General features: G+C 64.9%; 95 protein-coding genes, 1 tRNA gene and 3 pseudogenes (1 of these 99 running past the window's edge). 47 read left to right on the forward strand and 52 right to left on the reverse strand.

The features are described from left to right. Positions 1-428, reverse strand: the 5' portion of a protein-coding gene (locus tag JQ572_RS07365; RefSeq protein ID WP_211382272.1) for a Crp/Fnr family transcriptional regulator. Its footprint begins 283 nt before the window's first position; 428 of the gene's 711 nt are visible here — the first part of the coding sequence; it begins with the start codon at positions 426-428; the stop codon falls past the left edge of the window. Positions 429-556: 128 nt separating this feature from the next. Here JQ572_RS07365 and JQ572_RS07370 point away from each other — a divergent pair, with 128 nt between their 5' ends. After that, entirely contained in the window at positions 557-1,768 is a 1,212-nt protein-coding gene (locus JQ572_RS07370) for an NnrS family protein (protein WP_211382273.1), read from the forward strand. 2 nt (positions 1,769-1,770) lie between these two features. Here JQ572_RS07370 and JQ572_RS07375 read toward each other — a convergent pair whose 3' ends face one another. Further along, the gene (locus JQ572_RS07375) at positions 1,771-2,808 is read right to left on the reverse strand and encodes an AraC family transcriptional regulator (RefSeq protein ID WP_211382274.1); all 1,038 of its coding nucleotides are present in this window, start codon (positions 2,806-2,808) and stop codon (positions 1,771-1,773) included. Positions 2,809-3,013: 205 nt separating this feature from the next. On the opposite strand from JQ572_RS07375, the gene JQ572_RS07380 reads away from it, so the two are divergent. Together JQ572_RS07380 and JQ572_RS07385 are read left to right on the forward strand one after the other, a co-directional pair. Next, positions 3,014-3,634 (forward strand): response regulator transcription factor, encoded by a 621-nt coding sequence (locus JQ572_RS07380; RefSeq protein WP_211382275.1) that lies wholly within the window; start codon positions 3,014-3,016, stop codon positions 3,632-3,634. A gap of 171 nt (positions 3,635-3,805) precedes the next feature. After that, positions 3,806-5,485: a mucoidy inhibitor MuiA family protein gene (locus tag JQ572_RS07385; protein ID WP_211382276.1), complete on the forward strand. Its 1,680-nt coding sequence runs from the start codon at positions 3,806-3,808 to the stop codon at positions 5,483-5,485. 57 nt (positions 5,486-5,542) lie between these two features. Here JQ572_RS07385 and JQ572_RS07390 read toward each other — a convergent pair whose 3' ends face one another. The 7 genes and pseudogenes from JQ572_RS07390 to JQ572_RS07420 all read right to left on the reverse strand — a co-directional run bounded on the left by JQ572_RS07390 (position 5,543) and on the right by JQ572_RS07420 (position 13,035). Continuing rightward, the gene (locus JQ572_RS07390) at positions 5,543-6,898 is read right to left on the reverse strand and encodes an esterase-like activity of phytase family protein (protein ID WP_211382277.1); all 1,356 of its coding nucleotides are present in this window, start codon (positions 6,896-6,898) and stop codon (positions 5,543-5,545) included. A gap of 109 nt (positions 6,899-7,007) precedes the next feature. Further along, positions 7,008-7,979: an MBL fold metallo-hydrolase gene (locus JQ572_RS07395; RefSeq protein WP_211382278.1), complete on the reverse strand. Its 972-nt coding sequence runs from the start codon at positions 7,977-7,979 to the stop codon at positions 7,008-7,010. Between the two features lie 127 nt (positions 7,980-8,106). Next, positions 8,107-8,226 (reverse strand): annotated as a pseudogene (locus tag JQ572_RS07400) (carbohydrate ABC transporter permease); the annotation flags it as partial. A gap of 350 nt (positions 8,227-8,576) precedes the next feature. After that, positions 8,577-9,419 carry a carbohydrate ABC transporter permease gene (locus tag JQ572_RS07405; RefSeq protein WP_306235220.1) on the reverse strand — a complete coding sequence of 281 codons (843 nt, stop codon included), beginning with the start codon at positions 9,417-9,419 and terminating at the stop codon, positions 8,577-8,579. A gap of 49 nt (positions 9,420-9,468) precedes the next feature. Further along, positions 9,469-10,425, reverse strand: a complete 957-nt coding sequence (locus tag JQ572_RS07410; RefSeq protein ID WP_211382280.1) for a carbohydrate ABC transporter permease — start codon at positions 10,423-10,425, stop codon at positions 9,469-9,471. Positions 10,426-10,560: 135 nt separating this feature from the next. Continuing rightward, positions 10,561-11,904 carry an ABC transporter substrate-binding protein gene (locus JQ572_RS07415; protein WP_211382281.1) on the reverse strand — a complete coding sequence of 448 codons (1,344 nt, stop codon included), beginning with the start codon at positions 11,902-11,904 and terminating at the stop codon, positions 10,561-10,563. Between the two features lie 87 nt (positions 11,905-11,991). After that, on the reverse strand, positions 11,992-13,035 hold the full coding sequence (locus tag JQ572_RS07420) for a C-terminal binding protein (protein WP_211382282.1): 1,044 nt from the start codon (positions 13,033-13,035) through the stop codon (positions 11,992-11,994). Between the two features lie 251 nt (positions 13,036-13,286). Between JQ572_RS07420 and JQ572_RS07425 the strand changes: the two genes are divergently transcribed. Continuing rightward, positions 13,287-14,972, forward strand: a complete 1,686-nt coding sequence (locus JQ572_RS07425) for a methyl-accepting chemotaxis protein (protein WP_211382283.1) — start codon at positions 13,287-13,289, stop codon at positions 14,970-14,972. A gap of 133 nt (positions 14,973-15,105) precedes the next feature. Here the strand turns inward: JQ572_RS07425 and JQ572_RS07430 are convergent, their stop codons facing one another. Together JQ572_RS07430 and JQ572_RS07435 are read right to left on the reverse strand one after the other, a co-directional pair. Further along, positions 15,106-16,083 (reverse strand): Bug family tripartite tricarboxylate transporter substrate binding protein, encoded by a 978-nt coding sequence (locus JQ572_RS07430; RefSeq protein WP_211382284.1) that lies wholly within the window; start codon positions 16,081-16,083, stop codon positions 15,106-15,108. A 163-nt stretch (positions 16,084-16,246) separates the two neighbouring features. Continuing rightward, positions 16,247-17,182 (reverse strand): DMT family transporter, encoded by a 936-nt coding sequence (locus JQ572_RS07435; RefSeq protein ID WP_211382285.1) that lies wholly within the window; start codon positions 17,180-17,182, stop codon positions 16,247-16,249. Positions 17,183-17,287: 105 nt separating this feature from the next. Between JQ572_RS07435 and JQ572_RS07440 the strand changes: the two genes are divergently transcribed. Both JQ572_RS07440 and JQ572_RS07445 read left to right on the forward strand, forming a co-directional pair. Next, positions 17,288-17,677 (forward strand): DUF1330 domain-containing protein, encoded by a 390-nt coding sequence (locus tag JQ572_RS07440; RefSeq protein WP_211382286.1) that lies wholly within the window; start codon positions 17,288-17,290, stop codon positions 17,675-17,677. Positions 17,678-17,901: 224 nt separating this feature from the next. Next, entirely contained in the window at positions 17,902-21,093 is a 3,192-nt protein-coding gene (locus JQ572_RS07445) for an adenylate/guanylate cyclase domain-containing protein (protein WP_211382287.1), read from the forward strand. A gap of 3 nt (positions 21,094-21,096) precedes the next feature. Here the strand turns inward: JQ572_RS07445 and JQ572_RS07450 are convergent, their stop codons facing one another. From JQ572_RS07450 to mgtA, 4 genes are all read right to left on the reverse strand, one after another. After that, positions 21,097-21,771, reverse strand: coding sequence for a class I SAM-dependent methyltransferase (locus JQ572_RS07450; protein WP_211382288.1), 675 nt, complete (start codon positions 21,769-21,771; stop codon positions 21,097-21,099). Between the two features lie 8 nt (positions 21,772-21,779). Next, a complete protein-coding gene (locus JQ572_RS07455; protein WP_211382289.1) occupies positions 21,780-22,307 on the reverse strand; it encodes a hypothetical protein in 528 nt (175 codons plus the stop codon). 265 nt (positions 22,308-22,572) lie between these two features. After that, positions 22,573-23,505 carry a DMT family transporter gene (locus JQ572_RS07460; RefSeq protein WP_211382290.1) on the reverse strand — a complete coding sequence of 311 codons (933 nt, stop codon included), beginning with the start codon at positions 23,503-23,505 and terminating at the stop codon, positions 22,573-22,575. A gap of 163 nt (positions 23,506-23,668) precedes the next feature. Next, positions 23,669-26,185, reverse strand: coding sequence for a magnesium-translocating P-type ATPase (gene mgtA / locus JQ572_RS07465; RefSeq protein ID WP_211382291.1), 2,517 nt, complete (start codon positions 26,183-26,185; stop codon positions 23,669-23,671). A 201-nt stretch (positions 26,186-26,386) separates the two neighbouring features. Between mgtA and JQ572_RS07470 the strand changes: the two genes are divergently transcribed. From JQ572_RS07470 to JQ572_RS07490, 5 genes are all read left to right on the forward strand, one after another. Further along, positions 26,387-27,655 (forward strand): efflux RND transporter periplasmic adaptor subunit, encoded by a 1,269-nt coding sequence (locus tag JQ572_RS07470; RefSeq protein WP_211382292.1) that lies wholly within the window; start codon positions 26,387-26,389, stop codon positions 27,653-27,655. Next, complete coding sequence (locus tag JQ572_RS07475) at positions 27,652-28,878, forward strand: ABC transporter permease (protein ID WP_211382293.1); 1,227 nt, start codon at positions 27,652-27,654, stop codon at positions 28,876-28,878. The genes JQ572_RS07470 and JQ572_RS07475 overlap by 4 nt, the downstream gene beginning before the upstream one ends. After that, the gene (locus JQ572_RS07480; protein WP_211382294.1) at positions 28,871-29,554 is read left to right on the forward strand and encodes an ABC transporter ATP-binding protein; all 684 of its coding nucleotides are present in this window, start codon (positions 28,871-28,873) and stop codon (positions 29,552-29,554) included. The genes JQ572_RS07475 and JQ572_RS07480 overlap by 8 nt, the downstream gene beginning before the upstream one ends. Before the next feature lie 198 nt (positions 29,555-29,752). Further along, entirely contained in the window at positions 29,753-31,045 is a 1,293-nt protein-coding gene (locus JQ572_RS07485) for an adenylosuccinate synthase (protein WP_211382295.1), read from the forward strand. A gap of 36 nt (positions 31,046-31,081) precedes the next feature. After that, the gene (locus JQ572_RS07490) at positions 31,082-32,698 is read left to right on the forward strand and encodes a hypothetical protein (RefSeq protein WP_211382296.1); all 1,617 of its coding nucleotides are present in this window, start codon (positions 31,082-31,084) and stop codon (positions 32,696-32,698) included. 74 nt (positions 32,699-32,772) lie between these two features. Here the strand turns inward: JQ572_RS07490 and JQ572_RS07495 are convergent, their stop codons facing one another. From JQ572_RS07495 to JQ572_RS07505, 3 genes are all read right to left on the reverse strand, one after another. Beyond that, positions 32,773-33,048: a hypothetical protein gene (locus JQ572_RS07495; protein ID WP_211382297.1), complete on the reverse strand. Its 276-nt coding sequence runs from the start codon at positions 33,046-33,048 to the stop codon at positions 32,773-32,775. 261 nt (positions 33,049-33,309) lie between these two features. Beyond that, positions 33,310-33,540, reverse strand: coding sequence for a hypothetical protein (locus JQ572_RS07500; protein WP_211382298.1), 231 nt, complete (start codon positions 33,538-33,540; stop codon positions 33,310-33,312). Positions 33,541-33,577: 37 nt separating this feature from the next. Continuing rightward, positions 33,578-33,820, reverse strand: a complete 243-nt coding sequence (locus tag JQ572_RS07505; RefSeq protein ID WP_211382299.1) for a hypothetical protein — start codon at positions 33,818-33,820, stop codon at positions 33,578-33,580. Positions 33,821-33,966: 146 nt separating this feature from the next. Here JQ572_RS07505 and JQ572_RS07510 point away from each other — a divergent pair, with 146 nt between their 5' ends. Next, entirely contained in the window at positions 33,967-34,392 is a 426-nt protein-coding gene (locus JQ572_RS07510; RefSeq protein ID WP_211382300.1) for a DUF5413 family protein, read from the forward strand. A 60-nt stretch (positions 34,393-34,452) separates the two neighbouring features. Next, positions 34,453-34,995 carry a DUF4112 domain-containing protein gene (locus JQ572_RS07515; protein WP_211382301.1) on the forward strand — a complete coding sequence of 181 codons (543 nt, stop codon included), beginning with the start codon at positions 34,453-34,455 and terminating at the stop codon, positions 34,993-34,995. A gap of 94 nt (positions 34,996-35,089) precedes the next feature. Here the strand turns inward: JQ572_RS07515 and JQ572_RS07520 are convergent, their stop codons facing one another. The 4 genes from JQ572_RS07520 to msrA form a co-directional block, all read right to left on the reverse strand. Beyond that, positions 35,090-35,380, reverse strand: coding sequence for a hypothetical protein (locus tag JQ572_RS07520; protein ID WP_211382302.1), 291 nt, complete (start codon positions 35,378-35,380; stop codon positions 35,090-35,092). A gap of 214 nt (positions 35,381-35,594) precedes the next feature. After that, positions 35,595-35,759 (reverse strand): DUF3309 family protein, encoded by a 165-nt coding sequence (locus tag JQ572_RS07525; RefSeq protein WP_211382303.1) that lies wholly within the window; start codon positions 35,757-35,759, stop codon positions 35,595-35,597. A 108-nt stretch (positions 35,760-35,867) separates the two neighbouring features. Continuing rightward, positions 35,868-36,287 carry a peptide-methionine (R)-S-oxide reductase MsrB gene (msrB, locus tag JQ572_RS07530; RefSeq protein ID WP_211382304.1) on the reverse strand — a complete coding sequence of 140 codons (420 nt, stop codon included), beginning with the start codon at positions 36,285-36,287 and terminating at the stop codon, positions 35,868-35,870. A gap of 58 nt (positions 36,288-36,345) precedes the next feature. Continuing rightward, entirely contained in the window at positions 36,346-37,056 is a 711-nt protein-coding gene (gene msrA, locus JQ572_RS07535; RefSeq protein WP_211382305.1) for a peptide-methionine (S)-S-oxide reductase MsrA, read from the reverse strand. 246 nt (positions 37,057-37,302) lie between these two features. Between msrA and JQ572_RS07540 the strand changes: the two genes are divergently transcribed. Then, positions 37,303-39,000 carry a caspase family protein gene (locus tag JQ572_RS07540; protein ID WP_211382306.1) on the forward strand — a complete coding sequence of 566 codons (1,698 nt, stop codon included), beginning with the start codon at positions 37,303-37,305 and terminating at the stop codon, positions 38,998-39,000. A gap of 87 nt (positions 39,001-39,087) precedes the next feature. Here JQ572_RS07540 and JQ572_RS07545 read toward each other — a convergent pair whose 3' ends face one another. The 6 genes from JQ572_RS07545 to napE form a co-directional block, all read right to left on the reverse strand. Then, complete coding sequence (locus JQ572_RS07545; protein ID WP_211382307.1) at positions 39,088-40,203, reverse strand: ATP-dependent DNA helicase; 1,116 nt, start codon at positions 40,201-40,203, stop codon at positions 39,088-39,090. Between the two features lie 267 nt (positions 40,204-40,470). Continuing rightward, positions 40,471-41,112, reverse strand: coding sequence for a NapC/NirT family cytochrome c (locus tag JQ572_RS07550; protein ID WP_211382308.1), 642 nt, complete (start codon positions 41,110-41,112; stop codon positions 40,471-40,473). Next, the gene (locus JQ572_RS07555; RefSeq protein ID WP_211382309.1) at positions 41,109-41,579 is read right to left on the reverse strand and encodes a nitrate reductase cytochrome c-type subunit; all 471 of its coding nucleotides are present in this window, start codon (positions 41,577-41,579) and stop codon (positions 41,109-41,111) included. The genes JQ572_RS07550 and JQ572_RS07555 overlap by 4 nt, the downstream gene beginning before the upstream one ends. After that, complete coding sequence (gene napA / locus JQ572_RS07560; RefSeq protein ID WP_211382310.1) at positions 41,576-44,089, reverse strand: nitrate reductase catalytic subunit NapA; 2,514 nt, start codon at positions 44,087-44,089, stop codon at positions 41,576-41,578. Before napA ends, JQ572_RS07555 begins: the two co-directional genes overlap by 4 nt. Before the next feature lie 16 nt (positions 44,090-44,105). Continuing rightward, complete coding sequence (locus JQ572_RS07565; protein WP_211382311.1) at positions 44,106-44,420, reverse strand: chaperone NapD; 315 nt, start codon at positions 44,418-44,420, stop codon at positions 44,106-44,108. A 27-nt stretch (positions 44,421-44,447) separates the two neighbouring features. Next, positions 44,448-44,633: a periplasmic nitrate reductase, NapE protein gene (gene napE / locus JQ572_RS07570; protein WP_038932394.1), complete on the reverse strand. Its 186-nt coding sequence runs from the start codon at positions 44,631-44,633 to the stop codon at positions 44,448-44,450. A 280-nt stretch (positions 44,634-44,913) separates the two neighbouring features. On the opposite strand from napE, the gene JQ572_RS07575 reads away from it, so the two are divergent. The 3 genes from JQ572_RS07575 (at position 44,914) to JQ572_RS07585 (ending at position 47,391) form a co-directional block, all read left to right on the forward strand. Next, positions 44,914-46,119: an LLM class flavin-dependent oxidoreductase gene (locus JQ572_RS07575; protein WP_211382312.1), complete on the forward strand. Its 1,206-nt coding sequence runs from the start codon at positions 44,914-44,916 to the stop codon at positions 46,117-46,119. A gap of 13 nt (positions 46,120-46,132) precedes the next feature. After that, positions 46,133-46,492 carry a DUF2200 domain-containing protein gene (locus tag JQ572_RS07580; protein ID WP_211382313.1) on the forward strand — a complete coding sequence of 120 codons (360 nt, stop codon included), beginning with the start codon at positions 46,133-46,135 and terminating at the stop codon, positions 46,490-46,492. A gap of 116 nt (positions 46,493-46,608) precedes the next feature. Then, the gene (locus tag JQ572_RS07585) at positions 46,609-47,391 is read left to right on the forward strand and encodes a helix-turn-helix domain-containing protein (RefSeq protein ID WP_211382314.1); all 783 of its coding nucleotides are present in this window, start codon (positions 46,609-46,611) and stop codon (positions 47,389-47,391) included. Positions 47,392-47,618: 227 nt separating this feature from the next. Here the strand turns inward: JQ572_RS07585 and JQ572_RS07590 are convergent, their stop codons facing one another. Beyond that, complete coding sequence (locus JQ572_RS07590) at positions 47,619-48,272, reverse strand: hypothetical protein (RefSeq protein WP_211382315.1); 654 nt, start codon at positions 48,270-48,272, stop codon at positions 47,619-47,621. A gap of 84 nt (positions 48,273-48,356) precedes the next feature. Next, a complete protein-coding gene (locus JQ572_RS07595; RefSeq protein WP_211382316.1) occupies positions 48,357-48,953 on the reverse strand; it encodes a Crp/Fnr family transcriptional regulator in 597 nt (198 codons plus the stop codon). A gap of 281 nt (positions 48,954-49,234) precedes the next feature. Here JQ572_RS07595 and JQ572_RS07600 point away from each other — a divergent pair, with 281 nt between their 5' ends. The 4 genes and pseudogenes from JQ572_RS07600 to JQ572_RS07610 all read left to right on the forward strand — a co-directional run bounded on the left by JQ572_RS07600 (position 49,235) and on the right by JQ572_RS07610 (position 51,551). Further along, the gene (locus tag JQ572_RS07600) at positions 49,235-50,401 is read left to right on the forward strand and encodes a cytochrome P450 (RefSeq protein WP_211382317.1); all 1,167 of its coding nucleotides are present in this window, start codon (positions 49,235-49,237) and stop codon (positions 50,399-50,401) included. Between the two features lie 164 nt (positions 50,402-50,565). After that, positions 50,566-50,694, forward strand: a pseudogene (locus JQ572_RS35010) (ABC transporter ATP-binding protein); the annotation flags it as partial. 31 nt (positions 50,695-50,725) lie between these two features. Further along, a complete protein-coding gene (locus JQ572_RS07605; RefSeq protein WP_211382318.1) occupies positions 50,726-51,310 on the forward strand; it encodes a flavin reductase family protein in 585 nt (194 codons plus the stop codon). Between the two features lie 85 nt (positions 51,311-51,395). Beyond that, positions 51,396-51,551, forward strand: a complete 156-nt coding sequence (locus JQ572_RS07610; protein ID WP_211382319.1) for a hypothetical protein — start codon at positions 51,396-51,398, stop codon at positions 51,549-51,551. 104 nt (positions 51,552-51,655) lie between these two features. On the opposite strand, the gene JQ572_RS07615 is transcribed toward JQ572_RS07610, so the two are convergent. Then, the gene (locus JQ572_RS07615) at positions 51,656-52,804 is read right to left on the reverse strand and encodes a M20 family metallopeptidase (protein ID WP_211382320.1); all 1,149 of its coding nucleotides are present in this window, start codon (positions 52,802-52,804) and stop codon (positions 51,656-51,658) included. 595 nt (positions 52,805-53,399) lie between these two features. Here JQ572_RS07615 and JQ572_RS07620 point away from each other — a divergent pair. Then, positions 53,400-53,732, forward strand: a complete 333-nt coding sequence (locus JQ572_RS07620; protein WP_211382321.1) for a GYD domain-containing protein — start codon at positions 53,400-53,402, stop codon at positions 53,730-53,732. Positions 53,733-53,826: 94 nt separating this feature from the next. On the opposite strand, the gene flbD is transcribed toward JQ572_RS07620, so the two are convergent. The 8 genes from flbD to JQ572_RS07660 all read right to left on the reverse strand — a co-directional run bounded on the left by flbD (position 53,827) and on the right by JQ572_RS07660 (position 62,200). Beyond that, positions 53,827-55,212, reverse strand: a complete 1,386-nt coding sequence (gene flbD, locus JQ572_RS07625; RefSeq protein WP_211382322.1) for a sigma-54-dependent transcriptional regulator FlbD — start codon at positions 55,210-55,212, stop codon at positions 53,827-53,829. A 54-nt stretch (positions 55,213-55,266) separates the two neighbouring features. After that, entirely contained in the window at positions 55,267-55,617 is a 351-nt protein-coding gene (gene fliN, locus JQ572_RS07630; protein WP_211382323.1) for a flagellar motor switch protein FliN, read from the reverse strand. A 3-nt stretch (positions 55,618-55,620) separates the two neighbouring features. Further along, positions 55,621-56,244 (reverse strand): FliH/SctL family protein, encoded by a 624-nt coding sequence (locus tag JQ572_RS07635; RefSeq protein WP_211382324.1) that lies wholly within the window; start codon positions 56,242-56,244, stop codon positions 55,621-55,623. Next, complete coding sequence (gene fliG / locus JQ572_RS07640; RefSeq protein WP_211382325.1) at positions 56,244-57,341, reverse strand: flagellar motor switch protein FliG; 1,098 nt, start codon at positions 57,339-57,341, stop codon at positions 56,244-56,246. The genes JQ572_RS07635 and fliG overlap by 1 nt, the downstream gene beginning before the upstream one ends. Before the next feature lie 18 nt (positions 57,342-57,359). Beyond that, entirely contained in the window at positions 57,360-58,970 is a 1,611-nt protein-coding gene (gene fliF, locus JQ572_RS07645) for a flagellar basal-body MS-ring/collar protein FliF (RefSeq protein WP_211382326.1), read from the reverse strand. 182 nt (positions 58,971-59,152) lie between these two features. Then, positions 59,153-59,428, reverse strand: coding sequence for a CtrA inhibitor SciP (gene sciP, locus JQ572_RS07650; protein ID WP_002714638.1), 276 nt, complete (start codon positions 59,426-59,428; stop codon positions 59,153-59,155). A 410-nt stretch (positions 59,429-59,838) separates the two neighbouring features. After that, entirely contained in the window at positions 59,839-60,549 is a 711-nt protein-coding gene (locus JQ572_RS07655) for a flagellar hook assembly protein FlgD (protein ID WP_211382327.1), read from the reverse strand. Positions 60,550-60,562: 13 nt separating this feature from the next. Further along, entirely contained in the window at positions 60,563-62,200 is a 1,638-nt protein-coding gene (locus JQ572_RS07660) for a flagellar hook-length control protein FliK (protein ID WP_211382328.1), read from the reverse strand. A gap of 344 nt (positions 62,201-62,544) precedes the next feature. Between JQ572_RS07660 and mnmA the strand changes: the two genes are divergently transcribed. The 6 genes and pseudogenes from mnmA to JQ572_RS07690 all read left to right on the forward strand — a co-directional run. Continuing rightward, entirely contained in the window at positions 62,545-63,726 is a 1,182-nt protein-coding gene (mnmA, locus tag JQ572_RS07665; protein ID WP_211382329.1) for a tRNA 2-thiouridine(34) synthase MnmA, read from the forward strand. Between the two features lie 239 nt (positions 63,727-63,965). Further along, positions 63,966-64,604 (forward strand): class I SAM-dependent methyltransferase, encoded by a 639-nt coding sequence (locus JQ572_RS07670; protein ID WP_211382330.1) that lies wholly within the window; start codon positions 63,966-63,968, stop codon positions 64,602-64,604. Between the two features lie 271 nt (positions 64,605-64,875). Next, the gene (locus JQ572_RS07675) at positions 64,876-65,235 is read left to right on the forward strand and encodes a hypothetical protein (RefSeq protein ID WP_211382331.1); all 360 of its coding nucleotides are present in this window, start codon (positions 64,876-64,878) and stop codon (positions 65,233-65,235) included. 267 nt (positions 65,236-65,502) lie between these two features. Continuing rightward, positions 65,503-65,579: transfer RNA gene (locus JQ572_RS07680), tRNA-Met, on the forward strand. Positions 65,580-66,820: 1,241 nt separating this feature from the next. After that, a complete protein-coding gene (locus JQ572_RS07685; RefSeq protein ID WP_211382332.1) occupies positions 66,821-67,027 on the forward strand; it encodes a hypothetical protein in 207 nt (68 codons plus the stop codon). Between the two features lie 188 nt (positions 67,028-67,215). After that, positions 67,216-67,332 (forward strand): annotated as a pseudogene (locus JQ572_RS07690) (aldehyde dehydrogenase family protein); the annotation flags it as partial. 4 nt (positions 67,333-67,336) lie between these two features. On the opposite strand, the gene JQ572_RS07695 reads toward JQ572_RS07690, so the two are convergent. The 5 genes from JQ572_RS07695 to JQ572_RS07715 form a co-directional block, all read right to left on the reverse strand. Then, the gene (locus JQ572_RS07695; protein WP_211382333.1) at positions 67,337-68,302 is read right to left on the reverse strand and encodes an ABC transporter ATP-binding protein; all 966 of its coding nucleotides are present in this window, start codon (positions 68,300-68,302) and stop codon (positions 67,337-67,339) included. Continuing rightward, complete coding sequence (locus JQ572_RS07700; protein ID WP_211382334.1) at positions 68,299-69,273, reverse strand: ABC transporter ATP-binding protein; 975 nt, start codon at positions 69,271-69,273, stop codon at positions 68,299-68,301. The genes JQ572_RS07695 and JQ572_RS07700 overlap by 4 nt, the downstream gene beginning before the upstream one ends. A 3-nt stretch (positions 69,274-69,276) precedes the next feature. Then, positions 69,277-70,137: an ABC transporter permease gene (locus tag JQ572_RS07705; RefSeq protein ID WP_211382335.1), complete on the reverse strand. Its 861-nt coding sequence runs from the start codon at positions 70,135-70,137 to the stop codon at positions 69,277-69,279. Next, entirely contained in the window at positions 70,134-71,078 is a 945-nt protein-coding gene (locus tag JQ572_RS07710; RefSeq protein ID WP_211382336.1) for an ABC transporter permease, read from the reverse strand. The genes JQ572_RS07705 and JQ572_RS07710 overlap by 4 nt, the downstream gene beginning before the upstream one ends. 78 nt (positions 71,079-71,156) lie before the next feature. Beyond that, positions 71,157-72,698 carry an ABC transporter substrate-binding protein gene (locus tag JQ572_RS07715; protein ID WP_211382337.1) on the reverse strand — a complete coding sequence of 514 codons (1,542 nt, stop codon included), beginning with the start codon at positions 72,696-72,698 and terminating at the stop codon, positions 71,157-71,159. Positions 72,699-72,941: 243 nt separating this feature from the next. Here JQ572_RS07715 and JQ572_RS07720 point away from each other — a divergent pair, with 243 nt between their 5' ends. Next, positions 72,942-73,898, forward strand: coding sequence for a MurR/RpiR family transcriptional regulator (locus JQ572_RS07720; RefSeq protein ID WP_211382338.1), 957 nt, complete (start codon positions 72,942-72,944; stop codon positions 73,896-73,898). 103 nt (positions 73,899-74,001) lie between these two features. Here the strand turns inward: JQ572_RS07720 and JQ572_RS07725 are convergent, their stop codons facing one another. Next, a complete protein-coding gene (locus tag JQ572_RS07725; protein ID WP_211382339.1) occupies positions 74,002-74,733 on the reverse strand; it encodes a DUF3750 domain-containing protein in 732 nt (243 codons plus the stop codon). Positions 74,734-74,855: 122 nt separating this feature from the next. Between JQ572_RS07725 and JQ572_RS07730 the strand changes: the two genes are divergently transcribed. The 5 genes from JQ572_RS07730 (at position 74,856) to JQ572_RS07750 (ending at position 79,486) form a co-directional block, all read left to right on the forward strand. After that, positions 74,856-75,116, forward strand: coding sequence for a hypothetical protein (locus JQ572_RS07730; protein WP_211382340.1), 261 nt, complete (start codon positions 74,856-74,858; stop codon positions 75,114-75,116). 342 nt (positions 75,117-75,458) lie between these two features. After that, complete coding sequence (locus JQ572_RS07735; RefSeq protein ID WP_211382435.1) at positions 75,459-78,587, forward strand: DEAD/DEAH box helicase; 3,129 nt, start codon at positions 75,459-75,461, stop codon at positions 78,585-78,587. 93 nt (positions 78,588-78,680) lie between these two features. Next, complete coding sequence (locus JQ572_RS07740) at positions 78,681-78,875, forward strand: hypothetical protein (RefSeq protein WP_211382341.1); 195 nt, start codon at positions 78,681-78,683, stop codon at positions 78,873-78,875. A 41-nt stretch (positions 78,876-78,916) separates the two neighbouring features. After that, a complete protein-coding gene (locus JQ572_RS07745; RefSeq protein WP_211382442.1) occupies positions 78,917-79,183 on the forward strand; it encodes a hypothetical protein in 267 nt (88 codons plus the stop codon). Positions 79,184-79,300: 117 nt separating this feature from the next. After that, positions 79,301-79,486, forward strand: a complete 186-nt coding sequence (locus JQ572_RS07750; protein ID WP_211382342.1) for a hypothetical protein — start codon at positions 79,301-79,303, stop codon at positions 79,484-79,486. Positions 79,487-79,984: 498 nt separating this feature from the next. Here JQ572_RS07750 and JQ572_RS07755 read toward each other — a convergent pair whose 3' ends face one another. After that, positions 79,985-81,772, reverse strand: a complete 1,788-nt coding sequence (locus JQ572_RS07755) for a peptide ABC transporter substrate-binding protein (RefSeq protein WP_211382343.1) — start codon at positions 81,770-81,772, stop codon at positions 79,985-79,987. A gap of 517 nt (positions 81,773-82,289) precedes the next feature. Next, a complete protein-coding gene (locus JQ572_RS07760) occupies positions 82,290-82,868 on the reverse strand; it encodes a TetR family transcriptional regulator (RefSeq protein WP_211382344.1) in 579 nt (192 codons plus the stop codon). A gap of 145 nt (positions 82,869-83,013) precedes the next feature. On the opposite strand from JQ572_RS07760, the gene JQ572_RS07765 reads away from it, so the two are divergent. Further along, entirely contained in the window at positions 83,014-84,459 is a 1,446-nt protein-coding gene (locus tag JQ572_RS07765; RefSeq protein ID WP_211382345.1) for an MATE family efflux transporter, read from the forward strand. 6 nt (positions 84,460-84,465) lie between these two features. Here JQ572_RS07765 and JQ572_RS07770 read toward each other — a convergent pair whose 3' ends face one another. After that, on the reverse strand, positions 84,466-84,852 hold the full coding sequence (locus JQ572_RS07770; RefSeq protein ID WP_211382346.1) for a hypothetical protein: 387 nt from the start codon (positions 84,850-84,852) through the stop codon (positions 84,466-84,468). Between JQ572_RS07770 and JQ572_RS07775 the strand changes: the two genes are divergently transcribed. The 11 genes from JQ572_RS07775 (at position 84,851) to JQ572_RS07825 (ending at position 96,529) form a co-directional block, all read left to right on the forward strand. After that, entirely contained in the window at positions 84,851-85,039 is a 189-nt protein-coding gene (locus tag JQ572_RS07775) for a hypothetical protein (protein WP_211382347.1), read from the forward strand. The two genes, JQ572_RS07770 and JQ572_RS07775, sit on opposite strands and share 2 nt — an antisense overlap. A gap of 65 nt (positions 85,040-85,104) precedes the next feature. Further along, positions 85,105-85,899, forward strand: a complete 795-nt coding sequence (locus JQ572_RS07780) for a MetQ/NlpA family ABC transporter substrate-binding protein (protein ID WP_211382348.1) — start codon at positions 85,105-85,107, stop codon at positions 85,897-85,899. Positions 85,900-86,025: 126 nt separating this feature from the next. Then, complete coding sequence (locus JQ572_RS07785) at positions 86,026-87,060, forward strand: putative FMN-dependent luciferase-like monooxygenase (protein WP_211382349.1); 1,035 nt, start codon at positions 86,026-86,028, stop codon at positions 87,058-87,060. 37 nt (positions 87,061-87,097) lie between these two features. Beyond that, positions 87,098-87,697: a CMD domain protein gene (locus JQ572_RS07790; protein WP_211382436.1), complete on the forward strand. Its 600-nt coding sequence runs from the start codon at positions 87,098-87,100 to the stop codon at positions 87,695-87,697. Between the two features lie 14 nt (positions 87,698-87,711). Beyond that, positions 87,712-88,296: an alkylhydroperoxidase domain protein gene (locus tag JQ572_RS07795; RefSeq protein ID WP_211382350.1), complete on the forward strand. Its 585-nt coding sequence runs from the start codon at positions 87,712-87,714 to the stop codon at positions 88,294-88,296. Positions 88,297-88,357: 61 nt separating this feature from the next. Then, positions 88,358-89,515 (forward strand): ABC transporter substrate-binding protein, encoded by a 1,158-nt coding sequence (locus JQ572_RS07800; protein ID WP_211382351.1) that lies wholly within the window; start codon positions 88,358-88,360, stop codon positions 89,513-89,515. Between the two features lie 56 nt (positions 89,516-89,571). Continuing rightward, positions 89,572-91,395 (forward strand): ABC transporter permease, encoded by a 1,824-nt coding sequence (locus JQ572_RS07805; protein ID WP_211382352.1) that lies wholly within the window; start codon positions 89,572-89,574, stop codon positions 91,393-91,395. Then, positions 91,395-92,243: an ABC transporter ATP-binding protein gene (locus tag JQ572_RS07810; protein WP_211382353.1), complete on the forward strand. Its 849-nt coding sequence runs from the start codon at positions 91,395-91,397 to the stop codon at positions 92,241-92,243. Before JQ572_RS07805 ends, JQ572_RS07810 begins: the two co-directional genes overlap by 1 nt. Then, positions 92,240-92,980 carry an ABC transporter ATP-binding protein gene (locus JQ572_RS07815; RefSeq protein WP_211382354.1) on the forward strand — a complete coding sequence of 247 codons (741 nt, stop codon included), beginning with the start codon at positions 92,240-92,242 and terminating at the stop codon, positions 92,978-92,980. Before JQ572_RS07810 ends, JQ572_RS07815 begins: the two co-directional genes overlap by 4 nt. Positions 92,981-93,156: 176 nt before the next feature. Next, on the forward strand, positions 93,157-94,236 hold the full coding sequence (locus tag JQ572_RS07820) for a HoxN/HupN/NixA family nickel/cobalt transporter (protein WP_211382355.1): 1,080 nt from the start codon (positions 93,157-93,159) through the stop codon (positions 94,234-94,236). Then, positions 94,217-96,529, forward strand: coding sequence for a TonB-dependent receptor (locus JQ572_RS07825; RefSeq protein WP_211382356.1), 2,313 nt, complete (start codon positions 94,217-94,219; stop codon positions 96,527-96,529). Before JQ572_RS07820 ends, JQ572_RS07825 begins: the two co-directional genes overlap by 20 nt. A gap of 5 nt (positions 96,530-96,534) precedes the next feature. Here JQ572_RS07825 and JQ572_RS07830 read toward each other — a convergent pair whose 3' ends face one another. The 4 genes from JQ572_RS07830 to JQ572_RS07845 form a co-directional block, all read right to left on the reverse strand. After that, positions 96,535-98,046 carry an ATP-binding protein gene (locus tag JQ572_RS07830; RefSeq protein ID WP_211382357.1) on the reverse strand — a complete coding sequence of 504 codons (1,512 nt, stop codon included), beginning with the start codon at positions 98,044-98,046 and terminating at the stop codon, positions 96,535-96,537. Positions 98,047-98,222: 176 nt separating this feature from the next. Continuing rightward, positions 98,223-99,287, reverse strand: coding sequence for a ketopantoate reductase family protein (locus tag JQ572_RS07835; protein WP_211382358.1), 1,065 nt, complete (start codon positions 99,285-99,287; stop codon positions 98,223-98,225). 1,173 nt (positions 99,288-100,460) lie between these two features. Further along, complete coding sequence (locus JQ572_RS07840) at positions 100,461-102,494, reverse strand: TonB-dependent siderophore receptor (protein ID WP_349643085.1); 2,034 nt, start codon at positions 102,492-102,494, stop codon at positions 100,461-100,463. Positions 102,495-103,098: 604 nt separating this feature from the next. Further along, on the reverse strand, positions 103,099-103,467 hold the full coding sequence (locus JQ572_RS07845) for a hypothetical protein (RefSeq protein ID WP_249128837.1): 369 nt from the start codon (positions 103,465-103,467) through the stop codon (positions 103,099-103,101). Between the two features lie 297 nt (positions 103,468-103,764). Here JQ572_RS07845 and JQ572_RS07850 point away from each other — a divergent pair. Next, on the forward strand, positions 103,765-104,499 hold a 735-nt coding region (locus JQ572_RS07850; RefSeq protein ID WP_283814058.1), incomplete at its 3' end, for a POTRA domain-containing protein.

The raw sequence follows: 104,499 nt of genomic DNA on the forward strand, positions 1-104,499 counted from the left end.
AGGATTCGGGTGTGGCTCTCCTGGAGCCGCACGCCGACGGTCTGAAGCGTGTTGGCGGCGAGCGAGGGAAACCGCTCGACCAACCGCGGCCAGGCGGAAGTCGGCCAGATCAGCACCACGCTGTCGTCGACCGCGATCGCAGTGGCCGGATAGCGCGAAGCTCCGATCGCCATCGCGAGACCGAACGTTTCGCCCGGCGCAACATAGCGGACCACGATCTGCTCGCCGGTCGGCGTGGTCTTGGCCGCGCGGACATGGCCGTGCAGCAGCAGGAAGAAGGATTGCGCGTCCGCGCCCTGCTCGAAAACGGCGCTGTTCCTGGAATAGCGCGCCGAGCGGGCCTCGCGCAGGATCTCCTCGAGGTCCTCCGGCTTGACGCCCCCGAACAGCGGCAAATGCGCAACCAGCGATGCGTCGACCTTGGCCATTCTGCCTCCTTGGCACTCGGGAGTGTGATGGCACCTGCAATCGCCTGGCAGTTTGCGATAGCGCAAAACGGGCCGGGCGGGCGGCAGTATTTTTCCAGGCAACGATCCGAATTCACAGGAGTAGTCCCATGGCTGGCGCCCGATCCCGCACCTTCGAGGGCTGGCCGCTGTTTGCGAACAGCTTTCGGCCCTTTTTCCTGCTCGGCACGATCCAGGCCGGGCTGTCGATCCTGGTCTGGCTGCCGATGTTCTATGGCGAACTGTCGGTGACATCCGCCTTCGCGCCGCGCGACTGGCATGTCCACGAGATGCTCTACGGTTTCCTGCCGGCGGTGATCACCGGGTTTCTGTTCACGGCGATCCCGAACTGGACCGGGCGGCTGCCGATCCAGGGTACCTCGCTGGGCGCGTTGCTGGTGGTCTGGCTCGCCGGCCGCGCTGCGGTGACCTTGTCCGCCGATGTCGGCTGGGCGTTTGCGCTTGTCGTCGATGCCGCCTTCCTGACGCTGGTTGTCGCGGCCGCAACGCGCGAGATCGTCGCCGGCGGCAACTGGCGCAATTTGCCCGTGGTGGTGCTGGTGCTCGTGCTGCTGACCGGAAATGTCGCCTTTCATCTCGAAGCCCACTTCGAGGGCGCCGCCGATGTCAGCATCCGCGTCGGCATCGGCGTGGTCGTGCTGCTGATCTCGCTGATCGGCGGCCGCATCATCCCGAGCTTCACCCGCAACTGGCTGGTCAAGTTCAATCCCGGCCGCCTGCCGGTGCCGTTCGGACGTTTTGACGGCGCAGTGATCGGGTGCAGCGCGCTCGCGCTCATCGCATGGATCGTGGCGCCGCTGAATGCCGTCACCGGTATCGTGATGGCGTTCGTCGGTGTGTTGCATCTGGTGCGGCTTGCGCGCTGGGCTGGCGACCGCACCACCCGCGAGCGGCTGCTCCTGATCCTGCATGTCGGCTATGTCTTCGTGCCGATCGGTTTCCTGCTGCACGCCTCGGCTGCCTTCGGCGCGTTGCCGCCGAGCGCGGGGATTCATGCCTGGATGGCGGGCGCGGCTGGGACCATGACGCTCGCGGTGATGACGCGCGCGAGCCTCGGCCATACCGGGCAGGCGCTGACGGCATCACCGGCGACCCAGGGCATCTACCTTGCGATTATTGTGGCGGCGCTGGCGCGTGTCGCTGCGGTGGTGTTGCCGGCGCACAGCGATGCGCTGCTGCACATTGCCGCCTGCGGCTGGATCGTCGCGTTCCTCGGCTTTGCCATCGCGTTCGGCCCGCTGCTCGCCGGCAGTCGCCGGCGCGCGCTCGCGGTCATCGGCGTGCCCGCTCCGGCACGCTGATCCTAAGCCGCGCTCGCCGAGGGCACCTTGTCCGGCTTCGGCAGCGGCCGCACGCCACGCCGCCATTCGGTGATGGTGCAGCCGAAATGGCCGCGAAACCAGCGGGCCATCGCGCTCTGTGCGGAGAAGCCAAGCTGTCCGGCGACATCCGCCAGCGGCCGGTCGGGGTCTTCGATCAGCTGGATCACCAGATCGGCTCGCTGCGCGTCGAGGATCGCGGAGAAACTGGTGCCGGCTTCGGCAAGGTGTCGGTGGATGGTGCGGCGGGTGCAGGCGAGGTGCTCGGCAACACGTTCGACTGTGCAGTCACCGCTCGCGAGCAGGATGCGCACGACCTCGTCGACCTTCTCCTCCCAGCTTGCCGGCCGGGTTTCGATCGCCTCGATGCGCTTGCGCAGATAGCTCGCGATCAGCGGATGCGCGCTCGGGATCCGGCGCTCCATGTCGTGTGCCGACAGCAGGATCGAATCGTCCTCCGCGTTGAAGATCACACGGCAGCCGTAGAACTCGCGGTAGCGCTTGCGGTCGTGCGGCGGGGGATAATGCAGATGCACTTCCTGAGGCCGCCAATCGCTGCCGAACAGCGACTGGATGATGCGGTGGACGCTGCCGAGCGCCATGTCGATCGACTGGCGTGGTGCGGTCGGCTGCCGGCCGCGCAGATGCAGCGTGACGGTCACAGTCTGCTTGTCCCTGATGACGTCGAGCTTCATGCCCTCGTGATGGACATGGATGAAGCGCGAGAACGCCTCGATGGCTTCGCCGACGGTCGCCTGTTCGCGCACGATCAAACCGACCGCGCCGAAATTGGTCAGTCCGCCGCGCTCGGCAAGCCGCAAGCCGAAATCTTCGGCCCCGGACGCCTCTGCCGACAATTCAAGCAGGCGTCGGAGACCTGTGACAGCGATAGGCGTATCGGGCTTGTCGAGGCAGGCCAGCGGCAGCCTGACCTTGCGCATCATCTGCTTCGGGTCGAGTCCGACCGACCGGGCGACCTCCGGGTAATAGCTCAAACCTGCGCTGCGAATGAGGTCGGCCATGCGAACCCTTCCGGTCAGCCATTCCCGCAGATGTCCCGAAATGTAAAGTTTCTGTCCCGATCCGTCAAATCCGGGAACAGGGCGGAACATACATATCGGAAACCGAAGCACTGGCGGGAATGCCCGTGCTCACGACGGCACGAAAGGGCGATGGGGCCCGCGGCCGTCTCGGGCCATTTGACCAACACATTATTGGATCGGGATTATGCCGGGGAACATGGTTTCCAAGGGTGAGGTATTCGTCATCGACACCGACGCCGCCTCCCGCGAACAACTTTCAAACGCGCTCCAACAGAGCGCCTATGACGTGATCTGCTTTGCCGACGGTGCGTCTCTGCTCTCGGAAGCCAAGGCGCGGATGCCGGCCTGCGTTCTCCTGGAACTGCCGCCCGATCGCTCCGGCCTCGACGTGCTCAAGCGCCTGCGCGAGGAAAACTGCATGGCGCCGGTGCTGGTGACGTCGGCGAACGGCAGCATCGCCATGGCGGTCGACGCCATCAAGCGCGGCGCGGCCGACTTCATCGAGAAGCCGTTCCGCACCCATGACATCGTCGGCCGGATCGACGCCGCCATCGACGAGTTCGCGCAGCCCGGCTCGAACCGGCAGCGCTGGCTGCCCGGCTGCGAGCCCCTGACCTCGCGTGAAGGCGACGTGCTCGAACATCTCGCGGCCGGCCTGACCAACAAGGAGATCGCCCGGCGCATGCATCTCAGCACACGGACGGTCGAGGGCTACCGCGCCGGCATCCTGAAGAAGGCCGGCGCCAGGAACGTAACCGATCTGCTCCGCCGCATCTTCGGCCAGGGTTCGCCCACACAGGCCTGAAGGGTTGGCCGCGGAACGACGATGCGTTCCGGGGCCATGGTGCCGCCGCAGCGGCGCCCCACGGAAACCCCAATCGAACCAGTTCCTTCCCTGCCGCGTCTCACCACGATGGCGAGGCATCTTTTCGCGCGTCCGGCTGGCGGCGCAGCGATACCGGCAGGGAGGAATTTCATGCGCACCATCGCGAAATATCTGGCGACGACGAGCCTGGTCCTGGTGACCAATGCGGTCGCGTTGCCGTCATGGGCCGCCGATGTGGACGCCACATCGGCCATCGACACCGTCACCGTCTATCCCGACGGCGCCACCGTCACCCGCATCATCGCGCTGGACCTAGCCTCCGGCGACTCAACGCTGGTCGCCAAGGATTTTCCGCTCTCGCTCGATCCGTCCTCCCTTCGTGTCGAGGGCGAGGCGGGCGCCAAGCTGACCATCGGAACGATCGATGCGCGGCCGCCCCGTGCCGCGCCGCCGGTCAACCTCTCCGAACTCGACAAACGCATCGAAACGCTCAAGGACGAGCGCGCCGATTTGCAGGGAGCAATCGATGCGGCGGTCGCGCGGCGCAAATTCGCCCAGCGCTTTGCCGAAGTGTCCCCTGTCGGCCTCGGCGAGAAAGGCGAGGCCCGTCCGATCACCGAATGGCGGGCGGCGTTCGGCGCAGTCGGTGAGGAGATCGCGACCGCCGACACTGCGATCCGTGACGCCACGCGAAAGCAGCGCGAGATCGATCGCCAGATCGCGCAGTTGGACGCCGAGCGCTCCGCCAAGCCGCCAAGCAAGCTCGAGGTGCGGATCGACGTCGCCTCGGCAGCAGCGACCAAGGCAACGCTGCGGGTAACCTACGCGGTGCGCAATGCCCGCTGGATGCCGCTCTACGACGCCCGGCTCGACACCGGCGCCAAGGACCGCAAGCCGCAGCTCGAGCTGGTTCGGCGCGCCGAGGTGACGCAGTCGACCGGCGAGGACTGGTCGAACGTCACGCTCGGCGTTTCCACGGTCCGCATCGGCCGCGGCGGCAGCGCGCCGGAGCTGAACTCGCTGGTTGCGCAGTATCCGCAGGTGCCGAAGCCGCGGGCGCTGGGGTCGGTCTCTGATACCGCAATGCCTGCGGCGGCGCCAATGCTGCAGCGAAAGGTGGAATCTTTCGCGGCCAAGGCGGCCGACGATATCCGCGAGCGCGCCGACGAGCAGCAGGCGGTTGCCGAGATCGGCGGCTTCCAGGCGACATTCAAAGTTCCCGGACGTGTCAGCCTCGGCGCCGCCGAGGGCGCCAAGAGCCTGCGCATCGCTTCGATGAACGTGCCGGCCGATCTCATGGTGCGTGCGGCACCGGTGATGGACCCCACCGCCTTCCTCGAAGCCAGCTTCAAGCAGACCGACGACACGACGCTATTGCCGGGCAAGGTTGCAATCTATCGCGACGGAATCTTCGTCGGCCGCGGCAAGCTCTCGGCCTCGGCCAAGGACGACATCGTGCGGCTCGGCTTCGGCGCCGACGACAAGGTCAAGATCGAGCGCGCGGTGCTCAAGCGCAACGAAGGTTCGGCCGGCCTCCTGGTCACGACCTCGAAGACCGACGAGCGTTCGTTCAAGACGACTATCCGCAACGGTCACGACTTCCCGATCAAGGTCGCAATCGAGGATCAGTTGCCGGTGAGCGAGAACGAGGACATCGTCGTCGAGATGCTGCCCGCGACCACGCCGCCGACCACGAGCAACATCCGCGACCGGCGCGGCGTGCTGGAATGGTCGTTCGACGCCAAGCCCGGCGAGGCCCGCGACATCAATTTCGCCTGGCGCATCCGCTGGCCGAAGGACAAGAGCATGGTGATCGTGCCGGCGGGTTAATGACGGCACGCCCACCTCCCCCCGCAAGGACGGGGAGAGGTGGGCGATAGCAATCGATTACTTCGCCTTCAGGAAGTCCGCGACTTCGAGCAGCATGAACTCGTTGTCGTCGGCCTTGTTGGGATCGCGGCTGGACGAGAACGGCAGATTGTTGTCGTTGCCGACGATGATATGGGTCTCGTCGACGCGATCGACGTTCTCGATGGTGAAGAACGGGAAGGTGTAGACGCCGTCGTTGAGGGCTTTGCGCGCCTTCTTGTCGGGGTCCTGGATCTTGATCAGGTCGATATAGCCGACCTTGCGCACGGGTTTGCCGACATTGGCGTCCGAGAGCTCGATCTTGTAGACGCGCTTGAACTTGGCGACGTCGGGGAAGCAGTTCTCGCCGCGGGTGCCTTGCGGGCAGGCCTTGTCGGCCGTGCCTTCGCCATTGTCGCGCTCGATGACGAGGCCTGAGGCCTGATCGATCATGTTGAAGTCGCCGATGGCATTGCCGTTCTGCTCGAACACGTACTGCCAGTAGCGGCCGGTGAATTTTTCGGAGGCGACGTCGAATTCGAGGATGCGGGAGGCTTCCTTGCCGTCGACCTTTTCCCAGTCCTTCTTGTCGGCGTCCCACAGCGGGCCTTCGAGCAGGCCGTAGAGGAACTTGCCGTCCTTGTACGAGGCAAAGCCCTCATAGCCCTTGGAGCGTCGGAGGTTGACGTTGGTGTAGGTCGCGCCCGGTGCGCCGGGCGTTGCCACCGCCCAGTTGTCGGGTGAGCGCACCGGCTTGCCGTCGGCCACGGTCTCGAACAGCCCGAGGATCTTGCCGGTCTTGTCGGCCTTCAGGATGTAGGGGCCGAACTCGTCGCCGATCCAGAAGGTGTCGCCGATGATCTGGAAACCTTCGGTGTCGAAGTCCGAGCCGGTGAGGTAGCGCGTCTGCGTGTCCTCGTGCACGATGCGGAACGGCACGCGTCTGTCGGGATCGTGCAGGAACACGGTTTCCAGTCGCTCGATCTTGTCGCTCGCCCAATCCATCTTGTAGCGGTTGAGGTACAGCATCGAATCCGGCGAGTTGGCGCGCGCGCCCATGCCGTTGTCCGTGATCACCCAGAAGCTGCCGTCGGGCATATGCTTGATGCCGGAATGGCCCTGGAGCGGCTGGCCCTTGAACGGCAGCGACACGCCGGTCGGACGCTCCGCGGACTTGCCCATCACCGTGCCGAGCGCATCGACGCGCTTGCCGGTGGTGTATTTGGCGGAGGTCTTGAGATCGGCGGGGGCGTCGGCCGGCGCCTCGAGGAACGTGGCGGCCAGCATCACCACGTGGCCGGCGAGCTTGGCGGGAAATTCGCCTTCGCTCTGCGCGAGCGCGGCGCTCGCGGTGAGAATGATCGTTGCGACGGTGCCAAGAAAAGTCGCGCGCATGAGCGTCTCCTGTTATCGGAGGCCGTCTTATGCGGACCGCACATTGCAGTTTTGTGATGCCGGGCGAAACGCCGCAGGGTTATGCTATTCCTTTACCGCGCGCTGCGCCTCACGCGGTCTCGTAGACCAGTCTGGTGAAGAAGCCGGGGTCGATCAGAAATTGTCCCCACCTCGCGTCGAACGCTTCTGTCGGCTTGGCGGCGACCGTCTCGTCGCGTGTCCTTCCCTGCTTCTTGAGATTGCCGACATTGTCCCTGATAGCGGCCAGCATGTCGCGGAATTCCTGCAGCTCGGCCTTGTTGCTTACGGGCTTGCCGTGACCGGTAATGATGATGGTGTCGTTGTTGGCGGCCGCCAGATTGGCGTCGCAGGCCGCGATCATGCCGCCGATGCTGCCGCCAGTCGAATGGTCGATGAATGGGTAGATGCTGTTCCAGTAGGTGTCACCGGCGTGAAGAATGTTCGCCTCGGCAAATACGACTGAGATGTCGCCATCGGTATGAGCCGGACCGTTATATTTCAGCGCGATGGATGCGCCGTTGATCTTGAGATGATGCTCCTTGGCGAAGACCTCCGTCGGGACTGCCTTCGTCGCGAGAGGCAGGAAATTGTAATCCCAGTCTTCGACCCGCTGAATGCTGGAGAGATGCTTGCGGGTATTTTCGTGCGCAATGATCTTCGCGCCCGCGGCGCTCAGCCATTCATTGCCGTCGGCGTGGTCGAAATGCCAGTGCGTGTTGATGAGATGCGCGATCGGCTCGTTGCCAAGCTCGGCTAGTGCCTTGCTGAGCTGCGGGCGCGAGACGCCGATGCCACCGTCGACCAGAAGCTTGCCGTCAGGTCCCGTGAGCACGGCGATGTTGCCGCCGGATCCTTCGAGCACGCTGATGTTGTTGCGCAGCTTGTAAGTTTTGATCGGTGACGTCGCCGCGCTGTCCTTGATCAGGCTGACGAGGCCGCGGGCCTCGGCGTAGGCCTGTCGGGGGCTGAGCCATCCGCCTGTGGCGGCGAACGCAGCGGCGCCGACGCAACAGAAGCAAAATCCGCGTCGCGACATTGAATGGAGATTTGGCGATCCCATGCGAATCTCGCTTTCCGGGGCGAGTCTCGATGGCACCACGGTCGCCCTGCCGATGGTGCGGCAAAATGCGACCAAGGCGGACAGCAGTCTATCAGGATTGCACGATCAGTTTCCGTGCGGTGGCCCGCTACTCCTTCACAGCGCCGGTCAGCGACGACACGTCGTAGTCCACGAGCCGCGACTGGAAGATCGCAACCGGCAGCGAGCCGAGCAGCGATCCTGCCATCAGCGCACCCCATTGATAGACGGGCGCAGTGCCCGGGGCCTCGCATCACCTGTCGAGCGTTATCCGCCGTAACACGGCTTGCCGGCCATCTGCATTGCGCGGCTGCACCGAGGCAGCTTTTTGGTCTGTGGTTGCTTGCTATTCTGTTTGGTTGCGCTTGAGCTGCCAGTCTGGGCCTGCACGCTGGATGTGGCAGGGATGACGAACAGAAGTCGCAACGACAATCAAGGCCAATGTCTTCATGTCAAATGCTCCAGAAAACAATATGCAACGGCCTGGAGCTTATGCATGAGGCAGGCGCGTGTAAGGACGGCGCGAATCGCGCCAGACGTGTTTCGGGCGGTGCCGTTGAACGCGTTCCCGGAGCTTGGCTACTCCTTCACCGCGCCAGTCAGCGAGGACACGTAGTAATCCACGAACAGCGAATAGAAGATCGCAACGGGCAGCGAGCCGAGCAGCGAGCCCGCCATCAGCGCACCCCATTGGTAGACGTCGCCGGTGACGAGCTCGGTCAGGATCGCGACCGGCACGGTCTTGTTGGCGCCGCTCTGGATGAAGGCGAGCGCGTAGATGAACTCGTTCCAGGACAGCGTGAAGGAGAAGATGCCGGCCGAGATCAGCCCGGGCACCGCGAGCGGCAGCGTGATCCGGCGCAGGATCTGGAGCCTTGTGGCGCCGTCGACCAGCGCGCATTCCTCGAGCTCGTAGGGAATCGACTTGAAATAGCCGATCAGCAGCCAGGTGCAGAACGGCACCAGGAAGGTCGGATAGACCAGGATCAGCGCCATCGGTGAGTCGAACAGGCCGAACTGCACCACGACGGTCGCGAGCGGGATGAACAGGATCGACGGCGGCACGAGATAGGCAAGGTAAATGCCGAGGCCGACATAGGGGCTGCCGCGGAAGCGCAGGCGCTCGATCGCATAGGCGGCCAGCGTGCTCGCGATCAGCGACAGCGTGGTCGAGCCGACCGCGACCAGCATCGTCGTCCACAGCCAGCGCGGATAGGCGGTGTCGAACAAAAGGTGCTTGATGTGCGCCAGCGTCGGCGAGGTGATCCAGAACGGATTGTGCTCCTTGTAGTTCATCAGCTCCGCGTTCGGCTTGAACGACGTGATCGCCATCCAGTAGAACGGAAACAAGAGGATCAGCACGAAGCAGCCGAGCGGCAGGTAGATCATCATCAGCCGCCGCAGCCCGGAATCCCAGGCCATGGTGTCCGGCGCCGCCTTGGCGTCGGCGACGGACGGTTGGGCGACGGTATCAGTCATTGCTCTCTCCCTGCTGCCATTTGCGGCGCGCCAGGCCGAAATAGGAGAACAGCGTCGCGAACACCAGGAACGGGATCATCGACACGGCGATGGCGGCACCTTCGCCGAGCTCGCCGCCGGCAATGCCGCGCTGGAAGGCCAGCGTGGCGAGCAGATGGGTCGAGTTGCCGGGGCCGCCGCGGGTGATGGCGTAGACCAGCTGGAAATCGGTGAACGTGAAGATGATCGAGAAAGTCATGACGATCGCGAGGATCGGCATCATCATCGGGAAGGTGATGTAGCGGAAGCGCTGCCAGGCGCTGGCGCCGTCGAGCATCGCCGCCTCGTAGAGCGAGGGCGAGATGGTCTGCAGGCCCGCCAGCAGCGAGATTGCGACGAAGGGAATGCCGCGCCAGATATTGGCGGCGATCAGCGAGAAGCGCGCCGGCCAGGGCGAGCCGAGGAAGTCGATATTGGTGCTGCGCACATGCAGCACGTCGACCAGCAGGTAGGAGATGATCGAGAACTGGGGATCGTAGATCCACCAGAACGCCAGCGCCGACAGCACCGTCGGCACGATCCAGGGTAGCAGGATGATCGCGCGCAGCAGGCTCTTGAACGGAAAATGGTTGTTGAGCAGCAGCGCCAGCCAGAAGCCGAGCGCGAACTTCCCGAAGGTCGCGATTCCCGTGTAGACCACGCTGTAGAACACTGCGTTCCACCACAGGGAATCGGTGAGCAGGTACTGGAAGTTCTCGAAGCCGACGAAATCGCCCTTTCGTCCGATCGTGGTGTCGGTGAAGGCAAGCCAGATGCCGAGGCCGAGCGGATACGTCAGGAACACCGCGAGCAGCCCGATCGCGGGCGCGAGACACATCACGACCAGGAACGGCTTGTAGTCGAACAGGCGGACCAGCCAGGACGGCTGCCGGTGTGCCAGGGCGAGAGGGGGAAGTGTGGTCACGGACATCGGTTTTTATTGTCCTGTCTGCGAAAGTCACCACGCCGTCATTACGAGCGAAGCGAAGCAATCCAGTCTGTCTCCGCAGTTGCAGTCTGGATTGCTTCGTCGCTTCGCTCCTCGCAATGACGGCCGTTGCTTCGGTTACTTCTGCCGCCGGAAGTACCGTTTGCTGCGCTGCTCGGCTTCCGCTGCCGCGGCTTCCGGCGTCGCAGCGCCGGTCGCGACGGACGCGAACATCTGAATCAGCACGTAGTCGGCGCTGACGGCGCCGGTCGCCGTCGATATCGGTCCCGCGTAACCGTCATAGTATGTGCTCTTCATTGTGTCCTTGAACAGCGCCACCTTGGGATCCTGCGACCACACGGCGGCCTCGGCATAGGCGGCCAGCGGCTGCGACCAGTAGCCGGAATTGGCATTGAGCCACGGCTCGTACTGGTCCTTTTCCAGCATGTATTGCAGGAAGGCCTTGGCGGCATTGGGGTACTTGCTGTGCTTGAACACCATGGCGTTCAGCGTCAGGCCCGCCATCGGCGAGACCTTGGCCACGCCCTTCGGCAGCAGTTGATGCTCGCTGTCCTCGGCAATCGCCTTGGTCGCCGGATCGTTCTTCAGCGAGAAGTACAGCGAGACGCCGTTGGCGGTCAGCGCGATCTCCTGCGCGGCATAGGCGCGGTTGTTGCTGACGTCGTTCCACGACGTCGTACCCGCGATGAAGGTCGGGTAGAGCTGCTTGACCCAGTTCAGCGCCGCAATCGTCTCCTTGCTGTTGATGACGACGTCGCCCGCTTCGTTGAGCAAGGCGCCGTTGTGCGACCACAGCGCCCAGCTCGCGAAGCCGTTGCCGTCGCCCTTGGCGTTGCCGAGCGCGAAGCCCGCCGGTTTGCCGGCCTTCTGGAGCTTCTGGCACAGGTCGAGGATGCCGGCATGGTCTTCCGGCACCTTGTCGAAGCCGACCGATTTCAAAATCGACTTGCGGTAGATCAGGGGGCCTGCGGTGGCGCCGAACGGCAGTCCGATCCAGGCGTCGCTCTTGTTCTTCTTCCCGTAGCGCTGCGCCAGGGGCAGCCAGCCGCCGTAACGCTTCCCGACATAGTCGGCCACGTCGGTCAGTTCGATCAGCTTGTCGATATAGATGTGCGGCGCATCGGAGAAGCCGATGATGATGTCGGGGCCGGCGCCGGAATTGGCGGTCACCGCGGTCTGCTGGTTGATGTCTTCCCAGCCGACGAAGTCGACCTTGACCTCGACGCCGGTTTCCTTGGTGAACTTGGCCGCATTGGCGCGGAACACGTCCTCGTCGGCCTGGACGAAGCGTACCGGCCGCAGCATGCTCAAGGTTGCGCCCTGTTCGATCGGCAGTTTCGGCGCGGGGACGTCCGCGGCCTTGATCGCGGATTGGGCGTTCGCCGGAGCACCGGTTGCCGCGATGGCCGCAGCGGACAGGCCCAGCGCCAAGGCATCACGACGTGTGATGTCGTTCCTCATCAGATCCTCCCTGTTATGTCTCCCTTCCCGGCGTTGATCGCCGGTGAAGGGCCTTGATGGTCCTCGACGCTCTTTGCGCCGGCCGCCTTAGCTGTTCGGCCCGCGGTCCATGCTGACGGGTTGCCAGCGGCGGAGCGCGGTGTCTTGCAGCACCGACGGATTGACGCAGCTTACCGGCCACATGCCCTGAAGCACCAGTGACAATTCGTAGCCCACCCGGCGCTTGCGCGCCTCGTCAAACCGTGCCGAGGCTGAGGCGACATGGGCGGTCAGGGTCACGTTCTCCATGCTGAGGAGGGGGTTGTTGTGCGAGGGCGGTTCCTTCTCCAGCACATCGAGGGCGGCATGGGCGATCCAGCCCTCCTGCAGCGCTTTGATCAGGCTTTCCTCGTCCACCGTGGCGCCGCGGCCGGTGTTGACGAAGACCGAGCCCTTCTTCATCTGCCGGAAATGCTTCTCGGTCAGCATGTGATGCACCTCGGGCCGGGCTGGGGCGTGCATCGACACGAAGTCGGATTGCGACAGCACCTCGTTCAGCGTCGCCGGGATGACGCCGTGGTCGTACATCAGCGTTTCCTGGATGAAGGGATCGTAGGCCATCATGCGCAGGCCGAACGGAGCGGCGCGCTTCGCGACTGCACGCGCGACGCGTCCGAACGAGATGAAGCCCAGCGTCTGACCCATCAGCCGCGGGACCTTCAGGAGCGCCGGCCGTCCCTCGGCCCAGCGGCCGCTGCGCACCATCTTGTCCTGCTCGACCAGGCGGCGGAATCCAGCGAGCAGCAGCATCATGGCATGGTCGGCGACCTCCTCGATGAAGGTGTCGGGGATGTTGGTGACGGGAATGCCGCGGGCGGTGGCCGCCTTCACGTCGACGCTGTCGACGCCGACCGAGCCGAGCGTGATCACCTTGCAGCCCTCCAGCGCGTCGATGATGGTCTTGGTGATCGGGATGCCCTTGGCGTAGATCGCGTCAGCATTCTTCGCGGCGGCGATGAATTCGGCCTCGTTGGCGGGCGCCTCGACGATCTCGGCATCGATCGGATCGAGCGCCTCGCGCTCGTAGGAATAGTCGCTGCCGGCGACCGTGAAACTCGCGCCCTTCGGCGTCACCACCCTGTATTTCGGCATGTCCTGCTCCCGATCCGGTTTCTTGTTGTGACCCGCGTTCGCACGGGCCTTTGCGTCTTTTACGCGAAATCGATGCCATTGCGTACAATTCCCGGTTGTCCGAACGAGGATAAATTTCCCGTTGTCCTTGCGTTTTCCGGGCTTCTACGGAGGTACGTAAGTAACTTGCTAAGGCCTCTCGCACTAAAAGTTGATTCGATTTCTACCGATCTGGTCGCGTGCCCCATCCCATTATTTGCCGGAGCTATCCCGTGAAATTGAGCAATCTGAAGATCGCCCCCAAGCTCGGCATTCTGGTCGGCGTCACCTTGTTCGGTCTCTGCATTTCCGGGGTCCTCGCCGGATACCTGATGAAGCAGGAGATGGTGAACGCGCGTATCGATCAAGCCAAGGCGATCGTGGAGATGGGACGGAACTACGCCGCCGCCCTCAGGAAGCGGGTCGACGCCGGCGAACTGACGAAGGATGCGGCCTTGGCCGAACTTCGCCGTTACGGCAACGCGATGACCTACGACAACGGCTCGGGCTATCTGTTCGGCACGTCCTATGACGGCATTACCCAGCTCGCGCCCGATCCGAAGCAGATCGGCACCAACCGCATGGATGTCGTGACCAATGGTCGAAAGCTGTCGACCGAACTGATGGACGGCGTCAAGGCCAATGGTTCGATCCTGCTGTATTATGAATATGTGAAGCCCGGTCAGGAGAAGCCGATTCGCAAGCTCGGCTACGCGGTCGCAGTCCCCGGCTTCGACATGTATCTCGGCACCGGCGCCTATCTCGACGACATCGACGCCAAGATGGGCCCGGTGTTCTGGATGCTCGGCCTCGCCTTGCTCGGTATCGTCATCGTCGCCGGAAGTGTTGCCTGGCTGATCGGCCGCAGCATCAGCCGTCCGCTGGTGCTGCTCGGTGCCCGCATGAAGGATCTCGCCGACGGCAAGCTCGAAGGCGACATCCCCGGTGTCGGCCGTGGCGACGAGGTCGGCGCGATGGCTTCGACCGTCCAGATCTTCAAGGACAACGCGGTCCGTATCCGCGAAATCGAGAAGACCGAGGCCGATGCCAAGGAGCGTGCCGCGGCGGAACGTCGCAGTGCCATGGAAGGTATCGCCAGCGACTTCGAACGCAGCGTCAACGGCATCGTCCGCTCGGTCTCCTCGGCCGCGGCTGGCATGCAGAGCACGGCGCAGTCGATGACCGCGACCGCGAGCGACGCCTCGTCGCGCGCCGCCACCGTCGGTGCCGCCTCGCAGAAGGCCTCCGGCAATGTCGGCACGGTTGCCGCCGCCGCCGAAGAGCTGTCGAGCTCGGTTGCGGAAATCTCCCGCCAGGTCACGCGCTCGACCGAAGTGGCGAGCCGCGCGGTCAACGATGCCGAGCGCACCAACGCCACGGTGCAGGAACTCTCCACCGGCGCCGAGAAGATCGGCGAGGTGGTCAAGCTGATCCATTCGATCGCGGCGCAGACCAATCTGCTCGCGCTCAACGCCACCATCGAGGCGGCGCGTGCCGGCGAATCCGGCCGCGGCTTCGCCGTCGTCGCCTCCGAGGTCAAGGCGCTCGCCAACCAGACCGCGAAGGCGACCGAGGAAATCTCCGCTCAGGTTGCGGCAATGCAGACTTCGACCAGCGATGCCGTCGCGGCCATTGCCGGCATCACCCAGACCATCGCCGAGATGAGCGAGATCACCGCCGGCATTTCCTCGTCCATCGAGCAGCAGGGCGAGGCAACCCGCGAGATCGCCCGCAACATCCAGTCGGTCGCGGCGGGATCGAACGAGATCAACGCCAATATCGGCAGCGTCACCTCGGCCGCGGAAGCGACCGGCACGGCGGCCACCGACGTGCTCACCAACGCCCGCGAGCTGGACAGCCAGTCCGGCGCGCTGCGCAGCGCCGTCGACGGCTTCCTCGCCAAGGTGCGCGCGGCTTAAATCTCGCGATGAATTCGCAGGGTGGGCAAAGGCGCGCAAGCGCCGTGCCCACCTTTTCTTTTCGGTTCGTTGAAATGTCGGTGGGCACGCTTCGCTTTGCCCATCCTGCGGCGCCGCGGCGCGCATCAGCCCATTACTGCTTCTCGATCCCCGCATCCCGGATCAGCTTTTCCCACAGCACGAGCTGCTCGTTCACGAAGGTGCCGAGCTGCTCCGGCGTGCCCGAAAACGCGTCCATGCCGAGTGTGGCGAGCTGGGCCTTGATCTCCGGCTTCTCGACGATCTTCCGGATCTCGGCGTTGAGCCGCGTCACGATCTCCCTGGGCATGCCGGCCGGGCCGAAATAGCCCTGCCACGACGAGATGTCGAAGTTCGGCACGCCGGCCTCCTGCATCGAGGGCAGGTTCGGCACAAGCGGCGAGCGGTCCTTGGTGGTGACGGCGAGCGCGCGCAGCGCGTTGCCGTTGACATGCGGCAGGCCGGTCAGGATGTCCACGAACATCATCGAGACGCGGCCGCCCATGACGTCGTTGAGCGCCGGCGGCGAGCTCTTGTAGGGTACGTGCAACAGGTCGAGCCCGGCATTGTGCGCAAAGGTCGCGCCCGACACGATCGCCGACGAGGAGCCCGAGGCGTAGCTCAGCTTGCCCGGATTGGCCTTGCCATAGGCGACGAGCTCGCCGACGGTCTTCGCCGGCAACTCGGGGTGAATCACCAGCATGAACGGCAAATCGCCGGTGCGCGCGATCGGGGTGAAATCCTTGACGGGGTCGTAAGTGAGGCTCTTGAGCAGATAGGGATTGGCCGAGTGCGTGGTGTTGGTGGTCACCAGCAGCGTGTAGCCGTCGGGCGCGGCGCGCGCGACATAGGTCGCGGCGATCATGCCGTTGGCGCCCGCCTTGTTCTCGATCACGATGCCGACCCCGAGCGCCTGCGACAGATGCTGCGAGATCAGCCGCGTCGTGGTGTCGGTGCCGCTGCCGGCCGCGAACGGCAGCACCAGCGTGATGTTGCGGCTCGGCCAGTTGTCGGCTTGCGCGCCGGTTGCGGCGGCGAGACACAGCGCGGCCGCGCCGGCGTTGCGCAGGGCTCGGATCAGTGATGACAGCATGTCTGGACGTTCCCTCTTTTTGGTTGGCGGGGAACCTAGCCAATCCACATCAAAACCGGAAGACGCGATTGACCTGCTCTCGTGCCTTGGACGCGGCGCAGCGCTTCTTCAGCGGTGCGCTGCGCCCGGGACACGAGACTTGTTGTGCGTCCGCGGCGTGGAATTACTTCACCGCGGAGCCCTGGCGCGAGGCGATCACGACGCCGGCGAGGACCAGCGCGTAGCCGATCAGGTGGAACGGCTGGAGCTTTTCGCCGAGCAGCAGGATCGCCATCGCCGAGCCGAACACCGGCACCAGATGGAAGAACGGCGCGGCGCGGTTAGGCCCGATCAGCGCCACGCCGCGATTGAAGAAGAGGTAGGCGAGCGTCGAAGGGAAGATCAGGATGTAGCCGAGCGTCGCCAGCGTCACCGCGTCGAATTGCATGACGCGGCCGCTCCAGGTCTCCCAGATCGCCGTGGGCAGCAGCATGAACGCGCCACAGCAGGTGGTGAAGGAGAGGAAGGAAAGCTGATGGACCTTCGGCCGGCGCGGGATGAAGGCGGAGTAGAGCCCGAACGCCACCAGCGAGGACGCGAACATGAGGTCGCCCCGGTTGAAGCTGATGCTCGCGAGCGCCGCGAAATCGCCGTGCAGGATGATGACGAGCACGCCGAGAAGCGAGATCGCGATGCCGGCAAGCTGCGCGCCCGTCAACCGGACGCCGAACAGCACCAGCGACCACAGCGCCACGAACAGCGGTCCGGCCGACTGGATCAGCAGCGCGTTCAACGCCTCCGTGTATTGCAGCGCCCAGTACGAGATCGCGTTGTTGAACGCGAAGCCGACCAGCGACAGGAACAGCATCAGCGGCAGGCTCTTGCGCAGGTGAGGCCAGTCGCGCTTCAGATGCGGCCAGGAGAACGGCAGCAGGATCAGGAACACGCCGAACCAGCGGATCGTGGTCACCGTCAGCGGCGGGACATGCGCGCCGACATGGCGCGCGAGCACGATGTTGCCGGCCCAGAACAGCGAGCTCAGGCTGAGCAGCAGGTAAGGCTGGTTGTTGAGCCAACTGGCCGGATTCGAGGGCGGTGGCGCGGGCGAGGCAATCGTCATTGGCGTCGGATGCAACCTTGCGCCGGATTCCCGTCGTGACACAAGTCACGGCGCCGCAATGCTACAATGCGTGCATGATCTGAGGAGGCGTCTTTGGCGGTCAATATGTTGAACATCGCGGGCCTGCAAGGGCTCGACCAGCGTGCGCCGGTGGTGATGCTGAACCTGATGCGCTTCCACGAACGCTCGCGCGACGGCGACGGTTCGGGCTGGGAGGCTTATCTTCGCTACAGCGCGATCACCGTGCCCATGATCAAGGCACGTGGCGGCACGCTGCTCTGGACCGGAGACGCCAAGACGGTGGCACTCGGTCCGCAGGATGGCAACGATTGGGATTTCGTCGCGCTGGTCTCCTACCCGTCGGTCGCGGCCTTCCTCGACATGATGACGTCGGAGGCCTACGAGCGTGACGCCGATCCGCACCGCGTCAACGGCTGCGCCGAGCATGTGATCGTTGCGACGGAGCAAGCCTATAGTAAATTCAGCGCCGGCTGATCCTGCCGGGCTCGCGGACCATGCGTGCGTGTTTTATCTATAGTATGCAACCCTTGGACGCGACTTCGGCGCAGTTGCGCGCCAAATGTGAACTATTCGGTTGCCTGGGGGTGCCAAAGATGGTGCCTTTAGCCGGTGAGCGCGCATGACGGGCATTGCAGGCCCAGCGTGACGCGTTGCGGTGCTGCTTCCTCCTGGTCGATTATTGCTTCGTTGGGGATCAGATGCTCTGTGAGCGTTGTGGCGGTGACAATCCGGCGACCAATCGCTTCTGTCACGGCTGCGGTTCGGCTCTGCCGATGGCCTGCTCCGCCTGCAATCATCTCAGCCCGCCCGGCTCGGGTTTTTGCGGGGCCTGCGGCGCGGCCCTGAATGCCGCGAGCAGGCCAATTCCGGCAGTGGCGGGGCATTCCACCAGGCCGATTCGGGGCGAGCTGAAGCAGGTGACGGTGCTGTTCGCCGATCTCGTCAGCTCGACCGAGATCGTTGCCGGCCTAACCGCCGAAGATGCCATGCAGCGTCTCAAGCCCGCGCTCGATTCCATGTGCGATGGCGTGGAGCGGTTCGAAGGCACAGTGGTGCGAACTCTCGGCGATGGCATCCTCGCCTTCTTCGGCGCACCGCGCGCGCAGGAGGGCCACGCCCTGCTGGCGTGCGAGGCGGCGCTGGCGATCCGCGACGCGTTTCGTGCGCGCGATGATGCCATGTCGGTACGCATCGGGCTGCATTCCGGCGAGATCGTCGCGGATGCTCCGATCGTCGACACGGTCACCGAGCACGGCGCTTACGGGCTCACCATTCATCTCGCAAGCCGCCTGCCGGCCAAGGCGGAACCGGGTGAGATTTGCCTGACCGACGAGACTTACCGCCTGGTGCGCTCGTTCTGCGATGTCGGGCCGCTCGGCCGTCATCGCCTGCGCGGTGTGCCAGAGCCGATCGAACTGTATCTTCTCAAGAACCTCAAGCCGGCGGTCGCCAGCCAGCAATTCCGCGGCGTCGCCCTGGCGACGTTCCGCGGGCGCGAGCGTGAGATGGCTCTGCTGCAGCGGACCCTGGCGGCGGTGGAGACCGGCAGCTCGCGCGTCACCGGCATCGTCGGCCCGCCCGGGACCGGCAAGAGCCGGCTGTGCTACGAGTTCGCTGAATGGTGCCGCGCGCGTCACATTCCGGTGTTCGAGGCCCGGGCGCAGCCCTATGGCACGGCAACGCCGCTGCAGCCGGTGCTGGAGTTCTTGCGTTCGACCTATTTCAACGTCTCGCCGGACGACGAGCCCGATCTGGCGGTGAAGCAGATCGCCACGCGCCTCGCCGAGCTCGGCTCGACCTTCGAGGCGGACCTCTGGCTGGTCTGCGATTTCCTCGGCATCAGGCACGGCCAGGGCCCACCCTCCTGGCTCGGTCCGCGCGCCCGCAACGTTCGTCTGCTGGATATCGTCCGGCACATGATTCGCCAGCGCGGCGCGTCGGCGTCGGTGATCATCATCGAGGACCTGCATTGGCTTGATCAGGCGAGCGAGGAATTCGTCGCAACGCTCGTCGACGCGGTGATCTCGACCAAGACGGTCCTGATCGTGAATTTCCGGCCGGCCTATTTCGCGCCCTGGATGAGCGGTCCGCTGTACCAGCAGATCGAGCTCGCCGAGCTCTCGCCGACGGATACGGACGATCTCGTCAACGAGCTGCTCGGGCCGGGGGACGAGCTTCTCGACGTACGGCGGCGCGTCGCCGAGCGCAGCGGCGGCAATCCGTTCTTCGCCGAGGAACTGATTCGTTCCCTGGTCGAGCATCTGGCCATCGTCGGCGAGCAGGGCGGCTACCGGCGCGGCATCTCCGGTGTCTCCGACGTGCTGCCGCCGACCGTGCAGGCCGTGATCGGCGCGCGGATTGATCGGCTGGCGCCCGGCGATCGCGACCTCCTGCACACGGCGGCGATCATCGGCAAGGAGTTTCAGCTCGCGGTCCTGCAGAGCGTCGCCAACCTGCCCGCCGCTGAACTCGAGGCGACGCTGGCCCGGCTCTGTTCCGCCGAGATGCTCCAGGCGCGCAGCGGCGAGGACGGCCAGGGCTATAGCTTCCGTCATCCCCTGATCCAGGAGATCGCCTATTCGACCCAGCTCCGCGCGCGGCGCAGCCTTCTGCACGCGCGGGTGGCGCGCGCGATCGAGCAATTCTATCCGGAGCGGCTCGAGGAGTTCGCAGCGCTCCTGTCGCACCATTTCGAGCAGGCCGGCGAGGTCGACGCCGCCGCCGAATACGCCGCGCGCGCCGCGCGCTGGATCGGCTCGACCAGTCCGGCAGAAGCGATCCGGCATTGGCACAAGGTGCGCGCGCTGAAGGGGGGACAGAAGCGCAGTTCCGCGGGCGATGTGCTCAGGATCGCGGCCAGCAGCCAGATCGCCTGGCTAGGCTGGCGCGAGGGCATGACGTCGGAGGACGCAAGGCCCTTCATTCAGGAAGCGTTGGAATGGGCGCAGGAGATCGACGATTCCATGATCCCGCTCCTGCTGTTCGTCGAAGGACGGATCGCGGGCGCGAGCGGCGGGCAAGCCGATGCCTATGTCAACACCGTCAGGGAAGCCCTGGCGCTGACGGAATCGCGACAGCTCACCAGCCGCGCTGCGACGCTCAATGCCTCGCTCAGCCAGGCCTATGGCTGGGCCGGCCTTTTGCGCGAAGCCCTGACGGCGAGTGATGCGGCGCTCGCCGGTGTCCCCGGCATCACCGAGTTCGAGCACCAGTTCCTTGGCTACAATGTCGAGCACTGGATCCTCGGCTTGCGCGGCCGAATTCTCGTTCGTCTCGCCCGTTTCGACGAGGCGCGGCGGTGCTTCGATCGCATTCTCGCCATCGATCCGACGCTGATCGATCCGACGGTGCAGTTCATCGCGCATCTTGGGCATGTCGATCTCGCCTGGTGCCTTGGCGATTCCGCGATGGCCTCCACCCATGCATGGCGCGTGATCGAACTGGCGACGCGCCAAGCCAGTCCGTATTTGCGCGCCTATTCGCTGGCCTGCATCGGCACGGCGCAGGGCATCGCGCAGAACTATCAGGCCGCGATCCTGTCGTTGACGGAGGGCGTCGAGTTCGTGCGCGCGGCGCGCGTCGCCATGGAAATCGAACCGGAAATGCTTGCAAGCATCGCCGACTATCAGCTTCGTTCGGGCGCCCACGCCGCGGCCATCGACAAGGCGCGGGAAGCGATCGCGGTGGCGCAGGAACGGCACGCCCGGCTGCCGGAATGCCGCGCCACCATCGCGCTCGCCGCCGCGCTGGCGGCGAGCAACAACCTGGATCACCTCGGCGAGGTGGCCGTCCTCGTCGATCGGGCCGAGGCCTTGATCGAGCTGACGGGGGCGGGCATCTACCGGCGGCTGCTGGAGGAGACGCGACGACGGCTGTCGGTCGGTGCGTGAAGGCTAGACTTTCCGCACGATGAGCGTGAACTCCATCAATCCATAGCCGTCGTGCACCTCGGCAGTGGCATTGAACCGGCTGGCGCAGTAGCGCGCCCAGGATGCGGTGTCGGTGGTGTAGAGGCCGCGGCGGGCGGGCGCACCTGGCGGCCGCTTCATGAAATTGACGCCGAAGCCGCGCCTGGTGGTGCGATGGAGGTCATCGAAGCTCGCCGCGATGAACTGCTCCCAGTCGTGCTGCGGCTGATCCTGCGCGACGTTGAAAATACCGCTGGCGACCGCGTAGTCGGCTATCCGGGGGCTGTTATGGCCAAGAGCGAAGGCGGTGTTGCCGCGGTCCCGCCACAGCCGCCGCGCCCGCCGAACCATCGCATCCGACACGTCGATGCCGAGATAGTCCACCGCGCACCCGCCATGCCGGCGGCCGAGATAGGCGATCAGCGCGCCATAGCCGCAACCGAGATCGTTCAGCGAGAAGGGCGATGCGAAGTCGCACAATTTCAGGAGCTGGACGAAGCGCATCTCCTGCGTGGCCTGGCAGGTCCAGTCGACACCGTTCGGTGTCGCGCCGAAGCGTGCGACCTTCGCCGAATAATAGGCGGCGATGCCGCTGTAGATCCGGGTCAGGTCTCCGGCGCCCGGAGAGGCTGGCTCCCTTGCGACAACGGCGGCGCGCATCGGCCCGCCTATTTCTTCGGCTTCTTCTTGCCCTTGCCCTTGTCCTTGCTTCCAGGCGGGACCTTGGGCGCCATCGGCACCGAGATCGTGAGATAGGTTCGCTCGATGTAGAAGATCGGGTTGTCCTCGCGAACCACGACCCGCAGTCCGTAGCCGCCGGTATCGCGGGAATCATGGGCCTTCATGAAGCAAGGCAGCGGCGACTTGCGCGCAAAGTTCTTGATCAATGCGTTCACGATGCGCTGGTCGCCTGTTTCGCCGTCCTGGTCCGATGGAACCTTGGCCAGCCAGGCCAGCACGCTGTACCACCGGTTCTTTGCACGGTTGTTGTTCAGGCCGCCCAATCCGAGCAGCTTTGCGCTCTCGACGAACGGCCGTCCTTGCTGGAAGATTTCGAATTCGTCCTGCAGGGCCTTGATTTCGGACACGCCCCCGGCGGTCAGTTCGAGATCTGTCTGCTCGGGACCAAACCTCAAATTGAAGAGATCGAAAAGCGGACCGATATAGATATCGTCCTCGGCCATCAACGCGCCCATACCACTCTCCCTGACAATTGCAGTTGGGTTATTGGATCGGGAAGCCAGCAATGGGGATATTGAACCTTGGTCCCGGACAAATTGCAAGGAAGCGGGAGGGGTGTCGGCCTACTTCTTCCGCTCAACGCGCTTTCTGCCCCTCCAGTGTCAACCCATCCACAGCGGCGCGGCACGCATTGCGACCGCACAGCGGGTGGCGGCGGGGCTGCTCGGCATCACGGCGCTCTGCATGGGTGCGGCGCGCTACCTTTGAAGACGAGCTAGACTAGCTCGCCTGCTTCCTCGACGCCGCGAACACGCCCGAGAGCACCAGCGCGAAGCCGATGAAGTGGAACGCCTGCGGGTGCTCGCCGAGGAAGACCATTGCCATGATCGAGCCGAACACCGGCACCACATGGAAGAACGGCGCGGCGCGGTTGGCGCCGATCAGCCGGACGCCGCGATTGAAGCAGAGATAGGCGAGCGTCGAGGGGAACACGGCGACATAGAACAGGGTGAGCAGGTTGGGCCCGTCGAGCTTCATCACGGGACGCGCGTAGAGTTCCCAGATCTCCAGCGGGATGAGACAGGCGGCGCCGGCGCCGAAGGTGAAGGCAAGGAACGACAGGCCGTGCATCGGCGGGCGCTTCAGGCTCAGCACCGAATAGAGTGCGAAGATCAGCAGCGCGACGATGAAGATGAGGTCGCCCTTGTTGAAGTCGATCTTCGACAGGGTGGTGAAATCGCCGTGCAGGAGAATCGTCAGCACGCCGCACATCGACAGCAGCACACCAAAACTCTGCGCGCCCGTGAGCCTGATGCCGAGGATGACCAGCGACCACAGCGCCACGAGCAGCGGCGCGGCCGACTGCAGCAGCAATGTATTGAGCGCCTGGGTATGCTCCAGCGCCCAATATTGCAGCGTGTTGAAGGCGCCGATGCCGGTGATCGAGAGCGTCACCATCAGGCCGAGCCTGCTGCGGATGGCGGGCCAGTCCTGCGCAAGATGTTTCCAGGCGAACGGCAGCACCAGCAGGAAAGCGAATAACCAGCGCAGGAAGGAGAGCGTCACCGGCGGGATATGGCCGGCGGCGAGCCGCCCGACGATGGCGTTGCCGGCCCAGCACAGCGCGGTGATGCTGAGCAGGAGGTAGGGCTGGTTGGCGATCCAGTTGTGGCCGGATGTCTCCGCGCGCGTGGTCTGGCCGGTGGCGGACATTGTGATCGTTATGGCCCCGCGTCATGCGCCGAGGCCCCGGCCCGGCGATGTCCGGGCCGGCTCATAGCCCGGCCAGCTCAAAGACACGGAAATCTGCCTGATATCAATGGGGCACGACGCATCGCGTCCATGCGCACGAGCGGCGGCGGGAACCGGCGACCGTTCATCGCTTCCGCAACGCGCGGATCGCAAGCGGCTTCAACAGCTCGGCACAGGCGAGATAGACCACGACCAGCAGCGCGACGCCGGCCATCATCATCGGTGGCGGTGCAACAAAGCCGAACCAGGCGCCGACCGGCGTAAACGGTACGATCATCGCGACCAGCAAGGCGATCAGCGAGGAGGCCGACAGCACGGGATCGGGCCAGTTGCGCCAGGGGCGGCCGTTGGTGCGGATGATGAAGATGACCAGGATCTGGGTCGCCATGGATTCGATGAACCAGGCGGTGCGGAATTCGTCCGGTGAAGCCTTGAACAGATAGAGCAGGGCGCCAAAAGTCAGGAAGTCGAACACCGACGACAGCGGCCCCATGATCGCGGCGAAGCGCGCCAGCCGCCTCATGCTCCACACCTGCGGCTGCGCGGTCGCCTGGCGCGAGACCTGGTCGAAGGGAATGCCGAGCTCGGAGAGATCGTAAAGCAGATTGTTGAGCAGGATCTGCGTCGGCAGCATCGGCAGGAACGGCAGCGCCATCGAGGCGATCGCCATCGACAGCATGTTGCCGAAATTCGAGCTCGCGCCCATGCGGACATATTTCAGGATGTTGGCGAAGGTGCGCCTTCCTTCCTCGACGCCGTCGGCCACCACTTCGAGGTCGGAGGCGAGCAGGATGATGTCGGCGGCAGCCTGGGCCACGCCGGTCGCACCCTCGACCGACAGGCCGATATCGGCGACTTTCAGCGCCGGTGCGTCGTTGATGCCGTCGCCGAGGAAGCCGACCACCGCGCCGCTTGCCTGCAGCGCCTTCACGATGCGCGACTTCTGGTCGGGCGCGAGCCGGCCGAAAGCGTCGGCCGATTGCACCTGCACGGCCAGCGCATCGTCGCTGAGCTCGGCGATGTCGGCGCCCGACAGCACGCGCTCGGCATTCAGCCCGACCAGGCCGGCGAGCCGTTTCACCACCACGGGATCGTCACCCGACAGGACCTTCAGGCGGACGCCGCCCGCCGCGAGCCGGGCAATGGCTGCTGCAGCCGTCGGCTTCGGCGGGTCGGCGAAGGCGCAAAGGCCATCGAAGACGAGTCCGGTCTCGTCCTCGGTCTCGACCTCGCGGGTTGCGCCGGTCCAGGGACGCGAGGCGATGGCGACGCAGCGCAGGCCTTCGCTCGCGAGCTGATGCACGCGCGCCAGTGCAGCGGCTCGCGCGTTGCCATCCATCACGCCGCTGCGCTGCGTCGTGCACAATTCGAGCACCGCCTCGGGCGCGCCCTTGACGATGAGCAGTGCGCCTTCAGGACCGGTCGCGAGCACCGATCCCAGCCGCCGCGAAAAGTCGAACGCCTGCCTGCCGGCAAGCGTCCAGCCTTGCGCGGCATCCGGCTTGCCGGCAACCAGCGCCGCATCGAGCGAGCCGCGATCGCCGCCGAGTGCCGCGGCGATGGCGCCGAGCCGCGCGGCACGGGGATCGTCCTTGCCGTCGGCATCGAGGCTCTTGGCCAGCGTGATCTCGGCCGAGGTCAACGTGCCTGTCTTGTCAGTGCACAAAACGGTCATGGCGCCGAGGTCGTGGATCGCGGCGAGGCGCTTGACGATCACCTTGCGGCCGGCCATGCGCAATGCGCCGCGCGACAGCGTCACCGTGGTGATCATCGGCAGCAGTTCCGGCGTCAGCCCGACCGCGAGCGCGACGGCGAACAACAGCGAGTCCATCACCGGGCGGCCGAACACCACGCGGACGGTGAGCACGATCAGCACCAGCGCGAGCGTGGCGCGCGCGATCACAAGTCCGAATTCGCGCAAGTCGCGTTCGAACGGCGAGGGCGTCTGGGCCTCTGCCAATGCAGACGCCGCCGCCCCGAACACGGTGTCGCGCCCGGTGTACACGACGAGCGCAATCGCCTCGCCGGTCTGGGCCACCGCGCCGCGAAACAGCGCATTCGACGTATCGTCGGGATCGGCGCATGGTCCGGCGCGTTTCTGTACCGGGTAAGGCTCGCCGGTGAGCGCCGCCTCGCCGGCGGTGAAGGCGGTGCTCTGAAGGATCAGCGCATCCGCCGGGATGATGTCGCCGGCACGAACGCGCAGGATATCGCCGGGGACGACCTGCTCGACGTCGATCTGGCCGAACGCGCCGCCGCGCTTGACCTCGGCCTTCAGCGCCACCGATCGTCGGAGGATATCCGCAGCCCGGACCGCGTGGCCTTCCTGGATGGTGTCGAGCCCGATCGAGAGCGTCAGGATCAGGACGATGATGAGACCGCCGATCTCGTCGCCGGTGAGCATCGAGACGATGCCGGCAAGCAGCAGGATCAGAGACAAGGGCTCCAGCAGCCGGCGCAGGATCGCGTGCATCGCACCTTCGGTGCGGGGCGGCGCGTCGCTGTTCGGCCCGAAGCGCCTGGCGCGCTCGGAGGCGTCCGCCGCAGCCAAGCCTGTGAGTCCGCAGCCCAGTCGCTTGCAAAGCTGGTCAGGTGAAAGGCGCCAGAAATGGTTGTCGGCGTGCGCTGGACTGTCCGGCAAGGCGAGGCTCCCGCTTCATGGCGTCTCGTTGGAGGCAGATGCCTCGAAATTCGGGGTAGCCTGTTGACCTGCCGCAATCTGGGATGCCGGGGGGCGGGCTAGCTTTGCCGGCAATCAAGCCCGGCCTTCGCCAGGGCGACAATCGAAATCGAGATAAGGACGAATCCGCCGGCCGGTTCGGCGGGATTCGGATGGCGTTTCATGGTCGAGCACGCAATGGTTCTGCCGCAGCACAAGAGCCGGTTCTCTGTCGCGGCGTTGTGGTCGGGATTTCTCGGTCACAAATGGTTCATTCTCGCGGTCGTCGTTCTGCTGGGCTTTGCGGCCTGGCAAAGCGTGCGTGCGGTCCTCGGGCCAGCCGTCGTGGTCGATCCGGTCAAGAGCGGCCGCCTGGTCGAGACGGTGGTGGCGAGCGGCCATGTCGAGACGCCGTTCCGGGTCGAGATCGGCAGCCAGCTCACCGGCACGGTGCAGGATGTGCTGGTGCAGCAAGGTGAAAAGGTCACCAAGGGCCAGCCCCTGATCTCGCTGGAAGCGCGCGAACTGAAAGCCAGCGTGGTGCAGGCGCAAGGCGCGGTGGCCCAGGCCGAAGCGCGCATCAGGCAGCTCGAGGAATTGACGTTGCCTTCGGCCAACGAGGCGTTGACGCAGGCCAAGGCGACCCTGCGCAACGCCCAGCAGACCTACGACCGTACCGCGCAGCTCGAACACAACGGCTATGCCACGCGCGCCGCGCTCGACGATGCGCAGAAGACCCTCGACGTCGCCCGCGCCCAGATGCGCTCGGCGGAATTCCAGGTCTATACCGCAAGTCCCGGCGGCAGCGACTACGTGATGGCGCAGACCCTGCTGAACCAGGCTCGCGCCAATCTCGACACCGCCGAATCCCGCCTCGGCTACGCGACGATCGCCGCGCCCCGCGACGGCGTCCTGATCACGCGCAGCGTCGAGCGCGGCACCGTGGTGCAGCCCGGCAAGGCGCTCCTCGTGCTCGCGCCGGCCGGCGACGCCCAGCTCGTGATGCAGATTGACGAGCGTAATCTCGGCAAGATCGCGCTCGGGCAGAAGGCGATCGCCTCGGCCGACGCCTATCCGGATCGGCGCTTCGCCGCCGTGATCACCTACATCAATCCCGGCGTCGACATTTCGCGCGCATCGGTCGAGGTGAAGCTGACGGTCGCCGACGCGCCGGACTATCTGCGCCAGGACATGACCGTCTCGGTCGATATCGAGGTCGCCGCCCGGGACGATGCGCTGATCCTGCCGTTGCGCTCGGTGCACGACGTCCTGTCGGCCAACCCCTGGGTGCTCGGCATCAAGGACGGTCGCGCCGGCCGGCGCCCGGTGAAGATCGGCCTGCACGGCAACAGCCATATCGAGATCGTCGACGGCCTCGCCGCCGGCGACGTCGCGATTCCGCAGAGTTCCGGCGTCCTGACCGGGCAGCGCGTACGGCCTGTCCTGCAATGAACCATTGGCTGCCGATCGAGTGGACCATGGCGGTGCGCTTCCTGCGCGAAGGCCGGCTCCAGACCATCTTCATCATCGGCGGCATATCGATCGGCGTCGGCGTCATCGTCTTCATGTCGGCCATGCTGGCGGGGCTCCAGGCGAACTTCATCAAACGTGTGCTGACGTCGCAGCCGCAGATCCAGCTGCTCGCGCCGGATCAGATCGCGCGCCCGCTGCGCAACGGTCCGGGCGAGATCGAGGATCCGGCGGTGCAGCGTCCGAGCCAGCGGGTGATCTCGATCGATCAATGGCCGAAGATCAGGAACCAGATGCAGGCGATGCCCGAGGTGGTCGCGGTATCGCCGACGATTCTCGGCTCGGTGCTCGCGATCCGCGGCGACGCCAGCCGCTCGGTGAATCTGTCGGGCATCGAGCCGGACTCCTACTTCAAGATCGTCAAGGTGCCCGACTATATCGTCGCCGGCGAGCCCCGCCTGACCAGCGAGGACGTCATCGTCGGCATCGAGCTCGCGAGGGAGCTGGGCGCGAGCGTCGGCGACAAGCTCAACATTCGCGCCGCGTCCGGCGCCACACGCGTGCTCACGATCTCCGGTCTCGTCGACCTCGGCAACAAGAGCGCCAACCAGCGCATCTGCTATGCGGCACTGCGCACCGCGCAATCGCTGCTCGGCATGATCGGCGGCATCACCACCATCGACATCACGGTCAACGACATCTACGCGGCCGAGAACATCGCCCAGCGCATCCAGGCCGCCAACGTGGTCGAAGCCGACAGCTGGATCAAGACCAACGCGCAGTTCTTCAGCGCAGTACAGGCCCAGCAGAACACCAACACCCTGATCCGCCTGTTTGTCGGGCTCTCGGTCGCATTCGGCATCGCGGCCGTGCTGGTCGTCTCGGTGATCCAGCGCTCCAAGGATATCGGTATCCTGCGCGCGATGGGGACGTCACGCGGCCAGGTCCTGCGGGTGTTCCTGATCCAGGGCGGGCTGCTCGGCTTCGTCGGCTCGCTGTTCGGTGCCGCGATGGGCGCCTTCGCGCTGGTCTATTGGCATTCGGTCGCGCGCCAGGCCGACGGCACCGAATTGTTTCCGCTGATCCTGGAGCGAAGCCTGTTCGCGTACACGGCGCTGCTCGCCACCGTCACGGGCCTGCTGGCCGCGATGGCCCCGGCGGTGCGCGCCGCCAAGCTCGATCCGGTGGTGGCGATCCGTGGCTAGCGTAATCCTGAAGCTCGAACGGGTGTGCAAGGCCTACAATGTCGGTCTGCCGACGGAGACCGAGGTGCTGCACGACATCGACCTCGAACTCAATCATGGCGAGTTCCTGGCGCTGATCGGCCCGTCCGGCTCCGGCAAGAGCACACTGCTCAACATCGTCGGCCTGCTCGACCGGCCGACCTCGGGCCGGCTGCTGATCAAGGGCCAGGACACGGCTGTCCTCGGCGATACCGAGGTCACGCATCTGCGCGGCCACACCATCGGCTTCGTGTTCCAGCACCACCTGCTGATCTCGGCCTTCACGGCACGGGAGAACGTCATGATGCCGATGCTGGCAGACCGCGGGTATCCGTCTGCGGAGATCGAGGCGCGGGCGGACCGGCTGCTGGCGCAAGTGGGTCTGGAGAAATTCGCCGGCAACCTCGCCAACAACATGTCGGGCGGCCAGCAACAGCGCGTGGCAGTGGCGCGCGCGCTCGCCATGAGCCCCGACCTCGTTCTGGCGGACGAGCCGACCGGCAATCTCGACACCAGATCGGCCGATGCCGTGTTCGAGCTGATGCGGCAGGTCAACCGCGACAGCGGCACGAGCTTCCTGCTGGTGACCCATAATATGGATCTGGCCCGGCGCTGCGACCGCATCATCGAAGTGGTCGACGGCCGCATCCGGGCCTAACGTCGTAGAGCCCGTCTGACAAAGCGGATTTTTAGGGGATATCAAGGGCTTGGATAGGGCATTGGGCCCCGAAAAAGCCCCGTTCTTGCTTGCTTACAGAGGCCGCATCCTTTATCCGGGTGGCTGCCTCGCGTTGGAGCGGCCCCGGCCGTGATTGGGCTGGGCGCATCTAACAGATTGCATAGGGATTACCCGCGAATGGCCAATGTTGTCGTCGTCGGCGCCCAGTGGGGCGACGAAGGAAAGGGCAAGATCGTCGACTGGTTGTCGGAGCAGGCGGACATCGTCGTCCGCTTCCAGGGCGGCCATAACGCCGGCCATACCCTGGTGATCAACGGCAAGACCTACAAGCTCGCGCTGCTGCCGTCCGGCGTGCTGCGCGACCAGAAGCTGTCGGTGATCGGCAACGGCGTCGTGTTCGATCCCGCCGCCTTCCTCGACGAGGTCACCAAGCTGCGGTCGCAGGGCGTCGCGGTCAGCCCGGACAATCTGCGGGTCGCCGAGAACGTCACCCTGATCCTGCCGCTGCACCGTGAACTCGATGCCTTGCGCGAGTCCTCCAACGCGGCGACCGCGATCGGCACCACCCGCCGCGGCATCGGCCCGGCCTACGAGGACAAGGTCGGCCGCCGCGCCATTCGCCTGATGGACCTCGCCGATCTCGACACCCTCCCGCACAAGATCGACCGGCTGCTGGCGCATCACAACGCTTTGCGCCGCGGCCTCAATCTGCCGGAGTTCGACGGCAAGGAGATCCTGAAGGAGTTGACCGCGTTCGCGCCGCAATTGCTGCCCTATGCCGAGACGGTGTGGCGGCTGCTCGATATCAAGCGCCGCGAAGGCAAGCGCATGCTGTTCGAAGGCGCGCAGGGCGCGCTGCTCGACGTCGATCACGGCACCTATCCTTACGTCACCTCGTCGAACACTGTGGCGGCGCAGGCCGCGACCGGCTCGGGCCTTGGCCCCGGCGCGGTCGGCTATGTGCTCGGCCTGTGCAAGGCCTATACGACCCGCGTCGGCCAGGGCCCGTTCCCGACCGAGCAGGACAACGAGACCGGCCGCAAGATCGGCGAGCGCGGCCGCGAGTTCGGCACCAATACCGGGCGTCCGCGCCGCTGCGGCTGGTTCGATGCGGTTCTGGTCCGCCAGGCGGTCCGGACCTGCGGCATCAACGGTCTGGCGCTGACCAAGCTCGACATCCTCGACGGCTTTGACACGATAGAGGTCTGCACCGGCTATCGGCTCGACGGCAAGGAGATCGATCATTTCCCGGCCGGCGAGGGGGCCCAGGCCCGGGTCGAGCCGATCTACGAAACCATCGAGGGCTGGAAGGAGCCGACCGCGGGTGCGAGGTCCTGGGCTCAGTTGCCGGCCCAGGCCATCAAATATGTCCGCCGGATCGAGGAATTGGTGGGCTGCCCGGTGGCGCTGCTTTCCACCAGCCCCGAACGCGAGGATACTATCCTGGTGCAAAATCCGTTCGAGGCTTAACGATATCTTACCGGGACGTGCGCTAGTTGAGTTGAAATGGCTGATTATTATCCGCTGATCGCCCGCGCTATTGCCGCCCTGGACCCCAACGCTCCCGGCGAAAGCCGTCGCGCGCTCTATGAGCGGGCGCGCACGGCGCTGATCGCACAGCTGCGCAGCGTGCAGCCGCCGCTCTCCGAATCCGAGATCACCCGCGAACGGCTGTCGCTGGAAGAGGCCGTCCGCAAGGTCGAATCGGAAGCTGCCCAGCGTGCCCGCGAAGCCTCGCGCCCCGGTGGCGGCACGCGCAGCGGCGGCAGTGGCGATGCCTTCCGCCGTGCCAGCACCCGCGCCGCCGATGGCAACTCGCCCGCCGCCCAAACCGCTGCCCCGCCACGCGCCCGTCCGGCCCCGCCGCCGCCGCGCGCCGACCGGCCGTCCTTCAACGTCGATGACCAGGGCGATGCCCAGCGTCCGCCGCGCGCCCCCCGTTTCGACGCGCCGCGCCAGCCGGGTCCTTCGGCCCCGCCGCCGATGCCCGAGCCGCCGGCGCCTGCCGGACGTGATCGCGCCGGTGGGCGCCGTTCCCCGGACATGGGATCCGCGCCGCCGCCTGCACCGGGTGTGCGCGGCTTCCGCGACATCACGGCCGACGCCAACGATCTCGGCGGTGCCGCCGCGCAGGCCAACCGTGCCGCGCGCCGCACCTACGCCAACGTGCCCTCGCCCTCGCCGGAATTCGACCGGCTCGAGCCGAGCCTGGAGAATCGCGCCGCCGGGGTGGACGCGCCGTATTCCTACGACGAATCGATCGAGGAGGCCGAGCGCTACGCGCCGCAGTCGCAGCCGCCGCGTCCGCACATTCCGGTTCTCGACCGCGATCCCAAGAAGAAGCGCGCCCGCACCGGCTCCGTGTTTCCGTTCAAGAGCGCGATCGCCGTCGGCATCGTGCTGATCCTGGTCGGCGCCGGCATCCTCTGGGGCAAGCAGCTGGTCCAGACCGCGAGCGGCCTGCTCAAGTCCTCGCCGACGCAGGTCGTGGAAGCGCCGAAGGATACGTCCCAGCCGCAGAGCAAGCCGAAGATTCCGGATCGCGTCGGCCAGCCTTCGGCCAGCGACCAGCCGATCGCGCCGGTGGCGCAGAAGGTCGTGCTCTATGACGAGGATCCGTCCGATCCGAAGGGCAAGCAATATGTCGGCTCGGTGGTGTGGCGGCTCGAGCCGATCAAGGCCTCGGGCGCCCAGAAGGCCGACGTCGCCGTGCGCGCCGACATCGAGATTCCCGACCGAAAGTTCAAGATGACGATGTCGTTCCGCCGCAACACCGATTCGTCGCTCCCGGCGAGCCACACCGCGGAGCTGACCTTCATCCTGCCGCAGGATTTTCCGGGCGGCAGCGTCTCCAACGTGCCGGGCATCCTGATGAAGTCGAACGAGCAGGCCCGCGGCACCCCGCTCGCAGGGCTCGCGGTCAAGGTCACCGACGGCTTCTTCCTGGTCGGCCTCTCCAATGTCGACGCCGACCGCAGCCGCAACGTTCAGCTCCTGAAGGAGCGCTCCTGGTTCGACGTGCCCCTGGTCTACGCCAACCAGCGCCGCGCCATCATCGCCATCGAGAAGGGCGCTCCCGGCGAGCGCGCCTTCAACGACGCGTTCGCGCAGTGGGGCGACTAGGGTAGCTGATGTTCACCTCTCCTTCCGGAGAGGTGAACTGACCTCTCGACGATCCAACCGAAATTGAACCGCGCCTATTGTGCAGCCGCTTCCCGCTTGCGCGATGTTGCTGCGGCTGCGTGCTCACGGTCCATCACGGCGCGGCAGCCGGGGCTGACCTGCGCCTTTTTCTGCACCATGCACGACCGGATCCTCGGGATGTCGGGGATCTCGCTGGAGCACAGCCGCATCGCGTCGCCCGAGCACATCTGCTGCGCTTCGGACGAGAAGGCCTGGCCGGGTGATGTCTGGAGGGTGATGGCGGCGGTGGCGACGGCGAAGAGAGTTGCGATTGTCTGGTAGCGTGTCATGCGGAATGCGTCCCCGAGTTCCGTGGGCTTGAGCCACTTGGTTTTTGGGGCGCCGCACGCGGCTTGATCTGCCGCATGTTACAGCCTTCACGCCGGGAACATTAATCCCGCATGTGGTCGCTCGATCTCTCGTGATGTTCGAATCGAAAAGTGCTGCGCCGCCCGAGCGAAGTATGCGCCATTGTCACGCAGCTGCAATGGCAAGCCAAAAGGATTTCCCGATTGTTGCGCGCACGTCACGCACAATGCGGGCGCGCGCGATCAGGTCAAACGATCGGAGGATACGCTCGCTTGTTCGGCGTCGCTCGCGCCAAGCGCCGCGGGATGCTCCTCGACCGCCGTCACGCCCTTGGCCGTGAGCTCGAACAGGTCGCCGTCCTTCGTCACATAGCCGTCGGCGATCAATTGTCCCACCTTGCCTTGCCGATCGTCGGCGAAGGCGACCGATTGGCTGATGTCCCTGAGGATCGAAAGCTGTTCGTCGCGCAACATGGATTCACTCTCCGTTCACCGGGAATGGTTCCGGTCCTCACATGCCGTAACTCTGGAACACCTTGCTGCACGACTTCGACAGTTTGGCCCGGTTGGCCTGCAGACAGCCCTGCACCGCGCCGTCATTGCCGAGGTCCTTGCGGCAGAACCGCGAAGCGTCCCGCGAACAGGCCTGCTGTTCCTGCGGCGAGCCCATATGGCCTTGTGCGAGAGCAGGCGCGTCCGACAGGCCGCTCAGGGCTGCCAACGCGATCGTCGCCAGGAGAAATTTGCAGGCCATCGGCGGCTCCAATCTGACAAAATGGATATTCAGGTCCTGTCTGAACTCGTCGCCTTGCCGCTTGTTCCCCCGGGGGCAGAGCGCGTCCCCGCTATTCAAGGTTCCCGCGGCGCTGCTATAACACTGGGGAAAGGTGAGGGTGCTCGATGAAACGCTATCTGGTGTTTGCAATGGTGGGCCCGTTCGTGGGCGGGTTTCTGCTGCTGCTGACGACGACCTATCAATCCGGCTATTGGGCCCAGACCAATCTCGCCGAGGTCGGCAAGCTGTTCGCCGTGTTCTTCAAATCCCTGCAGTACAGCTATCTGTTCGGCTTCCTGCCGTCGCTGATGATCGGCGCGGTCGACGACATCCTGGTGCACATTCGCCGGATCGGCCCTGTGCTGCGGATGCTGCTGGTCGGCCTGTTCGCCTTCGTCCTGGCCTCGCTGACCTACAGCTCGCGCGGACCGGATTCGGGCGCCGTGCAGTTCATCCTGTACGGCCTCGTCGGCTTCGTGCCGGCCGTGATTTCATCCTGGCTCGTCCATCGATATGTCGAGGAGCCGCAGCCGGTGGCCGCGCCGACCTGAGCGCGCGACGTTCGCCCGCACACTGCAACCTCGGCGGCCTATCGGCGTTTCCTCCAGGCGATGACCATGCCCGACGACGACATTCTTGCTCCGCGCAGGCCTCCTTCGGGAGGCGGCTCGCGCGCGTCTTCTGCGCGCACCGGAGCGCGCGGGCCGATCATCGATCAGGAGGGCCACGAGATCCGGCCCGAAACGCTGGAGCAGGGTTTCCGCGAATTTCGCTTCGAATTCGGTCAAGGGAGCCCGTTCGGCAATCTGACGCGCGAGCAGCGGATCGCGCGGCTCGAGGCGATCGCAAAGCTGCTCGACGTCGCCTTCATCCTGCCCGGCACCAACATCCGCTACGGCATCGACGGGCTGATCGGGCTGATCCCCGTCGTCGGCGACATCATCACCACCGCGATCTCGCTGTGGCTGGTTCGCGAGGCCCGCGCCCTGGGTGCGCCCTGGTACATCACCGCGCGCATGCTCGGCAACGTGGCCGTCGACGGCGTGGTCGGCATGGTCCCGCTCGCGGGCGATGCCTTCGACGTCATGTTCCGCGCCAACATGCGCAACGTGCGGCTACTCCGGCGCTGGCTCGACAAGCAGCCGCGGATCTGAGCTCCCCCGGAAACGCGAAAAGCGCGACGGCCCTTCGGACATCGCGCTTTCAACGCACATCGCAATGCTTGCGAAACTTAAGGCTTGCGAAAACTTACGCCGCGTCGGCGTCGGTGGTCGCTTCCACCGGCTTGGGGCGGCGGGGCAGCGGGAAGGCTTCGCTCTCATACAGCGAGCGGATGCCGTTCTGGTCGAAGCGCGCTTCCTCGACCTGCAGATAGGCGCCGTTCAGCGAATCCGTCGGCAACTGCTCCATCGCGAACTGCACGGCCTCGGCCGCGGTGCCGAACCGGCGATAGGTGAAGCCTGCGCGCTTCTTCTTGCGGATCGCGGCGGGGAAGAGTTCGGCGGAGGTGTTGAAGTTGAACGGACGCAGTGGACGCATGGTCAAAGACCTCGTGATCTTGTCTGGGGCTTTAAGCGCGTGGGGTTTTGACGGGCTGCGGCCACGATCGGGTGGGCCCGCCGCTCATGTCATTTTCGCCCTCTAATATAGGCCGATTTGACAAAATTGCGACCCCCGCGATGGGAGATGATGAATCCGCGCATGGCAGCCCCGCAAGAGAAATAAACCAAGTAAATTCAATGTCTTATTTGGTTTACAACTTGCCGAGCAGCAGCAGGACGACCAGCACCACCAGCACGAGGCCGCCGATCCCCATGCCGGAATGGCCCATGCCATAGCCATAGCCGCCGACCCGGCCGGACATGCCGCCCAGAAGATAAATGATCACCAGGATGATCAGGATGGTCCCGAGCGACATGGCATCCTCCTTCGCGGCCGCAGCACCGCGATGATCGGCCGCACCGCCACAGAAGGAAAGCACATCGCGGCGCCGGGTTCCATGGCGGAACCCGGCGCCGCGCAGCGTTTATTTCGGCTCGAGCTTCAACGCCGCCGAGTTGATGCAGTAGCGCAGGCCGGTCGGCCCGGGACCGTCAGGGAAGACGTGGCCGAGATGGCCGCTGCACTTGGAGCACAGCACCTCGGTGCGGATCATGCCGTGGCTGACGTCCCGCTCCTCGTCGACATGGCTCTCGACGGCGGGCTGGGTGAAGCTCGGCCAGCCGCAGCCGGAATCGAACTTGGCATCGGACTCGAACAGCACGTTGCCGCAGCCGGCGCAGACATAGGTGCCGGCACGGTGGTCATGCTCGTACTCGCCGGAGAAGGGACGCTCGGTCGCCTTCTCGCGCAGCACGGCATACTGCATCGGCGACAATTCCTGCCGCCACTGCTCTTCGCTCTTGAGGACCTTGTCGTCCGTGGGTTTCGTCCTGGTGTCGGGCATGGGTCTCCCGTTTTTTCGGTGATCTCGTTTTCAGTGATCTTGTTCAGTGATCTTGCGATCAGTTGGTGGCCTTGCTGGCGCTCACCAGCGTCGGCTTCTCGATGTAGTTATCCGCGAACAGCTTTTTCAAGTTCTCGACCTTCGGGAGGTCGTTATAGGCGATGTAGGGCTGGTTCGGGTGCAGCGTCAGATAGTCCTGGTGATAGGCCTCCGCCGGATAGAACGCCTCGAGCGCCCCGACCTTGGTCACGATCGGCTTGCCGAAGACCTTGGCGCCGTTGAGCTGGGCGATATAGGCCTCGGCCACCTTCTTCTGCTCGTCGGAGGTGGTGAAGATCGCCGAGCGATATTGCGTGCCGCTATCGGGGCCCTGGCGGTTGAGCTGGGTCGGGTCGTGCGCCACCGAGAAGTAGATCTGGAGGATCTTTCCGTAACTGATCTTCTTCGGGTCGTACTTGATCTCGACCGACTCGGCGTGGCCGGTCCGGCCGCTCGAAACGGTCTGGTAATCGGCGGTCGCCTTGGTGCCGCCGGCATAACCGGAGACCGCGTTGACGACCCCGGCGGCGTGCTGGAACACGCCCTGCACGCCCCAGAAGCAGCCGCCGGCGATCACGGCAGTCTGGATTCCGGTTGCGGGTGCTGAATCCACGGCGGGAGCCGGGATCACGACCGCATCCTCTGCGGCCCGGGACGGCATGGTGTAAGCCAGCGCCAAAGCTGTGGTTGCGGCGGCGGCGAGCAAGGACAGGAGGGCGGGGCGGCGCATGGTGGATCCTCTTTCGGAAGGCCTGCAGTCTAAGGCGGTTGGAGCCGGGCGAACAGCCTGCCCGGCATTTTCAGACATCTGAGATACGGGCCGGCCGGGCCATTGTTACGGCCTGACGGACACGGGTCCGTGAAGAAGGCCGCTCAGGACAGCGCGGCTTTGCGAGGCGGGGAACTCCGCGCTAGATGAACCGGCGCGATCGATGATCGACCTAGAAATGTGATGGCTGGAGCTGGTCCGAGAAACATGCTGCGCGTCGTATCCCTGACCCTCGTCGTCATGTTCGCCATGCTGGCCGCCTGGAGCCCGATCGCGGCCGCCGATCCGCAAGCCGGCGACGACCTCGCCACCTGCCATGACCGCCAGGCGGAGACCAAGGCCCGCGCGACGGCCTGCGACAACCTGCTCAACGCCGACCGAGTCACCGGCAAGGACAAGGGCATCGCGCTCTCCGTGCGCGGCAATACGCTGATCAACAAGCGCGACTACGTCCACGCGATCGAGACCCTGTCCATGGCCGTCGACCTCGATCCCGACAATGTCGTGACGGTCAACCTGCGCGGCCTCGCCTATGAGCGGACCGGCCAGGACGACCTCGCGATGGCGGACTACAACCTCGCGCTCCAGAAGCGCCCGACCTACGGTGTCCCCTACAACAACCGCGGCGTCATTCATCTGCGCAGGAACGCGCTGCAAAGCGCACTCGACGATTTCAACCTGTCGATCAGGTACGCGCCAAAATTCCTGCTCGGCTGGACCAACCGCGCCCGCGTGCGCACCCTGATGAAGGACTATGACGGCGCGATCGCGGATTTTGCAGAAGCCGAAAGGATCGATCCGAACGCGCCGCAGATCGCCGGCAACCGCTGCATCACCTACGGCATGATGGGCAGGTTCGATCAGGCCTTCGCCGACTGCGACGGCTTGATCCAGAAGCAGCCGAAGAACCAGTACGCGCTCAACAATCGGGGCGAAGTCAACCTCATGAAGGGTGACTTCGATGCCGCGTTGAAGGACTACAACACGGTCATTCAGCTCAACCCGAACAGTGTGCGCGCCCATTCCGGCCGCGGCCAGATCTACGAGCGCAAGCACGATCTCGGCCAGGCGCGCGCCGACTATCGCGCCGCGGCCTATTCGCTGACGAAGTTCGACGAGCTCGACGTCGCGCGCGCACGCGCCAGGGCGCAGGAGCGGCTCGCCGCGCTGACGCCGCAGGCGCCGGCCGGGTCCACCGGGCGCCGCGTGGCGCTGGTGATCGGCAACGGCGCCTACAAGAACGTCCATGCGCTGCCCAATCCGCCGCGCGATTCGAAACTGATCGCGAGCGTGCTGCACGATCTCGGCTTCCAGACCGTGATGTCGACCAGCGACCTGACCCGCGACAAGTTCTTCCAGGCCTTGCAGGCCTTTGCGGCGGAAGCGGAGAAGGCGGATTGGGCCATGGTCTACTATGCCGGACACGGTTTCGAGATCGGCGGCGTCAACTATCTGGTGCCGGTCGACGCCAAGCTTTCGGCCGACAAGGACGCCGAGACCGAAGCCGTGGCGCTGGAGCAGGTGATCGCGGCCGTCGGTGCCGCGCGAAAAGTCCGCCTCGTGGTGCTGGACGCCTGCCGCGACAATCCGTTCGCGCCGACCATGCAGCGCACGCTGTCGCTGAAGCTGGTCGACAAGGGCTTTTCCAACATCGAGCCCGGCGCGGGCTTCATGGTGGTCTACGCCGCCAAGCACGGCGAGACTGCGATGGACGGCGACGGCAGCGCCAACAGTCCCTTCGCCACCGCGCTCGCCCGCGACGTCAAGGAGCCCCGCGTCGAGATCAGAAAACTGTTCGACATCGTTCGCGACGACGTCTGGGCCGCGACCAGGCACGGCCAGCAGCCGTTCACCTACGGCTCGCCGCCGGGGCGCGAGGATTTCTATTTCGTCGCGGGGAAGTGAGGGCTGCGTCGGGATGCGAAAGCCGTGCGTCTCAAAAAGGGTGGGCACGGTGCCTTGCGCATTTGCCCACCCTGCGCCACCGGCGTGTCACACCACGATGCTCAGCCTTTTCGCCGCCCGCGTGATGCCGGTGTACAGCCACCGCGCCCTCGACTCCTGGAACGCAAAGCTCTCGTCGAACAGCACGACGTCGTCCCATTGCGAGCCCTGCGATTTGTGCACGGTCAGGACGTAGCCGTAGTCGAACTCGTCATAGGGCTTGCGCTGCTCCCAGGCGATCGCCTCGACGCCGCCTTCGAAGCAGTCGGCACGCACCGAGACCTTCGTCACCTTGTGCCCGAGATCCTCGTCGGGTGACAGCCGCATGCTGAGGATGCGCGATTTCGAGCGCGAGGTGTTGCGCGATTTCACGCGCCACAGGCCGCCGTTGAACAGGCCCTTCTTGCGGTTGTTGCGCAGGCACACCAGCTTGTCGCCGGCGACCGGGAAGACGTCCTCGATGTTCTGCCGCTGACGCACCCGCATGTTGTACGCGCGCCTTGTGTTGTTGCGGCCGACCAGGACCTGGTCGGCGCCCATGACGCGATCGGGATCGAGCTCCTTGCGCGACACCACCTCGCTCTCGCCATAGCGGCCGATGTCGAGCTCGCGCCCTTCGCGGACGTCCATCGACATCCGCACGATCGGATCGTCCTGGGCCTGGCGGTGCACCTCGGTCAGCATCGCGTCGGGCTCGGTGTTGGTGAAGAAGCCGCCGCCCTGGATCGGCGGCAGCTGGGCGGGATCGCCCAGCACCAGCAGCGGGCAGTCGAACGACATCAGGTCGCGGCCGAGTTCGGCGTCGACCATCGAGCATTCGTCGATCACGATCAGCTTGGCTTTGGATGCCGGCGCGTCGTCCCACAGCTCGAAGCTCGGCTGCTCCTCGCCGGATTCACGGGCGCGGTAGATCAGGGAGTGGATGGTGGAGGCCTCGTCGCAGCCCTTGTTGCGCATGACGAGCGCCGCCTTGCCGGTGAAGGCGGCGAATTTCACCTCGCCGTCGACGCCCTCGGCAATGTGCCGCGCCAGCGTGGTCTTGCCGGTGCCGGCAAAGCCGAACAGCCGGAACACCGGCGGCGTGCCGGCCCGGCCCGGTTTTGCCTTGAGCCAGTCGCCAACGGCCTTGAGCGCGGCGTCCTGATGCGGGGTGAAAGTGGCCATGTCTGTCTTGAGGAGGGGGGCGAAACGGAGCGATTCGCCATCCCCAAAACTAACCATTCGCCCCGCTGGTTCAAGCGCGGGGCCATCGCATTTCAAGGCCGTTGTTCGCGGCCCATCCTTCGAGACGCCCGCCTTTTTGCGGGCCCTCAGGATGAGGGCGGAGTGCGCGGCGGCAGTTTCGGCAGGCGAGGTGCCGCCTAGCCTCATCCAGAGCAGACCGCAAAGCGGTCGTCTCGAAGGACGAGGCGCGCGCTCAACGGATCGCCCCTACTGCCAGCCGGGAACGCCGCGCATGTCGGGCAGATGGTGGGCGATGCCCTTGTGGCAGTCGATGCAGGTCTTTTCCTTGGTGAACAGGAAGCGCTGGTGCGCCACCGAGGCCCGCGGCGACTGCTTGGTGATGTCCATGGAATCGGCGCTGTGGCAGTTGCGGCATTCCAGCGAATCGTTGGCTTTGAAGCGCGCCCATTCATGCGCGGCGAGCTCGAGTCGGTGGTCCTGGAATTTCTCGCGGGTGTCGATCGTGCCGAAAAGCTTGCCCCAGACCTCCTTGGAGGCCTGCATCTTGCGCGCGATCTTGTCGGTCCAGTTGTGCGGCACGTGGCAGTCCGGGCAGGTCGCGCGCACGCCGGAGCGGTTGGAGAAGTGGATGGTCGACTTCAGCTCGGCGAAGACGTTGTCCTTCATCTCGTGGCAGCCGGTGCAGAACTTCTCGGTATTGGTCAATTCCAGCGCGGTGTTGAAGCCGCCCCAGAAGATCACGCCGGCCGCAAAGCCCGCCAGCACCAGCACGCCGAGCCCGAACACCGAGCTCGGCCGGATCAGCACCTGCCAGAGCTCCAGCGCGAAATCCCGGCAGCGCGGGATGAAGCCGCGCTTGGCTTTTGGCTCGTCAGCAGTCGTCGTCATCGCCGGCCACCCGGACTTGCACGCGACAGCAAGGTGTCGATATCCGTAAAATCGTTGCTGACGGGCGGCGTGGCGGTGTTCTGCGGCACGTGGCATTCCGTGCAGAAGAAGCGGCGCGGCGAGATCGAGGCCAGGAACTGGCCGTCGCGGTCCATGAAATGCGTGATCGAGACCATCGGCGCCTGCGATTCGGCGATCCGTGCCCGCGCGTGGCAGGACAGGCATTTGTTGCCGTTGAGGTCGATCTGGTAGCCGTCGATCGTATGCGGGATCACCGGCGGCTGCTCCGGATAGTTGCGAACCTCTCGCTCGGACGTGTTTCGGTTCGGCAGCATCGGAGGCGCCGGACCCTCTTCATTGAGCGGGGTCGGACCGCGCAGGCCCGATGTCACCGTCTGCGCGGTCAGCGAGCTCGCGCCTGCGGCGACCGCGACCGCGAGCAGGGCGATTGCAAATCGTTTCATCATGACAGGTTCACCCGCTCGATGCGCACGGCGCATTTCTTGTAGTCGGTTTGCAGCGAGATCGGATCGGTGGCGTCGAGCGTCACCTTGTTGATCAGCTTGGATTCGTCGAACCACGGCACGAACACCAGCCCGCGCGGCGGCCGGTCGCGGCCGCGCGTCTCGACCCGGACGCGGATGAAGCCGCGGCGGGAGACCACCTTCACCTCGTCGCCGCGGCGGATCTTCGCTTCCTGCGCGTCGTCGGGATGCATGAAGCACACGGCCTCGGGGAAGGCCTTGTAGAGCTCGGGCACCCGGCGCGTCATGGTGCCGGAATGCCAGTGCTCGAGCACGCGGCCGGTCGAGAGCCAGAACGGATATTCGTTGTCGGGCGATTCCGCCGCCGGCTCGTAGGGCAGGGCGAAGATGCGCGCCTTGCCGTCGGGATAGCCGTAGAACTGCACGTCGGTGCCTTGCTTGACATAGGGGTCGCTGCCTTCGCGGAAACGCCATTTGGTTTCCTGGCCGTTGACGACAGGCCAGCGCAGCCCGCGTTCGCGGTGATAGGTGTCGAACGGCGCGAGGTCGTGGCCGTGGCCGCGGCCGAAGGCGGCGTATTCCTCGAACAGGCCCTTGTGGACGTAGAAGCCGAACGCCTTGGACTCGTCGTTGAGATAACCCTGCTCGATGTCGGAGACCGGGAACTTGTCGACCTGACCGTTCTTGTAGAGCACGTCGAACAGCGTCTTGCCGCGTACGTCCGGCTTCTTGGCGATCAGCTCCTCGGGCCAGACCTCCTCGATCTTGAAGCGCTTGGAGAATTCCATGAGCTGCCAGAGATCGGACTTCGACTCGCCCGGGGCAGCGACGAGCTGATGCCAGAACTGCGTACGCCGCTCGGCATTGCCATAGGCGCCTTCCTTCTCCACCCACATCGCGGTCGGCAGGATCAGGTCGGCCGCGAGCGCGGTGACCGACGGATAGGCATCCGAGACCACGATGAAATTGTCGGGGTTGCGGAAGCCCGGGTAGGTCTCCTCGTTGGCGTTGGGACCGGCCTGGAGGTTGTTGTTGACCTGGACCCAATAGGCGTTGATCAGGCCGTCCTTCAGCATCCGGCTTTGCAGCACGGCGTGGGCGCCGGGCTTGTCGGGAATGGTGCCCTCCGGGAGCAGCCAGATCTGCTCGGCCTTGGTGCGGTGCTCCTTGTTGGTCACGACCATGTCCGCCGGCAGGCGGTGCGAGAAGGTGCCGACCTCGCGCGCGGTGCCGCAGGCCGAAGGCTGGCCGGTCAGCGAGAACGGGCTGTTGCCGGGCGAGGAGATCTTTCCGGTCAGAAGGTGGATGTTGTAGACGAGGTTGTTGCACCAGACGCCGCGGGTGTGCTGGTTGAATCCCATGGTCCAGAACGAGACCACCTTGGTCTTGGGGTCGGCATAGAGCTCGGCGAGCGCCTCCAGCCGGTTCAGCGGCACGCCGGACATTTCGGCCGCCTTCTCCAGCGAGTACTCCGACACGAACTTTGCGTACTCGTCGTAGCTCATCTCGGTGGAATCGTTGGCCTTGGCCGCGCCTGTCGCCTTCTTCTGCAGCGGATGCTCGGGCCTCAAGCCATAACCGATGTCGGTCTGGCCGCGCCTGAAGATGGTATGCGCGGCAACGAAGTCCTTGTTGACCCGGCCGGTCTTGATGATGTGGTTGGCGATCGCGTTCAGCAGATAGAGATCGGTCTGCGGCTTGAAGATCATGCCGATGTCGGCGAGGTCGAACGAGCGGTGCTCGAAGGTCGAGAGCACGGCGACGCGGACATGCGGCGCGGACAGCCGGCGGTCGGCGAGGCGCGTCCACAGGATCGGATGCATCTCCGCCATGTTGGAGCCCCACAGCACGAAGGCGTCGGTGGCCTCGATGTCGTCATAGCAGCCGGCCGGCTCGTCGATGCCGAAGGTGCGCATCATGCCGGCGACGGCGGAGGCCATGCAGTGGCGCGCATTGGGGTCGATGTTGTTGGTGCGGAAGCCGGCCTTGAACAGCTTCACGGCCGCATAGCCCTCCCAGACCGTCCACTGACCGGAGCCGAACATGGCGACGCCGTTCGGCCCGCGCTTCTTGATCGCCTCCTTCCACTTCACCTCCATGATGTCGAAGGCTTCGGTCCAGCTGATGGGCGTGAATTCGCCGTTCTTGTCGTACTTGCCGTTCGTCTTGCGCAGCATCGGCTGCGTCAGGCGGTCGTGGCCGTACATGATCTTGGAGAGGAAGTAGCCCTTGACGCAGTTGAGGCCGCGGTTGACCTCGGCCTTGGTGTCGCCGTGGGTGGCGACGACGCGGTTGTCCTTGGTCGCGACCATCACCGAGCAGCCGGTGCCGCAGAAGCGGCAGGCGGCCTTGTCCCATTTCAGTTCGGCGACGTCGCGATCAGTGACGAGGTTCGCGGCGAGCGCCGGGACTGGCATGCCCGCGGCGGCGGCCGCGATCGCGGCGGCCTCCAGCTTCAGCATCTGGCGGCGGTCGAGCTTTGGTGATGTCATGATGGCTCTTCCTTGCTCAGGCGGTTTCGATGGCGTGGAAGACGAGCGCCGCGGAGTAGACGTCGGGCAGCGACTGGATGGTGTTGAGCAGGGTGCCGAGGCTGCCGGAATCCGGCGCCTCGGTCACCACGACGAGCTTGCCGCGTGGATCGCGGCCGTGGATCTCGCAGCCGGGAAGGGCGGTGATCGCGGCTTCCAGATCGGCGAGACGCTCCGGGCGGGCCTGCACGATGATGCTGGCGATCTCGCAGCCGGGAGGCGCGACGACGCGGTCGGCGCCGAGCACCCGGCCGGTGATCAATGCACGGCGGTTGTATGCGGTTTGGGCCATGATGCCTGTCTTTCGCTGTTCGGATGATCAATGCGGGGAAGGCGGCGGGCCGGGAGGGCCGGCGAACATCTGGTAGATCCAGACGCCGAGACCGTATGAGCCGACCGTTCCGACCGCGAGGACGGGCATCACGACCGCGGTCAGGAACAGGAAAGCGAAAATCTCCATGCGCTTACGGCGCACGCGCGATGTCGCGTCGTCAGGGGCCGACATATCCGGTCTCGTCTGAAATGTGGGGATTGGGACGGCATCCGGGCCGTTACCTTGCTGCATTTTAGATGCAGCCAAGCCGCTGTCGCGTTGATCTGGATCAATCTGCGAGGTCGCCGGAATGTCGCAGCCCGGCTTCCTGGGCAGCGCCGGACTGCCACGTGGGCGCGAAGAATCGTTCTCCCGCGCGGCGGAATTGCTGCTCCGTAGACAGCGCCGCCCCGCTCATTAAGATGCCTGCAACAAAAAATAAGCGGGCAAGAAACTTGGGAGAGACGGCGTCATGAAGTTCGGCATCTTCTACGAGCTGCAACTGCCACGGCCCTGGGTGGCCGGCGACGAGCTGAATCTCTACCAGAACGCGCTCTCGCAGATGGAACTCGCCGACAAGCTCGGCTACGACCACGCCTGGGTGGTCGAGCATCACTTTCTCGAGGAATATTCGCACTCGCCGTCACCCGAATCGTTCCTCGCCGCCGCGAGCCAGCGCACCAAAAACATCAGGCTCGGCCACGGCATCCTTCAGCTCACCACCAACCATCCGGCGCGCGTTGCCGAGCGTGTCGCAGTGCTCGACCTCTTGTCCAACGGCCGCTGCGAATTCGGCATGGGCGAGAGCGCCTCGATCACCGAGCTGACGCCGTTCGGCCGCGACATGGAAACCAAGAAGGAGGTGTTCGAGGAGGCCGTGGCCGCGATCTTCCCGATGTTCAAGGACGCCGGCTCCGAGCATCACGGCAAGTATTTCGACATCCCCCTGCGCAACGTCGTGCCCAAGCCGGTGCAGAAGCCGCATCCGCCGCTGTGGATGGCGTGCTCGCAGCTGCCGACCATCGAGCGCGCGGGCCGCCACGGCTTTGGCGCGCTCGGCTTCCAGTTCGTCAGCGCGGATGCCGCGCACGCCTGGGTGCATGCCTATTACAACGCGATGACCAAGCGGCTGCAGAAACTCGCCGACTACGAGATCAACCCGAACATGGCGCTGGTGTCGTTCTTCATGTGCGCGAAGACCGACGAGGAGGCGCGTGCGCGTGCCGACGGCGCCACCTTCTTCCAGTTCGCGCTGCGCTTCTACGGCGCCTCGCAGAACCGCCAGCGTCCCGCGCCCTACGCCGTCAACATGTGGGACGAGTACAACAAGTGGAAGCGCGACAATCCGGAAGCGCAGGAGGCCGCGCTGCGCGGCGGCCTGATCGGCTCGCCCGAGACGATCCGCAGGAAGCTGAAGCGCTTCCAGTCCTCGCACATCGACCAGGTCATCCTGCTGAATCAAGCGGGCAAGAACAGCCACGAGCACATCTGCGAATCGCTGGAGCTGTTCGGCCGCGAGGTGATGCCGGAGTTCCAGAACGATCCGGCACAGGCTGTCTGGAAGCAGGGCGTGATGAGCGGCGAGATCAAGCTGGAAGAGATCGACACCGAGGCTTTTTCGGACCGCTACGGCAAGCTCGCCATCAACGTCGCGCCGGCGAAGGCTGCGGTGGGGTAGGGGACCGCTGATCGTGGCAAAACACCGGATTTATACGACGAGCTTCGCAAGCGTGTACCCGCTGTACGTTGCGAAGGCAGAGAAGAAGGGACGGACCAAGGCAGAGGTCGATCAGGTCATCTCCTGGTTGACAGGCTATGGTCAGAAGGAGCTGGAAGCTCAATTGAAAGAGAAGACGGACTTTGAAACCTTCTTTGCGAAGGCCCCCAACATCAATCCGTCGCGAGCCCTGATCAAAGGCGTGGTTTGCGGCGTCCGGGTCGAGGATGTCAAAGAACCGACGATGCAGGAGATCCGCTATTTGGATAAGCTGATCGACGAGCTGGCCAAGGGAAAAGCAATGGACAAGATCTTGCGGAAAAGTGGTTCCTGAGCCGCCAGCCTTCGTCCACCTCGTTCGGCGGCGTTGCGGGAGATACCCGACGACCCCGCCTTCCTCCGCGCAGCCATCGCTGATAAACCCTAGGCAAACGCGACAGGGAGAGAACGATGCGCCCTCACGGAGCGCCTGCAAATCCGGCGGCCGGCGATGTCGCCTCCGCGGTCCTCGCCATCGGCCGCCCCGATTTCCCAAACGTGCTGATCGATACGCTGCGCCGGCAGGCCGATGTCGGCCATTGCATGGTGTTCGCGCTGAGCCGGGCCGGCGCCGCACACTGCCTGCTCGATGCCGGCAACATCCCGATCGGCGGGGATCTCGGCGCCGCCTATGCCGGGCAATTTCACGAATCCGATCCCAACCGCGATGCGCTGTTCGAAGGCGAAGGCGGCGCGCCGATCATGCTGCCGGCGTTCGCACCGCGCATGTACGGCGCCCGTTATCGAAAGATATTCTTCCACGATTCCGGCATCGTCGACAAATGCGCGGCTGCGATCTGGACTGGCGACACTTGCTTCTACGTCAATTTCTACCGTATCGCCGCGCAGGGCCGCTTCAGCGTCGCGCAGCGCCAGCGGCTGGAGACGATCGCACCGGCGATCGCGGCGAGCATCGCGCGTCATTTTCAGGAGAAGGCAACGCCCGAGCAATCGCTCGCCGCTTTATTCGCAACGCGCGCGCCGCTTTCCGGTCTCACGCCGCGCGAACGCGAGGTCTGCCGGCGCATCCTCGAAGGCTTCAGCTCGGAGGCGATCTCGCAGGCGCTCGGCATCAGCCTGCATTCGACGCTGACCTATCGCAAGCGCGCCTATGAACGGCTCGGCATCTCCTCGCAGAGCGAGCTGTTCGCGATCGTGCTGCAACTGCTCGCCGGGCCGCGCAGCCTGAACTGAGGATTGGACCTTCCCATCCGAATTCAGCACATGGTCGGCAGGCTGAGGCGCTTTTGAGAAGCCACAAAACAGAGCTGAACACGCTGGCGCGGATGTCGCCAGCGTGAACCGCATGAGGCGTCTTGGCTAGAGCATGATCCGGAAAAGTGCGAAGCGGTTTTCCGAAAAGAACATGCTCAAACAAGAACCTGAAGCGCGATGACGATTCATCCCAATCTCATCGCGCTTTAGTGGGCGAACTCGCTCTTCGCCATCATCAGATGGTGCCGCTGGTGGTGTGCGCCCTGCACCATGATCCCCATGAAGCCCAGCGCCTTGAGCTTGACGACTTGCCTGGCGTCCGTGCTTGTGACGATGAGCTTGACCCCGTTGGGCAAGTCTTCCGTTTTGGCGTTCCAGCCAAGCTGGCTGAGTTCGTGTGTATGCGCGGGGACCATACGCTTGATCGCATCAAGTGTGCGGCCCTCTCCGGTCACGGCGATCTCAACGCCGTCATCAAGATTGCGCTGCGCAGCCGTCGCGCGCATCGTAACCTCGTCCATATCGATCAGGTGCTCACGTAGCGCCGAGATGTTCACTTTCGACCAGTCGGTCGTCGGATCGGCATCGAGGATACTTACGACTTCCTGGATCGTACCGAACGCTTCTTGCCCGGGCATGATCGGCTGACCGGTCGTTCCCGTCATGCCGTGCCGATGCATCCCATTTTGCATGTCGTGCATCATCGGGCCACCCTGCTGCATCATGGGATGCTGCTGATCAGGACTTCCCGAATTCATCTGCTCATGCATACGGGTGTGGTTGGGCATCTGAGCTGCTGCGTACGCAGTCGCGGCAACAATCGCGACGCCGGCAAGGCCGGACTTCCATGACCATGACATGATCGACCTCATTCCTGTGCGCGCCCTTGTTGCCTGAATATGCCATTGAGGCCGCATCCGCATATGATCACGATCATATCTTGATCACGCCAATGGCTTCGACAGCCTGATTTTTCCCTTAAGTCTTTCGATTTCGCCGGCGGCCGCCATGTCGGCCAGTGTTCGGTATAACGCCTCGTGGGTAAGGCCGAGCTCGCCCGCCAGGTCTTTGAGAGTGCCGGTCAGCTTGACATTGCGTCCGTCGGCCCCGGTATTGAGAGCCAGATAGTGCCGGACACGATCACGGGCCGAGTGAATGTTTCGCTGTTCAACGCGCGTACGCAGCTTCATGACCTGGCGAGCGAGCATCGCCATGAAGGCTTGTGCGGTTTCCGGGTTGCGCTCGAATTCGGTCAGCACTATCGCCTTGGGATAAAGGCGAACGACGGCGTTGGTCGTCGCAATCGCATCGCAGTGATAGGCTGGCGCGAAAAGCGAGGCTTCAGCGAGGGTTTCACCAGCCACGGCAACATGAAGCAGCGCCTCGCGCCCCGCGCGGTCCACGCGAACCAGCCGCAACTTGCCGGTGATCACCTCGTAGAGCCCGACAGTCCGCTGCTCCGAGCGAAATAGAACTTCTCCGGCCTTGAGCGCGCGCTCAACTCCAGCAATCCGAACATTCCGTGAGAGCCAGTCCGCCATATTGGTCGCCTCGTGGCCTCGTCACCTATCTAATATTGCTTCTGGGAGCACCGACGAACCCTAGACCAACGCGCGGCAAATGTCCGTAGTCGGCCCTTCGTTCGCTTATGCGTTTGCCGATGTCCGGGGTTGGTGGCCATGCTGAACTCGCTATCGCGACTGCCTGTTATCCGGCTCGTGACGACACGCCCGACGCCGTCCGTCCCTATCCCTAGGGACAGACGCCGGCCTTCGATTTCGCTAGTCTGGCCTGGAAAACACGAGAATCCAGGGAGGCTGCCTTGAGCACCGCGCCACGCATCGACATCGACCCGGCCGCGTTCTGGGCCGATCCCTATCCGATGCTTGCGCGGATGCGGAAGGAGGCACCGATCGTTTTCGTGCCGCAGCTCGGCTCGACGCTTTTGACCAGCCGCGACGATATCTCGATCTCGGAGAAGCAGATCGACGTGTTTTCCTCGCACCAGCCCGCGGGCCTGATGAACCGGCTGATGGGCCACAACATGATGCGCAAGGACGGCGAGGCGCATCAGGTCGAGCGCCGCGCGATGTTTCCGACGGTGTCGCCGAAGACGGTGAAGGCGCACTGGACCGCGCAGTTCCAGGCCCATGCCGACCGCATCATCGACAGTATCGAACCGGGGCGGATCGATTTCATGCGCGACTTCGCGCTGCCGTTCTCCGGTGAATGCCTGAAGTCGATCACCGGCCTTACCAACATCGGCTTCCAGGACATGGATGCGTGGTCGCAGGGCATGATCGAGGGCATCGCCAACTACGCCGGCGATCCCGCCGTCGAGGCGCGCTGCCATGCGGCGACGTCGGGTATCGATGCGGCGATCGACGACATCCTGCCGGTGATCACGAAGAATCCTGACCAGAGCATTCTCGGCGTGCTGCTCGCCTCCGGCATGCCGATGGAGAGCGTGCGCGCCAACGTCAAGCTTGCGATTTCCGGCGGCCAGAACGAGCCGCGCAAGGCGATCGCCGGCACGGTATGGGCGCTGCTGGCCCATCCCGCGCAGCTCGATCTCGTGCGCAGCGGCGAGGTGTCGTGGTTGCAGGCGTTCGAGGAATATGCCCGCTGGATCTCGCCGATCGGCATGTCGCCGCGGCGCATCGCAAAGCCGTGGTCGATCCGCGACGTCGACTTCGAAACCGACGAGCGCGTGTTCCTGATGTTCGGTTCGGCCAATCGCGACGAGAAGCATTTTGAGCGCGCCGACCAATTTGATGTGAGACGAGACACGTCGAAAAGCGTCGCCTTCGGCGCCGGACCGCATTTCTGCGCCGGCGCCTGGGCCTCCCGCGCGATGATCGCCGACGTCGCGCTGCCGACCGTGTTCGCGCGTGCCAGGCAGCTCGAGATTGCCGATGACGAGCCGGTGCGGCTCGGCGGCTGGGCGTTCCGCGGGCTGCAAAATCTGCCGGTGAAATGGCTGCATTAGTCCGGCAAGGCCCGGCCCATCCCGAACGCCGCCATGATGCCATCTTGCCCCTGTTTTGCCCGACGTGTCAAATCGACTTCGGATAATACGTAAGTCGTTGTTTTCGCGGGCCCGGCTACTGTGCATGGGGTTGTTTTCGGGATTTTTTGAGTCCCGGGCCGGGGGAGGAGGGCCGGATCGCCCATGACGTCGTGGTTAACGCAGCCCGGCCGCGGGAGCACGGCTCCGCCGAGCTTGCCGGCCTCGAAGGCTCCATCATGGGCTACCTTTTGTCGGCGGATGATCGTACCTAAATAAGGGGAACCCCCGTTCGGGGACCACGCCATGAATGTAGTGCCTCGCGATCTCATGACCGAAATCCCCGTCTCGTCCGCCGATTTCCGCGGCGCCATGCGCCACCTCACCGGCGGCGTCAGTGTCATCACCGCCGGGCGGGGCAAGGACATTACCGGCATGACGGTGACCTCGGTGACCTCGCTGTCTGTCGATCCGCCGACACTGCTGGTCAGCATCAACCGGGATGCCTCGTCCTTCCCGCTGATCCGCCGCTACGGCGCCTTCGGCGTGAATATCCTCGCGGCCAACCAGCTCGACGTTGCCGAGCGCTTCGCCGGAAAGGGCGGGCTGAAGGGCGCTGATCGTTTCGCAGGCAGCCGGTGGGTGACGGCGGTCTCGGGTGTTCCGCTGCTGGTCGGCGCACTGTCCGCCGTGGATTGCGAGGTCGAGGAGATCGTCGAGCGCCATTCGCACGGTATCTTCATCGGCCGTGTCAGGGACGTCAGGAATTCGACCCGCAATGCCGCGTTGGCCTATTGGCACGGCCAGTATGTGGCGGTCGACCCGGACGAAGAAGACGCGGCCACGCTAGCCGACGTCAGCGTTCCCGCGCGCGGCCGGCGCGGCGTTTGATCGCCGCCCCCAGGCTGGCCTTTTTTCCCTCATCGCTCTAGAAGCGCGCTGAGCCTTCCATCCGGGACGGCCATGGAGCGGAACCATGAAGCGCGTCGCGATCCTCGCCTTCTACGCCATCGGCGCGCTGGCGATCGCGTATCTCGCGCTGTTTGCCTATGCGACCTTCCGCGGCGAGCCGATCGTTCCCGGCGACCCCATCCACATCTTCCGCAAGCCGGACGCGCCGAGCTATTCGTAGAACTCGGCGGGTCTCGCAGGGTGGGCATAGGCGCACCTGCGCCGCGAGAAGTTGGTGGGCACGCTCCGCTTTGCCCACCCTTGCAATAGCTACGGCACCGTCATTCACCCCCGCAGAATCGCCAGCGCGAGCGCCTGCGCGCGCGGCACGATGCTGTCGAGCTCGAGATATTCCTCCGGCGTGTGCGCGAGCCCGCCGACCGGGCCGAGGCCGCAGATGGTCGGCGTGCCGACCGCGGCGGTGAAGCCGGAATCGGCGCAGCCGCCGGAGAACTCGCCCTGCAGCGTGGTGAGGCCGGCCTGCCTTGCCGCCGCCTGATAGCCTTCGAACAGCGCCTTCGAGGCTTCGCTCTGCACCACCGGCACGAACTCGCCCTTGATCGTCAGCGCCGCGCTGGTGCCCGGCACGTGGGAGGTCGCGACGATCGTCTCGATCGCGGCCATCACCGTGGCCCGGTCTGAAGGATCGACATAGCGCATGTCGATCTGCCCCTCTGCGTAGGGTGCGGTCGTGTTGACGGACTGGCCGCCCGAGACGAGGCCGACATTGAGCGTGATGCCCTTGTCGAGATCGGTCAGTGCATGGATCTGCACGATCTTGTGCGCGAGCTCGCCGATGGCGCTGACGCCGGCGGCGAAATTGGCGCCGGAATGCGCGGCTTTGCCGGTGATGGCAAGATGCATGAAGATGCCGCCCTTGCGGCCGGTGACGATGTTGCCGGTGGGGCGGCCCGGCTCGGAGTTGAACACGGCGCGCGCGGCGCGTCCCTCGCGCTCGATCACGGGGCGGGACGAGGGCGAGCCAATCTCCTCGTCCGAGGTGATCAGCACCTTGATCGGATGCGGGCTGCCGCCGAATTTATGGAAGGCGGTGGCAACGAAGATGTTCATCACGACGCCGGACTTCATGTCGGCAACGCCGGGACCATAGGCGCGGGTGCCTTGGATCGTGAACGGACGCCGCCCGGCCTCGCCCTTGCCGAACACGGTGTCGCGATGGCCCATCAACAGCACCGGCTTCTCGTTGCTGCCGGGTTTGGCGACATCGGCATGGATCGCATCGCCGAATGTGGCGTGGCTTTCGCGCCGGAACGGAATGCCGTGCTCGGAAAAATGCCGCTCGAACCGCGCTCCGACCGCATCGACGCCTTCCTTGTCATAGGATCCGGAATCGATGTTCACGACATCGCGCAAGAGATCGATCATCGCCTGCCGCTGCGACGCCAGCCAATCCGTGATTTGAGCTTCAGACATGTATATCCTCGCATGGTTCTCACGCGGGGTTATAGAGCCTTGCGCCGGTGCGACCTAGTCGCCGGATGCGGTGCCGCCATGTGTTCGCCCCAGTAGCCGGATCGAGCGATGCACAACCTTATCGGTTTGGCTCCGCCATCGCTTCCACACCGCAAAGCTGCGTTGCGACGGTCAGCGCGCCGATGAAGATGGTCCACGACGAGTTCTTCATGGCATGCCCTTTCGATGTGAAGGACGTCTCGCGAGGCATGAGGCTTTGGCCGACATCACGTCGCGCCGATCGAGGACGCTTGCGATCGTGCGGTACTTCGATTGTGAACTACTTCACTCGGCGCCCCGCGGCCGGACCGCCGAGAAGCAGATTGCTCCCGGCCGGCAGAATAGCGGCGCTCCTGATGGGTCCGCTTGGCTTACCGTTCGCGCGGCATCGTGGGGTCGGCTATAGTCAGCACAAGCTGCCAGTTGGACGTGCCGAAGTCCGTAGCTCGATTTTCAAGGCAGCTCGCATGCCGTCGGCAGGCCATGCCGTGCTCTCGTTTCAGAGCGGCTTCTCTAGGGCTGCATTCTCATTGCTGTAACCTCGACGGAGAGAAACATGCCGTTGTTCATCTCGTACGTCTCATACTCGAATTCCGGTATCAAGGGACTGGTCGACAAGCCGGCGGATCGCACCGCGGTCATCGGCGCGATGGTCGAGAAGGCCGGCGGGAAGCTCCAGGGAGCGTTCATGACGACCGGCTCGCATGACGCGTTGCTGGTTACCGAGTTGCCCGACGGGGCGGATGCCGTCGCCATCGGAATGGCCGCCGCTGCAAGCGGCGCCATTGCCAAGATCGAGACGGTACGCGCCTGGAAGATGAGTGAGTTCAAGACTATCGCGGAAAAGGCCGCGAAGCTTGCAAGTACCTACGTGCCGCCGGGCAAGTAGGTCGACGCGAGCTCAGCTTCGAGATGAAGCCAAAACGCCGTGGCCGGGTCGTCCCGGGCATCCATGCGTTTCGCATGAATGCCGGGCGCCGGGCTCATGCACCGACCATCGGCATCCGCGGATACTCGCCCGGCGTACCCGCGGGCGTGATCGGGATGCCGCCGTCGGAATATTCGTTGAGCTTGTTGCGCAGCGTCCGGATCGAGATTCCGAGGATGTTGGCGGCATGGGTCCGGTTGCCGAGGCAGTGCTTCAGCGTCTCCAGGATCAGGTCGCGTTCGACGTCGGCAACCGTGCGGCCGACGAGAGCGCGCGTCACCTGCTCGGCGGCCATGGTGGCATGCGCCACTGCCGGTGGTGTCTTGGCGAGGTCAAGGCGGTCGCCGTCCGGGGTGAGGATGGCGTCCGCCCCGATCTCGTCGCCCTGCGCCATCAGCACCGAGCGGTGCATGGTGTTTTCGAGCTCGCGGACGTTGCCCTGCCAGCGGTTGGTGGAGAGCACGCGGCGCGCTTCGGCCGAGATCGGGCGCATCGGCACGCCGTTGGCTTCGGCATACTTCTTCACGAAATGCTGGGCGAGCTCGAGGATGTCGAGGGGACGCTCGCGCAGCGGCGGGATCTTCAAATTCACGACGTTGAGGCGGAACAGCAAATCCTCGCGGAACGAGCCTTCGCGCACGGCCTCGGCCAGATTGCGGTTCGAGGTCGCGATGATGCGGATGTCCACCGGCACGGGCTTGGTGCCGCCGACACGGTCGATCACGCGCTCCTGGATCGCGCGCAGCAGCTTCGATTGCAGGCGGACGTCCATCTCCGAGATTTCGTCGAGCAGCAGCGTGCCGCCGGTCGCCTCCTCGAACTTGCCGATGCGGCGGGCGATCGCGCCGGTGAAGGCGCCCTTCTCGTGGCCGAACAGCTCGGACTCCAGCAGGTGCTCGGGGATCGCGGCGCAGTTGATCGAGATGAACGGGCGCTTGGAGCGGGTCGAGCGGGTGTGTACGTAGCGGGCCAGCACTTCCTTGCCCGTGCCGGATTCGCCGGTGATCATCACCGAGGCGTCGGAGCCGGCGATCTGCTGGGCGAGCTTGACGACCTTCGCCATCGCCTCGTCGCGATAGACCAGCTCGCGAGAATCGTTGGCGACCGCGGCCAGCACCGCGGCGATCAGCTCGGGATCCGGCGGCAGCGGGATGTATTCCTTGGCGCCGGCATGGATCGCGGCGACCGCGGCGCGGGCGTCGTTGGTGATGCCGCAGGCGACGATCGGAGCGTGGATGTGCTCGGCCTCGAGCCGCATCACGAGGTCGCGGATGTCGAGGGCGACATCGACCAGCAGGAGGTCGGCGCCCTTGCCGCCGCGAAGCACGCGCATCGCCTGCTCGTGATCCTCGGCATGGGTCACGGTGGCGCCGTTCTCCATCGCGATCTTGGTGGCGGTGGTGAGCTGGCCCTTCAATGTGCCAACGATGAGAAGCCGCATGTCAGTCTCCTGTCCGTCTAGTCGCGCTGCCGCGCGTCATTCCCCATTTTCGCTTTACGCGCGTTCGGTCTTGATGATTTCGGTCATGGTCACGCCGAGCTTGTCCTCGACCAGGACGACTTCGCCGCGGGCGACCAGCTTGTTGTTGACGTAGATGTCGATGGCCTCGCCGACGCGCCGGTCGAGCTCGAGCACGGTGCCGGGTCCGAGCTTCAGCAGCTCGCTGACGTCCATCTTCGAGCGGCCGAGCACGGCGGAGACCTGCACCGGCACGTCGAACACGGCTTCGAGGTCCGCGGCGGCGCGCGCCGCATATTCGTCCTCGGTGTAGCCGACGTCGGTGCCGGTCGGCGGCATCGGGCCGTTGAGATCGGGCAGCGGGACCTGTCCGTCGGTGTCGCTCATGGCTTAGCTCCCCCTGCGGGACGCAACATAGCGTCCCACCATTTCGTCGATCTTGGCCGCGATGGCGCCGCGTTCCAGTACGACGCCGCCATCGGCCCATTCGATCCGGCAGTCGCCGGTGGCAATTTCAGGCTCGGCCAGGATCACGAGCCGGCCTTCGAAGCCGCTCTGCTTGGCGAGCCGTTCGATCTTCTCGCGCGCGGCCTCGTAGAGCGCATCGTTGATGCGGACGACCAGATGCGGCGTCGCGACGAGATGCGAGAAGCAGTCCTTGACCAGCGCGACGATCTCGCCGAGCGGCTCGGCGGCGACCAGATCGGCGCACAGCTTGCGCGCCACCGCGACCGCGACGTCGACCGCCTCGGTCTCCATCTTGGATTCGATGTTGCCGATGCCGGAGGCGATGCCCCGGATGGCGATGTTGATCTCTTCCATGGCGAGGGCGACGCGGCGGTCGCTCTCGGCCTTGGCTTCGCGCTGGCCGGCGGCAAAGCCGTCCTGATAGGCGCGCGCCTCGGCTTCGGCGATCTTCTGGGCGATCTCGGCCGCGGTCGCGGCCTTCTCGCGCGTCGTCCGCTCGGGCGTGGCGAAGTCGGTATCGAACAGGAATTTTGCCGGAGCCGCCATCAATACACCAGCTCGTCGTCGGCGCGGTTCTTGGTCAGCATGATCTCGCCCTTGGCGGCGAGATCCTTGGCGAGGTTGACCAGCAGCGCCTGGGCCTCGTCGACGTCGCGCAGCCGCACCGGCCCCATCGCCGCCATGTCGTCTTGGAGCATCTTGGCCGCGCGCGAGGACATGTTGCCGAAGAAGAAGTTGCGGACGTCCTCGTTGGCGCTCTTGAGCGCCACGCCGAGCTTGTCCTTGTCGACGTTGCGCATCAGGGTCTGGGCCGAGCCCGAATCCAGCTTCACGAGGTCGTCGAAAGTGAACATCAGAGCCTTGATGCGCTCGGCCGATTCGCGGTTGTCCTCTTCCAGCGAGGTGATGAAGCGGGTTTCGGTCTGGCGGTCGAAATTGTTGAAGATCTCCGCCATCACCTCATGGGCGTCACGGCGGCGGGTCTGCGACAGGTTGGACATGAATTCGGTGCGCAGCGTCTTCTCCACGCTCTCGATCACCTCCTTCTGCACCGCCTCCATCTTCAGCATGCGGTTGACGACGTCGAGCGCGAGGTCCTCCGGGAAGATGCCGAGCACGCGGGCGGCGTGTTCCGGCTTCAGCTTCGACAGCACCACGGCGATGGTCTGCGGATATTCGTTCTTGAGATAGTTGGCCAGCACCTCTTCCTGCACGTTGGAGAGCTTCTCCCACATGTTGCGGCCGGCGGGGCCGCGGATCTCGTCCATGATGCCGTTGACGCGCTCCGGCGGCAGGTATTGCTGCAGCAGCCGCTCGGTGGCGTCGAAATTGCCCATCAGCGCGCCGGAGGCCGACATGCGCGAGACGAATTCGAGCAGCATGTCCTCGACGGTGTCGACCTCGACGGTGCCGAGGGTCGACATCTCCAGCGAGAGCTGGCGCACCTCGTCGTCGTCGAGCAGGCCCCAGATCTTGCCGCCATACTGCTCGCCCAGCGCCAGCATCAGGATCGCGGCACGCTTCGGTCCGACCAGTTGCTCGGCCGGCTTGCCGTCCTTGGACCGGGTGTTGGCACGCTGACCGAGCGTGGAGATCACGCTGGTGATGTCGTTGCTGTTGGCGTTTTGCAAGGCTGCGGCCATGTCAGATCACTTCTCGAATCATTTCGCGGGTTCGCTCAGCCACTGGCGGATGATGGCGACGGTCTCGTTGGGGTTGCGCTCGGCAAGCTCGCCGACGCGATGAACGGACTGGGCGTGGACCTGGCCCTGGATGGTGGCGACGTCGATCGCGCTGGCGGCGGCGCTCGGAAGCAGCGGCTGGCCGGCCGGCGCGGCCTCGTCGCTCGAGGCCGGGCCGGTGAGGACGCCAGAGATGGCGGCGGCGACCTCGTCGGACGCCAGGATGCGCTTGACCAGCGGGCGGATCACCAGGAACAGCACGACCAGGCCGAGCAGCATCATCACGCCAAGCTCGACGAAGTACATGACGTCGTCCTTGGTGAACTGGAGCATGCCGAGGAAGCCCGAGGGCTCCGCGATCGGGGTGCTGGAGGGGGCATCGGCAAACCGCAGATTGACGACCTCGACCTGGTCGCCGCGCTTCTGGTCGAAGCCGATCGCCGAACGCACCAGCGTGGCGATGCGGTCGAGCTGCTCCTTGGTGCGGTCTTGGTAGGTCAGATCGCCCTTGTCGTTCTTGGAGTAGATGCCGTCGACCAGCACCGCGACCGAGATGCGGTTGACCCGGCCGGCCTCGGTCACCTCGGTCTTGGTGGTGCGGGAGATCTCGTAATTGTTGGTCTCCTCGCTCTTCTTGCTCTGGTCCTTGGCCGCGACGCCGCCGTTCTGCTGGTTGCCCGGCAATTCGTTGTTGACGGTGACCTGGCCGTTGTTGTCGGCGGTCATGCTCTGCTCTTCGCGAGTCTGGCTCGAGCGCAGCACGCGGCCTTCGGGGTCGAACTTGTCCGAGGTCTGGGTGATCTTGTTGAAGTCGAAATCGGCGGAGAGCTGGACCCGGGCGCGCCCCGTCCCCACCACGGAGGAGACGATGTCCTCGACCTGCTTGCGCATCCGCTTCTCGAAGGCGGTGCGGCGCTCGTCGCCGATCTGCTGGTCGGGATCGGTCTGGGCGCCGTCGGCGAGCAACTGGCCGGCCTCGTCGACGATCGAGACCCGCTGCGGCTTCAGCCCGTTGACGGCCGAGGCGACGAGGTGGCGGATGGCGCGGATCTGCTGGGCTTCGAGCGCGCCGCGGACCCGTACCACGATCGAGGCCGACGGCTCCGGCGCCTCGCGCGAGAACAGCGGGCGCTCGGGCAGCACCAGATGGACGCGGGCGGCCTGGATGCGGTCGATGGCGCGGATGGTGCGGGCGAGCTCGCCTTCCAGCGCGCGCAGATGGTTGATGTTCTGGACGAAAGAGGTGGTGCCCAGCGCGTCCGACTTGTCGAACACCTCGTAGCCGACGCCGCCGCCCTTGGGCAGGCCGCCCTCGGCGAGCTTCATCCGCAGCCGGGTGACTTTGTCCTTGGGCACCATGATGATGCTGCCCTCATTGCGCAGCTCGTACTGGATGCCCTGGCGCTCCAGGTCCTTGATGATGCCCGAGGAATCCTCGACGCTGAGGTCGGTGAACAGCGTCGTCATCTGCGGCGTGGTGACACGCATGATGACGAACGCGAAGAAGCCGATGAGCGCGGCGGTCACCGCGATCATCGCCCCGAACCGGGCGGCTCCGATACCCTTTAAGAAGTCCGCAAGACCTTGCAAGCAACCGCCCCGACAGATTCGGCTGCTTTCACTGGAAAGGCCGACTGGGCAATTATTGCCTAGGTGATGGTTTCGATATGGTTAACGAAGGTTAAGAGGTCGGACAAAAGTGGCGTCATAAAAAAAATCGGCCTCGCGGGGCGAGACCGATTTTCGTCAAAAGCCGCAGATTTCCGGATTGCCTACTGGCGATATTGCTGGATGCGCGTGGTGCGAAGACCCGCCAGACCGTGCTGGTCGATAGAAAACTGCCAGGAGAGGAATTCGTCGACCGTCAGGGTATAACGGCTACAGGCCTCCTCGAGGGACAGAAGCCCGCCACGGACGGCGGCGACGACTTCGGCCTTGCGGCGGATGACCCAGCGTTTGGTGCCGGGTGCAGGCAGGTCCGCGATCGTTAACGGACTGCCGTCCGGCCCGATGACGTATTTTACCCTCGGGCGATGGGGTTCTGTCATGGCGTACTCACAAACTCTCAACCACTGAACTCACTCAGGAACCCTACGCGTGCCGGCTTAAAAATCCGCTAAGCCTAAGGCATCAATACAATTCTCGTTGAAACTTGCGGGAACACGACCGGCTTGGCGGGCTGGAGACATGATCTCGGCCGGCCAAGCGGGCTCTTCGTTAAGACTTTACTAACGAACGAGGCCTCGCGCGACGCTGCAAGGCCTCTCAAGGTCGTCCCGGCCTGGTGCGCAATTGCGCTCGGGGGGCCTGGACCCATACCGCGTGATCTATCGATTGGACGCAGGTAGCAGTACTTAGAATGAATTCCTAATCACGCGTCTTCGCCAAACTTCTTCCTGTGGTTATGGACCCGGCTTTCGCCGGGATGACACCGCGTGTGTGGCGTGGGCGCGCGTCTTTAATTGCTGGCCGTGGCGATGATACTCTTGACCTGACTCAGGGTGTAGCTGGCGCCGTCGATGGTGAGCAGCGGCGGCGACTGGGTCAGGTCGACGGACGACACCGTGCCCTGCACTTGCGCGGCGATGCCGACATTGTTGTTCGCCACGTCCTTGCCCGTGGCCGAGATCGTGTACTTGCCGTCGGGCCATTGCGTGCCGTCATTGCCCTGGCCGTTCCAGGTGAACGGAACGTCGGTGCCGGCACCGGCGGTGTACTTGCCGGTGAACACGGTCTGGCCGCTGGCATTGGCGACGGTGATGTCGACGGTCGAGTCGCTGGGGACGTTGAGATGCCAGGTCACCGACGAGTTCGTCATGGTCGCGGTGGTGCCGTCGACCAGGGCGGTCTTGCCGACGAAGCCAAGCGCCTGGGTCGCCTGCGTGGTCTGCTGCAGGGTGACGAGCTGGGACAGCGAATCGTTGGTCTTGAGCTGCTGCTCGACGCCTGCGAACTGCACCAGCTGCTGGGTGAACTGGTTGGTGTCGAGCGGATCGAGCGGGTTCTGGTTCTGGAGCTGCGTCGTCAGCAGCGTCAGGAAGGTCTGGAAGTTGCCGGCGAGCGTCGCGCCCGTGGTCGAGCCCAGGGAATTCGACGAGGATGACGACGATGATGTCTGCGTCGTTCCCGAGACGACGGAAGGCGCGGTGGCGGCATTCGTGGTGGTCATGGTCGAATACTCCTCACACTCTGATGTCGACGCCGCTGCTCGAACCGAGCATGCGGCCGTAGCTGCGCCCGACCGGTGCCGCGGGACCGGCTTCCTCGTCGCTGATGATCAGGCGGCGGGCGTTGCCGCCATTGTCGTTGTTCTGGCCTGAGTTCTGGCCCGACGAATTCTGGTCGCGCAGGCTGAAGGACAGCCCGTTGCTGCCGGTCTTGAGACCGGCGTCGTCGAGCGCGCGCTGCAGTTGCGGCGCGTCCTGGCGCAGCATCTGCAGCGTCTCCGGCTTCTCGACGGTGAGATGCGAGGTGACCTGGCCGTTGCGGTCGACATTGATGCGGACGTCGATACGGCCAAGATCGATCGGATCGAGGCTGATGTCGAACCGGGTCTTGCCGGCACGCGCGGCCGCCGCGATCTCGATCGGGACGCCGCTGATCTGCACCGCCGTGTTGGTGGCCGCGGTCGCGGTGAGCGTTGCGGTCGATGCGGTCGCCGTCGAGGTCGTATTGGTCAGCGGCGCCTGCACGGCGGAGGCCGCCTGCGCGCTGGTATCGGCCTGCGTCGCGGCGGCCTGCGTTGCCGCATGCGCGTGCGTGGCCGGCGTGCCTTGTGCCGCATCGGCGCCGCGGTCGGCGGCACCGGCCTTCGCGTCAGCCGCTCCAATGTCGGCCTGCGGCTTGGCGGCCTGCGGATGCGCGGCGTCGGCGGTTGCGGCCGTCGTCGGCGTTTGCGTGGCGTTCGCCTTGCCCGCATCCTGGCCGATATTGGAGACGTCGCCGGCGCCTGGCGCGGTGGCGACGGCCTTGAACGAGGTCTTCGGCGTGCCCTGGTCGACGGCGGCGATCAGGCCGCCCTTGGTCTTGGCGTCGGTCGCGGACGCATCGGTCGCGCCGGTGGCGGCATCGGCCAGTGTCGCCGACGTCTCGGCATCGACCTTGGCGCCTGCAGTCTTGGCGCTCTTGTCGCCCGGCGTAGCGGTATCGGTCTTGGGGCCGGCAATCTGCGCCGCGATGGACGCGCTGGCGGCGATGCCGGCGGCGGCGATCGTCAGCGGCGAAGAGTCGGTGCTGGCGGCCTGGGTCGCGGCCGCGCTGGGATCGACCGGCACGACCGGCACGGCGACCACGATCGCGTTCGGATCCGGCACGGCGGCCTGCGCCGCACCGGATTGCGCGGCTGCCGCGGCATCGACGGCGACGGCGAGCCCGTCGGTGCCGTCGGTCTTGTCGGCCTTGGTCTCGTCGGACTTCTCCGAAGCCTTCCCTGGAGACTTGTCCGACGCCTTGTCCGACGCCTTGGCGTCGGAGGTCTCGGCCTTGTCCTTGGTCTTGCCCGTCGCATCGCGCGTGGCATCGTCCTTGGCGGGCGCGGAATTCTCGGTGTCGTCGCTGGCCTTGCGCGGCGGGGAGGCATCGGTCGAGGAAGTATCGCGCGGGCTCCTGTCCGAGGCGGACGAGGACGAATCGGTCCGGCGCGGCGCGGTGTCCGGGTTGGAGGACGCCGCGTTCTCGGTGACCGCCTGGGTGTTGCTGTCGACCAGCGAGCCGAAGGAGTCGCTCGCGGAATTGTCTTTCGGTGCTTGCGAGCGGGCAGGCTTTTGCTGCGCGCTCGAAACCTGCACGCTTGCCGCGACATCTGACGTACGACCGACCACAGGCGACCCCTCGGAAACATCTTCGGCATAAGGGGTAGCAAGGAGCGGGCCAGCCCCTCTTTGATGTATTTTATCTTTTAAAATCAATTACTTGAGGAAATGGAGCGGCCGCCGCGCAGCCCTTCGCAACCCCGCCATTTCTGCCTCCCCGGCAAGAATTGCCCTAAGGCGGCGGCGTGCGTGATTGCTTCACCGGAATGCCGCCTATATTAAAGAGACAGCTCTCAGCTGCTTTCGACCGGGCAAGCCGTGGCCTTCGGGAACTCTTGGTTCCCGGGGATCGCCGGGTGTCCCGCCCCGAACCAGCGGATCGCCAACACCGCCGTCACAACGCTTGCAGGCCCATGCTCAACAGTCTGGATCTCGAAGGCCGTCCTGAGGACACCAGGGTCGTCGTTGCCATGTCGGGCGGCGTCGATTCCTCGACGACGGCTGCGCTGCTCAAGGCCGAGGGCTACGACGTCGTCGGCATCACGCTGCAGCTCTACGACCATGGCGCGGCGACCCATCGCAAGGGCGCCTGCTGCGCCGGCCAGGACATCCACGACGCCCGCGACGTTGCCGCCAAGCTCGGCATTCCCCATTACGTGCTCGACTACGAGGACCGTTTTCGCGAGTCCGTCATCGACAATTTCGCCGACTCTTACGCGCTCGGCGAGACCCCGGTGCCGTGCATCGAGTGCAATCGCAGCGTCAAATTCCGCGACCTGCTGAAGACCGCGCGCGAGCTCGGCGCGCAGGCGCTCGCCACCGGCCATTATGTCGCCTCGCGCCGCCGCGACGACGGCTCGCGCGCCCTGGTGTGTGCGGCCGACGCCGATCGCGACCAGAGCTACTTCCTGTTCGCGACCACGCAGGAGCAGCTCGACTATCTGCGCTTCCCGCTCGGCGACATGACCAAGCCCGAGACGCGCGAGCTTGCCCGCCGCTTCGGCCTCGCCGTCGCCGACAAGCACGACAGCCAGGACATCTGCTTCGTGCCGACGGGCCGCTACACCGACATCATCACCCGCCTGCGTCCGAACGCGATGGATCCCGGCGACATCGTCGATCTCGGCGGCCGCGTGCTAGGCCGCCACAACGGCATCGCCAATTTCACCATCGGCCAGCGCCGCGGCCTCGGCATCGCGGCAGCCGCGCCGCTGTTCGTGGTGCGGCTGGATGCTGCGAACCGCCGCGTCGTCGTCGGCCCGCGCGAGGCCCTGAAGATGCACCGCATCGTGCTGCGCGACGTCAACTGGATCGGCGGCGGCGACATCGACCGCGCCATCGGCGATGGCCTCGAAATGTTCGTGCGCGTGCGCTCGACCCGCGCTCCGCAGCCCGCGTGGCTGCGCGGCGGCAACGGCCATTACGAGGTCGAGCTCGTCGCCGGCGAGGAGGGCGTCTCGCCCGGACAGGCCTGCGTGTTCTACGACGCAGCCAGCGGCCAGGCCCGCGTGCTCGGCGGCGGCTTCATCCAGAGTGCCGCGGCGAAGATCGCGAGCAATGCCGCACGTCCGCTCGCCGAAGCCGTGCGCGGCTAATCCATGAGATCGGACCGCACTCTTGCGACACCGGAGTTGCGCCCCCTCTCCCGCCTGCGGGAGAGGGTAGGGGAGAGGGGTCTCTCCGCTCGCGATATCTCGCGAGAGGAAAAAACCCTCACCCGGCGCGACGCGCCGACCTCTCCCGCAGGCGGGAGAGGTGCAGCGAGTTCGGGGCAAGACCTCATTCCACCAACAATCACGACACTCTAAGAAATTCCGGGGCGGGGCAGGGGGACATGGCAGCAGACATCTCGCGGGCCGGGGTCGAGAAGGCCTATGGCCGCTGGGCGCCGGTCTACGATCTCGTGTTCGGCAAGGTGTTCGACGCCGGAAGGCAGTCGACCATCGCGGAGGCCGACCGCATCGGCGGCCGCATCCTCGACGTCGGCGTCGGCACCGGGCTCTCGCTGTCCGATTATTCGCGCACCACGAAGATCTGCGGCGTCGACATCTCCGAGCCGATGCTGCGCAAGGCGCAGGCGCGCGTGCGCGCGATGCGCCTCAGCAATGTCGAGGTGCTCTCGGTGATGGACGCGAAAAACCTCGCCTTCCCCGAAAACTTCTTCGACGCCGTGGTCGCGCAATACGTCATCACCGCCGTGCCCGATCCCGAAGGCACGCTCGACGAGTTCGTGCGCGTGCTCAAGCCCGGCGGCGAGCTGATCCTCGTCAACCACATCGGCGCCGAGAGCGGCCCGCGAAAGCTGTTCGAGCTCGCCTTCGCCCCCATCGCCCGCCGTCTCGGCTGGCGCCCGGAATTCCCGTGGGCCCGCCTGGTCGACTGGGCGTCGAAACATGGTGGCATCACGCTTGCCGAGCGCCGCCCGATGCCGCCGATGGGGCACTTTTCGCTGATCCGCTACCACAAATCGTGACTGCAAACGGCACCGGCCGTGCGCTTCTCAGGGCGGCCGCATTCGAGAGTGGCTTCCCCGCGGCACATCCTTCGAGACGCCCGCCTTTGGCGGGCCCTCAGGATGAGGGTGGAGGACTCGGCACCGCCTTCAACGCCGACTGCGCAGCTGAGCCTCATCCCGAGGAGACCGCGAAGCGGTCGTCTCGAAGGACGAGGCGCTTGCCCGGTCGTCCCCGATCACATCGCATTTCGGCGGGGAACATCGACCCCGACCCGCGCATTTCCCTTCCATGCGCAACCCATCGAACATCATCCTGGCCAGCCTCCTGATCGCCGCCTCAGGCAGCGCGATCGCGCAGGCTCCGCCCGCCCCGGCGACGCCGCCGCAAGCGACCGCGCCGCCATCCCCGCAACGCAGCCCCGGCTGCGCGCCCTCGGACCGGATGACCACCGCTCCCGACGGCACCACCACAACCGGCCAGTCCCGGGAACCGCTCGGCGACAAGCTCGCCAAGACCGACGGCGTGCTCTGCCCGCCCTCCGGCGTCGACCCCGAGATGCACGCCCCGACCCCCGAGACCGGCGGCAACACCCCCGTCATCCCGCCCCCCGGCAGCCCCGGCGGCGACCCGACGGTCCGGCCGAAATAGGGATTTTTCGCCGCTCCGCGTTGCTTCGCCTCTCCCCGCCGGGGAGAGGCCGGAAACCGCGCCAAGCGGGGGACTCTCCGCGAGTCTGATTTGGGAAATGAGCGAATTCGGCGCTGAAAGCGGCCGCTTTTCCACCTGCCCGGCGACGTGTCCCGCCGAAGCCTTGCATAGGCGGAAGGCGGACCACATTGCTTGACAGCCCGCCGCCCCCTTCCTTATATGCCGCGCGTTCGCGAGATCGGCCGTAACAGCCGTTCGCGACCCTGTGGCGGGGTAGCTCAGCTGGTTAGAGCACGGGAATCATAATCCTGGGGTCGGGGGTTCGAGTCCCTCTCCCGCTACCAATCATATCTCTCAAATCTCCATTTGTAGCACTCTGCAATTCTTCCGGAGGCTTCGCTGCCGTAGGCCGAGATTACGGCCGGCCAGAACATCACTCTTAAGTTGCGGTTGCAATATTTGCGCGGAAAGCCATGCCGCCAGTTTGATGTACTGACAGTGGTGCCTACCAATAGCCCTTGCTGACAGAGTCCTTGCGCTCCGATTGCTAGAGCTCTCTTCCAATCAGCGAGATCTGCCCCTTGCTGTTGAGGTGGCAGGGAAAAGCCATGCTGTTCATACAAATCTCTTATCCACCGCTCGAGCGTGCTAACGCAATCTCGAGGAAAAATCTCTCGACCTTGCGCATCGAAGCATCCGACTGAGCGAATAGTCGTTCTCCATTGCCCGTCGGGCAAAACACCACCACCCCGTCAACCTCTCCCCGCAGAAATATTCCACTTTACCGAAATTCGGTTTTGGCGTATGTGTCGTCCATCCCGGCTCAACCTTGAGGGGCGATCTCGTTGTCGTCTTGTTCGCGAGCCGGGCTTGCGGTGGACGCGGCAGCGTCGGCATGAGAGGTGCGGGCAGGGCGGGTAGTCCCTGTGAGTCCGCGGCCGCGTGCGGACGAGTGGCGCTGTCAGGTTCGTCTCGTCTGCAAGTTTCCGGCTCCGTCGACAGGGCCGGGAAAACTGCGGCGAAATGGCGGGCCGTGCGTACGGCAAAACCGTGTGGTCCTGGCCGTCGTTGCTACGGTCAAGCTTTCGCGGAGGTGTGTGCGAGCCCAACCGGGCGGACAGCATCGTCAATTCGCGAGGGCGAGGGAGCCCAGAACGAACTCGGCTCCCGGGAGAGCACGGCATAAGCCGTCCAACCATCGCGCAGGGAAGGCCGAGTGATTGGCACCACCTGTATGCTGCTGTGCGGTCTTTTTGCGCTACATCTTCGCGCAGCGGACCGTGGGTGCGAGGTCAGCACCCGGCCTTCCCTGCGCCCTCTTGGCTTTCAGAGGGTGGAGTGACCAGGCAAAGCTCGGGCGAAACGCGCCGCGAGGAGGCGAAAGTGTGTTCGCGAGCGATGAATCGCTACCGGGCGCGATCTCTCATCGAGCCTCGGTGGCGATCGGCGCCCCAAGCTTGCCGCCGGACAACGCTGCACCCAATTGCGGAACCAAATTGGCAATGCGCGCGCATTCAATGTGGTTACATTGCGTGACAGCATGCTCTACGGTAGAGCCATCGTGGATGACGTTGGAGGTAAGCACATGTCATATGCCTATAAGCCGAACGAAGAGGTTCGCCACCAGCCGCAAGGTCCACAAGGACGTGCCGCAACCGATCCAGCAATGGTTTACACCATCGTTCAATGCATGCCCATCGAGGCAGATGGACGTCTTCGATACCGTATCAAGAGCAAGTCGGAGAATGTCGAGCGGGTCGTAACGGAAGATCAGCTGTCGTACTTTCAGTGATCTGGCGCGCTTGAGCCGCGAATTGCGGCGACGGTCCAGGCATGACTGCTTTTCGGCATGCCTTTCTTTTCAGAATATCTTCCTCGTAACTTGAGTCTCTTTCGTGCACGTCACTCGCGTTGTGGCCCCTTGCCGATGCGATTGGAGTCGTCGTCCCGTGAGCATGGAAATCATCCTGGTCCAGACGATCCATCTTTACCGGCGTGGAAAACAAGATGGCGATCGCCCAGGAGGAAGTGTTCGGACCCGTTCTGTCGATCATTCCTTTCGATACCGAGGAGGAAGCGATCGGCATCGCGAACGAGCAGGTTATACGTTGTGGCAGGCGATTGTTCGACCATCCGTGCCGGCAGACCGAAGGTTCGGCACCTCAACGAAGCAGCGGTCGCTGGCTAATGGACAGCGCGGCGCATAGGCGCAGCCGCGCGGTCGTGTGAAGAGGCTTGGCGGTTCACCCATTTCGATCGCGCCCAGGATCCGCTTTGAAGGATCCGGCTTCGGAATTGCTGCGACCAACGCGCGCGTGTACGGATGGAGCGGTTGATCCAGGACCGTCCGTGTCCGGGCGTGCTCCACGATCCGGCCCATATACATGACGGCGACGCGGCTGCTGATCTGTCCTATCACGCCAAGGTCGTGCGAGATGAAGAGCATCGACAGTCTCAGCTGGTCACGCAGGTCCATCATCAGATTGAGCACCTGCGCCTGCACGGAAACGTCGAGGGCCGAGACCGGCTCGTCCGCGATGATGATGGACGGCGTGGGAAGAATGGCGCGTGCGATTCCGACCCGTTGCCGTTGCCCGCCGCTCAGTTCGTACGGATAGCGATCGGCGAAAGCCGGATTCAAGCCGACGGCCGTCAACGTGGCAGCTATGGCTGCGCTGCGCTCGGCACGGGTCTTGAAGAAGCCGCTGATATCGCCCGCCTCCGCCACCGAGTCTCCAATTGCGCGCCGTGGGTTGAGCGATGCGTTGGGATCCTGGAAAACCATCCGGACCTTCAGGCGCATCTCGCGGAGACTGGAGCTGCCGGCTCCGATCATGTCGGCTCCATTGAATCTGATGGTGCCGCTGTCGGGACGGACCAGCCCGACGATGGTTCGGCCCAGCGTGGTCTTGCCGCATCCCGATTCGCCGACGATGCCGAGGACCTCTCCTTCGGCCAGCGACAGCGACGCACCATCCACCGCTTGCACCCGGTATTTCCGACCGGCTCGCCTGGCACTGAAGGAAACCATGATGTCCCGGACGTCGAGGATGACATCTCCGCTCATGGCAGTTCCCCGCCGCCCAGCGGGAATGCGCAGAGCACCTCGTGTCCTCGGGAGACCTCCATGCGAGGCGGGGTCGCCACGCGGCACACGTCGCGCACCGCTGCGCAGCGCAAGGCAAAGACGCAGCCGGCAGCGACCGTACCCGGCACCGGCGGCTGACCCGAAATGGTTGGCAGCCGGCGCGCGCCGGAATTTCGCGACGGCATGCAATCCATCAGTCCACGGGTGTAATGGTGACGCGGTTTCCCGAACAGCTCATCGACCGCTGCGGTTTCCACGATCCGGCCGGCGTACATGACAGCCACGCGATCGGCGAGCTGCGCAACGACTCCCATGTCGTGGGTGATGAACAATATTGCCATATCGAGGCGATTGCACAGCTCGCGCAAGAGCCCGAGAATCTGAACCTGTATGGTGACATCCAGCGCTGTGGTCGGTTCATCGGCGACCAGCACCTGCGGCCTGCAGGCCAGCGCAATCGCGATCATGACCCGCTGGCGTTGACCTCCGGACAGCTGATGCGGATATGCCGACAGCTGCATTCTCGGGTCGGGCATGCGCACCAGCTCGAGCAGTTCGCACGCACGGGAGAGGGCCGCCGCGCCCGAAATCCCCTCATGTACGCGCACGGCTTCGGCGATCTGATCGCCGATCCGGCGAACCGGATTGAGTGAGGTCATCGGCTCCTGAAAGATCATTGCCATGCGGCCGTGGCCCGCTTCGACACGTTGCCAGGGCTGCAACTGCGTTACGTCGCAGCCCTCCAACAGGACCTCTCCGACCCGGACCCGGGGACCGGGTTGCGGCAGCAATCCCATGACCGCAAGCGAGGTCATGCTCTTTCCGCAGCCGGACTCGCCGACGAGACCGAGGATCTCGCCTTTGGCCAGTCCGAATGACACGCCCGCGACGATGTCGACCGGTGCGGTTGCCGGTCCCACTGACACCGTAAGGTCGCGAACACTCAGCACGGCCTAACCCTTCTCACCAAAGACCTGACGGAACCGCGGATCGAGTCGATCGCGCAATGCGTCGCCGACCAGGTTCAGCGAGAATGCCGTCGCCACGATCATCATGCCCGGGAAAATGAGCAGCCACGGCGCGCGCGTGATGAAGGTGCGCGATTCCGCCAGCATGTTGCCCCAGCTTGGAATCTCCGGCGGGGCGCCAAGGCCCAGGAAATCGAGTGAGGCCGCGCCAAGCTGCGCGAAGGCGAAGACGAAGCTGGCCTGTACGAGAAGCGGTGAGACCAGGTTCGGCAAGATGTGCCGACTGATGAGCCATACGGTTCCGGCGCCCATGCTGCGGGATGCCTCGACATAAGTTTCCGCGCGCAAGCGTAGCGTCAGACCGTAAACGATGCGCGTTGTAGTCGTCATGTAGCCGAGCCCGATGGCCAGAATGACATTGGCCACACTCGGCCCCAGGATGACAATCAGACCAAGTGCGAGCAGCAGAGTCGGGAAGGCCATCAGCACGTCGACCATGCGCATCAGCAGGTGACCCAGCCGCGGGAACAGAGCGGAAAGTACGCCGGCCGGAACGCCTGTGGCGAGGGCGAAGACGACCACGCCCGAGCCGATCAGAAGTGCCATCCGTGCTGACTGAATCGTGCGTGACAGGGTATCCCGGCCGAATTGGTCGGTGCCGAACCAGTGGGTCACGTTCGGGGGCGTCAGACGGATCAGCGGATCGATGGCGTACGGATCGTAAGGCGCCAGCCAGGGTGCGAAGGCCGCGGCGAGCACGGTCGCCAGAAGGACCCCGAGCCCGGCCAGCGCGATCGGGCGAGCGATGAACGGCCTGAGCCACAAGGTGGCGCTGTTGGTGCTCATTGGAGTTCGACCCGCGGATCAAGCAGACGGTAGCTCAGATCGACCATCAGATTGACCAGGAGATAAACCACGACGATGACGAGGATGACGCCCTGGATCACCGGGTAGTCTCGGCGGAGGATCGACTGAACGACGAGGCGGCCGATGCCGGGCAGGGCAAACACGGTTTCGGTCACCACCGCTTCGGACAGCAGAGCAGCGAAAGTGAAGCCGAATGCCGAGACGACCGCCAGCAGCGCATTGCGCCAGATGTGGCGGCGCACGACCTGCCAGGGCCGGATTCCCTTTGCACGCGCCGTGCGCACGTAGTCCTCGCGGGAGACGTCGAGCATGCTGGCGCGCGTCAGCCGCAGGATCAAAGCAGCGTTCGGCGCCGCAAGCGCCAGGCTGGGGAGGACGAGATAGCGCAGATTGACGACACCGCCTTCGAAGATCGACGGATAGCCGGAGCTCGGAAACCAGCCGAGCCAGGCGGCAAAGATCAGGATCAGATAGAGCCCGACCCAGAACGTGGGTATCGAGGCCATCAGCATCGCCGCGCCGGACAGTCCCTGATCGAGCCACGTGCCGTGCCGGACGGCCGCAATCATGCCGATCGGCACACCGATGACCGCAACCCAGATCATCGTCATGGTGGCGAGCAGGGTGCTGGTCTCGGCACCATCGGCAATCACCGACAGCACCGGCGCCTGGAAGAAGATCGAGCGCCCGAGGTCGCCCTCGAGCACATGTCCGGCCCAGTTCAGATATTGCAGGATGATCGGTTGGTCGAGACCGAGTTGGTGTCGCAAGGCGTCGATCTGGTCGGGGGTGGCGGTGTCGCCGAGCAGAACATAGATGGGGTCACCCGGCACGATATGGATGAACGCGAAGATGATGACGGACGCTGCCAGCAGCGTCACCGCCGTCGTTCCTGCGCGCTTGAGTGCGTAAGACCACATGTGATTATGCGGCTGTCAGCGGCAACGATGCGCGCCGGCGCCGGCGCTCGACAGTCCTCGCGGCCTCATTGCCCGTCCTTATTTCGTGGACACGTTCCAGAAGACGGGACCGTTCGGGTTGAGTCCCTTGAGCTTGGGAGAAGCAATGTCATAGGTGTAGGCATCGCCTACTTTCATGACCGGCACCTGTTCGTAGATCAGCGACTGGATCTTGTCCCATGTCGATTTCCGCGCGGCTGGATCGGTCGTGTTGATCAACTCAGCCCGAAGCGAGCCGATCTCGGGGCTGTCCCACCAGCCGGGATAGCTCGCATTCAGGAACGTCAGCAGCAGCGGGTCGGGCGCGAACGAATGGTGGGTGACGAAGATGTCCCACTGTTCCGGCTGGCCGCGCATCTTCAAAAGGGTCGCCCAATCGACGACCATCATCTGAACATTGATTCCGGCGTCGGCCAGCTGGCGGGTGAAGACTGACGCTTCGTCATAGTGTGCCTGGTAATTCGTCGAGACCAGCAGGCGGATCGGCGTTCCCGTGTAGTCCGCCTCCTTCGCGAGCTCCTTGGCCTTCTTCGGATCGTGGGCGCTGTAATTGGAGACGCCATCCGTCGAGTACCAGGGCGTGCCCTTGGGAAAGATCGATCCCTCGGCATTCCACAGGTCCTTGGGACCGAAGGCGACGCGCAGCGCCTGCGACTTGTCCAGCGCGGCCTGGATGGCGCGGCGGAGCTTGTAATTGTCCTTCAGGATCCCCTGCTTCGAGTTCATGAAGAAAAGGCCGAAGATCGGCGCGTTCGTGCGCTGCACCTGAACCGATGGGTCTTTGCTCAGGGATTCGTACAGATCGCCGGAGACCATTTCCGCATAGTCGTAGTCGCCCGCCTGCACGCCGCTCACGCGCGTGCCGACGTCAGGCACCGGAATGAACCGGATCTTGTCGAAGCCGGCGACGCGGGCACCGGCAAAGCCGTCGCCCTTTTCCTTCACCGGCTTGTAGCCATCGAACTTCTCCACCTCGACATAGCGGTTCGGCCGCCATTCCACGAACTTGTAAGGCCCGGTGCCGATATAGTCCTTCTGCTCGATCGGCCGGTTTCCCGCGTTGGCGGCTATCTCTTCCGGATAGATCGCAAGGCCGCCATTGACGTCGGCAATGAGAGCTTTCCAGGCGCCGTTCGGCGCTGACAATTTCAGCGTGACTTCATACTTTCCGGTTGCCTCGACTGATGTGGCCGCGGCCATCAGGAGCTTGCCGCGAGCACCGAAATTGCCCCATCTCGTCATCGAGGCGACCACGTCCTTGGCAGTCATTTCCTTGCCGTTGTGGAAGAGGACGCCTTCGCGGAGCTTGATGACGATGGTCCGACCGCCGTCTTCCGTGCGATCGCTCTCGGCCAGCATCGGACGCGGCGTGTAGGTCGAGTCCAGCGCATACAGGGTCTCGAAGATATGGCGGCCGATGACCGATGCGACGTCGGCCGTCGTCAGCATGACATCGAGCGGCGGCGGTTCTCCGATGGTGGCTTCGCGTAGCAGGGTGGCGGCATTGGCCTGCGCAATCAGGAACGACGCGGTGGCCAAGCCGACGACGCCACGCATCAAGACACCTGGACCGTATCTCATGATCGCTTCTCCCGCCCTGTTGAGCCGCCTGCTTCCGGTGCAGGGGGATGTGCCTTTCAGCTGTTGGTTCTGACGGCACGCTATTGCTTGTTTGAAAGTTACATATAGAATTCGGCAATTATCAAGCAGAAAATGCTACTCTTGATAACGGCATGCCGATATGGGTTTGGTCAATGCTGAAGGTTTCTTACGGCAGCTTCGTGCCAAGGGCGCGGGTTGATCTGACCTGAGGAAGAGCGGGCAATGCCGCGTGCAAAGCGAAATGACCCGGCGAGAGCCCCTGGTGCAGCGGTCTCGAAGCCGCCCGGCGACGACAATGTCGTGGCTGGTGACATCATCTCCCTCATCAGGCAGAGCGCTCCGGGCCTCAGCCCGTCGGAGCAGCGCGTTGCCACGGTGCTGCTCGCCGATATCGAGTTTGCCGTTCACGCCAGCAATTCCGAGTTGGCGCGCCGGGCGCGCGTCAGCGAGCCGACGGTCACCCGGTTCAGCCGTTCCGTTGGCTGCCGCGGCGTCCGTGACCTCAAGGTGAGGCTGGCTCAAGCAATGGCGGTTGGGCGAATTTACGTTGAACTGCCCCCGCATGTCGGGACGGATCTGGCGCGCCCCGCGCTCTGGCGGTCGGTGTTTCAGGAAATTCGCCGTGCCATTGCCGCGGTCGAGGAGGGGCTTCGGAAGGAGGACATCGAGAGGGCTGCCGCAGCCATCTCCCGCTGTTCGAAACTCGCGGCGTTCGGCGTGGGGGGTGGTTCGACCCTTGCGGCGGCGGAGGTTCAGAACCGGTTCTTTCGTCTTGGCATCGCCGTGTCCCACGCCTCCGATCCGAGGTTGATGCGCATGATCGCAGCGACCTTCGGGCGGGATGATGTCGTCGTTGCCATCTCGACCACGGGTGAAGCGAACGAAGTGATCGAGGCAGCCAGTATCGCCAGGCAATACGGCGCCTTGGTCGTCGCAATCACCAAGCCGCAAAGCAGGCTGGCTTCAATCGCCGATATTGCGCTTGGCGTGCACGTGCCCGAAGCGCCCGACGCGCTCAAGCCGACGGCCTCGCGCTATGCGCTTCTCGCCACCATCGATCTGCTCGCCGCGTCCACGGCCTATTGCAAGCCGCTCGAAGCCCAGGCACGCATGCGGCGGATCAAATACGAGTTGCTGAAGGGGAGCGACGGGGACGCCAAAGGGCCGCTGGGAGACTGAAGCTTGGAGGATGGGGATGCCGCCTCCTGCGCTCGCTATGACGATGTGGAAAAAGCGAGTGCCACGCCCCATCGTCACGGCACCGACGATGTCGCCGCCTCGCTTACGCACCCGCCGCGACACCGAGGCGGCCGATGCCGGGAAGCTTCAGCGCCGGACGGCGGATGTCGAGGCCGAGCACCGCGCCGAGAAAGTTGATCTCGATGCCTTCGACCCAGCCGATGGTCATGCCGAGATAACCCGACAGCGAGGCATAGAGGCCGGTGCCTGATGGCGTGATGCCGGCCCAGCGTCCGCTGTAGGGATAGTCCTTGCCGATCGCGGTCGGCGGCAGCACGGCCCGCAGCTCGGGCACGGAATCCAGCGCCGCCTGCACGAAGGTGTTGGAGTTCGGGCCCGGCCAGGCGTTGTAATCGCCATAGGCGCGGAACCTGTAGGTCTCGATGACGTCGCGGATCTTCGGGATCAGCGCTTCGGCCCGCGCGCCGTCGACCGCGACCACCGTTTCCGGTATGGCGCCGAACCAGCGGCCGTCGGGCGCAAAGCCGTTGCTGCGGATCGGGTCGCCCCACGCCGTGTAGTCGTAGCGGCTGTAGGCCGAAGCGTCCTTCTCCTTGACGACGATCCAGGTATGGACGGCAAAGATGCTGCGCCAGCGCACGGTGCGCGCGGCAAAGACGCGGATCAGCGCGTCCGGATTGCTGGAGGCCGGCGGCAGCAGGCCGGCGCTGGAGCGATCCGCCATCTGCCAATTGCCGCGGCCGTCGCCGCGCAGATAATAGCTGCCGGCCGACACGCCGATCGGCAGGAAGATCAGCAGCAGAAAGAGAATCAAGACTTTCCTCAAGGGTGAATGGCGCTTCAAGCGGGACGATGCAGTGAATATAGTTCGCAGGCGCCCTCGCGCCAGCGCCGTCCCGCTCTTGCATTCGCAACGTGCGGCCATATGTTGCTGCCATGAGGAAGTTGTCACTCGTCGAGGACCAGGCTATCCAGGCGCGAATCGCGTTCATCGCAGGCGCCGAGACGTTCGATCGCCTCTTCCTGGGCATCCGCTTCGACGAGGTCGACGGCAACCTGCTGTTCGCTGTCGCCAGGGACGAAGACTGCGCGTCCGAGATCGAGGACGAGTTCTCGCACCATCTCGCCGTGGTCGCGTCGCACATCCTCGCGCAGAGCGTCGATGTGGTCGTGGTGCTGCCGAAGGTGCTGCAGTAGGATTCTGCGCCTTCAGGGCGCTTGCCTTCGCCTTGCGTCTCTGCTTTCCAACGCCATCGCAAAATTGTAATGACCTCATCGAGCGTTTGGGGCCGTATTGCGTTGTCGAGGGAGCTCGACCGGATGGCTCGTCATCGCTCTATTCTGCCTGCCGACAAAGATGGATTGAAATTGGCGCCCGCCACGAAAACCCGCGCCGCGAAAGGCGCGACCAGGACCAAAGCCAGGACTTCCAAGGATTCCAGGAATTCCAAGAATTCCAGGGATTCCGCGGGGGCGAGGAATTCCATGAGTTCCAGGAATGCGACGCGTTCCGCGATCGCGTCCTCGTCGCCGCTCGGCATGCTGGCGCTGCACCTGCTGGAGCAGTGGAGCAAAGCCGGCCGCGACGGCCTCGTCTTCCTCTGCGACGACGAGAGCCGGGCAGAGCGGCTCGGCGGCGTGATCCATGGGCTCGATCCTGAAGTCGAGGTGCTGGTGTTTCCGCGCCTGAACACGCTGCCCTTCGACGGCCTCGAGCCGTCCCGCGAGATCGCGGGCCGGCGCAGCTCCGTGTTGCGGCGTCTCGCCAAGGCTAAAAAACCCGTCTTCCTGGTCTCGACCGCGGAAGCCATCATGGAACGGCTGCCGCTGCCGGCGAGCTGGTCGAGGTCGAGCCTCACGCTGAAGGTGGGCGCGGCCTATTCGGAAGCAGAGCTGGAGACGCGGCTGGAAGGGCTCGGCTACGATCTCGACGAGGAGGCGGAATATCCCGGCGGCGTCCTGTTCCATGGCAAGACGTTCGAAGTGTTTCCCGCCGGCGCGCTGGCGCCCTTCCGGATCGAGCATTCCGGCGAGACGATCCGCAAGATCGTCGCTGTCGATCCGATCGAGCACGAGGTGGTCTACGAGACGAAGGAGTTGATCGTCGACGCCATGTCCGAGCGGATCGCGCTGGGCGCCAAGCGCGGACAGCGGGCGACGCTGCCGGATTATTGCAGCCGCGCGCGATGGATCGCGGATGCCGGGGTGTCGGCCCACGCCGAGAGCTGGCTGGGCACGATCGAGGAAGCCGCGGGCCGCAGGGACGCGGAGCGCGAATATCTCGGGCAGGCGGACTGGAAGAAGCTGAAGAAGCGCATCAGCGTGCTGCCGCGAAAGGCCGCCTTCACCTCGACGCCCGAATTCTCCAAGCTCGCCTCGCCGCGCAAGGCGCTGCGCGCATTCGTCGCCGACATGCAGCGCGCGGGATCGCGGCTGCTGTTCGTCGCGGCGATCGAGGACGATTTGCGCGCGATGGAGCGCATGAGCGGCATCAAGGCGGAGCGCCTTGCCGATTGGAGCGAGGTGGCGAAAGGACGAAGCCGCGAAGGCGCGCTGCTCGCCGATTTCGATGCGGGGTTCATCGGCGTCGGCCGCAAGCCCCTTGTCGTCGTGACCGCCTCCGACGTGCTCGGGAGCCGGGCTCATCATCCGCAGCCGATGGCGCGCGCCTGGAATCCGGCGTTCGATCATCCCGACGTGCCGGAGAAGGGCGCCGCCATCATCCATCTGCAACGCGGGCTCGCCGTGCTCGACGGCTTGCAGACCCTCGACATGGGGAAGGGATCGCGGCGCGAGATGATCAGGCTCGCCTTTGCCGCAGACAACGCCGTGCTCGTTCCGCCGTCCGATCTTGCGGTGATCTGGCCCTATGCCGGTGAGCCCGGCAAGCTGGCGCTCGACAAGGCGGACGGCAGCACCTGGTGGGCGCGGCGCACCGCGGCGGAAGCCGAAATCCAGGTGGCCGCGAAGGCGCTCGCCAAGCACATCAGCCAGCGGCGCCGCCGCCGTGCCCCCAAGCTGGTGCCGCCGGGGGCTGCTTACGAAAAATTCGTCGCGCGCTTCCCCTATTTTCCCACGGTCGACCAGGCTCAGGCGATCCAGGACGTGCTCGACGATCTGGCGGCGGGCCATCCCATGGACAGGGTGGTCTGCGGCGATGTCGGCTTCGGCAAGACCGAGGTGGCGCTGCGGGCGGCGGCCGCGGTGGCGCTGTCGGGAAAGCAGGTGGCGATCGCGGCGCCGACGACCGTGCTGGCCCGACAGCATGTCGAGACCTTCCGCAAGCGGTTCGGCCCTCTCGGCATCGAGGTCGGAAGCCTGTCGCGGGCCAATTCAGGCCCCGAGACGCGAGAGACCAAGGAAGCGCTGCGGCGCGGCCGGCTGAAAATCGTGGTCGGCACGCAGGCGCTCAGCGCCAAGGACGTGAAGTTCGCCGACCTCGGCCTCGTCATCATCGACGAGGAGCAGCATTTCGGCGCGGCGGAGAAGGCGAAGCTGTCGGGCCTGGCCAAGGGTGCCCATTCGCTCTGGATGAGCGCGACGCCGATTCCCCGCACGCTCGCGGCGGGTCTTGCCGGCTTCAGGGATCTCAGCGTGATCGCCTCTCCGCCGGTTCATCGGCTTCCCATCGTGACCAGGATCGCGCCGCTGTCGGAGGCCGCGATTGCCGCGGCGCTGCTGCGCGAGCGGAGGCGCAACGGGCAGAGCTTCCTGATCTGTCCGCGCATCCAGGATCTGGAGCCGATGCTGGCACGGGTGCAATCGGTAGCGGGCGATCTGCGCATCGTCTGTCTTCACGGCAGATTGCCCGTCGAGGACATCGACGACCGCATGATGAGCTTCGTCGACGGCGAAGCGGATGTTCTGCTGGCGACCAATATCGTGGAAAGCGGTCTCGATATTCCGCGCGCCAACACCATCGTGGTGTGCTGGCCGGAAAAGTTCGGCCTGGCGCAGCTGCATCAACTCAGGGGGCGGGTGGGACGCGGCGGCACGCGTGCATTCGCCCATCTGCTGACGGAATCGACCTCGGAGCAGTCCGAGAAGCGTCTGGCGGTGCTGGAGGAGTTCAGCAAGCCGGGTGCCGGCTTTGCCATCAGCGAGCGCGATCTCGATCTCCGGGGCGCCGGCGATCTGTTCTCGGAACAGCAGTCCGGGCACGTCCAGGTGTTCGGACCCGTGCTCTACAGTCATCTCCTGAAGCTGGCGTCCGAGCGCGCCAGCGACAACGGCACCGATCTGTGGGTGCCCGATCTCAATCTCCCGATGGCCGACATGCTGCCTGCAGGTTACGTGCAATCGGAGGCGGTCCGCCTCGAAATCTATGGGCGCGCCGCCAGGTGCCGAAGCGACGACGATCTGGAAGACCTGGAGGAGGAGATCTCGCGCCGGTTCGGCAGGCTGCCGCCGGAGGCCCGCGACTTCTTCGCAGCCGCAAGACTCCGGATCGATTGCAAGCGGCGCGGCATCGTCAGGCTGGATGTCGGACCCGAGGCCGTCGCCGCGACGTTCCTGCCGGGGCGGCTGCGGAAATCCAGGGGGACGTCCGAGGGGAAGTCCGAGGCGCGGTCACTCCAGCGCGACGGCGACCGCGTCGTCTACGCCGGTCGCCGAGACGAGGATGCGTTCAGCCGGGTCGAGGAATTCCTTGACCTGCTGGACGCCTGAGGCAGGTTTGCGCTGTCAAGGCGTCGATAATGGCAATGGAACGCTGCCCGGCCCCCGGCTGTTCCATTCCCGTGCCCAGATCAGGAGGATCGAATGAGCGAAGCAGCGGATCATCTTGCGGGCCTGCTCGGACGAGCGGCGATGGACGTGTGGGGCGACATGCCTCGCGACATCCAGGAAGCGCTGTTCGAGGCCGCCATGAAGGGACGTCCCGCGGAGCGGGAAGAGCTCGCGCGCCTGCTGCACGAGCGGCATCCCCGCACGCTTCATCCGGCGCGGCCCGGCTGAGGCGACGGCAGGAACGATCACGCGGGAAGCCGATTGGTAAATTGCGCGATGCGCTGCAAACGGGTTTGCAAGAATCCCGCGGGCCGCATCGCTCGACCTTGAGGCAAACCCGTGAGTCGATCGGCGTGACTGAGATGATCATCGGAAAATGGTACGACCCGATCTCGCAGCGATGGATCGTGCCGCGCGAGGCTCGCCCAATGGCGACCCATTCGCCTTCCGGCGCGAAGAAGGTACCGGACACAAGCAAGACGGGCGAGGCGGAGCGGATCTGGCACCTGCTGGTCGATTGCTGCGCGAGCGGTTGATGCGCCTTGAAACACTGCTCGATCTGTTCACATGTGAACAGAAGCGCCGCGAATTCTCCCTATCATCGGTACACCACGACCTCCGTTCGTGGATTGCCATGACAGGGAGACCCGATCGTGCTCAGGCGGCGTCGCGTTCAGCAAACCACCAGCCTTCAGGAGCGGCTTGCGGAGTTCGCCAGGACGATCCGCGAAAAGGCGGAGTCCTTGCCGGACGGCAAGGAGAGGGATGAGCTGTTGAAGCGGCTGCGAAGCGCCGACACCGCGTCAACCCTCGACCGTCAGTTTACCGGCAAGGACTGAGCAAGGACTGAGCATGATTGGTTTCGCTCGGGCTCGCCCATCTATGCGCGACTGAGGAACTCTTGTGCGGGATCGAGGCTTGAATCTGCGGGCCAGCGTCGCCGCCGATGGCTGGTCTGCACGGTCCCGCCTCCAAAGCCCCCATACCCCCCAAAGGTGGGGCCGTGCCTCACGGCAGAAGATGCAATGCCTGAGCCCGACCGAGCAGGACATCAGAGAACGTGCGGACCGATTGTGTCGGCCGCAGCACGTCGCTGCCTCGGTCGATAAAAAAGCCGCCGAGTTCTTCACCCTGGCGGCTTCAGAGTCCGTAGCTGTTGATCGCCTTCCCAGCATCGTGCGTACCGCCGTTACCTTGTTTGCGGCCATGCCCGGTCATTCTAGGCGAAGGCGTTCAATTCGACTGTGATCTGAAGCACAATCGCAAAATCGATGTCGCAAAGCGAGCGTCAGCGCCGACAAGCGCAGAGCACTCGCGAAATCCACGACGTTCCACCGTCAGGTCCGATACCAGCTCGCCAGATTCCAGGTCGTGACGTCCCACCCCGAGATGTCGGCCATGAGGTTGTTGACGCCGCCGCCGACGATGTTGCGCGAGAGCAGCGGCACCAGCACGTTGGCCTCGCAGAAGATCTCGTTGACCTTGATCAGCAGCGCGGCGCGCTTGACCGGATCGAGCTCCTGCTGCGCGGCCTTGTAGGCCTTGTCGGCCTCGGGATCGGACCAGCGCGAGATATTGCGGCCCAGCCATTTGTTGTCCTTGTTGGCGATCTCCCAGGAGACGCACTGGTTCAGGAACCGCTCCGGGTCGGGTTGCGGCTGCGTTGTGTTGTACATCTCCATGTCGGCATAAAACTTCGAGTAGGTGTCGGGGTTGCCGACGTCCGACGAGAAGAACACCGAGGCGGTGACCGCCTTGATCTCGATCTCGATCCCGGCCTTCTGGCAGGCCTGCTTGATGATGGCCTGCGTCTTCTGGCGCGGGGCGTTGATCGAGGTCTGGAAGACATATTTGAGCTGCTTGCCGTCCTTGGCGCGGATGCCGTCCGCGCCCTTCGTCCAGCCGGCCTCGTCCAAAATCTTGTTCGCCTTGTCGGGGTCGAACTCATATTTCAGCTTGCTCGACTTGAACCGCGAGGGCTGGTTGACGAAGCTCGCTGTCGCGATGCCGCCGCGGCCGTAGATGAATTTCTGGATCGCCTCGCGATCGATCAGGAGGTTGAACGCCCGGCGCACGGCCGGATCGGACAGCGACGGGTGCTTGGTCTTGGTGCTGGACCGCTCGCCGTCGACCTCGGTCCCCGGATCCGTCGTGTTGAGGATGATGAACTCGACGCCGCCGGAGAGCGTGAATTCCACCTTGCCTTTGCCGCTGGCCTCCATGCGCTTGAGGACCTCGTCCTCCACGAGCAGATTCCAGGCATAATCGTATTCGCCGGTCTGCAGCACCGCGCGAGCGGCGGAGACCGCGTCGCCGCCACCCTTGACCTCGAGCGTGTCGAAATGCGGCTGGTTCTTGACGTGATAGTCGGTGTTGCGTTCGGCCCTGATCAGATCGCCCGGCTTGAACTCGACGAATTTGTACGGGCCTGTGCCGACCGGCTTCAGATTGCCCGGTGCGTCGCGCGACTTCGCGCCGGCATAGTCGGCGAAATGATGCTTTGGCAGGATCTGGCCGACCGAGCCGACGAAGGGGTCGGCCCAGAACGGGGTCGGCGCCTTGAAGATCACCTTGACGGTGTGATCGTCGATCTTCTCGACCTTGATATTCTGGTAGGACCCCGTGGTGTAGGCGGCGGTCGCCAGATCCGCGGCGTAGGCCCAGGTGAAGACGACGTCGTCGGCGGTGAAGGGCTTGCCGTCATGCCATTTGACGCCCTGCTTCAGCTTCCAGGTCACGGTCGTGCCGTCAGGCGAGAGGCCGCCGTTCGCCTTCGTCGGAACCTCGGCGGCGAGGCAGGGGATGAGGTTGCCCTCCTTGTCCCAGCCGGCGAGCGGCTCGAAGAAGATGCGCGAGGCGACCTGGTCCTTGGTGCCGATCGCGAAATGCGGATTGAGCAGCGTTGGTGCCTGCCAGATCAGGATCTTGAGCGGGCCGCCGCCGCCGGCCTTGGTCGGTTTGTAGTCAATCGTGGCGTCTGCCATCGCCACGTCGTTCCAGCTCAGGATCTGGCTCGCGATCGGCGCGGCGATCCCGACCGCCGCCATCGTCTTCATGAACGAGCGCCGCGACAGCGTGCCTTGCTTCACCTCCGCGATAAGCCCGCGAATCTCGTTCTCGTTCATCGGATGACCTCCACCGTCGCAAAGACAAGTCGCCACTGGCATGCAAGTACCGTGCACACTAGCGCAGGATGTCCGGGGTCGTGGAGTCAAAGTTGAGGTTGTCGGTTTGAAGGAGGGCGTACTTGCGATGAAACGCCGCAGGGCGCGTGCAGCTCTGTCACCGTCACCCTGAGGCGCGCGCCCTGCGGCGCAGCCGCCGGGCAAGCCTCGAAGGGCGACGGCCCGGCTGCATCCCGGCCATTCGTCCTTCGAGGCTCGCAGTGCAATGTCTCTGCATCCACTCGCACCTCAGGATGACGGAACCAACATTGCGCAGCGCAGCGGAGCTGGACCGCCGCCTGAAGCATTCAGGCGGCGGTCCAGTGCGAGCTAACTGAACTTGGGGAAGTTCTAAGGCCGCGCCGGAACGCTAACCCGGTCGCCGCGGACGCCTCAAGTTTCATGATGTTGCTCCGGCCGGAAATTCATTGCAGTCGCCGGGAAAATGCCACACATGACCATCGGGGACTCGAATGCGTCAACGTCCATTTGCAATCGTCAGCGCTGTTCCAATTGCGTTCTCGAGAATTTCCTCCGACAATTGCCTGTCGCTCACCGCGCGTGACAATTGCAGCGCGCCGACCATGGCCGCGTAGACCGAAATCGCGCGTCGCCGACGTTCCGTAGCCGAGCCATCCGGCATCTGCGCCGCCATCAGCGCAATGATCTCGGACGTCTTTCCGGTGAATGCGTCACGCGTCGCCTTCGGATGCCGCGCGATCTCGGCAACCAGTGCCGCAGTCGGGCAACCGGTGCCGGCGTGTTCGCGATGACGCGGGGAGAGATAGTCGCGGATCGTCGTCTCCAGCGCGACGCCGTTTGCGAGATTGTCCTTGTGCTTCTGCTCGCGCCGCTCCAGCGCGTCGAGCACCACCGCGCGAACCAGATCTTCCTTGGAGGCGAAGTGGGTGTAGAAGGCCCCGTTGGTCAGGCCGGCCTGCGCCATGATGCCGGCGAGGCCGACCGCGGCGATACCGCTCTCGCGGAACTGCGACGAGGCTACATCGAGGATATGCCGCCGCGTCGTGTCCCGGTGTCCCTTGTCGTAGCGCGCCAATTCCGCCTCCTGCGACCCGATCGCCGCCCGGCCACAAAATCGTGAGGGCCGTCCTATTGCATTACGATCATAATAATACATTATAGTCATAATGCAAAGGGGCGGCCGATCGGTCGTGCCTTCAGGGAACCACAGGACCGTACCCATGTCAGTCGAGGATGCCGCCGCGCCGGCCTTGTCCGCCACGCAATTCGTGGCCCACACCGCGGCGCCGCTTCGCCAGGTGGCGGCATCGGCACCGAGCGCCGCGGAGCAAAGGCGTGCGGCGTTGCTGCATGCGCCGATCCTGCCGACGCTGCTCAGGCTGGCGCTGCCGACCGTGACCGTCCTCGTCGCACAGACCGCGGTCAACATCGCGGAGGCCTATTATGTCGGCTATCTCGGCACCGATGCCCTCGCCGGCGCCGCCCTGGTGTTCCCGATCTTCATGCTGATGACCATGATGTCGAATGGCGGCTTCGGCAGCGGCGTCGCGTCCTCCGTCGCCCGCGCAGTCGGTGCCGGCCGCCGCGCTGACGCCGAAGCGGCGCTGTTGCATGCCGTGGTGCTCGCGATCATCGCCGGCGGAGTGTTCACGCTGGGCGTCATCGTCGGCGGTCCGCATCTGTATCGTGCCCTCGGTGGCACCGGTTATGCGCTGGCGGCGGCGACCACCTATTCCAACTATCTGTTCGCCGGCGCCATACCGGTGTGGATCGTCAATCTCCAGGCCGCAGCGCTGCGTGGCTCCGGCAATGTCAGGGTGCCCGCACTGGTGACGCTGGTCGGCGCGATCGTGACCATTCCGGTCTCGCCGGCGCTGATCTTCGGGTTCGGGCCGATCCCGCGGCTCGGCATCGGCGGCGCGGGCGTCGCCTTCGGCCTCTATTATGGCGCGGCGATGTTGTTCCTGCTGCGCTACATGGCCTCTGGCGCCACCGGCCTCAAGCTGCACATCGTGCCATTGCGTGCAAAGATTTTTGGCGACATGCTCAAGGTCGGCATCCCCACCGCGTTCAACGCGGTGCTGACCAACCTCACCGTCATCCTCGTTACCGGCGCGGTCGGCCTGTTCGGGACCTCCGCGCTCGCCGGCTACGGCATCGCCTCGCGGCTCGACTACATCATGATCCCGCTGCTGTTTGGCATCAGCACGGCGACACTGACCATGGTCGGTGTCAACATGGGCGCGGGCCAGCCGGCGCGGGCGCGGAAAATCGGCTGGATCAGCGGCCTCGTCGGCATGATCATGACCGGCACGATTGGCCTCCTGGTCGCGATTTTCCCGGCCGCCTGGCTGCACCTGTTCAGCCATGACGCGGACGTCGTGGGCGAGGGTATGACTTACCTGCGCATCGTCGCACCAGCCTATGCGGCACTCGGTTTTGGCTTCGTCACGTCGTTCGCCGCCCAGGGCACGGGCCGCGCGATGGGCCCGCTGGTTTCGTCCGTCGCGCGCATCCTGATTGCGGCGGGCGGCGGCTGGATCGCGGTGGCGGGCTTTGGCGCAGGCATGGCGGGGCTTGCCACCATGGTGACGGTGTCGCTCGCTGCCTATGCCGCCATCTGCGTCCTGATCATGCTGTCACCGGCGACGTGGCGGACTGAGTAAAGAGGCTCACTGGAGGCCGGCAACGCCGACGGCCAGCGCCGACAGCAGCAGCAGATTGCTCAGCAATTTGAGCGGCGTGTTCGGCTGCGCCAGCCAGCGCGAGACCTTCTCGGAGAAGGACAGCGCCGGATCGGCGAACAGTTGCTCAAAGCTTTGCCCGAAGAAATGTGGAAATTTCGGTCCGAGCCACGGCGTCACCAGCGCGTGCAGGGTTGACGCCATCGCGACGAAGATGGCGGCGCCAAAGGGTTCGCCGACGAATTCGGCTGCGTCGATCAATTTCATCGTCAGCGCGACGCCGGAAAAGAACGGCACACCCTGGAGCAGGACGTAGAGCACGAAACATTCGCGGCGGTTCCGGCCTGTGAGCTTCGGAGCGGTGAGGGTGGTCATGGCTGATCTCCTGGCTGAATTGGTTTCTGTGATGCCGCCATTTTCGCTCCCCGGCTGTCACTGCGCCGTGATGCGCGTCACGCTTGCGGACGGCGTCGTCGTCGCCGTGAATTCGTTTCTCGTCGGGCATCGAATGGAGAAGGTGATTGCCGCTGCCCGCATTCAATATGGATTTCCATTTCATTGATTTCGCAGCGTGGAGAAGCGAATACGGTTCCAATCGTTGCCGATGAGTCATGAAGACGCTGAGTCGTGGAGACCAAGATGTCGTTTCGTTCCGCCCTGATCCTTTCCGCCATCCTCGCCGCGTGGTCGGCGGGCGCCTCGGCCGAGACCATCAAGATCGGCGTGACGCCGGGGCTGCATGCGCAGATCTTCGGGGCGGTGAAGCCGATCGCGGCCAGGCAGGGCCTCGACATCCAGCTCATCGAGTTCTCCGATTATGTCGTGCCGAACGCCGCGCTCGACGCGGGCGAGATCCAGGCCAATTCGTTCCAGAACCAGCCGTATCTGGACAACCAGAAGGCCGATCGCGGCTACAAGATCGAGTCGGTGGGCCTGACCGTGAACTTTCCGATCGGCGTCTATTCCAAGAAGCACAAGGCTTTCGCCGACATCCCCAAGGGCGGCAAGGTTTCGATCCCGAACGATCCGACCAATGGCGGCCGCGTTCTGCTGCTCCTGCGCGACAAGGGCGTGATCAAGCTGAAGGACGGTACGGGCTTCAAACCGACGGTGCTTGATATCACCGAGAATCCCAGGAAGCTGAAATTCATCGAGGTCGACGCGGCGCAGGCGCCGCGCGCGCTCGACGACGTCGATGCCGCCGCGATCAACACCAATTACGCAACCCAGGCGGGCCCCGATCCGGTCAAAAATCCGATCCTGCGCGAGGACCCGATGGGACCCTATGTCAATTTGATCGCCATCCGTACGGCGGACAAGGACAAGCCATGGGTCAAGATCCTCGTCGAAAGCTACCACACGGCGGAGGTCAAGGATTTCGTCCTGACCAAGTTCAAGGGCGCGGTGCTGCCGAGCTGGTAGGCAGTCTGCCCAGCCAAAGCCCAGCGCAGGGGGAGTGATCTGGCGGGCAGCCTTGCACAATGCCCGCTTGTCTGGAGCCGCGGCAACCGACATCATCGGGGCCCATCCTCGCCCGACAGGGGTCGTATGAAACGCTTTGCAAACCTGAAACGCCTTGGGTTCTTCACCCGGCTTCTCGACGAGGCCCCGCCCGCCGATCGCTACCGCTTCGCGGCCGAGCAGATCGTGCGTGCCGAGAAGGCGGGCCTCGATTCCGCGTGGATCGCTCAGCATCATTTCCACGAGCGCGAGGGTGGCCTGCCGTCGCCCTTCACCTTCCTTGGTTATGTGGCGGCGCAGACCTCGCGCATCCGTCTCGGCACCGGCATCGTCACCTTGCCGCTCGAGAATGCGGTGCGGGTGGCGGAGGATGCCGCGGTGCTCGACCTGCTCTGCAATGGCCGGTTCGAGCTCGGCGTCGGCACCGGCGGCAACCCGTCGGCCTTTGCCGCCTTCGGCCTCGACAGCGCCCGTCGCAACGAGATTTTTGCTCGCAATCTGGACGTCGTTCGCACGGCGCTGGTCGGCAAGCCGCTCGACGGCGGCGATACGATCTATCCGCAGCGTCCGCAATTGGACGGCCGGATCTGGCAGGCGACGTTCTCGGTCGCGGGGGGCGCCCGTGCCGGCAAGGCGGGCGACGGCCTCTTGCTGTCGCGGACCCAACCCCGGACCAGGGGGGCGCCGAAGGCCACGCTTGCCGAAATCCAGAACCCGGTCATCGACGCCTATCTCGAAGCGCTGCCGCCGGGACGCGAGCCGCGCATCATGGCCTCGCGCAGCGTTTTCGTCGCCGACGACCATGCCGAGGCGATGCGTCTCGCCGATATCGGGCTGCGGCGCGCGCTGCCGCAATTCATGAAGGGTGGTCACCTTCCCCCAGGCGAGACCCTGGAGGAGATGATCACGGCGTTCGACACCCATGTCGGCGCGGCCGACCAGGTCATCGCCTCGCTCCGCGCGGACGCGACGCTGGAGCGGGTCACCGATCTCGTCTTCCAGGCGCATTCGGTCGATGCGCCGCATCCCTATATCCTGCGCTCGATCGAGCTGGTCGCGGAGAAGGTTGCGCCCGCGCTGGGCTGGACCCGGACGGCCCCCGATGTGGCTCTGGCAGGCTGATCGACATGAAACTGATTGCGTTGCACGAGGCTGAATGATGGGAACGAAGGATATCATCGATACGCTCGCCGGGATCGAGCCGGGCTCGGCGCTCGACGCCATCCGCGGCCGCCGCGTGCAGGCACGCGAGAATGCACAGACAAGCTATCTCTCGCTGTTCGAGCCGATCGACGCCAGCGATTTTTCGCTGGTGGAGCGTGCGGCGGTCGCGTTCTTCGTGATCGGCCTTCACCGAGAGCTTACCGTGGCCGCTTTCTATCGGGCCAAGCTCGCGGCGGCCGCCGATGGCGCGCGTCTGGTTGAGGCGGTCGAGGTCGAAATCGCGCGAGGCGAGACCTCGGGCCCGTACGGCGCCTTTCCGGCGGGCCCGCTGTCGGTGGAGAACAAGGCCGGGCTGATCTATCGCGTGAGCGCAGAGCGCGGGCCGGACCTCGGCGCCCGGCTCGTGGCGGCGTTTGAGCATGCGCACCTTCTGGTGTTCCGGCCGCGCGATGCCGCATCGTCCGACATGAAGGCGTTGCTGGCGGCGGGCTGGTCGAATACCGGCATCGTCACCTTCTCCCAGCTCGTGGCGTTCCTGTCGTTCCAGGTGCGTGTCGTCAGCGGCTTGCGAACGCTCGCAGCAGCGAACGCGTAAGAGGAGACCGCACCATGAGCCCTGCAAGCACAGTCAACCCGCCCGTCGTCTTCACCCAGGACGAGCTCGGCTGGGTGTCGTGGATCGATCCACTGCCCGAAGCCGAGTTGACCGAGCGGCATTTCGCCGGCCTCGTCGATCGCGCCCGCGCCAAATCGGAATACTTTCGCCTGCTGGTGCGCGATCCCGAGGTGCTGGAGGCCCGCACCAAGACCGACAAGGACATCTTCTACAACATCGCCGACGGCCTGCCGCGTGCCGAGCGTGAGCTCGCGGCCGCGGCGACCTCGCGCTACAACGGCTGCATCTATTGCGCCTCCGTGCATGCGCGGTTCGCCAGCACCTATTCCAAGCGCCGCGACGACGTACAGCGGCTACTCGACGAGGGCGTCGGCGCCGATCTCGGCGAGCGCTGGAATGCGGTCGTCAAGGCGTCGGTGGCGCTGGCCGCGACGCCGGTTGCGTTCGGTCCTGACAATGTCGATGAGCTGCGCCGTGCCGGCCTCGACGATGCGGAGATCGTCGACGTCATCAACGGCGCCTCGTTCTTCAACTGGGCGAACCGGCTGATGCTGTCGCTCGGCGAGCCCTCGAAATAGGCAATCTCACCGGCATGGAAATTGCTGATTGTTTCAACACCTGACAGGATGGAGCCCCTGCATGAGCAACATCGATCGTCGTACCCTGGTCAAAAGCTCGCTCGCCGCCATGATGGCGGGAGCAGCATTCTCGCGTACAGCCTTCGCGCAATCGTCCGAGCCGATCCTGCTGGGCGTCAGCGGTCCGCTGACCGGGCCGAACGCACAATATGGCACGCAGTGGAAGCAGGGCTTTGATCTCGCGCTCGACGAGATCCAGGCGGCCGGCGGCATCAACGGCCGCAAGCTCGCCTACAGCTTCGAAGACAGCCAGAGCGATCCGCGCCAGTCGGTGGCGATCGCGCAGAAATTCGTCTCCGATCCCAGGATCGTCATGGAGCTCGGCGACTTCTCGAGTCCCGCTTCGATGGCGGCCTCGCCGATCTATCAGCGCGGCGGGCTGGTGCAGTTCGGCTTCACCAATTCTCATCCCGACTTCACCAAGGGCGGCGACTTCATGTGGAGCACCTCGGTCAGCCAGGCCGACGAGCAGCCGCTGCTGGCGGCCTATGCCGTCAAGCGTCTCGGACTGAAGAAGCTCGCAGTGCTGCATCTCAACACCGATTGGGGCCGCACCAGCCGCGACTATTTCGTCAAGGCGGCCAAGGAGAATGGTGCCGAGATCGCGGTCACCGAAGGCTACATCGCGGAAGAGCGCGACTTCCGCTCCACGCTGGTGCGTGTCCGTGATGCAAACCCGGACGGGCTGATCCTGATCTCGTACTATTCCGACGGTGCGCTGATCGCGCGTCAGGCGCGTCAGGTCGGGCTGAAGCAGGTGATCTGCGCCGCGAGCTCGGTCTACTCGCCGAAATTCCTGGAGCTCGGCGGCGAGGCGGTCGAGGACGTCCATGTCGGCACGCGCTACTTCCCGGAAGACCCGCGCCCCGAGGTGAAGAAATTCATCGCGGGCTTCAAGAAGAAATACAACGGCCAGGAGCCCGATGCGTTCAACGCCTACTCCTATGACGCGATGAACATGGCGGCCGCCGTGATCAGGATCGGCGGCACCGACCGGCGCGCCATCCGCGATGCCTTCGCGAAAGTGAAGGACGTATCGAGCGTGATCTTCGGGCAAGCGACGTTCGACGTCGAGAGCCGCCGCGTCAAGGGCGCCATGAATGCCGAGCTCGTCGTGCGCAAGGGTCAGTTCGCGCTCTGGGATGGCAAGCCGACCTGACATGATGGCCGGAGCGGGCGCTCCGGCCGCTTTTCTCTCTACGCGGTGACAACAGCGTGTCTTCCTGGCTCGACTACACGATCAACGGGCTGATCGTCGGCAATGTCTACGCTCTGGTTGCGGTCGGGCTTGCGCTGATCTTCGGCGTCAGCCGGCTGATCAACTTTGCCCAGGGCTCGATCTATCTCGTCGGTGCCTATATCGGCTGGGTCGCGGTGGTGCAGCTGCATACGCCGCTGCCGCTCACCATCATCGTGGTCGCGGTGGCCGCCGCGCTGGTCGGGCTGGTCATCGAGCGGTTCGGCCTGCGGCCGCTGCAGAACTCAGTGCGCATCGCACCGCTGCTCGCGACGATCGGCATCAGCTTCGTGCTCGATCAGCTGGTGATGCTGACCTTCTCGCCCAACCCGCGCGCGCTGCCGAGCCAGTTGCCCGATGTGCGTTTCCAGGTCGGTGGCGGCACGATCGGGCCGCTCGATCTGCTCATTGCCGGCGTCGGCATCACCAGCGCGCTGCTGCTGTTCGTGTTCCTGCGCTACAGCAAGCTCGGCTGGGCGGTGCGCGCGACCGCGCAGGATCGCGATGCCGCGATGCAGATGGGCGTGGACGTCAACCGCGTCAATCAGGCGGTGTTCGGCATTGCGGCTGCGCTCGGTGGCGTCTCCGGCCTGCTGGTCGGCATGTACTACAACCAGATCGACACTGCGATGAGCCTGCAGGCGACGCTCAAGGGCGTCGTCGCCGAAGTCGTCGGCGGCGCCGGCAACGTGCCGGGCGCCGTGATCGGCAGCCTGCTGCTGGGACTGGTCGAGAGCTACGGCGTCGCCGTGTTCGGCACCAGCTACCGCAACCTGTTCGCATTCCTGCTGCTCGTCGTGGTGCTCGTGTTGCGCCCGAACGGATTGTTCGCGAGCGCACGACAGGCGCCGCCCGAGCCGCTCACCGGCACCTTCATCGCGCCGAGCCGCCCGGTGCGGATTCCACGCTGGGCGCTGCTGGTCGCCGCCGCTGCGTTTGCGATCCTGCCGCTGTTTCCGGTGTCCTTCTATGTGCTCCAGACCCTGATCAACGCCTGGCTGCTCGGCATGCTCGCGCTCAGCCTGACGCTGGTGGCGGGAACGATCGGCCAGGTCTCGCTCGGTCACGCGGCGCTGCTTGCGATCGGCGCCTACACCTCCGCGCTGCTGTCGCTGAATTTCTCTGTCCCCGTCGGCCTCGCCATCATCGGCGGCGGCCTGATGAGCGCCGCGCTCGGCACCGCGCTGATCTCGCCGTCGTTCCGTCTGCGCGGGCACTATGTGTCGATCGCCACGCTCGCGATCGGCGAGATCGTGTCGCTGGTGATCCTGAACTGGGAAAGCGTCACCCGCGGGCCCATCGGCATCTCCGGCATCCCGCCGTTGGCGCTGTTCGGCTATGATCTGATCAGCGCGACATCGATCTACTGGTTCAGCTTCATCGTGATGGTCGTGCTGGCTTTGCTGCAGGGCCGGCTGCTCGGCTCGCATCTCGGCCGCAGCTTTCGCGCCATTCGCGACGACGACATTGCTGCGCGCGCCTATGGCCTCAGCCTGAACCGCTACAAATCGCTCGCCTTCATCTTCGGCGGGTTCGCCGCCGGCGTCAGCGGCGGCATCGCCGCGCATCTCTATTCCTACATCAACCACGAGACCTTCAACACGCAGCAATCCATCCTGGCGCTGACGGTCGTGATCCTCGGCGGTCTCGGCAACGTCGTCGGTGCCATCGTTGGATCGGTGGCGCTGGTCGGCCTGCCCGAAGTGTTCCGGATCGCGGCGGAGTATCGCATCCTGATCTACGGAATCGTGCTCCTTCTGCTGGTGCGGTTCAGGCCGCAGGGCCTGTTGGGGACGATGTGATGGCGGAGCAGCACACGACCATGCTGTCCCTGCGCGGGCTGACGCGCCGCTTCGGCGGCCTCACCGCCGTCAATGCGATTGATCTCGATCTCGCGAAGGGCCAGCTCGTCAGCATCATCGGCCCGAACGGTGCCGGCAAGACCACGCTGTTCAATCTCGTCACCGGGCTCGATCGGCCTGACGCCGGCGAGGTCCGCTTCGAAGGCCAGGACATCACGGGTCTGTCGCCGGAACGGCTTGCGGCCGGAGGGATCGCGCGCACCTTTCAGCTGGGCCGAGTCTTCGGAAATCTCAGCGTCATGGACAACGTTTTGATCGGCGCCCACACGCGGCTGCGCGCGGTCAAGCCGGCGGTGCCGCTGATCGGCCCGCTGCTGGAGCTGGGATTGGCGCTGCTGCGTCCCGCCAGTGTCAGGGCGGAAGAAGAGCGGCTGCGCGAAGAGGTGAAAGCCATCCTCGCGCGCTTCGGCGAGCGGCTGCTGCCGCGGATCGACCAGCCGGCCTACAGCCTCTCCTACGCCAACCGCCGCCGCGTCGAGATCGCGCGCGCGCTGGCGCTGAAGCCGCGCCTGCTGCTGCTGGACGAGCCGACAGCCGGCATGAACCCGACGGAGACAACGGAGATGCAGGGCCTCGTCGCCGAGCTGAAGGCGGAAGGGCTGACCATCCTCCTGATCGAGCACAAGCTGGAGATGGTGATGCGGCTCTCCGACCGCGTGATCGTCATGGACGAGGGCAAGAAGATCGCGGAAGGTCCGGGCGAAGTGGTGCGTGGCGATCCCAAGGTGATCGAGGCCTATCTCGGCCACGGCCTGTCGGGGAAGGCTGAGCAGGAGAGCGCGGCATGACGACGAGCGCAGCCGAGCCGCTGCTGGCGCTGTCCAACGTCAATACGTTCTACGGGCAGGCGCAGGTGCATTTCGATCTGTCGATCACGGTCGGCCGCGGCCACATCGTCTGCCTGCTCGGCGGCAATGCCAGCGGCAAGTCCACGACGATGAAGATCATCCTCGGCCTCGTGAAGCCGCGATCAGGTGACGTGACGTTCGATGGCGCCTCGCTGCTGGGGCTGACCACGCCGCAGATCGTCCGCCGTGGCATCGCCTCGGTGCCCGAGGCGCGGCGCCTCTTCGCCGACATGAGCGTGCGTGAAAACATCCTGATGGGCGCCTTCGTGCGCAACGATCGCGAGGCGATCGCGCAGGATCTCGAGAAGATGCTGGGGCTGTTTCCCAAGCTCGGCCAGCGGCTGTCGCAGCGCGCCGGCTCGCTCTCCGGCGGCGAGCAGCAGATGGTCGCGATGGCGCGCGCGCTGATGAGCCGTCCCCGGATGATCGTGATGGACGAGCCGACCATGGGGCTGTCGCCGCTCTATGTCGATCGCGTGCTGGAGCTGATCCGCACCATCAACCAGGAAGGCGTCTCGGTCTTCATGGTCGAGCAGAACGCCAGCCTCGCACTCGAGATCGCGCACGAGGCCTATGTGCTCCAGACCGGCAAGATCGTGCTCTCCGGACCGGCGCGCGCGTTGAAGGACGACCCCCGCATCCGCGACGCCTATCTCGGCGGCTCCGAGGCGGCCTGATGCAATGCGCTGACCTCTCCGCCTCGTCATGGCCGGGCTTGTCCCGGCCATCCACGTCTTAACTCCGGGCACTCCTGCAAATTCGCATATACGGTCATCAGGACGCAGCCGGGGCTGGTCAGTATGATCATTCTATGAAATTATCATACTGCTGGCGCGGATGGCGCGCGGACGGAATGATTGCTGTGTCGAAATTGTCCTTGCGGGCGGTCGAGCCCGGTGTGGTGCTGCTGTTCGGCGGGCTCATCGCCGCCAATATCGCAGCGTGGATGTGGGCCTTCGCTGCTTTCGGTGACCGGCCGACGGTGATGGCGACCGCGCTGCTCGCCTGGGTGTTCGGCCTGCGCCACGCCGTCGATGCCGACCACATCGCTGCCATCGACAATGTCGTGCGCAAGCTGATGCAAGCGGGCGGCACGCCGCGCAGCGTCGGCCTTTATTTCGCGCTCGGACATTCCACCGTGGTCGTGGTCGCGACCATGCTGCTTGCGCTGGGCGTGGTGAGCCTCGGCGGCGACAGCCTGCTGCGGGAAATCGGCGGCTTCATCGGCACCTCGGTGTCGGCGCTGTTCCTGCTGGTGATCGCGGCCATCAATCTCGCTATCTTCGTCAGCCTGTGGCGGACGCTTCGTATCGCGCGCGAGCAGGGCGTTCACGACGCCGAAGGCCTCGAGGCGCTGCTTGCCAGCCGCGGCTTCCTCGCTCGGCTGCTCGGCCCGATGTTTCGCCTGGTGACAAAGCCGCAGCACATGTATCCGCTGGGATTCCTGTTCGGGCTCGGCTTCGATACCGCGACCGAGATCGGCCTGCTCAGCATCTCCGCCGGTGAGGCCGCGCGCGGCGCTTCGTTCGCCGATATCCTGGTCTTTCCCGCGCTGTTCGCCGCCGGCATGGCGCTGGTCGACACCGCCGACTCCGCGCTGATGGTCAGCGCCTATCGCTGGGCCTTCGTCGATCCCTTGCGAAAGCTCTGGTACAACCTCACGATCACCGGCGCCTCCGTCGCGGTGGCGCTGTTGATCGGCGGCATCGAGGCGCTTGGCCTGATCGCGGATCGCCTCGGCCTGTCCGGCGGCGTGTGGACGCTGGTCGATCACCTGAACGGGTCGCTTGCGAATGTCGGCTTTGCCGTGATTGCGCTGTTCGTTGTCGCCTGGCTCGTCTCGGTCATGCTCTATCGCCGTGTGTTTGCAGGCGATCGGCACCGCGCCGCGCCAAGGGTCCTGGAATGCACCGATGCGACCGAGGCGGCCTGATCTCGGTCGTCGCTGCGGCGCGCTGACGGCACTCCCGGCCTTCGTCCTTCTCGCGGATTGCGACAGGGCCTTGGCGCAGAGCAACGGTGCCTCGCGCGAGCTGCCCGCGATCCAGGTCACCCGCGGCGAGACGCCGCGTCACAAGAAGCCGCCTGTGCCGCGACGCGCCGGCAAACCGGCGGTGGACGGCAGCAGCGTCGCACAGCCGGCGCCAACGCCGCCAGCGGATGTCGCCGGTGTCGCCTCCGGCGCGAAAGGCGCGCCCGGAATGGCGAGCGAGCTCACCGTCTCCGGCGACGCGGTCAACGCGCGCCCCTTCACCCGGCCGGGCGAGGCGCTCGAAGCCGTGCCGGGGCTGATCGTGACCCAGCATTCCGGCGAGGGCAAAGCCAACCAGTATTTTCTGCGCGGCTATAATCTCGATCACGGCACCGATCTTGCGATCACCGTCGACGACGTCCCCGTCAACATGCGGACCCACGCGCACGGCCAGGGCTATGCTGATCTGAACTGGCTGATTCCGGAAACCGTCGCCGCGATCGACGTGCGCAAGGGGCCGTATTTCGCCGACGAGGGAGACTTCGCCTCCGTCGGCAGCGTGCGTATCGGCCTGATCGACCGAACCGAAAAGGGTCTCGCGCAGGTGACCGCCGGCAGCTTTGGCTATCGCCGCCTGCTCGGCATGGACTCCGCGACAGTCGGCGATGGCTCGCTGCTCGTCGCCGGCGAGCTCGGCACCTATAACGGTCCCTGGGACAATCCGGACAACGTTCGAAAGCTCAACGGCCTCGTGCGCTACAGCCAGGGCACTGCGACCGATGGAGTCTCCATAACCGGTATGGCCTATGTCAATAAATGGAATTCGACGGACCAGGTGCCGCAGCGCGCGATCACCAGCGGCCTGCTCGACCGCTTCGGCTCGGAAGATCCGAGCGATGGCGGCAACACCAACCGCTTCGCGCTCTCGGCCCGCGTCGCGCAGAGCGACGATCTCGGCTCGTGGAAGGCCAACGCTTATGTCGTGAAGAGCCAGCTCGATCTCTTCAACAATTTTACCTACTACCTCAGCGATCCCATGCTCGGCGACCAGTTTCACCAGCACGACGACCGACTGATGGCTGGCGCCAACATCTCGCGCACGCTGAGCGGCTCGTTGGCGGGCCTGCCGATGCAGACCACCTTCGGCCTGCAATCGCGCTATGACGCGATCGACCTTGCGCTCACCAACTCGTTCCAGCGCGGATTTCTCGCCAACATCCGCAGCGACAAGGTCGGCGAGGGCAGCGTCGGCCTCTATGCCGAGAACACCGTGCGCTGGGCCGACTGGCTCAGGACCACGATCGGCTTCCGCGGCGACTACTACGCCGCCGATGTCACCTCGCTGTTCGATGCCGGCAATTCCGGCCGTGCCGACGCCGCGCTCGGCAGCCCGAAATTCCGGATGGTGCTCGGCCCCTTCAACCAGACCGAATTCTTTCTCGGCGCCGGCACCGGCATGCATTCCAACGACGCGCGCGGCGCGACCACGACGGAAGACCCCGGCGATGCCTCCACAAGGCTGACGCCGTCGCCGCTGCTGGTGCGCACGCGGGGAGCGGAGGTCGGCGTCCGCAGCAGAATTGTTCCCGGCCTCGACAGCTCGCTCAGCCTGTTCATCCTCGACCAGGATTCCGAGATCCTGTTCTCAGGTGATGCCGGCGACACCTCGGCGACCCGCGCCAGCCGCCGCTACGGTTTCGAATGGACCAGCCATTATCGCCCGCGATCGTGGATCGATATCGACGCCGATCTCGCCATGACGCATGCGCGCTTTCGCGGCACCGACAGCGAGCAGGCGGAGGTCTACGCCTCGCTGGCCGGCTATCCAGAGGCGCAGATCGGCAATGCGCCCGGCAATTACATTCCGAATGCGCCGGCGATGGTGGCCTCGGCCGGCGTCACGCTCGGCGAGAAGACCGGCTGGTTCGGGGCCTTGCGCTGGCGCTATCTGGCGTCGAGCCCGCTCACGGAAGACAATGCCTTCCGCTCCTCCGCGACCAGCATCTTCAACGGCCGCCTCGGCTATCGCATCGACAACGGCTGGCGCGTCCAGCTCGACGTGCTCAATCTCTTCAACACGCAGGCGAACCAGATCACCTACGCTTACGGTTCGCTGCTCAAGACCGACACGCTGTACAATCTCTGCACCGGCGGCGTCGCACCGACGGCGGTCTGCCAGAACGGTGTGATGGACTACGTGCTGCACCCGGTCGAGCCGCTGACGTTCCGCCTCACCGTAGCCGGAGCGTTCTGAGCATATCAGACGGAGGCCGCGCTCGGAGCCGGCTCCGCCGGCAGATCGTCGCCATTGGGATCGCCCGGCGCCGTGGCCCAGGCCAGTTCCACCAGCGTCACGAACCTGCGGCCGGCGCCATCGAGCTGGCACACGATCAGCCCCTGCTCCTCCATGTAGCCGAGCAGGCGTTGTGCCCGGCGCAGGGAGTGCGAGCCGTAGGCGCGGGCGATCGCGGCATCGCCGGGGCAGGGCCAGCCTTCCTTCGCCGCGCGCGCGATCATCATGAACACGCCCTGCATGTCGTCGGGCAGGATCGAGGCACGTAGCGAGACGTCCTGCCAGGCGTCGTCCTCGGCATGCTCGGCGCCGAGCCCGGCGCGTGCGCGTGTCAGCATGCGGCGGAATTCGGTGAGGTCGGGCACCGCGGAGCCGAGGCCCTCGATGCGGCAGCGAACCACGAACTCCTGATAGAGCACGCCGACGGCGCGGAACCCGGCATCGGGCGCCGCGAGTACGGCGCGCAAGGTACGATCGATGCGCTCGCGCCGCTCCGCGAGCTCCTCGGCGCTGATCGGCACCTCGACCGCCTCAGGCCGGATCTCCGGCGCGGCGGCTTTCGCGGCGCGAAGCTGTTCGAGCAGGTCCGGCGCGGGCCGGCGCTGTGGGCGGCTGGCATCGGGCGGCGGCGCTGCCAGGATCACGGCGCGCATATCCTCGAGTGAGGCTTCCGGCATCGGCATCAGCCGCGGCGTCGAATTGCGCGCGTGGGTGTCGGTCGGACCGATGTGCAAACGCAGGGGACGGCGCGACAGCGCGGGACCAAGCGCCATGAATTGTCCGCGCTCGAGATCGCGAAAGGCTTCGGCCTGCCGCCGCTCCATGCCGAGCAAATCGGCGGCGCGCGCCATGTCGATGTCGAGGAAGGTCCGCCCCATCAGGAAGTTCGACGCTTCCGCCGCGACGTTCTTGGCGAGCTTTGCCAGCCGCTGGGTCGCGATGATGCCGGCAAGGCCGCGCTTGCGGCCGCGGCACATCAGATTGGTCATCGCACCGAGCGAAAGCTTGCGCGCTTCGTCGGAAACTTCGCCGGCGACCGCCGGCGCGAACAGCTGCGCTTCGTCCACCACCACCAGCATCGGGTACCAATGGTCGCGGTCCACGTCGAACAGCCCGCCGAGGAAGGCTGCGGCGCGGCGCATCTGGTTTTCCGCGTCGAGCCCTTCGAGATTGAGCACGGTGGAGACGCGATGCAGCCGTGCGCGCTCGCCGGCGACCTGAAGCCCGCGCTCGGTGTGATCCTCGGCCTCGATCACGAGATGACCGAAATGCTCGGCCAGCGTGACGAAATCGCCTTCCGGGTCGATGATGGCCTGCTGCACCCAGGGCGCGCTCTGTTCCAGCAGACGCCGCAGCAGATGCGATTTGCCGGAGCCCGAATTGCCCTGCACCAGCAGACGGGTCGCCAGGAGTTCCTCGAGGTCCATGGCCGCCGCGGCGCCCGCCGCGGTCTGCCCCATCTCGATCGCAACCGTCATGTCCCGACTCAAATTCCCATCATTCGCGGACAGGGGCTTATCAACCCCGTCGCGGCGCGTCGAGCACCACGGCGCAAATCATGCGTGTTGCCCACGGCGCAGTTCAGGCGCGATGTGATTGCCGTAGAAGTGCGGGCTGCAACGTTGGGCGGAGCTCTTGAGCCGGGAGCGGCGCGCTACTGCGCGCCCGATCCGCCTTGCACGATCTTCTCGTTCAGCTTCAGGTCCACGGTCTCGACCGTGCGATCGATCTCGGCATTGGGCGTGCCGAGCTGATGCGAGATCAGCTTGACCAGCAAATCGACGCGCTCGATGAAGGGGGCGCCGCTCGCAACCGCGCGCGCGGCCGATGACGGCTTGAGCAGGCTTTCGGCGGCCTTGGCGTATTTCGCGAACGGCACCTGGTCCTGCGGGTCGGCGCCGAGACGGCGGGCGATCGCGTCGACATGGTCGTAGATCGTCTGCGAGCGCGCCAGGTCGCCGTGCACGGCGTCGCGGATCGACTGCGGCTCGTGCGGCGTGATGCAGCGATAATTGCCGGTGAGCAGCATCGACCATTTCGCCAGCGGCACGAACAGGGACGAGAACACCTTCAGCTTCACCGGCACGTCATGGCCGTCGAGCGTCACCGCGTCGATGTCGGCTTCGAGCTCGCGCAGCACCTTGTTGTGCTTCTCGTCGGCGAAGACCGATGCCTTGAAGTTGGTGGGCAGGCCGACGTGAAGCACGTTCGCAGCCTCTTCCGGCGGACGGAAGGCCTGCGGGTCGGGCGAGCACAGCGTCACGAGCCCCGGCTCGAAGCGCTCCCACACCTGCGCATTGGTGTAGGCCTCCTCGAGATCCATGTCTGCGAGCGAGGGGATGCGCTTGAGATAGGGCAGCGGCGGCATGTTCATGATCGACAGGCACGGCAGCTTCGCCGCTGCGATCCTGACCATGAGCACGCGTACGGTGTGGTTGGTGTATTGCGGCTCCTGCATTGCAAGGCCGACCATGTCGTAGCGTGAGAGGTCGACATTGGCCGGGGTCACCGCGTCGAGCTTGCCGGGCAGATCACGCGAGAAGATGGCCCGGTGCACCGCCTCGTCGCGCAACTTGATGCGGACCTCGGTACCGTCGCGGTTGATCAGTTCCGCGGTCTTGGCGCGGCAGACCAGGGTCACGTTATGGCCCGCCATCAGCAGCTTCGTGCCCAGCAGCGAGCCGTAGGAAGCCCCGAGAATCAGAATGTTACGCGCCATATTCCGTCCCTTTGAAAATGTGTGTGATTTTTGAGCCCCGGCCGTCATCCGCGGGCGAGTTTCCGGCATGTAAAGCGAAGTGCCCTGGGATGGCAACTGGGATAATGCATACAAGGGGCGCCCCTATCGTCCGGAGCCGGGGGACCGAGGGAGCGCTCGCTCCGCATCGACCTTCCCCGACTGCGCTTCGCTCCGTCCGCGCTACGGGCTCTTGCTGTGTCGTCGTTCTGTCAATCCGCTTGCGTAAAAATATTCTTCTTTACCGAAATTCGGTTTTGGCGTATGTGTCGCCCATCCCGGCTCATCCTTGAGGGGCGATCTTGTGGTCGTCATGTTCGCGAGCCGGGCTTGCGGTGGACGCGGCAGCGTCGGGCACGAGGTCAAGGGCAGGGCGGATTGCTCTCCGTGAGCCCAAAAACGTCGTGCCGACGAGCGGCGCTGTCAGGTTCGTCTCGTCTGTAAGTTTCCGGCTCCGTCGACAGGGCTGGAAAAACTGCGGCGAAATGGCGGGCCGTGCGTACGGCAAAACCGTGTGGTCCTGGCCGTCGTTGCTACGGTCAAGCTCTTGCGGATGCGGCATTCGCGTCAACCGGCGCGGTGTCGGCGACTTTCGCTGGAGTGAGGGAGGCCAAAAGGAACTCGGCTCCCGGGAGAGCACGGCATAAGCCGTCCAACCACTGCGCAGGGAAGGCCGAGTGATTGGCTACACCTGTATGCTGCTGTGCGGTTTTCTCTGCGTGTGCTTTTCGCGCAGCGGACCGCGGGTGCCAGCCGGCACCCGGCCTTCCCTGCGCCCTCTTGGCTTAAAGAGGGTGGAGAAACGAAGCAAAGCTCGGGCGAATTGTGCCGCGAGGATGCGAAGCCGTGCCTGCAAGTCGAAATGCGTATCGGAGGAACGCGATGCCGCCCCTTGCTCCGTCATTGCGAGCGCAGCGACTTGTCCGCCGTGGCGATGTCGAGAGATCGAGCGTCTCCCTCACTCTCGTGCCCCGGACGCAGCGCAACTTCCCCGGCGATGCGCAGCTTCGTCCGGTGCGGTGCGCTGCTGAGCCGGGGCCCATGTCTCCGCATTCCGCCATGCAACTTCCGGGTCCCGGCTCTGAGCGGCAACGCTTCGCGTTGCAGCGCGTCCGGGAGACGGGAGTGGGCAATGACGATGTGGGACGAATTCGGCTACCACCGATAGCTCAACGTGCCGAATACCTGGCGCCGCTCGCCGGCATAGCAATAACCGGCCTGGCAAGTCTGGTACTGCTTGTCGAACAGATTGGTCGCGTTCACGCGCATATAGGCGCCCTGGAATCTCCGGTCGAGCTTGCCGACATCGTAATCGATCACGGCATCGAACAATGTCTTCGCCGCATTCTCGAACGTATTCTGGTCGTCGCCGAAATTGGCGCCGATGTAGCGCGCACCGAGGCCCAGTCCCAGTCCTTCGAAAGGCGTGCCGGACTGGAACGTGTATTTGCCGAACGTCGCAAACGAGTCCCTCGGGATGCCGGAATACTGATTGCCCGTGGTATCGGCATTGCCTCGCGTGATCACGACGTTGAGATGGGTGTAGGCAGCGGTGAAATCGAAGCCTGGCTTGAGTGTCAGCCCGGCCTCGAGCTCCAGTCCCTTGGACTCGATCTGTCCGGTTGCGGCCTGGAATGCAATGTTGTCGGGATTGGTGCGCAGAACATTGTCCTGCTTGATGTCGAACACGGCGGCCGTCAACAGCAGCGGAACGTTCGGCATCTGATACTTGATGCCCGCTTCGGTCTGCTCGCCGGTGGTGGGCTTGAACGTGGCCCCTGTCACGTCGACGCCGGTTTGCGGGCTGAACGACGTGGCATAGCTGACATAGGGCGCAATTCCGTTGTCGAAGAGATAGCTCAGGCCCGCGCGGCCAATGAAGGCCGAAGGTTTCTGGGTCTCCGGCGTTCCGTCCAGCGTCGTCGTCGTGCTCTGCGAGACCCAGCTCTGACGACCATTGAGCGTCAGAATGAAGCCCCCGAACTTGGCTTGCTCCTGCACGTAGACTCCGACTTCGTCGGTCGACTGCTTGGTGAAGATCGAGAATGGCGGCGAGGATATCGCCTGGGCGCCGTAGTTCATGGTCAGGAGATTGAGATCTGGCGCCGGCCCGTACCCGATCTTGTCGTCGTAATGCTGGTGACTGTAGTCCAGGCCGAACAGGACGGTGTTCCTGACCGCGCCAAGCATGAACTTGGCCTCGGCCTGATTGTCGAGGGTCGCCGTCTTGAGATTGTCCACGATGCGCCAGGCCGAACGCGACGCGGTCTGGGTCGTGGTGTCGAGAGAATCGATCTGGGTGTATTTCGCGTCCACGCCGACCTGATAGAACCGGAAATTCTGCCGTACCGTCCAGGTGTCGTTGACGTTGTGCTCGAACGCATAACCAATGCGGAACTGCTTCTGGTCCATGGCACTGAACGCCGGATCGTTCGAATAGATGTTGGTCAGCTTCCCGTCGGCCGTGCGCGCGTTTCCGATGCTCGCGGCAGTGCGGCTGGTCTGATATTCTCCGAGGATCGTGAACGCCGTATCGAGGTTCGGCTTCCAGGTCAGGGCCGGCGCAATATAGGCCCGGTCGTCGTCATTGCCGGGAAACCAGGTTCTTGCGTCGCGCAGCAAGCCCGTGAGCCGGTAGTACAGTTGATCGCTGCCGGGAACCGGTCCGCCGACGTCGAAACTGCCCTGGTAGCGATCGTAATTGCCCGCCTGCAACTGCACCTCGCCGAACGCAGTCATTGGTGGCCGCTTCGTCGTGACGTCGACGATGCCGCCCGGAGAGCCAAGGCCATAAAGGCCCGAGGCCGGTCCCCGGAGAATCGTCACGCTGTCGAGCCCATAGGGCTCGATCTTGGGGATCACGAAGTTGCCGCCGCCCTGACGCAGGCCGTCGCGATAGATGCCGGTGTAGGTCGCGTCGAAACCGCGAATGTAGAAGCTGTCGAAGCGTGGATCGTAGCCGAAGGCCGAGGTCGTGACGCCGGGCGTGTAGTTGATGGCGTCCTTCAGCGTCTGAACGTTGCGATCCTCCAGCTCCTTTTTGGTCACGACCGTGAGAGACTGTGGCGTTTCGATCAACGGCGTGTTGGTCTTGGTGCCGGCGGAGCTGCTGGTCGCGACATAACCGGTTGTCGCTCCGGCTGTGACGAGTCCAGTCGCCTGTGGGGTCCGATTCTGATTGGCCGCCACGTTGTTGCGCCGGCTCGCCGAAACAGGACGCAAAGACCACGTACGCTGATTGGATGCGACGTTGCTGCGCTTTTTCGCTGGGTCCGGCGCTTCGACGGTGACCGGCGGCAGGTTGCTGGTCTGGGCCTGTGCCTGGGAAGACAATGCTTCGACAGCTACGAATGCGATCGAACCCAACATCGTCGCCTCGATCGCAGCTGTCGTTCCAAGCCAACGATGTTTCCTCTCCGACAAAGCCATGCCCACGGATGATGCTTCCCAATTTCGCCGAACTGATATCGCGCGAACGCGCTGCTGCATGCAGACGCGCGTCGATCGACGCGGAGTTCTATTGGTGAAGCAGTCGGAATTCCACACGCGCAAAATGGAATTGCTTGAAGCTGCGTGTGAGCGATTTTGGAATGATTCAAGATGCGTGTGGAATAGGCGAGATGTTCGCGCGAGTTTTCGTTCGACGACCAAATCAAGCCGCGTGCGGCAGATGCGCGTACGGCCTCTCCGTTCGCGCGATCTTGGCGCTCCGATCGATGGAGTTGCCGAATGTGGCGGGGCGTTGTCGGTCGTCTCGCTTATCGAGGCGATCGCCGAGCATGTCGCAAGCCGGTCACCAGGAAATCGGGATTCGCTGCGCAAATCCGCCGAGATCGGTGTCGGGACTCAGAGGCTGGCGGTCGAGCGGCCGGTTGTTGTTGCCACGGGCGAAGGAGGTGCCTGGCGGCAACGCGTAGTCGGTGAATTTGCGCTCGCCCGGCAGCACCTCGGTCCCGCCATCCAGCCAGGACCGTTTGCTCACATAGATACGGGTGCCCGGACCGGACTGGTACGAACGGTTGGGGCCGCGCGGACCGTAGTCATAGACCGCGCCTTGTGGCGTCTGTTGTCGGTCGCGCTTGCCTGCCGTCGCGGCATGAGCGGAGAGGGTCGAGGCGAAGATGGCGACCAGCGCCGTTCCGGTCATGACAAGCGCGTTCATCGGCAAATACCCCATGCGAGTTCCTGATGCCGTCGCCTCTCGCACCCGCCTGGAGGTCTGTAAAGAATTCGGACGTTGCGCGATGTTTCCGGACGCCTGCATGGGCGGGCCCCATGCGGGGCAGCTTCGACGTCGGCCATTCGCCGCCGACAGCGCGCGTGGTCGTCGCGGCCGCGACGCCCGCGCGGCCGCTCACCCCATCAAATTCAACGACCGGAAACAGTGCAGCAATCTCAAAGCCACACCGCGGCCACAGCCGTTTCGTTTCAGAGCAGGTGAGTGTTCTTGAGGTGTGGAATGTCGTTTTTGCGGACCTGGCTGATCGTTGTGGTGATGTGCGGCGTAACGATTGCAAGCTCACTTCCGCTTGCCCTGTTGCCGCAACCGGCCGCCGCGCAGGCGGCGGAGGCGATCGTGGTCGAAGGTAACCGCCGCGTCGAGGCCGAGACGGTTCGTTCCTACTTCAGGCCGGGCGCAGGCGGCCGCCTCGATCAGCCCGCGATCGATGCGGGTCTCAAGGCGCTGGTCGGGACCGGCCTGTTTCAGGACGTGAAGATCGGCCAGGCCGGCGGCCATCTCGTGGTGTCGGTGGTGGAAAATGCCGTGATCGGCCGCATTGCCTTCGAGGGCAACAAGAAGATCAAGGACGAGCAGCTCTCGGCCGAAATCCAGTCCAAGTCGCGCGGGACTTTCTCGCGGGCCCTGGTGCAGTCGGACACGCTGCGCATCGCCGAGATCTACCGCCGTTCGGGCCGCTACGACGTGCGCGTCACGCCCGAAATCATCGAGCAGCCGAGCAATCGCGTCGACCTCATCTTCACGGTCCAGGAAGGCGTCAAGACCGGCGTCAAATCGGTCGAGTTCATCGGCAACAGCGCCTACTCGGCTTCGCGTCTGCGCGACGTGATCAAGACGCGTGAGAGCAATCTGCTCAGCTTCCTCGGCAACAACGACATCTATGATCCCGACCGCGTCGAAGCCGACCGCGACCTGCTCCGCCGCTTCTATCTCAAGAACGGCTTTGCCGACGTC

It is taken from the genome of Bradyrhizobium sp. SZCCT0153, assembly GCF_018129995.1.
In the GTDB taxonomy this organism is placed as follows: Bacteria; Pseudomonadota; Alphaproteobacteria; order Rhizobiales; family Xanthobacteraceae; genus Bradyrhizobium; species Bradyrhizobium japonicum_G.

Excerpts from the sequence above, each read along its gene's own strand:
- JQ572_RS07370 (WP_211382273.1), top strand. The coding sequence starts at position 557 with ATGGCTGGCGCCCGATCCCGCACCTTCGAGGGCTGGCCGCTGTTTGCG.
- JQ572_RS07375 (WP_211382274.1), bottom strand. The coding sequence starts at position 2,808 with ATGGCCGACCTCATTCGCAGCGCAGGTTTGAGCTATTACCCGGAGGTC.
- JQ572_RS07380 (WP_211382275.1), top strand. The coding sequence starts at position 3,014 with ATGCCGGGGAACATGGTTTCCAAGGGTGAGGTATTCGTCATCGACACC.
- JQ572_RS07385 (WP_211382276.1), top strand. The coding sequence starts at position 3,806 with ATGCGCACCATCGCGAAATATCTGGCGACGACGAGCCTGGTCCTGGTG.
- JQ572_RS07390 (WP_211382277.1), bottom strand. The coding sequence starts at position 6,898 with ATGCGCGCGACTTTTCTTGGCACCGTCGCAACGATCATTCTCACCGCG.
- JQ572_RS07395 (WP_211382278.1), bottom strand. The coding sequence starts at position 7,979 with ATGGGATCGCCAAATCTCCATTCAATGTCGCGACGCGGATTTTGCTTC.
- JQ572_RS07405 (WP_306235220.1), bottom strand. The coding sequence starts at position 9,419 with ATGGCCTGGGATTCCGGGCTGCGGCGGCTGATGATGATCTACCTGCCG.
- JQ572_RS07410 (WP_211382280.1), bottom strand. The coding sequence starts at position 10,425 with ATGTCCGTGACCACACTTCCCCCTCTCGCCCTGGCACACCGGCAGCCG.
- JQ572_RS07415 (WP_211382281.1), bottom strand. The coding sequence starts at position 11,904 with ATGAGGAACGACATCACACGTCGTGATGCCTTGGCGCTGGGCCTGTCC.
- JQ572_RS07420 (WP_211382282.1), bottom strand. The coding sequence starts at position 13,035 with ATGCCGAAATACAGGGTGGTGACGCCGAAGGGCGCGAGTTTCACGGTC.
- JQ572_RS07430 (WP_211382284.1), bottom strand. The coding sequence starts at position 16,083 with ATGCTGTCATCACTGATCCGAGCCCTGCGCAACGCCGGCGCGGCCGCG.
- JQ572_RS07435 (WP_211382285.1), bottom strand. The coding sequence starts at position 17,182 with ATGACGATTGCCTCGCCCGCGCCACCGCCCTCGAATCCGGCCAGTTGG.
- JQ572_RS07440 (WP_211382286.1), top strand. The coding sequence starts at position 17,288 with ATGTTGAACATCGCGGGCCTGCAAGGGCTCGACCAGCGTGCGCCGGTG.
- JQ572_RS07445 (WP_211382287.1), top strand. The coding sequence starts at position 17,902 with ATGCTCTGTGAGCGTTGTGGCGGTGACAATCCGGCGACCAATCGCTTC.
- JQ572_RS07450 (WP_211382288.1), bottom strand. The coding sequence starts at position 21,771 with ATGCGCGCCGCCGTTGTCGCAAGGGAGCCAGCCTCTCCGGGCGCCGGA.
- JQ572_RS07455 (WP_211382289.1), bottom strand. The coding sequence starts at position 22,307 with ATGGGCGCGTTGATGGCCGAGGACGATATCTATATCGGTCCGCTTTTC.
- JQ572_RS07460 (WP_211382290.1), bottom strand. The coding sequence starts at position 23,505 with ATGTCCGCCACCGGCCAGACCACGCGCGCGGAGACATCCGGCCACAAC.
- JQ572_RS07470 (WP_211382292.1), top strand. The coding sequence starts at position 26,387 with ATGGTCGAGCACGCAATGGTTCTGCCGCAGCACAAGAGCCGGTTCTCT.
- JQ572_RS07475 (WP_211382293.1), top strand. The coding sequence starts at position 27,652 with ATGAACCATTGGCTGCCGATCGAGTGGACCATGGCGGTGCGCTTCCTG.
- JQ572_RS07485 (WP_211382295.1), top strand. The coding sequence starts at position 29,753 with ATGGCCAATGTTGTCGTCGTCGGCGCCCAGTGGGGCGACGAAGGAAAG.
- JQ572_RS07490 (WP_211382296.1), top strand. The coding sequence starts at position 31,082 with ATGGCTGATTATTATCCGCTGATCGCCCGCGCTATTGCCGCCCTGGAC.
- JQ572_RS07495 (WP_211382297.1), bottom strand. The coding sequence starts at position 33,048 with ATGACACGCTACCAGACAATCGCAACTCTCTTCGCCGTCGCCACCGCC.
- JQ572_RS07500 (WP_211382298.1), bottom strand. The coding sequence starts at position 33,540 with ATGTTGCGCGACGAACAGCTTTCGATCCTCAGGGACATCAGCCAATCG.
- JQ572_RS07505 (WP_211382299.1), bottom strand. The coding sequence starts at position 33,820 with ATGGCCTGCAAATTTCTCCTGGCGACGATCGCGTTGGCAGCCCTGAGC.
- JQ572_RS07510 (WP_211382300.1), top strand. The coding sequence starts at position 33,967 with ATGAAACGCTATCTGGTGTTTGCAATGGTGGGCCCGTTCGTGGGCGGG.
- JQ572_RS07515 (WP_211382301.1), top strand. The coding sequence starts at position 34,453 with ATGACCATGCCCGACGACGACATTCTTGCTCCGCGCAGGCCTCCTTCG.
- JQ572_RS07520 (WP_211382302.1), bottom strand. The coding sequence starts at position 35,380 with ATGCGTCCACTGCGTCCGTTCAACTTCAACACCTCCGCCGAACTCTTC.
- JQ572_RS07525 (WP_211382303.1), bottom strand. The coding sequence starts at position 35,759 with ATGTCGCTCGGGACCATCCTGATCATCCTGGTGATCATTTATCTTCTG.
- msrB (WP_211382304.1), bottom strand. The coding sequence starts at position 36,287 with ATGCCCGACACCAGGACGAAACCCACGGACGACAAGGTCCTCAAGAGC.
- msrA (WP_211382305.1), bottom strand. The coding sequence starts at position 37,056 with ATGCGCCGCCCCGCCCTCCTGTCCTTGCTCGCCGCCGCCGCAACCACA.
- JQ572_RS07540 (WP_211382306.1), top strand. The coding sequence starts at position 37,303 with ATGCTGCGCGTCGTATCCCTGACCCTCGTCGTCATGTTCGCCATGCTG.
- JQ572_RS07545 (WP_211382307.1), bottom strand. The coding sequence starts at position 40,203 with ATGGCCACTTTCACCCCGCATCAGGACGCCGCGCTCAAGGCCGTTGGC.
- JQ572_RS07550 (WP_211382308.1), bottom strand. The coding sequence starts at position 41,112 with ATGACGACGACTGCTGACGAGCCAAAAGCCAAGCGCGGCTTCATCCCG.
- JQ572_RS07555 (WP_211382309.1), bottom strand. The coding sequence starts at position 41,579 with ATGATGAAACGATTTGCAATCGCCCTGCTCGCGGTCGCGGTCGCCGCA.
- napA (WP_211382310.1), bottom strand. The coding sequence starts at position 44,089 with ATGACATCACCAAAGCTCGACCGCCGCCAGATGCTGAAGCTGGAGGCC.
- JQ572_RS07565 (WP_211382311.1), bottom strand. The coding sequence starts at position 44,420 with ATGGCCCAAACCGCATACAACCGCCGTGCATTGATCACCGGCCGGGTG.
- napE (WP_038932394.1), bottom strand. The coding sequence starts at position 44,633 with ATGTCGGCCCCTGACGACGCGACATCGCGCGTGCGCCGTAAGCGCATG.
- JQ572_RS07575 (WP_211382312.1), top strand. The coding sequence starts at position 44,914 with ATGAAGTTCGGCATCTTCTACGAGCTGCAACTGCCACGGCCCTGGGTG.
- JQ572_RS07585 (WP_211382314.1), top strand. The coding sequence starts at position 46,609 with ATGCGCCCTCACGGAGCGCCTGCAAATCCGGCGGCCGGCGATGTCGCC.
- JQ572_RS07590 (WP_211382315.1), bottom strand. The coding sequence starts at position 48,272 with ATGTCATGGTCATGGAAGTCCGGCCTTGCCGGCGTCGCGATTGTTGCC.
- JQ572_RS07595 (WP_211382316.1), bottom strand. The coding sequence starts at position 48,953 with ATGGCGGACTGGCTCTCACGGAATGTTCGGATTGCTGGAGTTGAGCGC.
- JQ572_RS07605 (WP_211382318.1), top strand. The coding sequence starts at position 50,726 with ATGAATGTAGTGCCTCGCGATCTCATGACCGAAATCCCCGTCTCGTCC.
- JQ572_RS07610 (WP_211382319.1), top strand. The coding sequence starts at position 51,396 with ATGAAGCGCGTCGCGATCCTCGCCTTCTACGCCATCGGCGCGCTGGCG.
- JQ572_RS07615 (WP_211382320.1), bottom strand. The coding sequence starts at position 52,804 with ATGTCTGAAGCTCAAATCACGGATTGGCTGGCGTCGCAGCGGCAGGCG.
- JQ572_RS07620 (WP_211382321.1), top strand. The coding sequence starts at position 53,400 with ATGCCGTTGTTCATCTCGTACGTCTCATACTCGAATTCCGGTATCAAG.
- flbD (WP_211382322.1), bottom strand. The coding sequence starts at position 55,212 with ATGCGGCTTCTCATCGTTGGCACATTGAAGGGCCAGCTCACCACCGCC.
- fliN (WP_211382323.1), bottom strand. The coding sequence starts at position 55,617 with ATGAGCGACACCGACGGACAGGTCCCGCTGCCCGATCTCAACGGCCCG.
- JQ572_RS07635 (WP_211382324.1), bottom strand. The coding sequence starts at position 56,244 with ATGGCGGCTCCGGCAAAATTCCTGTTCGATACCGACTTCGCCACGCCC.
- fliG (WP_211382325.1), bottom strand. The coding sequence starts at position 57,341 with ATGGCCGCAGCCTTGCAAAACGCCAACAGCAACGACATCACCAGCGTG.
- sciP (WP_002714638.1), bottom strand. The coding sequence starts at position 59,428 with ATGACAGAACCCCATCGCCCGAGGGTAAAATACGTCATCGGGCCGGAC.
- JQ572_RS07655 (WP_211382327.1), bottom strand. The coding sequence starts at position 60,549 with ATGACCACCACGAATGCCGCCACCGCGCCTTCCGTCGTCTCGGGAACG.
- mnmA (WP_211382329.1), top strand. The coding sequence starts at position 62,545 with ATGCTCAACAGTCTGGATCTCGAAGGCCGTCCTGAGGACACCAGGGTC.
- JQ572_RS07670 (WP_211382330.1), top strand. The coding sequence starts at position 63,966 with ATGGCAGCAGACATCTCGCGGGCCGGGGTCGAGAAGGCCTATGGCCGC.
- JQ572_RS07675 (WP_211382331.1), top strand. The coding sequence starts at position 64,876 with ATGCGCAACCCATCGAACATCATCCTGGCCAGCCTCCTGATCGCCGCC.
- JQ572_RS07685 (WP_211382332.1), top strand. The coding sequence starts at position 66,821 with ATGTCATATGCCTATAAGCCGAACGAAGAGGTTCGCCACCAGCCGCAA.
- JQ572_RS07695 (WP_211382333.1), bottom strand. The coding sequence starts at position 68,302 with ATGAGCGGAGATGTCATCCTCGACGTCCGGGACATCATGGTTTCCTTC.
- JQ572_RS07705 (WP_211382335.1), bottom strand. The coding sequence starts at position 70,137 with ATGAGCACCAACAGCGCCACCTTGTGGCTCAGGCCGTTCATCGCTCGC.
- JQ572_RS07710 (WP_211382336.1), bottom strand. The coding sequence starts at position 71,078 with ATGTGGTCTTACGCACTCAAGCGCGCAGGAACGACGGCGGTGACGCTG.
- JQ572_RS07715 (WP_211382337.1), bottom strand. The coding sequence starts at position 72,698 with ATGAGATACGGTCCAGGTGTCTTGATGCGTGGCGTCGTCGGCTTGGCC.
- JQ572_RS07720 (WP_211382338.1), top strand. The coding sequence starts at position 72,942 with ATGCCGCGTGCAAAGCGAAATGACCCGGCGAGAGCCCCTGGTGCAGCG.
- JQ572_RS07730 (WP_211382340.1), top strand. The coding sequence starts at position 74,856 with ATGAGGAAGTTGTCACTCGTCGAGGACCAGGCTATCCAGGCGCGAATC.
- JQ572_RS07735 (WP_211382435.1), top strand. The coding sequence starts at position 75,459 with ATGCTGGCGCTGCACCTGCTGGAGCAGTGGAGCAAAGCCGGCCGCGAC.
- JQ572_RS07740 (WP_211382341.1), top strand. The coding sequence starts at position 78,681 with ATGAGCGAAGCAGCGGATCATCTTGCGGGCCTGCTCGGACGAGCGGCG.
- JQ572_RS07755 (WP_211382343.1), bottom strand. The coding sequence starts at position 81,772 with ATGAACGAGAACGAGATTCGCGGGCTTATCGCGGAGGTGAAGCAAGGC.
- JQ572_RS07765 (WP_211382345.1), top strand. The coding sequence starts at position 83,014 with ATGTCAGTCGAGGATGCCGCCGCGCCGGCCTTGTCCGCCACGCAATTC.
- JQ572_RS07775 (WP_211382347.1), top strand. The coding sequence starts at position 84,851 with ATGGCTGATCTCCTGGCTGAATTGGTTTCTGTGATGCCGCCATTTTCG.
- JQ572_RS07770 (WP_211382346.1), bottom strand. The coding sequence starts at position 84,852 with ATGACCACCCTCACCGCTCCGAAGCTCACAGGCCGGAACCGCCGCGAA.
- JQ572_RS07785 (WP_211382349.1), top strand. The coding sequence starts at position 86,026 with ATGAAACGCTTTGCAAACCTGAAACGCCTTGGGTTCTTCACCCGGCTT.
- JQ572_RS07790 (WP_211382436.1), top strand. The coding sequence starts at position 87,098 with ATGGGAACGAAGGATATCATCGATACGCTCGCCGGGATCGAGCCGGGC.
- JQ572_RS07795 (WP_211382350.1), top strand. The coding sequence starts at position 87,712 with ATGAGCCCTGCAAGCACAGTCAACCCGCCCGTCGTCTTCACCCAGGAC.
- JQ572_RS07800 (WP_211382351.1), top strand. The coding sequence starts at position 88,358 with ATGAGCAACATCGATCGTCGTACCCTGGTCAAAAGCTCGCTCGCCGCC.
- JQ572_RS07810 (WP_211382353.1), top strand. The coding sequence starts at position 91,395 with ATGGCGGAGCAGCACACGACCATGCTGTCCCTGCGCGGGCTGACGCGC.
- JQ572_RS07815 (WP_211382354.1), top strand. The coding sequence starts at position 92,240 with ATGACGACGAGCGCAGCCGAGCCGCTGCTGGCGCTGTCCAACGTCAAT.
- JQ572_RS07820 (WP_211382355.1), top strand. The coding sequence starts at position 93,157 with ATGATTGCTGTGTCGAAATTGTCCTTGCGGGCGGTCGAGCCCGGTGTG.
- JQ572_RS07825 (WP_211382356.1), top strand. The coding sequence starts at position 94,217 with ATGCGACCGAGGCGGCCTGATCTCGGTCGTCGCTGCGGCGCGCTGACG.
- JQ572_RS07830 (WP_211382357.1), bottom strand. The coding sequence starts at position 98,046 with ATGACGGTTGCGATCGAGATGGGGCAGACCGCGGCGGGCGCCGCGGCG.
- JQ572_RS07835 (WP_211382358.1), bottom strand. The coding sequence starts at position 99,287 with ATGGCGCGTAACATTCTGATTCTCGGGGCTTCCTACGGCTCGCTGCTG.
- JQ572_RS07845 (WP_249128837.1), bottom strand. The coding sequence starts at position 103,467 with ATGAACGCGCTTGTCATGACCGGAACGGCGCTGGTCGCCATCTTCGCC.